Origin of the sequence: Rhodanobacter soli, from assembly GCF_039523495.1 — a bacterium.
Classification (GTDB): domain Bacteria; phylum Pseudomonadota; class Gammaproteobacteria; order Xanthomonadales; family Rhodanobacteraceae; genus Rhodanobacter; species Rhodanobacter soli.
The window spans coordinates 1669937-1783659 of record NZ_BAAAFK010000001.1; the positions used below are offsets into that span (position 1 = coordinate 1669937).

Sequence of the window (113723 nt, forward strand, 5' to 3'; positions counted from 1 at the left end):
ACCACAGGTCGGCGGCGTACAGCGTGTCCGGGTCGCCGTCGACGAGGCGCGCGGCAACGGCAGTCCCGTGCCGCGATACGGTCGCCGTCTGGCAGCCATGCCGTTCGATGCGTGCGTGTGCGAGCGCGGGATCGGCCGGGTCGACGCCGCCATCGACCAGGCCCACGCGTCGCGCCGGTGCACTGGACGGCGGAGTCGCCGCGCTGGTTGCGTTGGCCACGTCAGCATGGCCAGCGGGCAGGTAGAGATGCTGGTAGGTGAACGTCGCATCCGGTGCGGCCCGCTGCAAGGCGCGCATGGCTCTGGCCGTACTGCGACTGCGGGTGTCGTGCAGCACCACGAAGTCCAGCCCCAGCGTCGCGTCCGCTGGCGTCGCGCGATCCACGCTGAAGCCCAGCGCCCGCACCGCATCGAGTTGCGCATCCGACAGGCCCATGGCGAGAAATTCGCCGTGCAGGATCGGCGCACCGTGGGGATCGAGGTCGACGCGCCGCGGCTCGCTGCGTCGCAGCGCGTCGATCTGCAATTTTCGCGTGAGGGCCAGCGGTCCGCGCAACAGATCGTCCACGCTGCGCAAGGGTGAGGCGGGAACCATGCCGGGCAGGCCCACGCCGGGGACCTGCACGTTCGGCAGACCCTGCACCGGGCCGAGCACCTGCGCCCGTGCCGGCGTCGCGCTCACCGTGGCAAGTGCGATGGCCAGCAACGTGACGAACATGGTGGACGAACGGCGCAAGGGCATGGCCAACGGCCTCGGGAGCAACGGGGCCGGATGCTAGCATGGGCCCGCTTTACGCCCTCGAACCGCGCCGATGCGCACGAGGGAAGGAATCCTCCCCTTCAGACGTAATGGAAGGTGATGCGTGAATTCGAGCGACGCCGTGCGCGAAGGACTGATCCCGCTGTTGCCACGCCTGCGTCGCCTGGCGCGGGCGCTGGCCGGGCAGGTTGCCGACGCCGACGACCTGGTGCAGATCGTGCTGGAGCGCGCGCTGGCCCGCGCTGCGCAGTGGCGGCCGGATGCCGCGCTGGACAAGTGGGTGTTCGCGATCGCGCGCAATGCCTGGCGGGACGAACTGCGCGCACGCGGCCGCTCGCAACACTTGTTCGCGCCGGAGGAAGCCGGCGAGATGGCCGTCGACCGCGCCAGCGCACAGCCCGCGCAGCAGCTGGAACTGGCGATGGCGCTGGCGGCGTTGCCGCCGGACCATCGCGAAGTGGTGGCCCTGGTGCTGGTCGAGGGCCTGTCGTACGGCGAGGCCGCCGAGTTGCTGGAAGTGCCGGTGGGTACCGTCACCAGCCGCCTGGCCCGCGCCCGCGCCACCTTGCAGGCCCATCTTGGGAAAGACACATGAACCCGATCGACGACGATACCTTGCAGGCTTACGTGGACGGCGAACTTGACGCGCCCGACGCCGCGCGCATCGAGGCGGCGCTGGCGCATGACGACGTGCTCGCCCGTCGCGTGGAGCGGGCGCGCGCCGTGCGGGCGCGGCTACGCGCCGCGTTCGATCCGGTGCTCGACGAGCCGGTGCCGGCACGCCTGTCCGCCTTGTTGCAGCCGCCATCCGCACAGGCGGCGACACCGGCCACGCGGCCCGTCATGCCGGCCGGCGGGCACGGCGCGACTCGCCGTCGCACGGCTCACCGCCGCTGGTTTGTGCCAGGCGCCGCGCTGGCCGCATCGGTGGCGCTGCTCGCCGTGGCGTTGTGGTGGTGGCAGCCTGGCGGCGACCTGGTGCGCGTGCAGGGCGGCCAGTCGTTCGCTGCGGGTGCCTTGACCCACGCGCTCGACGAGGCACTGGCGAGCGAACCGGATGCGCATGCCCCGATTGCCATCGGCCTGAGTTTCCGCAGCAGCGACGGACGCATCTGCCGCACCTTCGTGCTGCACACCCCGCCGGCGCGAGCCGGCCTTGCCTGCCACGAGAGTGCGGGCTGGGCGCTACCGGTGCTCGCTGCAGCGACCGCGCCGGAAGGTAGCGGCGAATTGCGCCAGGCGGCGAGCGCCTTGCCGCCGGAGGTGCAAGCCGCGGTCGACGCGCGTTTGCGCGGCAATGTCTTCGATGCACGGCAGGAGCGCGCGGCGCGCGACGCCGGCTGGCGCTAGGCGTGCGGCGTGTCGTCACGTCCATCTGCCGTGACGGACAACGAGTCTTGAGCAGACGTTGACTCGCACTTCGCATCGGCGTCGCTACCGTCAGGACGAACGACCCGATACGTCGGGCTGCCAGGAGGAACCATCCCATGTCCGATGAAAACGCGAAGACGCCGGCCGACCATGTCGGCGACACGCTGGCGCAGCTCAAGGAGATGCGGCACTACTCGAAGAACAACGTGGAAGCGCTGACCACGGCGTGGCTGCTGTTCGACGGCGAATTGTCCAAGCTCAAGCAGGCGGAGAAGCTCGCCGATCTGATGGACCGCCAGGGGCAACTGCACGAGGCGCTGGAGAAGGCCATCGCCGATCTGGAAGAAGTGCTGGCGAAGATGCAGCCGGAGCCGGAGGAGTAATTTCCAGTGCAGCGGCGGTGCCGAAAGTATGCCTGCGACTCGCTATGCGGTGGGCGCCGTCAAAGCGTCGCTTTCGGCGCCTTGGGATCGCGCTTCTTCAGCGCATCCGGCGCCTTCGGACCAGCGGCCACGTCGACGGCGTAGTGCTCGTAGGAATAGGCGTTGTCTTCCGGGTGCAGGGTGGGGTAGCCCTTGTCCTTGACGTCGGTATCGCCGCAACCGCCGAGGTTGTGGATGACTTCATGCAGCAGGATGGCGCCGGCGTCCTTGCAGGTTTCCGAGCCGAATTGCGGGTAGATGGTGATCTTGCTGCCGGGGCATTCGGCCTCGGCGCAGGGGTCGAGGATCTTGCCGCCTTCCGATGCCTTCACGTCCCTCGGGGCGCAGGTATAGATTTTCGAAGCCGCTTCGCCCTGGGCGCGTTTGAAGCGCTCCTTGACGATGTCCAAGTCGCTCGATGGCAGGCGACTGAAGTGTTTGTCCATGGCGATGCCCTCCCAGCTCATCGGGAAGTCGCGGTTCAGCGCGACGAGCGCGCGTGCGGCGAGTTCGCCGGCGCGGGTGATCGCCGACTCGACCAGCTTCTTGCGATCGTCGTTGCAGCCCTTGAAGTTGGCCGGCGCGGCCTTGTCCTTGTCCGCCGGTTTGGCTTTGTCGTCCTTTCGCTGCAGGCGGGCGCCTTGCTCCTGCTGCACGACGTGGGTCAGTTCGTGCGCCAGCAGGCGCCGACCTTCGCGCGTGTGCGGCGCGTAACGGCCGGCGGCGAACACCACGTCGTGGCCGATGGTATAGGCCTGGGAATCGACGTCGCGCGCGGATTGCCCGGCTGTTGCACTCGTGTGCACGCGGACGCTGGAAAAATCATGGCCGAAGCGCTCCTCCATGGGTTGGCGCACGTCCGCGGGAAGTGGGGCGCCCGCACCGGCGAGGGTATGGCCGACACTGTCGGGGATTTCCGCACTGGCGGCGTGGCCGATGGCATGCCGCTGCATGGCCGGTACCGTGATACCGCGGGCAGACGCGGGGCCGGCCACCACGTGATCGGCGACGCAGTCGGCTTCCCGTTCGAGTGCATCGTGGGCGGAGCCGGTGACGAACTGGTGCTGCAGGCCGTGGTGTTCCCTGGCGCACGTGCTGCATTCGCCTTCACCGTGACTGTGCGCGCCGCAGCTGCATTTGCGCTGCAGCCACGCGGCCCGGGGCGGCGGCGTGAAGGTGGATCGATGGGCAACGGTGACGGGTGCGTGGTCGCTCATGGCGGTACCCCTCGGTTGACCGGCGCAGCATAGCGCCCGGCGAGATCGTGGGACGTGAAGACGGTGGCCCATCGGGATTGCATCTGACGACGGCGGCGTTTGGCGTGAATGAGCCGCCACCCCTGGCTGCCGTGCATCCCGCTCTCGTGACTCGCGCAAACGGACGCGGCGCGTTGCCTGCCGTGACCGATCAGCGGCATGGGCGACCGGTGAGTACAGCTATATGCAGATTGCCGCTCGCCTCGGGGGTCGTTTCACCACGGTCGGGTGATCCGTCGGCAGGGTCATCCGGATGTTCGAATGCGACGGGGGCTGGATATGGCTCCAGCTACGTGCATGTTGCGAAGCGTCGAAATCCTTTACAAAACCCCTTTCCGCAATCCCATGGATGAAACCCAAGTCCTTGTTACTGCGTGGTTATGCAGCATGGCATTAAATCTGCTTCATCGCCGGGGATCTCTGAAATCCCAGAGGTCCGGGTTTGAACCAGCAATCAACAACACTAGTGAAAACTCTGGAGCAAAACACCATGTCAATCAAAAGTCTCCTCCTGCTAGCGGCTACGCTTTCTGCAGCCTGCATGTCGGCACAAGCAACGCCCGTCGTCTACTCAGCGTCGGACAACAACGTCAGTTCACTGGCGCAGATGGTTAATTCCAGCGCGATGGCCGCAGCTTTTGACGCGGTTGCTGGAGCCATTTCCATCGTTGATTTTGAATCAGCATTGCCCGCCAACGTGACCATTACCGGCGGCACCACAACCAACAACTCGGGCTGCGGCGCGTTATGCGGGTTCAATACCACCGCCGGCGGTGCTTTCTTCCGCTCTGTTTTCGGCGGCTCGGTGACATTCAGCTTCACGAGCCCAGTGGATTCGTTTGGCTTCTACGTAAACGGCTTGCAAACGAATCTCGTGCCGCAGCAAACCATCGTGTACACGGATGGATCGTCCGTTACCAGGACGCTCAATATGCCGTCGGCCATCAACGGGGGCGGTGCGTTCCTCGGCTTCATCGATTTTGGGAACCAGATTTCCAGCGTCACGTTCAACGCCACCAACGACATTCTGGGTTTTGACGATTTGCGATTCGGCCGCGCGGAGAATAACCCCAATTCGGTTCCCGAGCCGGGGACCTTCGGCCTATTGGGATTCGGTCTCCTGGGCGTTTGGATGGCTGCGAAAAAGCGTACCGCTCATCGAGTCGCGGTATAGACCAACAGGGCATTGGGATGCGCTGAGAAACGAAGCGCATCACTCGCGTTATTCGATGCCTGGACCAATCTGGAGTTCCCCCGGCTCGGCCGGGGAGGCAGCAGAAGTTTGATGTACTGAAGTCCATCGGGAAACTCCACTCGTGAGCCGCCAAGCCCACGAGTGGAGAATCGCCGATGGACGATTATCAAAGCTCAAACCACGCGCAGTGGGAGACGTCGCGGGTACTGCCCCGTTTTCGTGGCCGTTGGATTGGCCGACTGCTGTCGCGTACCCGAGTACCCAACAACGCGCCTCAAGGCGCGAAAAGGGTGAAACCCAAGCGCAGAAAATCGTGATCTACCCATCTGATCAGGTACAAAACTGATCAGATGTACGGGCCGATTGATTGCAACGGCTTATTCAGCGTTGCCTCAAGCCAGCGTGCGCAACTTCGCCTCGCGCGCCCACTGCCGTGTCTTCGCCGCCTGGATGAAGCCGGCGCTGTCGCTGGCGTCGACCACGCCGGCGTCCTTCTTGATGCCGCCGACTTTCAGCACGGCTTGCGCACCGGCGTCGGCGGCGATGGCCTTGAGGTGGCCGAAGGCGTCGCGCACGAAGTCGACTGCGGCGGCTTCCTTCGCCAGCAGCTTGCCGGCCTCGTCGGAGAGCACCAGCGCCACGGCGTCGAACACCACGGACGGTGTGCCGGCCAGCTGGCCGTCGGCGGGCTGGTGCTTGCCGTCGCTGAGCTTGGCGCCGCCGACCTTGAGGCAGACGAGCTTGACGCTGGCACCGGCGGATTCGGCGGCCTTGCGCAGCGCCTTGACCGCGGCGGCGTCCGAGTCGTCGTGAAACAGGATGCCGACGGCGCGGCCTTTCAGCGTGTCCTTCATCTTGCCGATGATCTGCAGCGGCGGCGACGGTGGCTGGTCCTTCGCGGGCACCGCCTTGGGCTGCGCGGGCGGGAAGTCGGGCAGGGCCAGGCCGTCGGCGACGCGGCGGGCGAGATCGTCGTCGACGTTGCGCAGATGGCCGACCATCGCCTCGCGCACGTGCAGCGTCTGCACCTTGGACAGCTCGAACACGAGCGCCGAGGCGATGTGCGCCTGCTCGAAGGTGGTCTGGCTGCGGTAGAACTGGCGCGCCTGGCTGTAGTGGTCGGCAAAACTCTCGGCGCGGATGCGGCCCTTGCTGCCATCGTCGGCCGGTTCGGCGAAGCTGCGGAAACCGCTGGCGCTGGCGCGTGCGGAGCCGGAATCCAGCGAGCTGGGCTCGTAGCTGACGCGGCCCTTCGGCTGTTCCATCTGCATGTGGCCGTCCCGCTGCTGGTTGGCGAACGGACACTTCGGCGCGTTGATCGGCAACTGGTGGAAGTTCGGCGAGCCCAGCCGCGACAGCTGCGTATCGAGGTAGGAGAACAGCCGGCCCTGCAACAGCGGATCGTTGGAGAAGTCGATGCCGGGCACGATGTTGGCGGGGCAGTAGGCGACCTGCTCGGTCTCGGCGAAGAAGTTGTCGGGCCAGCGGTTCAGCACCATGCGGCCGATCACGGTCAGCGGCACCAGCTCCTCGGGAATGATCTTGGTGGCGTCGAGGTGGTCGAACGGGAAGCTGTCGGCCTGGGCCTGGGTGAACAGCTGCACGGCCAGCTCCCACTCCGGGAAGTTGCCGGCCTGGATCGCCTCGAACAGGTCGCGGCGGTGGAAATCCGGATCGGCGCCGGCCACTTTCACCGCCTCGTCCCACACGTGCGACTGCAGGCCGAGCTTCGGCCGCCAGTGGAATTTCACGAAGGTGCTGTCGCCGTTCTCGTTGATCAGGCGGAAGCTGTGGATGCTGAAGGCCTCGATCATGCGCAGCGAGCGCGGGATCGTGCGGTCGCTCATTGCCCACATGATCATGTGCATCGCTTCGGGCGTCAGCGAGATGAAATCCCAGAACGTGTCGTGCGCGCTGGCCGCCTGCGGGAAGCCGCGGTCCGGTTCCATCTTCACCGCATGCACCAGGTCGGGAAATTTCATCGCGTCCTGGATGAAGAACACCGGGATGTTGTTGCCGACCAGGTCCCAGTTGCCTTCCTTGGTGTAGAACTTCACCGCGAAGCCGCGCACGTCGCGTGGCGTGTCGATCGAGCCGGCGCCACCAGCGACGGTGGAGATGCGCGTGAACAGCGGGGTCTTCTCGCCGACTTCGGTGAGGATCTTCGCGGTGGTGTATTTCTGCAGCGATCTGGTCAGTTCGAAGTAGCCGTGCGCGGCCGAGCCGCGCGCGTGCACGATGCGCTCGGGGATGCGCTCGTGGTCGAAGTGCATGACCTTCTCGCGCAGCACGAAGTCTTCCAGCAGGGTCGGCCCGTGCGGGGTGCTGCGCAGCGAGTTCTGGTTGTCCGATACGGGCATGCCCTGGTTGGTGGTCAGCGGCGGGTGGCTTCCGCCCGCCATCTCCTGCAGTTCGTCGCCGTGGCCGCGGGCGGCGGAGGGAATGGCAGGCTGGGCGGGCTGTTTCTTCGTGGCCATGGTGGTGCTCCGGGACGGGTGCGGCGCGCAGCGTCGCGAGGGGAGGGGTCATCCTGCGGTGGACGCCGTCAATGTCCCGTCGTTCAGATGTAAGCGGCTGCGCGGAAGGCATCCCGGGTGCCATGACTTCCGGCCTGTGCACGATGGCCTGGGTGCGCGTCAGTATCGTGCGGCCCGGGCCGGTGCCGAAGAGGCCGGTCGATGAGCCCATGGCTCGCCGTTCCCCGACCCCACTTGCATGGAAGGAAATGTCATGCGTACTACGTTGCTGGTTTCCGCGGTTGCCCTGGCGCTCGCCGGCGTGTCGATGACGGCCATGGCGACGACGCCTGTCGTCGCGCCTGCGGCGGATCTCGCCACCACCCAGTTGCCGCGCACCGTGGTGCCCAGCCACTACGACGTGGCGGTGGTGCCGCACGCGGACAAGCTGAGTTTCGACGGCAAGGTCACGGTGACCGTCGACGTACTGCAGCCGACCCGCAGCATCACGCTGAATGCGCTGGACATGGCGTTCTCCTCGGTGCACCTGACGCCGACGCGGCTGCGCATGGCGGTGGCCGACCCCAAGGTGACGGTGGATGCGCAGGCGCAAACCGCCACCTTCAGCTTCGACCGCGCGCTGCCCCCGGGCAACTACAAGCTGACGATGGCCTACACCGGCAAGATCGGCACCCAGGCCAACGGCCTGTTCGCCATCGACTACGACACCAGTGCGGGCAAGAAGCGCGCGCTGTACACCCAGTTCGAGAATTCCGACGCGCGCCGTTTCATTCCGTCGTGGGACGAACCGGCGTACAAGGCCACGTTCGATCTGGAAGTGACCGTGCCCAGCGGCGAGATGGCGGTGAGCAACATGCCGGCGACGTCGACCACCGATCTGGGCAACGGCCTGAGCCGCGTGCGCTTCCAGTCGTCGCCGAAGATGTCGACCTACCTGCTGTTCTTCGGGCTGGGCGATTTCGATCGCGCCACCACCGTGACGGACGGCACCGAGATCGGCGTGATCACGCAGAAGGGGTTGGCGTCGCAGGCGGGGTTTGCGCTGGAATCCTCCAGCGCCGTGTTGCGCGAGTACAACGATTATTTCGGCGTGCCGTATCCGCTGCCCAAGCTGGACAACATCGCTTCGCCGGGCCGCAGCCAGTTTTTCTCGGCGATGGAGAACTGGGGGGCGATCTACACCTTCGAGTACGCCTTGCTGATGGATCCCACGATCTCGACGCCGTCCGACAAGCAGGCGATCTTCAGCACCGCCGCGCACGAGATGGCGCACCAGTGGTTCGGCGACCTGGTGACGATGCGCTGGTGGGACGACCTGTGGCTGAACGAGGGGTTCGCCTCGTGGATGGCGTCGCGCACCACCGAGAAACTGCACCCGGAATGGAACACCGTGCTGGAGGCGGTAGGCACGCGCGAAGGCGCGATGTCGCGCGACGCGGTGGCCACCACGCATCCGGTGGTGCAGCACGTGGAGACGGTGGAGCAGGCCAGCCAGGCGTTCGACGCCATCACCTATTCCAAGGGTGAGGCCGTGATCCACATGCTGGAAGGCTACGTCGGCGCCGACGCCTGGCGTGCCGGTGTGCGCAATTACATCAAGGCGCATGCCTACGGCAACACCACCTCCGACGACCTGTGGCGTGAAGTGCAGGCGGTGGCGGGCAAGCCGATCATCGCGATTGCCCATGATTTCACGCTGCAGCCGGGCATTCCGCTGATCCGCGTGGAAGCGGCCGCGTGCAGCGACGGCAAGACCACGCTGAAACTGAGCCAGGGCGAGTTCACCAAGGATCGCCCGGGCAAGACGCCGCTGAAGTGGCAGGTGCCGGTGATCGCGCAGGCCATCGGCGGCAGCCCGGCACGCGTGCTGGTGGATGGCCGGGCCACGCTGAGCGTGCCTGGTTGCGCGCCGGTGCTGGTCAATGCGGGACAGAGCGGCTACTACCGCACGTTGTATGCGCCGGCCCAGTTCGCCGCGATCAAGGGTGACTTCGCGAAGCTGGCGCCGATCGACCAGCTCGGCCTGATGGGCGACACCTGGGCACTGGGCATGGCCGGGCTGCAACCCGCTTCGGATTACCTGGATCTGGCCAGCGCCACGTCGCCCGATGCCGATCCGCAGATCTGGGGCGATATCGCGGACAAGCTGGCCGGGCTGGACAACTACTACCGCGGCGATACGGCCCGCCAGGCCCGCTTCCGCAAATTCGCGATCAGCCGGCTCGCGCCGGTGTTCGCGCGTGTCGGCTGGGAGGCACGGCCGGGCGAGAGCGATCCCGTCACGATCCTGCGCACCCAGTTGATCCGTGTGCTGGCCGAGCTTGGCGACACCACGGTGATCGGCGAGGCGCAGCGCCGTTATGCGTCGAAGGACACTGACCCGAAGGCGCTGCCGGCGGGATTGCGCAAGGTGGTCCTGGGCGTGGTGGCCAGCCATGCCGATGCCGCCACCTGGGACAAGTTGCACGCCCAGGCCAAGGCCGAGACCACGCCGCTGATCAAGGATCGCCTGTATGGCTTGCTGGCCGCATCCGACGATGCCGCCCTGGCCCGGCGGGCGCTGGATCTGGCGCTCACCGATGAGCCCGGCGCCACCAACAGTGCGGGCATGATTGGCAGTGCCGCGTATCGCCATCCCGACCTGGCCTTCGACTTCGCCATGGCCCACCGCGCGCAGGTGGACAAGCTGGTCGATACCACCTCCGCCAGCCGTTATTACCCGGCGCTGGGCGGCAGTTCGAACGATCCGGCCATGATCGGCAAGATCAACGCGTACGCCAATGCGCATGTCGCCGCCGGTTCGCGTCGTGCCGCCGAGACGGTGGTCGCGAACATCAAATACCGCCAGATGATCCGCAGCAAACAGCTTCCCGCGATCGACGCCTGGCTGGCGAAGAACGGCGGTTGAGTCGACCGGACGTGCGCGCATGCAGGCCCCGTATCGCGGGGCCTGCATGCTATACGGCTTGTCCGGTGGCTCGCGTTCCGGCCGGGTGGCAGTGTATTTTCGGTGCGGCGTGTGGTGAGGTGAGCCCGCGCCACGCCGCACTCTTCAGTTCAGCCAGGATCGAGCACGAACGATGGTCGAAATCGAAAACAGGATGGCACCGGACAGCGCCGTCTACCGGACACTGCTGGAATCGACGCGGGCGATCCCGTGGAAGATCGACTGGGATAGCAAGCAGTTCGCCTATATCGGACCGCAGATCGAGGCGTTGCTGGGCTGGGCGCCGGCGAGCTGGGTGAGCGTGGGCGACTGGGCCAGCCGCATGCATCCGGAGGATCGCGAATGGGTGGTGGATTTCTGCGTGGCGCAGTCGCAGGCCGGCGTGGACCATGAGGCCGACTACCGCGCGCTGACCCGCGACGGCCGCTATGTGTGGATCCGCGACGTGGTGCACGTGGTGCGCAACCCGGACGGCACGGTCGACTCGCTGGTCGGCTTCATGTTCGACATCAGCGAGCGCAAGCGGACCGAACAGCAATTGATCAGCCTGCAGAAAGAGATGGAAGAGCTTTCCTTCCGCGACGGCCTGACCGGCGTCGCCAACCGGCGGCGTTTCGACGCGATCATCGAGCTCGAATGGAGCAACGCGCGACGCAACCGGCAGCCGCTGTCGATGCTCATGATGGATATCGACTATTTCAAGCAATACAACGACCGCTACGGTCACCTGGAAGGCGACGCCTGCCTGAAGCACGTGGCGCGTATCCTGAATTCGGCCGCGACGCGCGCACGCGACCTGCTGGCCCGCTTCGGCGGCGAGGAGTTCGTGCTGGTGCTGCCGGAAACCGACGAGGCTGCCGCAGGCAAGCTGGCCGAACGCTGCCGCGACCTGATCCTGGCCGAGCGGATCCCGCACGAACGCTCCCCGATCGGCCCCGTGCTGACGATCAGCATCGGTGCGGGCACCATGATCCCGGGCCACGACGACGAACTGCGGCCGTTCATCGACGCGGTGGACAAGCGGCTGTACCAGGCCAAGCAGCAGGGGCGCAACCGCATCGTCGCGGGGTAGCCTTGGGGTGTCCCGACACCGCCGCGAGAGCGTGCCCATGGAGATCAGCATGTCCAGAATCATTCTTTTCGCTGCGCTCGCCATTTTGGCGCTGCCGGTTTTTGCCGCAGCCCAGTCCTACGCCGAGGCCAAGGCGCTTGCCGACCGCGACGAGGCTTCCGTGTCGAAGACCCAGTCGAGTGCGCTTCTCGCATCGCAGGGCGCGGCCATCGATCGGATCGTCCCGGCGTGTGCACGGGCAATGGGGCCGGCGGGCATGCCTCCGTTTGTCGTCGTCGTGGAACTGGACGCGGCCGGCAAGGTAGTCGCGACGTGGCGCGAGGGCGACTCCGATTTTGCCGTCTGTTTCGAGAAACAGCTGAGCACGTTCTCGTTGTTCGCCCCGCCGCATGCGCCGTTCTACACGTCGTTCGAGATGAGCATGTCGCCTCAGGATTGATGCCTCGCCACGGCGCCGCCGCCGGTACATGAAAAGGCCCCGCATGCGGGGCCTTTTCCTTGTCAGCGAGCGGCGCGGCTTACGCCTCGGCTTCTTCCTTGTACGCATCCACCGGGATGCAGGCGCACATGATGTTCTTGTCGCCGTAGACGTTGTCGACGCGGGCCACCGGCGGCCAGTATTTCTGCAGCTTCAGGCTGGCCAGCGGGAAGGCGGCCAGCTCGCGCGGGTAGGCGTGGGCCCACTCGCTGCCGCTGACCATGGTGGCGGTGTGCGGGGCGTTCTTCAGCGGGTTGTCCTCGCGGTCGAGCTTGCCTTCCTCGATCGCGCGGATCTCGTCGCGGATCTGGATCATCGCGTCGATGAAGCGGTCCAGCTCGATTCGCGATTCGCTCTCGGTCGGTTCCACCATCAAGGTGCCCGACACCGGGAAGCTCAGCGTCGGCGCATGGAAGCCGAAGTCGATCAGTCGCTTGGCCACGTCCTCGGCACCGATGCCGGTGGCGTCCTTGAGCGGGCGCAGGTCGAGGATGCATTCGTGCGCCACCAGTCCGTTGCGGCCGGTGTACAGGGTGGGGTAGTGCGCTTGCAGCCGCTTGGCGATGTAGTTGGCGTTGAGCAAGGCCACTTGCGTCGCCTTGCGCAGGCCCTGCTGGCCCATCATGGTGATGTACATCCAGCTGATCGGCAGGATGCTGGCGCTGCCGAAGCTGGCCGCGCTGACCATGCCCGTGGCGCTGTCCTCACCGAGCTTCTTCGGCAGGAACGGCGCCAGGTGCGACTTCACGGCGCACGGGCCGACGCCCGGGCCGCCGCCGCCGTGCGGGATGCAGAAGGTCTTGTGCAGGTTCAGGTGCGACACGTCCGAGCCCCACTTGCCGGGCTTGGCCACGCCGACCAGCGCGTTCATGTTGGCGCCGTCGGTGTACACCTGGCCGCCGTGCGCGTGCACGATCTCGCAGATCGCGACGATGTCTTCCTCGAACACGCCATGCGTGGACGGGTAGGTGATCATCAGCGCGGCGAGACGGTCGCTGTATTTCTCCGCGGCGCGGCGAATGTCCTCGACGTCGACGTTGCCGTTGGCATCGCACTTGGTCACCACCACGGTCATGCCGCACAGGTGCGCGGAGGCCGGGTTGGTGCCGTGGGCGGATTCGGGGATCAGGCAGATGTCGCGATGCGTGTCGCCGCGCGAGCGGTGATACGCGCGGATTGCCAGCAGGCCGGCGTATTCGCCCTGCGCGCCGGAGTTCGGCTGCAGGCTCACCGCGTCGTAGCCGGTGCATTCGACCAGCATCGCTTCCAGGCCGTCGATCAGTTCCTTGTAGCCCTGCGTCTGCGCGGCCGGGGCCAGCGGGTGGATGTCGGCGAACTCCGGCCAGGTGATCGGGATCATCTCGGCGGTGGCGTTGAGCTTCATGGTGCACGAGCCCAGCGGGATCATCGTGCGATCCATCGCCAGATCCTTGTCCGCCAGCGCGCGCATGTAGCGCAGCAGTTCGTGCTCGCTGTGGTGCGAGTTGAACACCGGATGGGTGAGGAACGCACTCTTGCGCACCAGCGCGGCGGGCAGGGCGTCGGCGGTGGCGGCGTCGAGCGCATCCACGTCGGCGATGCCGGCGCCGAACAGGCCGGCCAGCGCAATCACGTCGGCGCGCGAGGTGCTCTCGTCGAGACTGATGCCGACGCTGCCATCGTCGATGCGGCGCAGGTTGATGCGTGCGGCCGCAGCCTTGGCGTGCAGCGCGGCGGCATCGATGCCGGTGACGTGCAGGGTGTCGAAGAAATCCTTGCCCACGGCGACGCCGGCCTGGCGCAGCGCGGCGGCGAGGATCGCAGCCAGGCGATGCGTGCGGCGCGCGATGCGGGTCAGCCCCTTCGGGCCGTGGTAGACCGCGTACATCGAGGCCATCACCGCCAGCAGCACCTGCGCGGTGCAGATGTTGGAGGTGGCCTTCTCGCGGCGGATGTGCTGCTCGCGCGTCTGCAGGGTGAGGCGGTAGGCGGCCTTGCCTTCGGTGTCGATCGACACGCCGATCAGGCGGCCGGGCATCGAGCGCTTGTACGCGTCGCGGCAGGCCATGAACGCAGCGTGCGGGCCGCCGTTGCCGAACGGCACGCCGAAGCGCTGTGTGTTGCCCACCACGATGTCCGCGCCCCATTCGCCGGGCGCGGCGATCAGGGTCAGTGCGAGCAGGTCGGTGGCCACCGCGACCAGGCCGCCGCGTGCGTGCACGGCGTCGGCGATCGCTTGGTAATCGTTGATGCTGCCGAAGGTGTCCGGGTACTGCAGCAGTACGCCGAACGCCTCGGTGCCGGCGGCGTCGCTGTCCGCGCCGACCATCAGCTCGATGCCCAGCGGCTCGGCGCGCGTGCGTACCACTTCCAGCGTCTGCGGGTGCACGCCGCTGGAGACGAAGAACACGTTCGACTTCGACTTGCACGAGCGCTTGGCCAGGGTCATCGCCTCGGCCGCGGCGGTGGCTTCGTCCAGCAGCGAGGCGTTGGCGATCTCCATCCCCGTGAGGTCGGCGCACATCGTCTGGAAGTTGATCAGCGCCTCCATCCGGCCCTGCGAAATCTCCGCCTGGTACGGCGTGTACGCGGTGTACCAGGCGGGGTTTTCCAGGATGTTGCGCAGGATGACGTTCGGCGTGAGGGTGCCGTAGTAGCCCTGGCCGATGAAGCTGCGGAACACCTGGTTCTTGTCGGCGATCGCGCGGATCTTGGCCAACGCTTCCTCTTCGGTGATCGCCTTGGGCAAGGCCAGCGGGGCAGCGGACTTGATCGAGCCGGGGACGATGGCGTCGGTCATCGACTCCAGCGAATCGTGGCCGACCACGCGCAGCATCTGCGCGATCTCGGCGTCGTCCGGGCCGATGTGGCGTTCGATGAACGCGTCGTGGTGTTCGAGGTCGCGCAGGGAAGTGGGGGTGTTCATGACAGGGGCATCCGCAGACAACGTGCCGTGCCGCACGCGGGCGCCCCTCTGTCCTTTTGCCTGAGAGTTTGGAAGCGCGCTGATTGCGCTTCGTGCCCCTTCGGCGCCGGATTCAACCGGTCTCTCCAGAGTGTTCGCACATGATGGTATGGGAGCCTGAGCGATTACGGGCGTTGCGTCTTCGGCAGCGGCACGTGCCCGGTCAAGGGCCGCCCGCTTCTCCCACCATGCGTTTACCGCGCCGATTATACAGGGCGGGCGGCGTGCGTTGCGGCTCGCCGGGGTGTGGTTCAGAAACCTCTCGCGTTATGCTCGGACGCCCCATTCCCCGACCCGCCGGAGCGCCCATGATCCGTATCGGTGAAATCGACCACGTGGTGTTGCGCGCCATCGACATGGCGGCCATGCAACGCTTCTACTGCGAGGTGCTGGACTGCCGCGAGGAACGCCGGCAGGACGAGATCGGCCTAGTGCAGCTGCGTGCCGGCGCCTCGTTGATCGACCTGGTATCCGTCGATGGCAAGCTCGGCCGCCACGGCGGCGCCGCGCCGGGCAGGGAAGGCCACAACATGGATCACCTGTGCCTGCGCGTGGAGGATTACGACGAGGCGGCGATCTTGGCGCACCTGAAGGCGCATGGCGTGCGCATCGGCGAGCTGGGCGTGCGCTACGGTGCGCAGGGCGAGGGACCGTCGATCTATCTGTACGACCCGCAGGGCAACATGATCGAACTGAAGGGGCCGGCGCGGGTTTGAGACTTTGCTTCATCGCCGTTCGCCCGCGGCGCAGCCCGTTCGCCCTGAGCCTGTCGAAGGGCGCCTCGCGCGTGCCACCAGCCCATCCCTTTCCGTTCATCCTTCAACAGGCTCAGGACGAACGGAAAGGGATGTGTCGGGCAGGTTGTCGCAGGACGAGGTGCTTCGTGGGCAAGGCCTTGCTGACCTCAGGCAAACCCGAAAAGCTGAAGACAGCCTCGGGAGCCGGCCTTCCTGACTTCAATCAGACTCGGAAACGACGAAGGCCCGCATCGCTGCGGGTCTTCCTGACTTTAATCAAACCCTGATAAAGACGAAGGCCGCCTCGAGAGGCGGCCTTCGTTTACAATTGGTGCCCAGGAGAGGACTCGAACCTCCACGGAGTTGCCCCCGCTAGCACCTGAAGCTAGTGCGTCTACCAATTCCGCCACCTGGGCAGGTGTCACGTCGCTCGGTGAGCTGCGTGAGCCGCGTAATTTAGGCATCTGCCGGCAGCTTGTCAACACTTTTCACATCCATTCGCTGCGACGTGGCATTCTCCGCGGCGCAAACATCACAAGGACCTTGAGTGACCAGAAAAACTCCCCCCCATTCCGGCAATCCGCAGGACTCGCATTCCGCAAAGAAGCCCGCCAAGCGGGCGCCGCGAGCCGCCGCCGCACCGGACAAGCGCAACAAGGCTGCCGCAGGCGCCGTGCGCGACCCCCATGCTGATCGCGAGGCGCAGCGTTATGCGCGTCCGATTCCCAGCCGCGAGGCGATCCTCGGCCTGCTCGAGCAGCGCGGCGAATTGCTGACCGAGGCGCGCATCGCCGAGGCGCTGGAAATCCACGATGAAACCGACCTCGAGGCGCTGCGCAAGCGGCTCGCCGCGATGGTGCGCGACGGCCAGTTGCTGCTGGGCCGGCGCGGTGGCTACGCACCGACGCAGAAACTCGACCTGATCGCCGGCGTGGTGCTGGCCAATGCCGAAGGCTACGGTTTCCTGCGCCCGGACGAGGGCGGCGACGACTTGTACCTGTCGCCGCAGCAGATGCGCGCCGTGATGCACGGCGACCGCGTGCTGGCCAGCGTGGTCGGCATCGACCGTCGCGGGCGCCGGCAGGGTGCGATCGCCGAAGTGCTGCAGCGACGTTCGCCGCGGCTGGTCGGCCGGGTAGTGATCGACGATGGCGTGACCCTGGTGACGCCGGACGACCGCCGCCTGAACCAGGACGTGATGATCAAGCCCGGCCGCGAGCTGGGTGCGCGTTCCGGCCAGATCGTGGTGGCCGAGATCACCGATCCGCCGACCTCCCAGCGTGGTCCGATCGGCGAGATCCGCGCCGTGCTGGGCGAACGCCTGCAGCCGTCGCTGGTGGTGGAAATGGCGATCGCCAGCCACGACCTGCCGCACGAATGGCCGGCCGAGGTGTTGCGCGATGCCGCGCAGGTGGAGTCGGTGGTGACCGCCGCCGAGCACGAAGGCCGTATCGACATCCGCCAGCTGCCGCTGGTGACCATCGACGGCGCCGACGCGCGCGATTTCGACGACGCGGTGTATGCCGAGCCGAAGCGCGGTGGTGGCTGGCGCCTGATCGTGGCGATCGCCGACGTCTCGCACTATGTGCAGGTCGGCAACGCGCTGGACCGCGAGGCGTACGAACGCAGCACCTCGACCTACTTTCCCGGTTTCGTGGTGCCGATGCTGCCGGAGACCTTGTCCAACGGCATCTGCTCGCTGATGCCGAAGGTCGACCGGATGTGCATGGTCTGTGACATGCTGATCGACGCCGAAGGCAGCGTGACCAAGTCGAAGTTCTACGACGCGGTGATGCTGTCGCACGCACGGCTCACCTACGACAAGGTGTGGCAGGCCGTGGGGCTGAACGACGCGGACGCCCGGCACGAAGTCGCCGACGTGCTGCCGCAGCTCGAAAACCTGCATGCGCTGTACAAGGCGATGGCGCAGCAGCGCAAGCGCCGCGGCGCGATCGACTTCGAGACGCCGGAGGTGAAGTTCCGCCTCGACCAGACCGGCGGCGTCGAGTCGATGGGTGCCACCGAGCGCAACGACGCGCACAAGCTGATCGAGGAATGCATGATCGCCGCCAATGTGCAGGCAGCGCTGTTCCTGGAGAAGAAGAAGATCTCCGCGCTGTTCCGCGCGCATGAGCCGCCGCCGGCGGAGAAGTACGAGGATCTGCAGCAGTTCCTGCGCGAGTTCAAGCTGCGCATGCCGCCGGTGGATGAGGTGACGCCGGGGGATTTCTCCGAAATCCTGCGCATGGTGCACGACCGCCCCGAGCGCGAGCTGATCCAGAACGTGCTGCTGCGTTCGCAGAGCATGGCCGCCTACCAGCCCGACAACCGCGGCCACTTCGGCCTGTCGCTGCAGGCGTATGCGCACTTCACCTCGCCGATCCGCCGTTATCCGGATCTGCTGGTGCATCGCGCGATCCGTTTCGCGCTGACCGGCCGCAAGCCGACCGACTACACCTACACGCCCGCCGAGATGGCGGCGATGGCGGTCCATTGTTCGCAGCGCGAGCGTCGTGCCGAGGAAGCCGAGCGCGACGTGGACGAGCGCTTCAAGTGCGCGTGGATGGAAAAGCACATCGGCAGCGAGTTCGACGGCCTGGTCACCGGGGTCACCTCGTTCGGCCTGTTCGTGGAACTTGACGAGTCGAAGGTGTCCGGTCTGGTGCATATCAGCCAGCTGGTCAACGACTACTACCACTTCGACGCGATCCGCAAACTGCTGAAGGGCGAACGCACCGGCGCACAATTCCGCCTCGGCGACCACGTGCGCATCCAGGTGCTGCGCGCCAGTCTGGAGGATCGCAAGATCGACTTCCGTCTGGTTTCGCCGCGCACGTTGGCCCCGGCACCGGCGGGCAGTGGCAAGGCGTATGACTATGCCGCCGCGGGCGAGCGTTATTCGCTGCCGAAGAAGGCCGCCACGACCAAGGCACCGGGCATGTTCGGCCGCGCCGCCAAGGCGATCGGCCGTGCATTCGGCCGCAAGGAGGTCGAGGTCGCCGCACCGGCGCCGGCCCCGCGCAAGGCCGCGGTGAACGATAATCCGCCGCCGCGCGCACAGCCAGCGGCAACGCGTCAGCATGCCGGCGGCCAGCATCAGGGCCGCAGGGTCGAGCCGTCGTCCGGCCGTCGCCCGCGCAACGATGGGTCAGCCAAACGCGGGCCGGCCCCGGCTGCCGCTCCGCAGGCACCGAAGAAGCACGGCGGTCGCAAACCGAAACCGAAAGGCAAGCCATGAGTGAGAGCTGGATCGTCGGTATCAATCCCGTCGAAGGTGCGCTGAGCAACGACGCCGAACGCGTGCGTGAAGTGCTGGTCGAGAACGGCCAGCGTAACGCCCGCGTGCTGGATCTGGCCGAGCGCGCGAAGAAGCTGAAGATCCCGGTGCAGCATCGCCCGCGCGACGAGCTGGACAAGCTGGCCGGAGAGGCGCGGCACCAGGGTGTGGCGGCGCGTTACGAGGCCGCACCGGCGGCGCATGAAAGCGACCTGGCCGCTCTGCTGGAACGCGACGGCAGCGATACCCTGGTGCTGGTGCTCGACGGCGTCACCGATCCGCACAATCTCGGTGCCTGCCTGCGCAGTGCGGCGGCGGCGAAAGTCACCGCGGTGATCGTGCCGAAGGACCGCGCGGTCGGACTGACCCCGGTGGTGCGCCGCGCTTCGGCCGGCGGCGCCGACCGGGTGCCGTTGATCGCGGTGACCAACCTGGCGCGCACGCTGCGCGAGCTGAAGGATGCCGGCGTGTGGATCACCGGTCTGGCCGGCGATACCGACACCACCGTCTACGGCGTCGACTTCAAGGGGCCGGTGGCGCTGGTGCTGGGCAGCGAAGGCGAGGGCATCCGCCGGCTCACCCGCGAACTGTGCGATTTCGTGGCGAAGATCCCGATGCCGGGCACGATGGAGAGTCTCAACGTCTCGGTTGCCACCGGCGTGGTGCTGTTCGAGGCCTTGCGTCAGCGGAGCGCGAAGCGATGAACCTGTTCTGGTACGACTGGGCCGGTTACATCGGCGTGGCGCTGGTGCTGCTGGCGTTTTTCCTGCTGCAGGAGCGCAAGCTGCAAGGCAGCGGACTGGTCTATCAGCTGATGAACGTGCTGGGTGCGATCGGCGTGATGCTGTCGCTGGGCTTCGGCAATTTCAATCTGGCCGCGTTCATCATGCAGGTGGCCTGGCTGCTGATCGGCAGTTACGGCATCGTGCGCGGCATCAAGCGCGGCCGCGAGCCGCACGAGCCGCTGTAGGTTGTTTTGCCGGCGCGGGGACGACCCCGCGCACTTTCCCATCGCAGGGACGGCCCTGCAGCAAATCGAGGAACGTCATCATGGCGTGGATCTATCTGCTGCTGGCCGGCCTGTTCGAAGTGGTCTGGGCCATCGGCCTCAAGTACACCGACGGCTTCAGCCGGCTCTGGCCGAGCGCCGGCACGCTGGCGGCGATGGCAGTGAGCATCGTGCTGCTGGCGATGGCAGTGAAAACGCTGCCGATCGGCACCGCGTATGCGATCTGGACCGGTATCGGTGCGGTCGGCGCGGTGGCGCTGGGCATCGTGCTGTTCGGCGATCCCGCCACGTGGCCGCGGCTGTTGTGCGTTGCGCTGATCCTGGCCGGTATCGTCGGGCTCAAGCTCACCGCGAGCTAGCGGGAGCGCAGGTGAACGCCTACTCGCCGAGCTTGGTGATTTCCGGGCTCGAGGTGAGGTCGCGTTTGCTGCGCTGCTTGTCCAGTGGTTCGCCGGTGACCTGGAACCACACGTTCTCGGCGATATTGGTGGCATGGTCGCCGATGCGTTCGATGTTCTTGGCCATGAACAGCAGGTGGGTACACGGGGTGATGTTGCGCGGATCTTCCATCATGTAGGTGAGCAGCTGGCGGAAGTAGCCGGTATAGGCTTCGTCCAGCACCACGTCGTCCTTCCACACCTGGTAGGCACGTTCGGCATCGCGGTCGCGGTAGGCGGCCAGCACTTCGCGCACTTCGCCGGCGGCGAGCGTGGCCAGCTGGTGCAGGCCGCCGACCGGCGCCACCGGCGCCACCATCGACAGGGGGATCGAACGCTTCGCCACGTTGGCGGCGTAGTCGCCGATGCGCTCGATGTCCGAGGCGATGCGCAGTGCGGCGTACACGTTGCGCAGGTCGCCGGCCATCGGCGCACGCAGTGCCAGCAGGCGTACCACGTCGTGGCCGATTTCCTGTTCCAGCTGGTCGATCGCGTCGTCGTTGCCGACCACGCGCTGGGCGGCGCGTTCGTCGCGACGTTCGAGCACGTCGATGGCGGCTTCCAGCTGGGTCACCGACAGCTCGCCCATGCGCACGATCTCGCCGGTGAGCCGGGCCAGTTCGCTGTCGTAACTCTTGATGATGTGGTCGGTGCCGGTGTTCATGTGCTGCCTCGATGTGTTCTTTAAGCTTTCGATGTCGTCATTCCCGCGAAAGCGGGAATCCATCTTGCTCTTACTGTGAACGCCGCATGCAAAACTCAAAGTCAGAATGGATTCCCGCTTTCGCGGGAATGACGGCGCTGAGGGCCTGCAGCTCTTTCCGAATCCCGAGTTCCGAGTCCCGAATCTGGCCCTATCCAAACCTTCCGGTGATGTAATCCTCGGTCTGCTTCTTGCCCGGCTTGGTGAAGATCTTTTCGGTCTGGTCGAACTCGATCATCTCGCCAAGGTACATGAAGGCGGTGAGGTCGGAGACGCGCGCGGCCTGCTGCATGTTGTGGGTGACGATGACGATGGTGAACTGGCTTTTCAACTCTTCCACCAATTGCTCGATGCGGCTGGTGGCGATCGGGTCAAGCGCCGAGGTCGGTTCGTCCAGCAGCAGCACCTCGGGCTTCAGCGCGATCGCGCGGGCGATGCACAGGCGCTGCTGCTGGCCGCCGGAAAGGCCAAGCGCGTTCTGCTTGAGCTTGTCCTTCACCTCGTCCCACAGCGCGGCACTGCGCAGCGCCTGCTCCACGCGGCCTTCCATGTCCGCCTTCGACAGTTTCTCGTGGTGACGGATGCCATAGGCGACGTTCTCGAAGATCGTCATCGGGAAAGGTACCGGCTTCTGGAACACCATGCCGACCTTGCTGCGCAGGCGGTTCAGCGAATAGCCGGGGTCGAGGATGTTCTCGCCGTCCAGTTCGATCGAGCCTTTCGCCTCGAGCTTGGGGTAGATCGCGTAGATGCGGTTGAAGACGCGCAGCAGGGTCGACTTGCCGCAGCCGGACGGGCCGATGATCGCGGTGACCTGCTTCTCCGGGATATCCATGCTGATGCCTTTCAGCGCCTGGAAGCCGTTGTAGTAGAAGTGCAGGTCGCGCACGACGAGCTTGGGCGCAACAGCCGCCGCTGCCGCCACCGGCGCCGGGTTCATGGCAAGGGCGGAATCAGTCATGGGACACCTTGGTGCGGGAAAGGATCAGGCGCGAAGCCAGGCTCAGCAGCAGCACGAACATGGTGATCACGAACGCGCCGGCCCAGGCCAGGGCGTGCATCGCGTCGCCCGGATCGTTGGCGTACTGGTAGATGATCTGCGGCAGGCTGGACATCTTGTCCATCGGGTTGATCGCCATGTAGTTGTTGCCGAACGCGGTGAACAGCAGCGGCGCGGTCTCGCCGCTGATCCGCGCCAGCGCCAGCAGCACGCCGGTGATGATGCCCGAGCGCGCCGCGCGGATCAGGATCTGCAGGGTCAGCTTCCACTGCGGCACGCCGAGCGACAGCGCCGCCTCGCGCAACGTGGACGGCACCAGCCGCAGCATCTCGTCGGTGGTGCGCACGATCACCGGCAGCGCGATCAGCGCCAGCGCCACGCCGCCGGCGAAACCGGAGAACGTGGTGGAACCGTGGGTGAGCGCGGTGCTCGGCAGCACGATGATGGTGTAGACAAACAGGCCCATCACGATCGACGGCGCCGACAGCAGGATGTCGTTGAGGAAACGGATCGACTCGCCCAGCCGGGTGCGGTTCGCGTATTCGGCCAGCCAGGTGCCGGCCAGCACGCCGATCGGCGTGGCGATGCCGATGCCGATGAAGTTGATCACCAGGCTGCCGACCATGGAGTTGAGCAGGCCGCCGTCCTCGCCATAGGCGGTGACCTTGGTGAACAGCTTCAGGTCCAGCGCACTGATGCCCCGGCGCAGGGTTTCCCACAGGATCCAGGCCAGGAACGCCAGGCCAATCAGGGTGGCCAGCGTGCTCAGCACCATCGCCAGCGCGTTGGTGAGGCGGCGGCGCAGGTAGGGCGAGTTCATCAGCGACCCTCCTTGCTGGCCAGCCGACGCAGCATCAGCCGCGCGATCAGCAACACGATGAAGGTGACCACGAACAGCAGGAAGGCCAGCGCCATCAGCGCGGATTTCTGCAGGCCGGCCGCCTCGCTGAACTGATTCGCGATGGTCGAGGCGATCGAGGTGCCGGGATCGAGCAGCGAGGCCGACAGGTGCATGGCATTGCCCAGCACGAAGGTCACCGCCATGGTTTCGCCCAGCGCACGGCCGAGGCCGAGGAAGATGCCGCCGATCACCGCCGAGCGGGTGTACGGCAGCACGATGTCCCACGACACCTCCCAAGTGCTGGAGCCCAGCGCATAGGCCGACTCCTTCAGCCGGGTCGGCACGGTCTGGAACACCTCGCGCATCACCGAGGAGATGAACGGGATCACCATGATCGCCAACACGATGCCGGCGACCAGGATGCTGGCGCCGAACGGGTAGTCGCTGCCGAACAGCTTGCCCACGAACGGCACGTGTTCGGCCACCCACGACAGCTTGCCGTCGTCAGGCTTGTTGCCGAGGTTGCTGGTCAACCACGGCTTGACGTGATCGGCAAAGAACGGGGCGAAGATGAACAACCCCCACATGCCGTAGATGATCGAGGGGATGCCGGCCAGCAGTTCGATCGCCGAGGCGACCGGCGTGCGCAGCCAGGCGGGTGCGACTTCGGAAAGGTAGACCGCGATGCCGAAGCTGATCGGTACCGCAATCAGCAGCGCGATGAACGAAGTGATCACCGTGCCGTAGACCGGCACCAGGGCACCATAGACGTCGTTGCCCGGGTCCCACTCCGAGCTGACCAGGAAGTGCCAGCCGAACGTGCCGAAGGCGTCGCGGCCGCCCCACAGCGTGGCGCCGGCGGCACCAAGCAGGGACGCCAGCACGATCAGCGCGCAGCCCTTCAACAGCCAGCGGAACAGCCGCTCGTGGCGGGCATCGCGACGGCTGCGCTGTTCCAGGATGTCGGTGGTTGAAATGGCCGTGTCGATCGCTGGCATGGTGGTCCAGTGGTGCGGGATGGAAACTCGCACTCCCCCGCCGACCGCGCCGGCGGGGGAGTGCGCTTTACTGCATCAGTGCTTGAACTCGGACGCCCAGTACGCCTCGATCCTGCTGACCAGGGCCGGCGGCAGCGGTACGTAGTCCAGGTCGCTGGCGGCCTGCTGGCCGTTTTCCAGGGCGGATTTGAAGAAGTCGAACGCGACCTTGCTGTTCGTCGCATTCTTCGGATTCTTGTACATGATCATCCAGACCGTGGCCGTGATCGGCCAGGCCTGCGCGCCCGGGGCGTTGGTCATGATCAGATTGAAGTCCTTGGCGCTGGCCCAGTCGGCCGTTGCGGCGGCGGCGGCGAAGCTGGCGGCGGTCGGCGAGACGATGTTGCCGGTGGAGTTCTTCAAGTCGACCCAGCTGATCTTGTTCTTCACCGCGTAGGCGTATTCGACGTAACCGATCGAGCCCTTGATCTGGCGCACGTACTGCGACACGCCTTCGTTGCCCTTGCCGCCCACGCCGGTCGGCCATTCCACGGCGGTGCCGAACTTCACCTTGCTGGCCCATTCCGGGCTGACCTTGGACAGGTAGTTGGTGAAGTTGAACGAAGTGCCCGAACCGTCCGAGCGGTGCACCACGGTGATCTTGCCGGCGGGCAGGCTGAGGCCGGCGTTCAGTGCGGCGATCTTCGGGTCGTTCCAGTTCTTGATCTTGCCCAGGAAGATGTCGGCGAGGGTGGTGCCGTCCAGCTTGATCTGGCCCGGCGTCACGCCGGCGATGTTGACGACCGGAACGATGCCGCCGACCACCAGCGGAAACTGGCCGAGGCCGAACTTCTGCAGGTCTTCGGTCTTCATCGGTGCGTCGGAGGCGCCGAAGTCGATGGTGCCTTCCTTGATCTGCGCGATGCCCGCGCCGGAGCCGACCGACTGGTAGTTGAGGTGGTGGCCGGTCTTTTCCGCGTATGCGGCCGACCACTTGGACATGACCGGGTAGACGAAGCTGGAGCCGGCGCCGGTGATGTCGGTGGCGTGCGCGGCCACCCCGAAGGTCGAGGCCACGGCAAGCGTGGCGACGGCGGCGAAGCGAAACGGGAGTTTGTTGATGGTCAACACGGTAGCTCCTTGGAGGGAAGTCGGATGCGACCCCGCCATTTCAGGCTTTTCGTGTTGCCATTGGATGAAATGAATGTTGCAACCGTATGACAGGCTGTCATATGGCCGCTTCAGTGCCCGTCCTGCGACGCGTAATCAGGCTGCGTCGAGGCCGTTATGGGCCTGCTCGAACAGCTCCAGCTGGCGCCAGCGGTTGACCACGCTGCAGAACAGTTCGGCGGTGCGTTCGGCGTCATACACCGCCGAATGCGCCTCGCGGCTGTCGAACGTATGACCGGCGGCCAGCACGGCCTTGCTCAGCACGGTCTGGCCGTAGGCGAGGCCGCCGAAGCTGACCGTATCGAAGCAGCTGAACGGGTGGAACGGATTGCGCTTGTGGCCACAGCGGCGCACCGCCTGGTTCAGGAAGCCCAGATCGAACGCGGCGTTGTGACCGACCAGGATCGCCCGCTGGCAACCGGCCTCGCGCACCGCTTCGCGCACCGCGTGGAAGATATGGTCCAGCGCCTGCCGTTCGGCCAGTGCGCCGCGCAGCGGGTTGGTCGGGTCGATGCCGGTGATCTCCAGCGAACGCGGGTCCAGGTTCGCGCCGGGGAACGGTTCCACGTGCGTAGATACGGTGGGCTGCAGCTGCAGGTAGCCGCCTTCATCCATCACCAGGGGTACCGCGGCGATTTCCAGCAGGGCGTCATGTTCGGCATCGAAGCCGCCGGTTTCCACGTCGACCACCACCGGCAGGAAGCCGCGAAACCGCTCAGCCATGCGCGGCGCGGTGCTGTTGCTGAGAATATCCATCGGCGAAGCATATCAGCCGCTCCCCGCGGCGTGAGGCGCGACACTGTCTGCGGCTGCACGGCGCTGTCTTGAATATGTCATCAAAGCTGCACCCAACCGTAAAATTCCCCCGGCAGAATTGTTAACCAATCGCTAGCCGGCCATCGGATCGACGGGGCGATCGAGATGTTTTCCATCCACTTGCGGAGAATCACATGCGTTCCAAATTGATTGCGGTGGCGATTGCCGCCGGCCTTGGCCTGACCAGTTTTGCCGCCTCCGCGGCACCAGCGCAGAACAGGACGGCCGCCGCCAGCAGTAGCGAAGTCGAGCAGCTGAAGGCGCAACTGGCTGCGCTGCAGGCCAAGGTGGAGGAGCTGGAGCAGCGCACCGATGCGCAGTCCGACATCAACGTCAGCACCGGCCAGGCGGTGGAGAAGGCCACCAACGTGACCACGGCCAGCGACAAGAAGCTCGCCGCGCTGTCGAAGGCGATCAACAACACCACGCTGTCGGGCAAGATGTTCTTCGACTTCACCAGCATCGACGACAAGAACAGCGACAAGGGCAAGAGCGACAAGTCCGGCGTCGGCCTGGACGTGAAGCGCTTCTACCTCGGCGTCGACCACAAGTTCAACGACATCTGGTCGGCCAACCTCACCACCGACTTCAACTACGCCAGCAGCGACGGCCAGACCAGCGTGTTCGTCAAGAAGGCGTACGTGCAGGGCAAGTTCGATGATGCCGCGGTGTTCCGTGTCGGTTCGTCCGACATGCCGTGGATCCCGTTCGCCGAGAAGTACTACGGTTTCCGTTACGTCGAGAACACCATCACCGACCGCCTGAAGTACGGCAATTCGGCCGACTGGGGCCTGCACCTCGCCGGCGACATCGGCGCCAGCAAGTCGCTCAACTATGCGGTGTCGGTGGTCAACGGCAACGGTTACAAGAACCCGGGCCGCAGCAAGGGCGTGGACTTCGAGGGCCGCGTGGGCTTCGTGCCGTTCGAGAACATGGTGGTGGCGGTCGGCGGCTACAGCGGCCATCGCGGCCAGGAGACCGAGAACATCGGCGCGGCGCACACCGCCGAGCGCGGCGACTTCATGCTGGCCTATGCCAGCAAAGCCTTCCGCCTCGGCGCCGAGTACTTCACCGCGAAGAACTGGAACAACGTGCTCAGCCCGCTCGCCGACAAGGCCGACGGTTATTCGCTGTGGGGCAGTGTGGCGGTGGCCGACAACGTGAATCTGTTCGCCCGCTACGACAGCGCCAAGCTCAGCAAGAGCCTGGATCGCGAGGCCAAGGACACCTATTACAACGCCGGCGTCGAGTACCAGGTGACCAAGGGCTTCAAGCTGGCCGGCGTGTGGAAGCACGGCAAGGTCGACAAGTCGGTCGCCACGCCGGTGCCGCCGCACGTGCAGAACAACAAGACGAACGAGATCGGCGTGTTCGGCGAAGTGTCGTTCTGATGCAATGTGCAGGCGGCAACGTGCTGCCTGTACGGAATGGATAGACGGTCTATCGCAACGGAGTTCCACCCATGGACGGAAAACGGCGGGCATGAAGCCCGCCGTTTGCTTTTCCGCGAGAGGGAAAGCCCGCCGTCAGCGATTGTCCAGCGTGGCTCCGGTCAGCAGGCCGCGAGCCAGCATGCTGCACTGGCGCCGGTACAGCAGCAGCTGCCACTGGCGCCCGCCGAGCTGCCGCCACAGCACCGCCGAGCGCACGGCGGCGAGCAGATTGCTGCGCACCTTTTCCACCACGCTGGATTGCTGCAGCTGCTGCGGGTTGCCGCTGACCATCACGCGCGGCTTGAGGATCGACAAGGTGGACGCGTAGACCTCGGCCAGCCGGCTGTTGACCTGGCTGGAATCCTGGCCGAAATGCTCGACCTGCCGCTGCGCGGCAGCGATGCCCTGCTGCAGTTTTTCCAGCAGGTCCGTGCGCGCCGACAGGCTGCGTTCCAGCCGCATCACGGTCACCGTCATGCGCGTCACCGACATGTCGGGGGTGCTTTCGTCCAGTTGTCCGATCAGGGTGCGCAGGCCGAGCCGCACGTTCGAGATGTTGCCGTACACGCCGACCACCGAAGGCGCATCAATGCGGAACACGCTGGCCACGCTGGCTTCCATCGCGGCCTCGTCGCAGCGCCCTTCGTTGGCAAGCTGCTGCGCCAGCGCACAAGCCTGGAACAGGCCGGCGAGGGCGAGCACGCGTTCTTCAGTCATGGAAAAAGTTTCAAACACGGGATGCCGATTCTCTTGCTGGGGATGTGGATGAGGGAGTGAATGTCGGCAGCAAGCCGCCATAAGGCGCGTCGGTGGCGGCGATCACCGCGCCGCCGAGGCAGACGTCGCCATCGTAGAGGACCACCGACTGTCCGGGGGTAACCGCACGTTGAGGTTCGTCGAAGCGTACCTCAAGGCCAGCATCGAGCACGCTGACTTCGCAGGCCTGGTCGGACTGGCGATAGCGGGTGCGCGCGGTGCAGCGGAAGTGGGCGGAGGGTGCGGCGCCGTCGACCCAGGTGGGTGCTTCCGACTGCAGCCGCTGCGAGTACAACCAGCGGTTCTCGCCGCCCTGGGCGACGTACAGCACGTTCGCCGCCACGTCCTTGCCGACCACGTACCAGGCCTCGCCGCTGGCACCGTGGCGACCGCCGATACCCAGCCCGTTGCGCTGGCCCAGGGTGTAATACATCACGCCCTGGTGCTCGCCGATCAGTTCGCCGTCCGGCGTGCGCATCTCGCCGGGGCGAGCCGGGATGTATTGCGACAGGAAGCCGCGGAAATCACGTTCGCCGATGAAACAGATGCCGGTGGAGTCCTTCTTCGCGTGCGTCGGCAGGGCCGCCTCGCGGGCCATCTCGCGCACGCGCGGCTTCTCGATCCCGCCCAGCGGGAACAGCGTGGCGGCCAGTTGCTGCTGACCCAGCGCGTGCAGGAAGTAGCTCTGGTCCTTGGCCGCGTCCACCGCGCGCAGCAGTCGATAGCGGCCGCCCACACAATCGACGCGGGCATAGTGGCCGGTGGCGATCTTGTCGGCGCCCAGTGCGTGGGCTTCGTCGAGGAAGGTCTTGAACTTGATCTCGCGATTGCACAGCACGTCGGGGTTCGGCGTGCGCCCGGCGCGATACTCGGCGAGGAAGTGCTCGAACACGCCGTCCCAGTATTCGGCGGCGAAGTTGCGCGCGTGGAACGGGATGCCGAGCCGGCCGCACACGGCCACGGCGTCCTTGCGGTCGGCGTCGGTGGTACAGGGGCCGCTGCGGTCGTCCTCTTCCCAGTTCTGCATGAACAGGCCTTCGACCTCGTAGCCGGCCTGTTGCAGCAGCAGCGCGGCGACCGAGGAGTCGACGCCACCGGAAATGCCCAGCATCACCTTCACGAAGTGCCACCTTCGGGCAGATGACTGAGGGTGTCCAGCGGCAGCCGTTGACCACCCAGCCACAAGTCGATGCTCTGCAGGATCATCGGGCTGCGCAGGCGATCGCCCAGCGCGGCGATCTCGGCCCGGGTCAGCCATACGGCGCGGCGGATGTCGGTGTCCAGCGGCCGGTCCGGATCGTGGCTGAGCGCACGGGCGGCGAAGCTGAAGCGGACCACGGCGTCGCCGTGCTCGGTGCTGCGCCACTGGTGCACGCCGATCAGGTGCTGCAGCTCCACCGTCCAGCCGGTTTCCTCCAGCGTTTCGCGCAAGGCTGCCGCGGTGAGGCTTTCGCCGTCGTCCAGGTGGCCGGCTGGCTGGTTGTAGGCAAGCCGGCCGTTGACTTCTTCCTCGACCATCAAATACCGCTCGCCGTCGGCCACCACGCAGGCGACGGTGACGTGCGGGCGCCAGATCTCGGCGGGGGTGATGGAATCGGCCATGGCGGTGCGGGCGGGGACTGGAAAAGCAGTCATTGTGCCATCACCTCCCTTGTCACACCGCTGCGGGGTGGAAGCGGTACCGCGGCGTATACTTCGAACCAGAGATCACACCCCAAGAAACCATGGCCCACGAACCCGAACATGAGCAAGACAGCGGCCGCGGCCTGGCGCTGGAAACTGCGAAGCCCGAGGTGGCGCGACCACCGCTGTTCCAGGTGCTGCTGTTGAACGATGATTTCACCCCGATGGACTTCGTGGTCGAGGTGTTGCGCACTTTCTTCAACCTGGACCAGGAGCAGGCGGTACAGGTGATGCTGCACGTACACACCCGCGGGCGCGGCGTGTGCGGCGTTTTTACCCGCGAAGTGGCCGAAACCAAGGTAACCCACGTCAACGAATATTCACGTTCCCATCAGCACCCGTTGTTATGCACTATGGAAAAGCTCTGAGCGACCCCATTTTGTGCTCATTGCGGCGCTGAAGGCCGCTCACAATGCAAAGCGGAGACGATCCGAATGTTCAGCAAGGATCTGGAAGTCACCATCGGCCATTGCTACAAGCAGGCCCGCGAACAGCGCCATGAGTTCATGACGGTGGAGCACCTGCTGCTGGCGCTGACCGAAAACCAGTCGGCGCTCGGCGCCCTGCGCGCCTGCGGCGTGGACTTGCCGCGGTTGTCGGCCGACCTGGAACGCATCATCAACGAGACCGTGCCGGTGCTGCCGCCCGGCGACGAGCGCGACACGCAACCCACGCTGGGTTTCCAGCGCGTGCTGCAGCGCGCGGTGTACCACGTGCAATCCTCCGGCCGGAAGGAGGTCACCGGCGCGAACGTGCTGGTGGCGATCTTCGGCGAGAAGGATTCGCACGCGGTGTACTTCATGCATCAGCAGGAAATCACCCGGCTCGACGTGGTCAATTACATCTCGCACGGCATCGCCAAGATCGGCGACGAGCCGGCTGCCGGCGTGTCCGGCGGCGAGCGCGAGGGCGAGGAGGGCGGCGAGCCGAAGGGCAACCCGCTGCACGAGTTCGCCAGCAACCTCAACGAGCTGGCGCTGGAAGGCAAGATCGACCCGCTGATCGGCCGCGCCGACGAGATCGAGCGCACGATCCAGGTGCTGTGCCGCCGACGCAAGAACAACCCGCTGTATGTGGGCGAGGCCGGCGTGGGCAAGACCGCGCTGGCCGAAGGCCTGGCCAAGCGCATCGTCGACGGCGAGGTGCCCGAGGTGCTGGAGGACGCCACGATCTGGTCGCTGGACCTGGGCGCGCTGGTGGCCGGCACCAAATACCGCGGCGACTTCGAGAAGCGCCTGAAGGGCGTGATCGCGCAGCTGAAGAAACAGCCCGGTGCGATCCTGTTCATCGACGAGATCCACACCATCATCGGCGCCGGCTCCGCCTCGGGCGGCACCATGGACGCGTCGAACCTGATCAAGCCGATGCTGGCTTCCGGCGAGCTGCGCTGCATCGGTTCGACCACGTTCCAGGAATACCGCGGCGTGTTCGAGAAGGATCGCGCGCTGGCCCGTCGCTTCCAGAAGATCGACGTGGTCGAGCCGACCGTGGCGGACAGCATCGAAATCCTCAAGGGCCTGCGTTCGCGCTTCGAGGAACATCATCACGTCGCCTACACCAACGAGGCGTTGAAGGCGGCGGTGGATCTGTCGGTGAAGCACATTCCTGATCGCCTGCTGCCGGACAAGGCAATCGACGTGATCGACGAGGCCGGCGCGCGCCAGCGGCTGCTGCCGCTGGATCAGCGCACCGGCAAGGTCGACGTGGGCGAGGTGGAGTACATCGTGGCCAAGATGGCGCGGATCCCGGCCAAGCAGGTTTCTGCTTCCGATCGCGACGTGCTGCGCAACCTCGAGCGCAACCTGAAGATGGTGGTGTTCGGCCAGGATCCGGCGATCGAGGCGCTGGCCGCGTCGATCAAGATGGCCCGCTCGGGTCTGGCCGATCCGTCCAAGCCGATCGGCTGCTTCCTGCTCGCCGGTCCCACCGGTGTGGGCAAGACCGAGGTGACCAAGCAGCTGGCGATGCAGCTCGGCATCGAGATGATCCGCTTCGACATGTCCGAGTACATGGAAGGGCATTCGGTGTCGCGGCTGGTCGGCGCGCCCCCGGGCTATGTCGGTTTCGACCAGGGTGGCCTGCTGACCGAGGCGGTCACCAAGCATCCGCACGCGGTGCTGCTGCTGGACGAGATCGAGAAGGCGCATCCGGACGTGTTCAACATCCTGCTGCAGGTGATGGACCGCGGCGTGCTGACCGACACCAACGGCCGCGAGGCGAACTTCAAGAACGTGGTGGTGGTGATGACCACCAATGCGGGCGCGGCGATCGCTGCACGGCGCAGCATGGGCTTCGTCGAGCAGAAGCACGAGTCCGACGCGATGGAAGTGATCCGCCGCATCTTCACGCCGGAGTTCCGCAACCGGCTGGACGCGATCATCCAGTTCGCCGCGCTCGACTTCGAGCACATCCTGCGCGTGGTCGACAAGTTCCTGATCGAGCTGGAAAGCCAGCTGACCGAGAAGCGGGTGAGCCTGGACGTGGATGCCGACGCCCGCCGCTGGCTGGCCGAGCACGGCTTCGACCCGCAGATGGGCGCACGGCCGATGGCGCGAGTGATCCAGGAGAAGGTGAAGCGCGCGCTAGCCGACGAACTGCTGTTCGGCAAGCTGGCCGAGGGCGGTGTGGCTCACCTGAGCGTGGTGGATGGCGAGTTGAAGGTCGACTGCAAGGCGGCCGAGAAATTGCCGGCCGTGGTCGAATAGGCCGAATGCCGGGCAAAGCAAAGGCGGCGCATTGCGCCGCCTTTGTCATGTCTGGCACCACCATCCCGTGTGTGGAGTGCTGCGCGCAGGCGCGACAGCCTCCGACCCAGCCGCCCTTACTTCATGCGGTACGTGATGCGTCCCTTGCTCAGGTCGTACGGGGTCATTTCGATCTTGACCTTGTCGCCGGTAAGGATGCGGATGTAGTGCTTGCGCATGCGGCCGGAGATGTGGGCGATGATGACGTGCCCGTTCTCCAGTTGCACACGAAACATGGTGTTCGGCAAGGTCTCCTGGACCGTGCCTTCCATTTCGATGACGTCGTCTTTGGCCATGTGTTCCGGGGTTCGCGCACAGCCGTCATGGCTGCGTAAGCCGACGATTATGCCACGGATGGGCGTTTGGTTAAAGAATCATCAATGCGGGTCCGGCCAGCCCGCGGTCAGGCGAAATGCTCGTCCAGCTTGCGCCGGATTTCCTGCTCGATCAGGCCTTTCAGCGGCGTCAGCATCAGACCCAGTTCGGCCTTGACCTGGATCGCGTCGCCGCCGACGGCGATCGAGCCGCTGACACCGGGGCGGGAAAACAGCAAGGTGTCGTCCTGCCAGCGCCCATCCATGCCGAATTTCTCGTGCATGCGTGCGGCCACCTGGTCGACCACGGCGCGGGCTTCGGCGATCGACAACTGGTGCGGGCGGCGGATATCGATCTTGGGCATGGCGTGCTCCGTGGGAATATCCCATCTTAATGCCATGTGGCTGCATGCTAGAGTTTCGCGGTCCATCGACCGGTTCATTCATGCGTATCGAATTTCCCAATGCGGCCCGTGAGGATTTCCATTGGACGCAGGCGCAGTTGCGTATCGGCAGCGCGCCCGACAATGACCTCGTGCTGGCCGCCAGCCAGGCGGCGCCGCATCATTTGCGCATCCAGCAGGATCGCCGCGGTTGGGTGCTGCAGGTGCTGCCGTCGGCCGACCGCATCCACGTCAACGCGCGGCCGGTGCGTGAACGCGCCTTGCTGCGCGCGGGCGATGTGGTCAGCGTGGGCGACTGTCGCCTGCTGCTGCGCGCCGACGAGGACCCCGCCCAACGCACGCCGCTGAACGTGCCCGAGCAGGGCCGCTGCACGGTGGCTTTGCGCGCCGTGGCCGGTCCGTTGTCCGGGCGGGTGCTGCCGTTGCAGGACAGCCTGACCTTCGGGCCGCACGGCGATTGCCCGCTGGAACTGCCGCAGGGCGGCATCGTGGCGTTGCGGATTTTCTGGGAGGGTGGTCAGCTGCGGCTGGAAACCACCGAGTCGTGCGAACGCCACCCGCTGCGGGTCAACGGTGTGGCGGTGCAGAAACTGGCCTTGCAACCCGGCGACCAGCTTGGCGTGGCGATGCACCGCTTCGTGGTCGACGGGCCGGGCATGGAACCGGAGCCGGAGATCGTGATGGCCGAACCGTTGCCGCAACAGCTGCCGGAAGACACCGCCGGCCCGAGCGGCGAAGTGTGGTGGCTGATCGTCACCGCCGCCGTGCTGGCACTGGGCATCGCACTGGTGCTGCTGATCCGTTTCTGAGGGCACGCGCTGAAGGCACGCGCCGAGGGTTGACCGCGCCATGCTGCGCCGCGCCATAATGCATGGAATACCCTCGACAGGATGCAGGTGCACGTGAGCAGAGTCTGGAATTTCAGCGCCGGCCCGGCGGCGTTGCCGCAGGCGGTACTCGAACGCGCCCAGCGCGAGATGCTGGACTGGAACGGCAGTGGCGCCTCGGTGATGGAGCAGTCCCACCGCGGCAAGCGTTTCATCGCGATGGCTGCCCAGGCCGAGGCCGACCTGCGCGAGTTGATGCAGATCCCGGCCGATTACGCCGTGCTGTTCCTGCAGGGCGGTGCCACCCAGCACTTCGCGCAGATCCCGATGAACCTGGCCGGCGAGGGCGATAGCGCCGACTACATCGTCAGCGGACACTGGAGCGCGAAGGCGGTCAGCGAAGCCGGACCCTACGTGCGGGTGAACGTGGCGGCCAGCGGCGAGGCGGACGATTACCTGAAGCTGCCGCCGCGCGACAGCTGGCAGCTCGACCCGAACGCCGCCTACGTGCATTACACGCCGAACGAGACGATCCACGGCGTGGAGTTCCATGGCATTCCCGAGATCGGCGCAGCGCCGCTGGTGGCGGACATGTCCTCGAACATCCTGTCCGAGCCGCTGGACGTCAGCCGCTTCGGGCTGATCTACGCGGGCGCGCAGAAGAACATCGGTCCGTCCGGCCTGGTGCTGATGATCATTCGCCGCGACCTGCTGCAGCGGGCCGGCCGGCCGATGGCGCGGATCTTCCGCTACGCTGAACACGCTGCCGCCGATTCGATGCTCAACACGCCGAACACCTGGGGCTGGTACGTGGCCGGGCTGACCTTCCAGTGGCTCAAGGCGCAGGGTGGGCTGGGCGTGATGGCCGAACGCAACCGGGTCAAGGCCGAATTGCTGTACGGGGCCATCGACGGCTCCGGCGGCTATTACCGCAACCCGATCGAGCTGTCCGCGCGTTCGCGCATGAACGTGCGCTTCACCCTGCACGACGCTGCGCTGGACGCCGTGTTCCTGCAGGAGTCCGAGGCGACCGGCCTGCTTGCGCTGAAGGGTCACAAGGCGCTCGGCGGCATGCGTGCCTCGTTGTACAACGCGGTGCCGCCGGAAGCGGTCGAGACGCTGGTGGCGTTCATGCGGGATTTCGCGCAGCGGCACGGCTGACCGATCCATGGCGAATTTTTTCAGGCAAGATGCCGCTTCATCATTTGGACTTCTATCCATCCAGGCGGCTAACGCATGACCGACCCGAAAACACCGTTGAGCGAGATGCGCGAGCGCATCGACAGCATCGACCGGCAGATCCAGCAGCTGATTTCCGAACGCGCGAACCATGCGCGGACGGTGGCGAAGGTGAAGGGGGAGGGGCTTTCCGCGATCGACTATTACCGTCCCGAACGCGAGGCCCACGTGCTGCGCATGGTGGTGGACCGCAACGAGGGTCCGCTGTCCGACACCGAGATGGTGCGGCTGTTCCGCGAGATCATGTCGTCCTGCCTCGCCCAGGAGGATCCGTTGAAGATCGGCTTCCTGGGCCCGGAAGGTACCTTCAGCGAACAGGCCGTGCGCAAGCACTTCGGCCACGCTGCCTACGGTCTGCCGCTGGGTAGCATCGAGGAAGTGTTCCAGGAGGTCGCCGCCGGCCATGCCGACTTCGGCGTGGTGCCGGTGGAAAACTCCGGCCAGGGCATGATCCAGGTCACCCTGGACATGTTCCTCACTTCCGAGGCCACCATCTGCGGTGAGGTGGAGTTGCGCGTACACCAGTGCCTGCACTCGCTGACCGGCCAGCTGGAGGACGTGCGCCGTGTCTATGCGCACGCGCAGTCGCTGCAGCAGTGCAAGACCTGGCTGCGCATCAACCTGCCCGAGGTGGAATGCATCGCGGTGGGCAGCAATGCCGAAGCCGCCCGACTGGCCCGGCACGCCGATGACGCGGCGGCGATCGCCGGTGAGACGGCGGGTAAGGTCTACGGCCTGAAGACCGTGGCCAAGGGCATCGAGGATCGCGCCGACAACACCACGCGCTTCCTGGTGATCGGCCGTTCGCTGTTTCCGCCCTCGGGCAACGACCGCACTTCGCTGCTGATCACCGTCAACGACAAACCGGGCGCGCTTTACGACGTGCTCAGCCCATTTGCGAAGCATGGCATCAGCCTGAACCGGATCGAGTCGCGGCCGGCGCATACCGGCAAATGGCAGTACGCGTTCTTCATCGACGTCTCCGGCCATGTCGACGGCGATGCGTTGCAGGCGGCGGTGCAGGATATCGGCGCATCGGCCGCGACCATCCGCGTGCTCGGTTCCTACCCGGTGGCCTTGCCTTGAACGTTCGTCTGGACTGGAGCAGCCGACCGGGTCGGCCGCTGCATGGCAGCGTGCGCGTACCCGGCGACAAGTCGGTCTCGCATCGCGCGCTGATGCTGGCCGCGATCGCCGAGGGAGAGTCGCGCATCAGCGGCTTCCTCGAAGGCGAGGACACCCGCGCCACCGCCGCCGTGCTGGCGCAACTCGGCGTGCGCATCGACACGCCCTCGGCCGGCGAGCGCGTGGTGCATGGCGTGGGCCTGCACGGCCTGCGCGGCACGGCGCAGCCGCTGGATTGCGGCAATGCCGGCACCGGTATGCGCCTGCTGACCGGCCTGCTGGCCGGGCAGGCGTTCGACAGCACCCTGGTCGGTGACGCTTCGCTGTCGAAACGACCGATGCGCCGGGTGACCGATCCGCTGGTCCTGATGGGCGCGCGCATCGACACGCACGACGGCCTGCCGCCGCTGCACGTGCATGGCGGTCAGCCGTTGCAGGGCATCCGCTACGAACTGCCGGTGGCCAGCGCGCAGGTGAAGTCTGCGTTGCTGCTGGCTGGCCTGTACGCTGCCGGTGAAACCGAAGTCATCGAACCGCACCCGACCCGCGACTACACCGAGCGCATGCTGGCCGCGTTCGGCTGGCCGATCGCGTTCGCACCGGGCCGCGCGAAAGTCGAGGGCGGCCACGCGCTGCATGCCACCGACGTCGAGGTGCCGGCCGATTTTTCCTCGGCCGCATTCTTCCTGGTCGCCGCCAGCATCGTGCCGGGCTCCGAACTGCGCCTGCCCGCGGTGGGCCTCAATCCGCGCCGCACCGGCCTGCTGCAGGCGCTGCGCCTGATGGGCGCGGACATCACGGTCGAGCACGAGCGCGAAGCCGGCGGCGAGCCGGTCGGCGATCTCGTGGTGCGCCACGCACCGCTGCATGGCGTCGAGCTGCCCGAGGCGCTGGTGCCGGACATGATCGACGAGTTCCCCGCGCTGTTCATCGCTGCCGCGGTGGTCGGCGGCACAACGGTGATTCGTGGCGCGGCCGAGTTGCGGGTGAAGGAATCCGATCGCATCGCCACGATGGCCAGCGGCTTGCGCACGCTCGGCGCGGCGATCGAGGAAACGCCGGATGGCGCGATCATCCACGGCGGCCGGCTCGGCGGCGGCACGGTGGAAAGCCACCTCGACCATCGCATCGCGATGAGTTTTGCAGTGGCCGGACTGGTCGCCACCGGGCCGGTACAGATCAATGACTGCAGCCATGTCGCCACGTCGTTTCCCGGTTTCCTGGAGCTGGCCAACGGCTGCGGCTTCGCACTGCATAGCGTGGGCTGAACTGTTCGCGGCGTGCATGTATCGTTGCGGCAAGACTTGCCTCCTGGTTGAAGATCGTCCTCATGTCCAATGTCGTACCGCCATTCATCGTCGCCATCCCCGCCCGTTACGGCTCGACTCGTCTGCCGGCCAAGCCGCTGCGCGAGATCGACGGCGTGCCGATGGTGGTGCGCGTGGCGCAGCGCGCCCTGCAGGCCGGCGCCAGCCAGGTGGTGGTGGCGGTGGATGACCCGCGCATCGCCGACGCATTGGCCGGGCAGGATGGCGTGGATGTCTGCATGACCCGCAGCGATCACGCCTCGGGCAGCGACCGCCTGGCCGAGTGCGCACAGCACTACGGTTGGGCCGACGACAGTATCGTGGTGAACCTGCAGGGCGACGAACCGTTTGCGCCCGCCGCCGGCATCCGCGCGGTGGCGCAGGCGCTGGCCGGCGACGACGCGCCGATGGCGACCCTGGCCACGCCGATCATCGACGCCGAGGAACTATTCGACCCGAACGTGGTGAAACTGGTGCGTGCCGTCGACGGCCGCGCGCTGTACTTCAGCCGGGCACCGTTTCCGTGGGCGCGCGACGCGTTTGCCACCGACCGCAACGCGCTGCCCTCCGGCTCGCCGTTCCTGCGGCACATCGGCATCTACGCGTACCGGGCCGGCTTCCTGGACCGCTACAGCCGCCTGCCGCGCACGCCGCTGGAACGGACCGAATCGCTGGAGCAGTTGCGCGTGCTGGAGCACGGTCACGCGATCGCGGTGCGGCTGACCCCGGAGCCGTTCCCGCCAGGCATCGACACCGAAGCCGACCTGGAACGCGCGGAGCTGTGGTTGCGCACGCAGCATTGAACCACCACCTGCATGGGTCATCGCCACTAGAATGATCCCATGCAGTCCGTGCAACCGCCCCCCTTCGACGGCAAGGCCTTCGTCCGTACGCTGACCTCCTCGCCCGGCGTCTATCGTCATTTCGACGCGGCCGGCGAGCTGCTCTACGTGGGCAAGGCCGGCAATCTCAAGAAGCGCGTCGGCAGCTATTTCCTGAAGCCGCGCATGGAGCCGCGCATCGCGGCGATGGTGGCGCAGATCGCCCGCGTCGAGATCACCGTGACGCGCACCGAGGGCGAGGCGCTGCTGCTGGAATCGCAGCTGATCAAGTCGCTGAAGCCGCGCTACAACATCCTGCTGCGCGACGACAAGAGCTACCCGTACATCTACCTGTCCAGCGGCGAGGACTACCCACGGCTGGCCTTCCACCGCGGTGCGAAGAACCTGCCGGGACGCTATTTCGGGCCGTACCCGAGCACCTACGCGGTGCGCGAAAGCCTCAGCCTGATGCAGAAGCTGTTCAAGGTGCGCCAGTGCGAGGACAGCTACTTCCGCAACCGCACGCGGCCCTGCCTGCAGTATCAGATCGGCCGCTGCAGCGCACCCTGCGTGGGGCTGATCAGCGTGGAGGATTATCGCAGCGACGTGCGCCATGCCGAGATGTTCCTGGAAGGACGCAGCAACGCGGTGATCGACGAGCTGGCCGAGGCGATGGAACAGGCCAGCAAGGCGTTGCAGTTCGAACGTGCGGCGAAACTGCGCGACCAGGTGGCCGCGCTGCGCCAGTTGCAGGCGCAGCACCACGTGCAGGGCGCCAGCGCCGACATGGACGTGATCGCCTGCCGCATCGAGGCGGGCATGGCCTGCGTCAGCGTGCTGTTCTTCCGCAACGGCATCAGCCTGGGCACGCGCGACTTCTTCCCGCGCCTGCCGCTGGATGCCGAGCCGGCCGACGTGCTGACCCAGTTCATCGCGCAGTACTACCTGGATCGTCCGGTGCCGCGTGAGCTGATCCTGGGCGAGCCGCTGGCCGATCAGGACATCCTGACCGAGTTGCTGACCCAGCACGCCGGCCGCGCCATCGAATTGAAGTCCAGCGTGCGCGGCGAACGCGCGCAGTTCCTGCAGATGGCCGAGCGCAACGCGCAGGCCTCGCTGACCGCACGGCTGGCCAGCCGGCAGACCCTGGGCGCGCGTTTCGACGACCTGCAAAAGGTGCTCGGGCTGGTGGCGCCGCCGCGGCGTATCGAGTGTTTCGACATCAGCCACACGATGGGCGAGCTGACCGTCGCCTCGTGCGTGGTGTTCGGGCCGGAGGGTCCGGAAAAATCGCACTACCGCCGCTTCAACATCGCCGGCATCACGCCGGGCGACGACTACGCGGCGATGCATCAGGCGCTGACCCGGCGTTTCCGCAAGGTGGCCGAAGGCGAGGGCGCGCGTCCCGACATCCTGTTGATCGACGGCGGCAGCGGCCAGGTGGCGCAGGCGCTGGACGTGCTCCGGGAACTCGGCGTCGGCGGCATCGAAGTGGTGGGCGTGGCGAAGGGCCCGGGCCGGCGCGCCGGCGAGGAGACCCTGGTGCTGGCGCGGCTCGAATCAGGCAATCCCGGGCGCGAACTGCATCCGGGCTCGTCGTCGCCGGCCTTGCACCTGGTCGCCGCGGTGCGTGACGAGGCGCATCGTTTCGCGATCAGTGGCCATCGCAAACGGCGCGAGAAGGCGCGCGAGCGCAGCGTGCTTGAAGACGTGCCGGGTATCGGTGCGCGCCGTCGTTCGGCGCTGCTGAAGGCGTTCGGCGGCCTGCAGGGTGTGGAAGGCGCCGGCGTCGAGGAACTGATGCAGGTGAAAGGCATCGACCGTGGTCTGGCCGAACGCATCTACGCCAGCCTGCATGGTTGAGCGGCGGCGAACGCCTTCACTCGGCAGCGGCGCACCGGCATGCGAAACTGCAACAAACCATCGAGACGAATCATGCACATCAACCTGCCGACCTGGCTGACCCTTTTTCGCGTTGCGCTGCTGCCGGTCATGGTGGTGGCGTTCTACCTGCCGTTTCCGGGTCACAACATCACCGCGGCGATCGTTTTCCTGCTGGCGGCATTCACCGACTGGCTGGACGGCTACCTGGCCCGACGCATGAACCTCACTTCGGCGTTCGGTGCGTTCCTCGATCCGGTCGCCGACAAATTGATGGTCGCGGTGACCTTGTTCCTGCTGGTCGAGTCGCATCGTGGCGGTTGGCCCGGCATCCTGATGGCGGTGACCGCGGCGGTGATCGTGGGGCGCGAGATCAGCGTGTCGGCACTGCGCGAATGGATGGCCGAAATCGGCATGCGCGCCACCGTCAAGGTCGCCTTCATCGGCAAGCTGAAGACGGTGATGCAGATGGTCGCGCTGGTGGTGCTGATCGTGCAGCACGAGAAGGCCGCCGAAGCGCTGCGGCTGTACCACATCGGCGAGGCCTTGCTGGTGATCGCCGGCGTGCTGACGATCTGGTCGGGCCTGTACTACCTGCGCGCCGCCTGGCCGATCCTGAGCGGCGATATGTCGGGGCAGTCATCTACTGATGCTGACGATAGCGATATCTGAGCGTTGGGACGTCGGTTGATCGATACGGGCTTGACGATCCGCATCCACGTATTAGAATGCGCGGCTCCGATGCGGGAATAGCTCAGTTGGTAGAGCACGACCTTGCCAAGGTCGGGGTCGCGAGTTCGAGTCTCGTTTCCCGCTCCAGTTTGCAGACAAGGCCCCGACCCGTTCGGGGCCTTGTCGTTTCAGCGATGCGTCGGGTCGGGGCAGGGCGCTGGAATCCGGGTCGAGAAAACGCTGTCGCGGCTATTCACAAATGACTCCGTTCTGCTATGATTCGCGGCTCCGATGCGGGAATAGCTCAGTTGGTAGAGCACGACCTTGCCAAGGTCGGGGTCGCGAGTTCGAGTCTCGTTTCCCGCTCCAGTTTTCAAGCAGAACCTCGGCCTACCGGGGTTTTGTTTTTTAGAGGCAACCTGCGATCATCATGGTCGCGATGCACCAAGCAATGGCCAGGTGGCAGAGTGGTCATGCAGCGGACTGCAAATCCGCGTACGCCGGTTCGATTCCGACCTTGGCCTCCATTGCGCAAGCGGCTGCCAGCCAGCCCCGAAAACCCGCCGACGGCGGGTTTTTTGTGGTTGCTTCATCCAGCCGGCATACGCCGGACCGCGCGAAGTGGTGAGTACTTTCGTCCGTCTTGCTGAAGATTTTGCGACCGGAAAACATCTTTTGTTGTCCGACCCGTTGGCGGCACCGCGGAATTCCCCTACATTCAGCGTGCCGTGAGGCAATGCAACCAATCCATCACCACGCATACAAGGGGGAAATTCATGGCAAAGACGCAGAAAGCAACGGCCAAGAGCAAGCCGGCACCCAAGGCCAAGGCCGCATCGGCTGCACCCAAGCCGATCAAGGAAGTCCTGAACAAGTCCAGCCTGGTGGCGCACATCGTGGAAGCCAGCGGCGTGGTCGCCAAAGACGTTCGCGCCGTGCTCGCCGCACTGGAAGGCGCGGTCGCCGGTTCCGTGCACAAGAAGGGCGCCGGTTCGTTCCAGCTGCCCGGCTTGCTGAAGATCACTGCGGTGAGCGTGCCGGCCAAGCCGAAGCGCAAGGGGATCAACCCGTTCACCAAGGAAGAGCAGTGGTTCGCGGCCAAGCCGGCGTCGGTCAAGGTCAAGATCCGTCCGCTGAAGAAGCTGAAGGACGCGGCGGCCTGATCCAGGCCAGGCGTCATCGTGGAGTGCGGCGACACTCGCCGCACTCCATCGTTTGATCGGGCATCAAGCGGTTATTGGTGCCTGGGGCGGGGATCGAACCCGCATGGCCTTGCGGCCGAGGGATTTTAAGTCCCTTGCGTATACCAGTTTCGCCACCCAGGCCGGATATCGAAGCGCGTTTGCAGGGAGCCTGCAGGCGGCGCGCATCGTAGCATGCGCCTTGCTGTCGCTCGGCACGCAGCCGTGGTCAGAACAGGCTCTTGAAGATGTGGATGCCGGCGCTGTACTCGCCGATGATCGTGCCCACGCTGACCAGGAAGAAATTCAGCAAGGTGCGTGCGACGCGGTTCTTCCACCAGCCGCTCCAGTGCACGATGTCGTCGCGCAAGGTGTCGAAATCGGCCACGCGCGGGCGGCGCGTCCAGGCTTCGGCCATCGCGCTGATGCCGCCGGCGGGAATGCCGGGGCGGAACGGCTTGATCGGCGCGGCGATGAACGCGGCGGTGATGCTGAACGGGTGTGCGCCGGCGAGCAGCGCGCCGAGCGCGGCGAAACCGCCGGTGAACAGCACCCAGGCCAGCAGCGCCTGCGTGCCCAGCGCAGCATTGCGGTGGAACGCCCAGGCGATCGCGGCGAATACCAGCAGCACCAGGGCGGCGGCTACCCACTTCGGCCAGCGCGCCTTCGGCGGCGAGACGGCCAGCTCGGCGACCTTGGTGGCGGGATCGTCCTGCTGTTCGCGCAGCAAGGTGCAGAGGCCCTTGAGGTGGCCGGCGCCGATCACCACCAGCACGCGGCGGTTTTCCGTCGTGCTCGGGCGGGCCGCTTCCTCGCGCAGGCGCGCGGCCATGAACGCATCGCGTTCGCCGATCAGGCTGTCGTAGAGTGGCTTCGAGCCGCTGGCGAATTCGCTGAACGCGCTTTCCAGCAGGTCGCCCTGTTTCAGTTTCTCGATCTCGCCCTGTTCGATGTCCTCGCGGTCGAACACGCTGGCCAGCAGGCCGCCGAGCAGGCCGAAGCGCTGCCAGAAACCCACGCTGCGCCAGGCGCGCTTGAGCGTCGTGCCGACTTCGCGATCGATCAGCCACAGCGGCAGGCCGCGTTGTTCGGCGCCATCCATCGCCGCCTTCATCTCGGCGCCGGGCTGGATGCCGGACTGGTCGGCCAGGCGCTTCTGGAACGTCGACAGCACCAGGCTGGCGGCGACCATGCCGGCCTTGCCCTGGCGGATCACCTTGAACAGGTCCAACTGCCTGAACGCTTCCGGATCGCGCATGCTCTGCGCGCGGCTGTCGCACAATTCCACCGCCACGGCATCGAAGTGTTCGCTTGTCAGCAAGGCTTCGACGGCCTCCATGCTGCTGCGCGAGACATGCGCCGTGCCCAGCACCACGTATTCCACGCCGTCGCGCTGCACGCGCTCGATCGGCTGGCCCTGCAAGGCGGCGGGCAACGCGGTGACTTCGGTTTCGGGGACGCTCATGCGATCAGCAGGCCGGTCGTCGTGGGAAATCCAAGCATGGGGACTGTGCGCGTGTGGAACAAGCGGACATGGGCGACGTCGGTGCGGTTTCAGTCACGGAAGCGCTTGAGCAGGTCGGCATACGCGTCGATGCGCCGGTCGCGCAGGAACGGCCAGATCCGCCGCACGTGTTCGCTGCGCGCCAGGTCGACCTCGGCCAGCAGCAGCTCGCGCGCATCGGTACCGGCCTGGGCCAGGAACTCGCCCTGCGGGCCGGCGACGAAGCTGGAGCCCCAGAACTGAATGCCGGCGCCCACGCCCGAAGGATCGGCTTCGTAGCCGGTGCGGTTGCATGACAGCAAGGGCAGACCGTTGGCCACGGCATGGCCGCGCTGCACGGTGATCCACGCGTCGCGCTGGCGATCCTTCTCGGCCTGCTCGTCGTTCGGGTCCCAGCCGATCGCCGTGGGGTAGAGCAGCAGTTCGGCGCCGGCCAACGCCATCAGGCGCGCTGCCTCCGGATACCACTGGTCCCAGCACACCAGCACGCCGAGGCGGCCGACCGAGGTGTTGATCGGTTCGAAGCCGAGGTCGCCCGGGGTGAAGTAGAACTTCTCGTAGAACGCCGGGTCGTCCGGGATGTGCATCTTGCGGTAGGTGCCGGCGATGGCCGCCGAGCGGTCGAACACCACCGCGGTGTTGTGGTACAGGCCGGCGGCGCGGCGCTCGAACAGCGAGGCGACGACGACCAGCTTCAGCTCCTCGGCCAGCTTGCCGATGCGCGCGGTGCCTGGGCCGGGAATGCTCTCGGCCTGGTCGAAGATCTCCACCGACTCGTGCTGGCAGAAGTACGGGCCGTTGTGCAATTCCTGCAGCAGCACCAGTTCGACGCCGGCCGCGGCGGCTTTGCGCAGGCCGGCTTCGATGGCGTCCAGATTGGCGTCGCGGCTGCCGCGGTCGGTTTCCTGCAGCAGCGCGACCTTGAGGGTCTTGCGGGTCATCGGCGTGAATCCTCGGCGTGTCGCCAGGCGTAGACCGCACAGTTTAGCCGATGCGGCTCAGGCCAGCCCGGCAGGCAGCTGCATGGTGATGCAGTGCAGGCTGCCGTTCTGCCAGATCAGCGGGCGACACGGCACCTGTACCACTTCGCGGCCCGGATGCGCACTGCCGATGATGCGTGCAGCCGCGTCATCCGCCTTGTCGCCGTAGGCCGGCACCAGCACGGCGCCGTTGACGATCAGATAGTTCGCATAGGACGCGGCGAGCCGGCGACCCTCGTCGAGGATGGGTTGCGCCCACGGCAGCGGATACAGCTGGTAGGGGCGACCATCGACGGTGCGCAGCGCGGCCAGCTCGGCGGCCATCCACTGCAGTTCGTCGTAGTGCGGGTCGCCGGGATCGTCGCAGGCCTGGAACACGATGCGCTCGTCCGGGGCGAAGCGGGCGAGGGTATCGATGTGCGCGTCGGTATCGTCGCCTTCGAGGTAGCCATGGTCCAGCCACAGCACGCGCTCGGCGTGCAGGCTGTCGCGCAGGATCGCGCCCATCTCCTCGCGCGACTGTTCCGGATGCCGCTGCACCAGGCAGCACCAGGTGGTGAGTACGCTGCCCGCGCCGTCGCTCTCGATGCCACCGCCTTCCAGCGCCCAGTCGATGCGCTTGTGCGCGGCATGGCCGAATACGCCGGCGTCGACCAGACCGGCGACGAGCGCATCGTCCTGCTCGGCGTCGAACTTGCCGCCCCAGCCGGTGAAGCGGAAATCGGTGAGCTGGAAATAGCGTCGAGAATCGGCGGCGTCGCCGCCCATCAGGGTGATCGGGCCGGAATCGCGCAACCAGGTGTCGTCGTACGGCAATTCGACGAAGCGGATTTTCGCGAGATCCACGCCGGCGTCACGCAGTTGCGACTGCGCGTGGGCGTTCAGCGCGGCATCGGCCACCACGATGATCAGCCGCTGGAACCGCGTTACCGCCGCGGCCAGCGCCACGTAGGTGGTTTCCACCGCGGCCAGGCGTTCGACCCAGTCGGTACCGGCGTGCGGCCAGGCGATCAGCACGGCGGCCTGCGGTTCCCATTCCGCCGGCAGGCGCAAGGAGTGGTCGGTCATGCTGGGCGATCTCGTACGGGTGAGGGCCACAAATTGTACGACGGCGGTAGCCGCCCACACGAACGACGCGGCCTGTGTCGCCACAGGCCGCGTCGTTTGGAAGTCAGCTCAGTTGACGGCTGCTGGATTGGTGTTGTTGCCGGCCGGCGTGTTCAGCACCGAGTGGATCACGTGGCTGTGCTCGAAATACACCATGAACTCGGGGTACTCCCAGCGGTTGATCTGCGGGTGCTTCTTGGTGTCGCCACCACGCGGCGACAGCTTGCGCTGCGGCGCGCCCCAGGTTTTCTCGACCTGAGCCATGCTCAGTCCGCGCTGAGGCAGGTTCATGCCCTTTTCCTGCTGCACGCGGTGGACCAGCAGACTGTCGCCGTGCTCCGTCCGCGATTGCGCAGCGCTGGCCAGCTGTGGCGCGGCCAGACCGGCGGCAGCGGCCAGCATGATGACGATCGGCAAACTGCTCGTGAACTTGACCATGGCTCCCCTCTCCATACAAGGCTGTATGCGGCGTCGTTGTAGCAGAACCGCTTGTGCTGTGCCATGCCGATTGCCGCCGATTGCGATGGGTTCGGCATTCGTCATGGCGCGGCAGCACCAGCCGGTTCGCCGAGAATAGCGCCATCGCCGCTATCATGGGCGGCTGCGGGCGACTGCCTGCCCAGTTCCGATCCAGGTTTTCCATGATTTCCTTTCGACATTTCGCCTTGCGCCGCGGCAGCCGGCTGCTGCTTTCCGACATCGACCTGGTGATCCAGAGCGGTTGGCGGCTGGGCGTGATCGGTCGCAACGGCTGCGGCAAATCCAGCCTGTTCGCGGCCTTGCAGGGCAGCCTGGAGAGCGATGCCGGCGATCTCGACATGCCGGCCAAGCTGCGGCTGGCCTCGGTGTCACAGGAAACCCCGGCGCTGCCGGACGCGGCGATCGACTACGTGCTGGGCGGCGACGAGGAACTGGCCGCCGCCATGCGTGACGAGGCCGACGCCGGCGATCGTGGCGACATGGAGGCGATGGCGAAAGCGCATCACCGCATCGAGGAACTGAACGGCTACGACGGCCGCGCCCGCGCCGGCCGCCTGCTGCATGGCCTGGGTTTCCCGCCGGAAACGCACGAGCGCGCGGTGAAGGAATTTTCCGGCGGCTGGCGTGGACGGCTGAACCTGGCGCGCGCGCTGATGTGTCCGTCCGACCTGCTGCTGCTCGACGAGCCGACCAACCATCTCGATCTCGACGCCGTGCTGTGGCTGGAAGAATGGCTGCGCCGTTACCAGGGCACCTTGCTGATCATCTCGCACGACCGCGAATTCCTCGACGGCGTGATCACCCACACGCTGCACCTCAACGACGGCAAGGCGAAGCTCTATACCGGCAACTACAGCGCGTTCGAACGCCTGCGCGCCGAGCAATTGCGCCAGCAGCAGATTTCGCACGAACGCGAACAGGCCGAGCGGGCGCACCTGCAGTCTTTCGTCGACCGTTTCAAGGCCAAGGCCAGCAAGGCCAAGCAGGCGCAGTCGCGGATGAAGCGGCTGGAGAAGCTGGCCGGCACCGAGGCGGTGCGTGCCGAGCGGCCTTTCAGTTTCCAGTTTCCGGTACCGGGGCGACTGCCCGACTCGATGCTGCAACTGGAGGACATCACTGCCGGCTACCTGGCCGATCCGTCCACCCACGCGGACGAGGTGGCGAACATCGTGCTCGCCGACGTGCGCTTCAGCATCGAGGCGGGCGAACGGATCGGCCTGCTCGGCCCGAACGGCGCCGGCAAGTCCACCCTGGTCAAGACCCTGGTCGGCGAACTCGAACCGTTCAGCGGCGAGCGCAAGGCACACAAGGACCTGAAGATCGGCTACTTCGCCCAGCACACGGTGGAAAGCCTGCGCGAGGGCGCCAGTCCGCTCGATCATCTGCAGGACAAGGCGCCCGGCGTGGCCAACCAGGTCATGCGCGATTTTCTCGGTACCTGGAATTTCGCCGGCGACCGCGCGTTCGAATCGGTCGATGGTTTCTCCGGCGGCGAGCGTGCGCGGCTGGCGCTGGCGCTGATCGCGTGGGACAAGCCGAACCTGCTGCTGCTCGACGAGCCGACCAACCATCTCGATCTGGACATGCGCGAGGCGCTGGCCGATGCGCTGGCCGACTTCGATGGCGCGCTGGTGCTGGTCTCGCATGACCGCCACCTGCTCGGCATGGTCTGCGACAGCTTCTGGCGCGTCGCCGACGGCGTGGTGGAAAGTTTCGACGGCGACCTGGACGACTACGCACGATGGCTGAAAACGCGCGGCGCGGCCAGCAAGAAGGCGGCGAAGACCGGGGCGGCGGCCAAGCCGGTGGTGGTCAAGGTAGTGCCGGAAGCCACGCCCGAGGAACGCCGCCGCCAGGCAGCCACGCAGCGCGAGAGCGAGAAGTCCGCGCGCCAGCGGGTGAAGAAGATCGAGACCCGCACCGCCACGATCGACGACGAACTGGCCACGCTGGAGACTCAACTGGCCGACCCCGCCACCTACAACGGTTCGACCAGCGAGATGATGCGGCTGGGTCAGCGCCAGACCGAACTGCGCCGCGAGAAGGAAGCGCTGGAAACCGAGTGGTTGTCACTGGTCGAACAACTGGAAGCCTAGACATGCCGACGCCGGAGCAATCGTTGCAACTGTGGCTGCCCGCACTGGCGCATTTCGAACCGGCCCATCCGCTGCGCGAATGGCTGCCCCGTGCCGACCGCTTGCTGGATGGTGGCGTCGGCTATCTGGGCGGTCTCGGCGATCACTTTCCCGGCGTCGACGCGGACGTGCCCGCGGCGGCGATCACCCGCGAGTTTCTCGCCGGCGATGCGGCGGGCGGTATCTGGCTGTCGGCGGATCCGGCCTGGGTGCAGCCCGACATGAACGGCGTGCGCCTGCTCGCCTGTGGCCAGATGCAGTTGGGCATGGATGAGGCGCAGGCACTGGCCGAGCCGTTGCGACCGGTGTTCGACGAAGCCGGCATGCAGCTGGAAATTTCCACGCCGGATCACTGGCACCTGCACTTGCCGGTCGATACATCGCTGCCGTGTTTCGCCGCGCCCGAGCAGGCGTTGGGCGAAGACCTGGCGCAGCATCTGCCGCAGGGCGCGGAAGGACGTCGCTGGCGGGTCTTGCTCAATGACGTCCAGGTGCTGCTGCACCAGCATCCGCTGAATGCCCGGCGGCAGGCGCGTGGGCAGGCGCCGGTGAACAGCCTGTGGCTGTGGGGCGGTGGTCGCCTGCCGGATGCGTTGCCCGGCAACGTGCTGGGTGTGGTCAGCGACGACCTGCTGCTGTGCGCACTGGCCGCGCGTGCCGGCCTCGCCCAGCAGTCGCGTACGGCCGATGCCATCGCCGCAGGCGGGGCGGGCTGGCTGATCGACCTGCAGGATCTGCCGGCGCACGAAATCGCCTCGCGCTGGTGGCCGACCTTGTTGCCGCTGCTCGGTCGCCAGCCCGTCGTGCTGCACTTCGCCAGCGGCGAACGCTGGCGGCACAAACCACTCCACCGCTGGCGCTTCTGGCGCGGGGCAGGGCGTTGAGCGTGCTGCAGCTGCGCCGGCGCGAGAGCAAGGGCGTGCCGCACGGCTGGCCGGTGTCGGTGCATCCGGTGCTGCAACAGGTCTACGCCGCGCGCGGCGTGCTGGAGCCTGGCCAGATCGAACACCGGCTGGCGCGAATGCTGTCGCCGCAGTTGCTGGGCGGCATGGCGCATGCGGTCGAACTGCTGGTCGAGGCGATTCGCGGCGACTGGTCGATCCTGATCGCCGGCGACTACGACTGCGACGGTGCCACCGGCACCGCCGTGGCGGTGCGCGGCCTACGCCTGCTCGGGGCGCAGCGGGTCAGCTACGCCATTCCGAACCGCTTCACGCACGGCTACGGCCTCAGTCCGGCCTTTGTCGCCTCGCTGCAGCCCACGCCGCAGCTGATCGTCACCGTCGACAACGGTGTGGCCAGCATTGCCGGCGTGGCGGCGGCGAAGGCACGCGGCATCCGCGTGATCGTCACCGACCATCACCTGCCCGGCGGGCAGTTGCCGGCGTGTGATGCGATGGTGAACCCGAACCTGACCGGCGACCCGTTCCCGAGCAAGATGCTGGCCGGCGTGGGCGTGATGTTCTACCTGCTGCTGGCCTTGCGCGCGCGGATGTACGAAGAGGGCGCGTTCGCCGGCGCGAAGCCTGACCTATCGCCACTGCTCGACCTGGTCGCGCTGGGCACGGTGGCCGACCTGGTGCCGCTGGATTTCAACAATCGCGTGCTGGTCGAAGCCGGCCTGCAGCGCATGCGCAGTGGTCGTGCCTGCGCCGGCATCATCGCCCTGGTCGAGGCTGGCAAACGCAGCGTGGCGACGCTGTGCTCCAGCGACCTCGGTTTCGCCGTCGGGCCGCGGCTGAATGCGGCGGGACGGCTGGAAGACATGCGCCTGGGCGTGGAATGCCTGCTCACCGACGACGTGGCGCAGGCGCGTCGCTACGCCGAACAGCTCGACGCGATCAACCGCGAGCGGCGCGACCTGCAGGCGTCGATGGTGGCCGAGGCCGAAGTGATGGCGGCGGGCCTGGGCCACATCGACGCGGTCGGCGTGGCGTTGTATGAGCCATCGTGGCACGCCGGCGTGGTCGGCCTGGTCGCCTCGAAACTGAAAGAGCGCCTGCATCGCCCGGTGATCGCGTTCGCCCCCGCCAGCGAGGACGACACCGGGCATCTGCGCGGCTCGGCACGCTCGATTCCGGGTTTCCACATCCGCGATGCGCTGGCCGCGATCGACGTGCGCCAGCCCGGCCTGATCGAACGCTTCGGTGGCCACGCGATGGCTGCGGGCCTGAGCCTGAAGACCGGCGACTATCCGCGCTTCGCCGCCGCCTTCGACGCGATCGCGCGCGAGCTGATCGACGCCGAGCGCCTGCAAGCGGTGCTGTACACCGATGGCGAGTTGCCACCCGGTACCGCCACGCTGGCGCTGGCCCGCCAATTGCGCGGGGCCGGACCGTGGGGCCAGGCGTTCCCCGAGCCGCTGTTCGACAACCTGTTCGAGTGCGCCGGCTGGAAGGTGATGGGCGAGCGCCATCTGCGCCTGCAACTGCGCGATCCGCGTGATGACGCGCTGCATGACGCGGTGATGTTCAACGCCTATGACGGCCGGCCACCGCCGGCGCGACTGCGTGCGGCCTACGAGCTGACCATCAACGACTGGCAGGGTCGCGAGACGCCACGCCTGCTGTTGCGGCATATCGAACCAGCCTGATTCCACTTGCGTGTTTTTCACGCGGCCTGGCCCAGACTGGCGCCACCTCGCTCATGGAGAACGCCCGTGATCGCACTGATCGAAGGACTGCCGCCCGGTACGCTGGGTTTCCGTGCCCATGGCCACGTGACGGCGGCGGATTACAAAAACATCATCGTGCCGGATGTCGAGGCGGCGTTCGCGCTCAACCGCAAGCTGCGCCTGTTGTACGTCACCGCCGACGATTTCACCGGCTTCGACCCCGGCGCGGTGTGGGACGACGCCAAGCTGGGCATGCGTCATTTCAGCGGATGGGATCGTGTCGCGCTGGTCACCGACGTGCACTGGTTGCGCGGCACTGCGATGGCATTCAGCTTTGCCATCCCGGCGGAGTTCCGCCTGTTCCACGGCAGGGAGATCGAGGAAGCCACCCGCTGGATCACCGCCCCGGCAAGCGATTGACGCGTGTGGCCGAGATGCGCGCGGCACTTGCCAAGGGCGGATCGATCTGTTCAAGTTCGCCCATGCATTCCGTCGCCGCCAGCTGCCTGAACCTCACCGCGTCTTCCGCGCGGGGCATCGTGCTGGCCGGCAACAACAATAATCGCGCGAACAATAACGCCAACCGTTGGCGGGCCCGCGCGTAGCAGCAAGTTTCCATTGAATACGCGAAAGAGGCCCGCCCAGTGCGGGCCTCTTTCGTTTTGGGTGTTTGATTTTTGCGCGGGTCCATCCGCGCAAGAGCAAACCCGGCCATCCATGGCCGACTTTCAAGAAGAGCGGCATCCACACCAGCGACTGAGGAATCTCCAACATGTGTTCGATTTTCGGAATATTCGACCTGCAGCCGGGCGACGACCTGGCGGCGCTGCGCCGGCAAGCGCTGGAACTGTCGCAGCGCCAGCGCCATCGCGGACCGGACTGGAGCGGGGTGTTCGTCGACGCCGGGGTGATCCTGGTGCACGAGCGCCTGGCCATCGTCGACCCGGCCAGCGGCGCGCAGCCGCTGCGTTCGCGCGACGGCGCGCTGGCGCTGGCGGTGAACGGCGAGATCTACAACCATCGCGAACTGCGCACGGCCAGCGACTACGAATTCACCACCGGCTCCGACTGCGAGGTGATCAACGCGCTGTATCGCGAGCACGGCAGCGACTTCGTGGGCAAGCTCAACGGCATCTTCGCGTTCGCGCTATGGGACGGCGAGGCGCAGCGCTACCTGATCGCGCGCGACCCGATCGGCGTCTGCCCGTTGTACTGGGGCCACGACGCGCAAGGCCGCCTGTGCGTGGCGTCGGAGATGAAGGCGCTGGTCGGCGTGTGCGCCGACGTGGCGCCGTTCCCGCCCGGCCACGTCTACGACAGCGCCAGCGGCGAGCTGCGCAGCTACTACGCCAAGCCATGGCGCGACTATGCCGCCACGCGCGGCCATGACGTGTCTGCTCCGGCCTTGCGCAAGGCGTTCGAGCAGGCCGTGCATCGTCAGCTGATGACCGACGTGCCGTATGGCGTGCTGCTCTCCGGTGGACTGGATTCCTCGCTGGTCGCCGCCTGCGCCGCGCAGTTCGCGCGCGAGCGGGTCGAGGACGACGACCGCAGCGAGGCGTGGTGGCCGCGCCTGCATTCGTTCGCGATCGGACTGGACGGCTCGCCCGACCTGGCCGCGGCGCAGGTCGCTGCCGATGCGCTGGGCACCGTGCACCACGGCTTCGTCTACACGTTCTGGGAGGGCCTGGATGCACTGCCCGAAGTGATCCGCCACATCGAGACCTACGACGTCACCACCATTCGTGCTGCCACGCCGATGTACCTGCTGGCGCGGCGGATCAAGGCGATGGGGGTGAAGATGGTGCTGTCCGGAGAGGGTGCGGACGAGATCTTCGGTGGCTACCTGTACTTCCACAAGGCGCCGTCGGCCGAGGCATTCCACGAGGAGACAGTGCGCAAGCTCGACGCGCTGCACAGTTATGACTGCTTGCGCGCGAACAAGGCGATGATGGCGTGGGGCGTGGAGGCGCGTGTGCCGTTCCTCGACCTGGAGTTCATCGATGTGGCGATGAACCTCGATGCGAAGCACAAGATGGCGGGGCAGGGACGGATCGAGAAGGCGGTACTGCGCGAGGCGTTCGATGGCGCACTGCCGGACGCGATCCTGTGGCGGCAGAAGGAGCAATTCAGCGACGGCGTGGGCTACGGCTGGATCGACGGGCTGAAGGCGCACGCGGAGCAGGCGGTCAGTGATCGCGAGTTCGCCGCGGCGGCGGCGCGTTATCCGTTCAACACGCCGGCGACCAAGGAGGCGTATTTCTACCGGCGCATCTTCGAGCAGCACTTCCCCGGCGAGGCCTGCGCCGCGACCGTGCCCGGCGGCAAGTCGATCGCCTGCTCGTCACCGGCGGCGCTGGCATGGGATCCGGCGTTCGCGAACGCGGCCGATCCGTCGGGGCGGGCGGTCAAGGGGGTGCATCAGCAGGCGCTGGCCTGAACGGCGGCGCCGTGGTCGGCCGCGCCGCCGCGAGCGCGGCGGTGCGGCCGCGCGGGAGCGTCTGTTATCCTACACAGCTTGCATCCAACCCTGACACCAACATGATCGAGACCAATCCCATCCATGCGCAGATCGCCGACCTTCGGGGCCGCGTCGAGTCGCTTAGGGGGTATCTTTGACTACGCTACAAAAAGCGAACGCCTGGAAGAAGTAACCCGCGAACTGGAAAGCCCTACCGTATGGGACGAGCCGGCCCGTGCGCAGGAACTGGGCCGCGAACGCGCCCGCCTGCACACCATCGTCCACGGCATCGACACGCTGACCGCCGGCCTCACCGACGCCGGCGACCTGCTGGACATGGCGATAGCCGATGGCGACGACGAGACCGCCCATTCGGTGGTCGACGACCTGGCCAAACTCGATGCGCAGGTAAGCAAGCTGGAATTCCAGCGCATGTTCTCCGGCAAGATGGACGCGATGAATGCGTTCGTCGACATCCAGGCCGGTGCCGGCGGCACCGAGGCGCAGGACTGGGCCGAAATGCTGCTGCGCATGTACCTGCACTGGTGCGAATCGCGCGGCTGGAAGACCGAGTTGATGGAAGTCAGCGGCGGCGACGTGGCCGGCATCAAGTCCGCCACGTTCCGCGTCGAGGGCGACTACGCCTACGGCTGGCTGAAGACCGAGATCGGCGTGCACCGGCTGGTGCGCAAGTCGCCGTTCGATTCGGACAATCGTCGGCATACCAGCTTCACCTCGGTATTCGTGTCGCCGGAAGTCGATGACGACATCGATATCGACATCAACCCGGCTGACCTGCGCACCGACGTCTACCGTTCCTCCGGCGCCGGCGGTCAGCACGTCAACAAGACCGAATCGGCGGTGCGCATCACTCATATTCCTACCAACACCGTGGTGGCCTGCCAGACCGGCCGCAGCCAGCACGCCAACCGCGCCACCGCGATGAAGATGCTGGCGGCGAAGTTGTACGAGCTGGAAGTGCAGAAGCGCAACGTCGAGCGCGACGCGCTGGAAGCGACCAAGTCGGACATCGGCTGGGGCAGCCAGATCCGCAACTATGTGCTGGACCAGAGCCGCATCAAGGATCTGCGCACCGGCATCGAGCGTTCGGACACCCAGAAAGTGCTGGACGGCGACCTCGACGAGTTCATCGAAGCAAGCCTGAAATCCGGTCTCGAGGCCGGTTCCAAACGCGTCGATGCGTGACGCTTGATTCTTTTCGCTCCGCTCACTGACGAGGTGGCCCGCATGAACAGCAAGAAGATCTGCGCAATCCTGATCGCCTTCGCCGCACTGGCCACGTTCGGCGCGGCGGCGCAGTCGCAGCAAGGCAGTGCCGGCCAGGGCATCAAGCAGGATGCCAAGGCCGTCGGCCACGGCGTCGCCGACGGCGCCCGCGATGTCGGCCACGCCACGAAGCACGTCGCCAAGAAGGTCGGCCACGGTGCCAAGGAAGCCGGTACCGGCATCGGCCATGGCGCGAAGAAAGCCGGTATCGCCATCGGCCACGGTGCGCGCGAAGGCTGGGACGCGACGAAGCATGCGGCCAAGCAGGTGTTCGGCAAGGGCGATTGACGTGCGATGCCGCCGCGGAGAGACACCGGTACACATCAGCTTGGCAACCAGACGATAGACAAGAGGCGTCCGCCGACCGGCGCGAGCGCAGGCAGCAATGGAATCCCCATGAGTGAAACGACCGATACCCTTCCCATCGACGAGAACAAGCCCGACGTCAATCGGCTGATCGCCGAGCGCCGCGAGAAGCTGAGGGTGTTGCGTAGGCAGGGCATCGCGTTTCCGAACGACTTCAAGGTCGACAGCTTCGCCGGCGACCTGCAGGCCGAGTTCGCCGACAAGGACGTCCATACGGCCGAAGTCGTCGAGGCCGCGGCGCGCCGCGTGAAGATGGGCGGGCGCATCGTGCTGAAACGCGTGCAGGGCAAGGTCAGCTTCGTGCAGCTGCAGGACTTCAGCGGACGCATCCAGCTGTTCATCCACCAGGGCACGCTGGGCGAGACCTACGAGGCGTTCAAGGGCTGGGACGTGGGCGACATCGTGGGCGCCGAAGGCGTGCTGATGCGCACCAAGACCGGCGAGCTTTCCGTCCGGGTCGACCATCTGCGTCTGCTGACCAAGAGCCTGCGTCCGCTGCCGGACAAGTTCCATGGTCTGGCCGACGTGGAGCAGCGCTATCGCCAGCGCTACGTCGACCTGATCGTCACCGAGGAAGCGCGGCGCACCTTCATGCTGCGCTCGAAGATCATCGGCACCATGCGCCAGTGGCTGGAAGCGCCCACGCGCCGCTTCATGGAAGTGGAGACGCCGATGATGCACATCATCCCCGGTGGCGCCACGGCCAAGCCGTTCGTCACCCATCACAACGCGCTGGATCTGGATCTGTACCTGCGCGTGGCGCCGGAGCTGTATCTCAAGCGGCTGGTCGTCGGCGGCTTCGACCGCGTCTACGAGATCAACCGCAACTTCCGCAACGAGGGCGTGTCGACCCGGCACAACCCCGAGTTCACCATGCTGGAGCTGTACCAGGCCTACGCGACCTACCACGAGATCATGGACCTCACCGAGAGCGTGATCCGCGATACCGCGCAGGCCGTGCTGGGCACCACGCAGCTGGAATGGGACGGCGCTGCCATCGACGTCGGTCCGGCGTTCCGCCGCTGGCGCATGGAAGACGCGGTGCTGGAACACAACCCCGAGATCCGGCGCGAGGAACTGCGCGATCGCGAGGCAATGGCCGCGCATGCGAAGCGTCTCGGCGCGCAGGTCAAGCCCGGCTACGGCTGGGGCAAGCTGCTGCTGGAAATCTTCGAGAAGACCGTCGAGCACACGCTGGTCCAGCCGACCTTCATCACCGACCATCCGGTCGAGGTGTCGCCGCTGGCGCGCGAGAGCGATACCGACAAGGGCATCACCGACCGCTTCGAACTGTTCGTCAACGGCAAGGAGCTGGCCAACGGCTTCTCCGAGTTGAACGACCCCGAAGATCAGGCTGCACGCTTCCAGGCCCAGGTCGACGCGAAGGATGCCGGCGACGACGAGGCGATGCACTTCGACGCCGATTACATCCGTGCGCTGGAAGTGGGCCTGCCGCCCACCGGCGGCCTCGGCATCGGCATCGACCGGCTGGTGATGCTGCTGACCGGTTCGGCCTCGATCCGCGATGTGCTGCTGTTCCCCTATATGCGTCCGGAGGCTTGAACCATGTGGTACGCGATCATCGGCACCGACAACCCTGACTCGCTGGAAGCGCGCAAATCCGCACGCCCGGCGCATCTGGCCCGTCTGCAGCAGTTGCAGGACGAAGGCCGCATGCTGCTGGCCGGGCCGTTCCCGGCGATCGACGCGGAAGATCCGGGTCCGGCCGGTTTCAGCGGCAGCCTGATCGTGGCCGAATTTCCCTCGCTGGCCGAGGCGGAAAGCTGGGCCAAGGCCGACCCGTATGTCGCCGCCGGCGTCTACCGCGAAACCACGGTCAAGCCGTTCCGCAAAGTGCTGCCGTGAACGCGGGGCAGCCCGTCATTGCGCAGATCCGCGAGCGCTTGGAGGCTGCATTCGCGCCGACCGAGCTGGACGTGCTGGACGAAGGCCACAAGCACGCCGGTCACGCGGGGGAGGGCAAGGGCCACTATCACGTGCGCATCGTCAGCACCGCTTTCGCCGGCCAGTTGCCGATCAAGCGCCATCGGATGGTCTATGCGGCACTGGACGGATTGATGGATCGTGGTATCCATGCCTTGTCGATTGATGCAAAAGACAAATAATAACAATTAGATAGTTACCATTATTGAAGTGCTACCTCATGTCGACGCGCATTGCAGCTCTGCCCCGCGTTTGGCACAGTGACCTGTCGCCCACCTCGGTGGGCGTTACCCGATGACCCATTGATGACCGCATGCGCCTGACCACGATCAAACTCGCCGGTTTCAAGTCCTTCGTGGACCCGACCACCTTGCACCTGCCGAGCAACATGATCGGCGTCGTCGGCCCGAACGGTTGCGGCAAATCCAACATCATCGATGCGATCCGCTGGGTGATGGGCGAGAGCGCGGCCAGCCGCCTGCGCGGCGACTCGCTGACCGACGTGATCTTCTCCGGCTCCAACACGCGCAAACCGGTGGGGCAGGCCACGGTCGAGCTGATCTTCGACAACGCCGATGGTTCGATCCAGGGCGAGTACGGCCAATACGCCGAGATCTCGGTGAAGCGCCAGGTCACCCGCGACGGCCAGTCCGCGTACTTCCTCAATGGCGCGCGCTGCCGCCGGCGCGACATCACCGACCTGTTCCTCGGCACCGGCCTGGGGCCGCGCAGCTACTCGATCATCGAACAGGGCATGATCAGCCAGATCATCGAGGCGCACCCGGAAGAACTGCGCACGCATCTGGAGGAGGCCGCCGGCATCTCCAAGTACAAGGAGCGTCGCAAGGAAACCGAGAGCCGCATCAAGGCCACCCGCGAGAACCTCGACCGCGTGCGCGACGTGCGCGACGAGGTGGACAAGCAGCTCGAACACCTGAACCGTCAGGCCCGCGCGGCCGAGCGCTGGAAGGCTTTGAAGGAAGAACAGACGCGCAAGGAAGCCGAGCTGCGCGCGCTGGAATATCGCGGCCTGAAGACCCAGCACGACGGCGAGGGGGCTGGCCTGTCGGCAGCCGAGATCGAGATCGAGAAGCAGCTGGCCGGCCAGCGCCAGATCGAGGCCCAGCTGGAGAGCGTGCGTGAACGCCACACCGACGCCAGCGAACACCTGAATGCAGTGCAGGCCGAGGTGTACAAGGTCGGCGCCGAGATCGCGCGGGTCGAGCAGCAGGTTCGTTACAACAAGGAAACCGCCGATCGCCTGCAGCGCGCCCACGGCGACGCCGAGCGCGAGCATGCCGAGCTGGCCGAGCACATCGCCACCGACCGCGAACAGGGTGAGGCACTGCGCCTGGCCTTGGCCGAGGGCGAGCCGAAACTCGAAGCCCTGCAGCAGTTGCAGGACGACACCGCCGAAGCCCAGCGCAGCACCGAGGCGAAGCTGGCCGACTGGCAACAACGTTGGGACAGCCACACCCGCAACGCCGGCGAATCCAACCGCGCGGCCGAGGTGGAACGCACCAAGCTCAATTACCTCGATCGCCAGGCGATCGACCTGTCGCGCCGACGCGAGGCGCTGGAAGCCGAGCAGAAGGCCACCGACGTGGCCGCGCTGGATGCCACCGGTCAGCAGTTGATCGACGAACATGAAACCCAGCGCGAACGCGTGGAAACCCTGGGCAGCCTGCTCGACCAGCACAAGTCCAGCCACGCGAAGGTGCTGGAAGAAGAACGCCAGGTGCAGTCGGCGCTGAACGAGGCACGTCAGCAGTTGCAGGCGGCACGCGGCCGGCACGCTTCGCTGGAGGCGCTGCAGCACGCCGCGTTGGGTCAGGAAGAAAGCGCCGCCAGCAGCTGGCTGGCCCGGTTGGGGCTGGACCGCTCGCGTCGCCTCGGTGAATCACTGCAGGTCGAAGCCGGCTGGGAAACCGCGGTGGAAACCGCGTTGAGCGGGTTCCTCGACAGCGTGCTGGTGGATGGTTCGCATGCACTCGCCGCCGAATTCAACGCACTCGAGAACGCCGACGTGGCGCTGCTCGACGCCGCCGACGGCGGCGCCCATACCGCCGGTACGCTGGCTGCCCATGTGCGCGGTCCGGCCGCGGCGCTGGCGATCCTCGGCCATGTCCTGATTGCCGAATCGCTCGATGAAGCACATCAGCGCGTGGCCGCGCTGTCGGCACTGGCGCCGTACCAGTCGGTGATCACCCGCAGCGGTGAATGGCTGGGGCCGGGCTGGGCGCGTGTGCGCCGCGCGCAGGGCAGCCAGGTCGGCGTGCTGGCGCGCGAGCGCGAATTGCGCCTGCTCGTCGAGCAGATTGCCATGCTGGAAGCGCAGCTGGAGGACGCCAGCGAGCGGCTGGACAACCTGCGCACCAGCAAGTTCGAGGCCGAGCGCGCGCGCGACGATGCGCAGCGCGAGCTGTACAACGCGCATCGCCGCCAATCCGAACTGGCCGGCCAGTTGCAAAGCCATCGCGGCAAGCTGGAAACCGCCCGCGCCCGCGCTGAAAAGGTCACCGGCGAGCTGGCCGACTTGGCCACGCAGATCGACGAACTGCAAAGCCAGACCCGCGAGGCGCGTGCCCGCCTGGATGAGTCGGTCGGCCTGATGGGCGACCAGGAAGATCAGCGTCGCGAGCTGGAAAACGAGCGTCGCACACTGCTCGAAGCACGCGAGGAGGCGCGCATGAATGCGCGCGAGGCCGCCGAGCAATCGCATTCGCTGGCCCTGGCGCTGGAGTCGAAGCGTTCTTCGCTGAGCTCGCTGGAACAGGCACTCGGTCGCATGGACGCCCAGCTGCGCCAGATCGAGGCGCGCCGCAACGAGATCACCGAACAGCTCGCCGCCGGTTCCGATCCGATCGCTGAACTCGAAGCCGAACGGCAGGCCTATCTGGACCAGCGCCTGCTGGTCGACAAGCAGCTGGTCGAGGCACGTCGCGCGCTGGAAGATTGCGACGTCGAATTCCGCAAGCTGGAACAGCAGCGCCATCTGGCGGAGCAGGGCCTGGCCAGCTTGCGCGAGGGCCTGTCCGAGAAGCGTCTCGCCGCCCAGGCGCTGCAGTTGCGCGCCGAACAGCTGGCCGAAGCGATCGCCGCCTCCGGCCTCGAACTGGAAACCCTGCTGGCCGAACTGGCTGACGACATCGACGCCAATCAGTGGCGTCAGCAGCTCACCGACATCGGCCAGAAAATCGCCCGGATCGAGCCGGTGAACCTCGCCGCGATCCAGGAGCACGCTGAGCAGAGCGAGCGCAAGACCTACCTGGACAACCAGCTGGCCGATCTGGTCAGTGCGATGGAGACGCTGGAAGGCGCGATCAAGAAGATCGACCGCGAGACCCGCCAGCGCTTCAAGGAAACCTTCGACAAGGTCAACGCCGGCGTGCAGGAACTGTTCCCGCGCCTGTTCGGCGGCGGCCATGCCTACTTGGAACTGACCGGCGACGACCTGCTCAATACCGGCGTGTCGATCATGGCGCGGCCGCCGGGCAAGCGCGTGTCCAACATCACCTTGCTGTCCGGCGGCGAGAAGGCGCTGACCGCGGTGGCGCTGGTGTTCGCGATCTTCAGCCTCAACCCCGCGCCGTTCTGCCTGCTCGACGAGGTGGACGCGCCGCTGGACGAAGCGAACGTGGGACGTTTCTCCAGCATGGTGCGCGAGATGAGCGAAAAGGTGCAGTTCATCTTCATCAGCCACAACAAGGCCACCATGGAAGCGGCTACTCAGCTGTGCGGCGTGACCATGCGCGAGCCGGGCGTGTCGCGGTTGGTGCAGGTAGATCTGGCCGAAGCAGCTAAACTGGCAGGAGCTGCCTGAGGAACCCATGATGACGCTGCAACCCGTGCTTGCCCTTGCCTGGAATCCTGCCGTCGGCATTCCGCTGCTGATCGTCGGCGTGATCGTATTGGCGTTGATCTGGCTGTTCGGCCAGCCGAAGAAGGAGCAGGGCAGGCGTCGGGTCGTGTCGGACCTGCACGCTGGCGAGCGTCGCGAACCAACCTTGGGCGAGCAGGCTGGCGATTCCGTAACTGATGACCCCTTCATCGGCGGTGCAAGGCCGCAGCAGGGCGAACTGGAAATCGGCCTGCGCGAGGAACTTGAACGGCTGGGTGCCACGCTGTCCGGCGAACGCGCCAAGACGTCGCTGCCCGCTGCACCGAAGGCCAAGCCCAAGCCACAACCCAAACTGGCCGACCACGTCGCCTCGATCATCGATGCCTTGCGCGCACCCAGCTCCAGCGAGCCGACGCCGCAAGCCCCCCCGTCCGCTGCGGAGGAAACTCCTGTGCCAGCGACCACCGCGGCGGCAGCCAGTGCGCCGCAACGGTCCGATCTTGGCCGGCGTCCACCCCAGTTACCGGTGGAGCGCATCGTCACGCTGTTCGTGGTGGCCCGCGACGGAGGGCGCTTCCATGGCCCGGACCTGGTCGTGGCCGCCGAGAAGGCCGGTCTGGAATTCGGCGACATGGGCATCTACCACCGCCTGGTCGACGGCAAACGCGAGCTTGGGCCGATCTTCAGCGTTGCCAACATGCTCAAGCCGGGCAATTTCGACCTGGCCCGGCTGGACACCCTGCGCACGCCCGGCGTGAGCTTCTTCATGACCCTGCCGGCGCCGCTGCCCGCGCTGGACGCCTGGGACGCCATGCTGCCCACCGCGCAGCGCCTGGCCGAATTGCTGGATGGTCAGGTGCTGGACGAGGAGCGCAACGCGCTCGGCCGTCAGCGCATCGCCCACATCCGCGACCAGCTGCGCGGTTGGGACCGCGACCACGAAGGCAAGGAAATCATCTTCGGGCGTTGAGCCCGCCCACGCTGGCTTTTCGCCATCAGCCGGCGACGTGGCGACGGGGCAGTTTCCATCCCGGACGGATGAAGTGGCAGGTGTAACCGTCGGGATAATGCTCGAGGTAATCCTGGTGCTCCGGCTCGGCTTCCCAGAAGTCGCCGGCGGGTGCTACTTCCGTCACCACCTTGCCGGGCCACAGGCCCGAGGCGTCCACGTCGGCGATGGTGTCCTCGGCGGTTCGCCTCTGTTCCTCCGACGTGTAGAAGATCGCCGAGCGGTAGGAACTGCCGCGGTCGTTGCCCTGCCGGTTCGGCGTGGACGGGTCGTGGATCTGGAAGAAAAATTCCAGCAGCGCGCGGTAGCTGATTCGTGCGGGATCGAACACGATCTCGATCGCCTCGGCATGACTGCCATGGTGGCGGTAGGTGGCGTTTGGTACATCGCCGCCGCTGTAGCCGACCCGGGTCGAGACGACGCCGTCCTGGCGGCGGATCAGATCCTGCATACCCCAGAAGCAGCCGCCGGCCAGAATGGCACGTTCGGTACTCATCGCGCGTCCTCCACCTGGTCCAGGTAAGCGCCGTAACCCTCGGCTTCCATGTCGTCGCGACGGACGAAGCGCAACGAGGCCGAGTTGATGCAGTAACGCAACCCGCCGCGATCGGCCGGGCCATCGGGGAACACGTGGCCGAGGTGGCTGTCGCCGTGCACCGAGCGCACTTCGGTGCGGACCATGCCGTGCGAGGCGTCGCGCAGTTCATTGACGTGGGCCGGCTCGATCGGCTTGGTGAAGCTCGGCCAGCCGCAGCCCGATTCGAATTTGTCGGACGAGGCGAACAGCGGCTCACCGGACACGACGTCGACATAGATACCCGGCTCCTTGTTGTGCAGGTATTCGCCGGTGCCGGGGCGCTCCGTGCCGCTCTGCTGGGTAACCCGGTACTGCTCGGGGCTGAGGCGCGACAACACATCGGGGTTCCTGGTGTAGCGGGACATGTCGAGCCTCCTTCGGTTCGTTTCCGGTCTGGATGAAGATGGCTGTCGCCGCGTCCAAATCAAGCCCGGCATGCGATGAGCAGCGCAAGGGGAGAAGAGGCGGGCGGCTCAAAGTGTTTCGCGATCGTACGTCTCGCGGAACAGGCGAGCTTGCTCGCAGGTTCGCCACCAGCCACGCATATCGCGTTCGCGGCAGGTCCGCCCGGTGGGTGCATGCAGGCCGAGGCGATTGGTCGTCCAGCCAGCCCATTCATCGGACAATGCACCCAGGTTGCCACAACGCAACAGGCGCAACCGCCGCCCGGTGGACCATGGCACGCGCTGGCGACCGCGCACCGTACGTATGCGGCGACGCGCCCAGGTACGCAGCGCACGCCTTGCCACAACTGCGGCGCAATTCAACAAAGCCCGCGGGGGAGACGTACCAGCGGCGTACGGGGCGACGTTTGGTTGTGTTCATGGGTTTCTATAATTTGACATAATATACATTATGCGAAATTACAGATGGAGCGCCTTGACGCTCCAGCGTGATCTGTGGGCTATCTGTCACCCGTAGATTCTTCAGTCAACGTCCTGCCAGGCGGCCCACCCTCTGCACCTGCTTGATCTGCCGCAGCCAGTCGTAGCCGTCCTGGGGCTGCAAGCCGGCACTGCCGACCATGCTGCGAGGTGCCGTGGCTCGATGCGCGACATGGGCGCCGTCGGACCGGCTACGCGGGTGTTGCAGCAAATTGTGGAAATGATGCTTCATTCTGGTAGTCCTCGGCGATGGATGGATTGACTGGACCGACGATCAATCTGGGGCACGCAACGCACTGCCGGTCTGTTTGCGTGACAACAGGATCGGGGCTGTAACGCCGCAGATAAACCGCATTCGGCTGATCGCTCCGTTTCCGCATGGGAACAATGTCGGGCGTGGATGATTGTTCACCCAGGGAAACTTACTGGCCATCAGTCAGGGATTTTGCCGGAGATGGCCGATGCCCATGTAGCCGCTCATCGCATATTCGAGCGGGTGCAGGGTCAGGGTCATGGGCAAATCGCTATTCGCGCTGCTGCTTTTCGCTTTCAGCCTGGCCGCGATCGCGCCATCGGGCGCTCGCGCGGCTACGCTGTACGGTGGCGACTACGTCAGTGTCGGTGTGCCGGACCTGGGACAGGCCGTGGCATTTTTTCAGGATGTCCTGGATTGCCGCCTGATTGGTCCGGAATCCGTGGTGGGCGAGGCCACGGCGGACGGCGTGCCGGCGTCCCGTCTGCTGTCCTGCGGTGCTGGCTCGGTCGTCGAGCTGTTCGACAACCGCGGCAGCTCCCCTTCCCGCGCATCGGGTCGGGCCGAGCGGCCGCTGCAGTTCGTTTCGGATGATGTGCAGCACGCCAGCGAATGGTTGCGGCATACGGGCGTCAACGTCGGCGGATCGCCACACCGGCTGACGTCCGGCCCGCTGGCTGGCCGCATGGTGCTCGATTTCGTGTCGCCGTGGGGACTGCGGCTGCAACTGCTCGGCAACGATGCCAATGCGCCTGCCAGCGGAAGCCTGGCCACGGCTGACGGCGGCTGACGCTCAGCGCCGGGCGCGGAAAAACTCGCGCAACATGCCGGCGGATTCCTCGGCGAGCAGGCCGCCGGCCACTTCGATGCGGTGGTTGTGCCTGGTATCGACCAGGGTGTCGAACACGCTGCCGGCGGCACCGGTCTTGGGGTCGGCAGCGGCGTAGATCACGCGGCCAAGGCGCGCGTGGATCATCGCCATCGCACACATCGAGCACGGCTCCAGCGTGACGTACAGCGTGGCGCCGGACAGGCGGTGGTTGGCCAGTTTCTCGCCAGCCGCGCGCATGGCCATGATTTCGGCATGGGCGGTCGGGTCATGCAGGGTGATGTTGCGGTTCCAGCCTAGCCCGGCGATCTCTCCGTCCTGCACCAGCACGGCCCCCACCGGCACCTCGTTCTCGGCGTCGCGGGCATGCGCCGCCAGCTGCAGCGCACGCCGCATGTACTGCACGTCGGCAGTTGAGAATGTGCTTGAAGTTTCGGCTATTTCGTCAGTCATTTCAATACATTGTGGCTTTAACGTGAGAAAGCCGGCAAATTGCCGGCCTTCCCTTGCACGCGCAAGTAACTGATTTTTCTACTCCCACTCGATCGTGGCCGGTGGCTTGCCACTGATGTCATAGACAACACGAGAAATATTGCGCAACTCATTAATAATTCTATTTGAAACCTTGCCGAGGAACTCGTACGGCAAGCGTGCCCACTGCGCGGTCATGAAGTCGATGGTCTCGACCGCGCGCAGTGCGATCACCCATTCATAGGCCCGCGCGTCGCCGACCACGCCGACGGATTTCACCGGCAGGAACACAGCGAACGCCTGGCTGGTCTGGTCGTACAGGTCAGCCTTGCGCAGTTCGTCGATGAAGATTGCATCCGCCTGCGCCAGCAACTCGGCGTATTCGCGCTTCACCTCGCCCAGGATGCGCACGCCCAGGCCGGGGCCGGGGAACGGGTGGCGATAAACCATCGCGCGCGGCAGGCCCAGCTCCACGCCGATCCGGCGTACTTCATCCTTGAACAGCTCGCGCAGCGGCTCGACCAGCTTCAGTTTCATGTGCGCCGGCAGGCCGCCGACGTTGTGGTGACTCTTGATGACATGAGCCTTGCCGGTCTTGCTGCCGGCGGACTCGATCACGTCGGGGTAGATCGTGCCCTGCGCCAGCCACTTCACGTTGCCGCCGGCGGCAATGAGCTTCTCCGACTCCTCGTCGAAGATATCCACGAACAGGCCGCCAATGATCTTGCGCTTGGCCTCCGGGTCGGCCACGCCTGCGAGCGCCTGGAAGTAGCGATCGGCCGCGTTGACGCGAATCACCTTGACGCCCATGTGCTCGGCCATGGTGGCCATCACCTGGTCGCCTTCCTGCCAGCGCAGCAGGCCGGTGTCGACGAACACGCAGGTCAGCCGATCGCCGATCGCCTTGTGCAGCAACGCGGCGACCACCGAGGAATCGACGCCACCGGACAAGCCCAGCAGCACATGGTCGTCGCCAACCTGGGCGCGCACGCGGGCGATCTGGTCGTCGATGATGTTGGCCGCGGTCCACAGCGTCTTGCAGCCGCAGATCTCGGTGATGAAACGCTTCAGCAGCGCCCCGCCCTGCTTCGTGTGCGTCACTTCCGGGTGGAACTGTACGCCGTACCAGCACCTGGCTTCGTTCTCCATCACTGCGACCGGGATGCGATCGGTCGTGCCGGTGACGACGAAGCCTGACGGCGCTTTCGACACGTGGTCGCCGTGGCTCATCCACACGTCCAGCTTGTGCTCGCCCGAATGATCGGTGAGGCCGTCGAACAGGCGGCTCGGTGCCACGATGTCCACGCTGGCATGGCCGAACTCGCGAGCGTCTGCGGCTTCCGTGGCACCGCCAAGCTGGGCGGCCAAGGTCTGCATGCCGTAGCAGATGCCGAGGATCGGCACGCCCGAGTCGAATACCTGCTGGGGGGCTTTCGGCGCACCCGCCAGTGTGGTCGATTCGGGGCCGCCGGACAGAATGATGCCCTTCGCGCCGTACGCAGCGATTTCGGTCGGGTCGTGATCCCACGCCCAGATTTCGCAATACACGCCGATCTCGCGGATGCGTCGTGCGATCAGCTGGGTGTACTGCGCGCCGAAGTCGAGGATGAGGATCTTGTCGGAGTGGATGTTGGTCATGGTGGCTCCGGCTTCTAAACGCCCTCTCCCCCGGCGCGGCCGGGGGAGAGGGCTGGGATGAGGGGCGCTGTTGCTGCTTTGCTGTTGGATGAAGAGCGAAAAGCATCCCCCTCACCCAACCCTCTCCCCGGGCTGCGCCAAGGGAGAGGGCTTCACTGCATCAGGAATTCAGCCGGTAATTCGGCGCTTCCTTGGTGATCTGGATGTCGTGCGGATGCGCTTCGGTGACGCCGGCGGAAGTTACCTTCACGAACTGCGCCTTGTGCCGCACGTCCTCGATGGTGGCCGCGCCCAGGTAACCCATCGACGCACGCAGGCCACCGATCAGCTGGTGGATGATGTTGCGCAGCGGACCGCGGTACGGCACACGGCCTTCGATGCCTTCGGGCACCAGCTTGTCGGCGTCCGCATCATCTTGGAAATAGCGGTCCTTGGAACCAAGCTGCATCGCGCCGATCGAGCCCATGCCGCGGTAGCTCTTGTAGGAGCGGCCCTGGAACAGTTCGACTTCACCGGGAGATTCCTCGGTGCCGGCGAACATCGAGCCAAGCATCACGGTGGAGGCGCCGGCGGCCAGTGCTTTCGGGATGTCGCCGGAGTAGCGGATGCCCCCATCGGCGATCAGCGGAATCTCGTCCTTCAGCGCGGTGGCAACCATGTCGATCGCGGTGATCTGCGGCACGCCGACGCCGGCGACCACGCGGGTGGTGCAGATCGAGCCGGGACCCACGCCCACCTTGACCGCATCGACGCCGACATCGAGCAGCGCGCGCGCCGCTTCGCCGGTGACGATGTTGCCGGCGATCACCTGCACCTGCGGGTAGTGCTTCTTGACCCAGCCGGCGCGTTCGATCACGCCCTGCGAATGGCCGTGCGCAGTATCCACCACCAGCACGTCGACGCCCGCGTCTACCAGAGCGCCGATGCGCTGCTCGGTATCGCCACCGACACCGACCGCGGCGCCGACCAGCAGTGCCTCGTGGCTGTCCTTGGCGGCGTTCGGGTTGTCGCGCGCCTTCTGGATATCCTTGACGGTGATCAGCCCGCGCAACTGGAATGCGTCATTGACCACCAGCACCTTTTCGATCCGGTGCTTGTGCAGCAGCAGCAACACATCGTCCTGGCTGGCTCCCTCCCTGACGGTGATCAGCTTGTCCTGCCGGGTCATGATGTTGCGCACCGGGTCGTCGTGCTTGCGCTCGAAGCGCAGGTCGCGGCTGGTGACGATGCCGACCAGCTTGCTGCCGTCGACTACCGGCACGCCGGAGATGTTGTGCGCGTGGGTCAGTCTAAGTACTTCGCGGATCGAGGTGTCCGGGCCCACAGTGATCGGGCTGCGGATCACGCCGGCCTCGAACTTCTTCACCAGGCGTACTTCAGCCGCCTGCTGCTCGGCCGTCATGTTCTTGTGGATGATGCCGATGCCGCCGTTCTGCGCCATGGTGATGGCGAGCCGGGCTTCGGTCACGGTGTCCATGGCGGCGGACACGATCGGGATGTTCAGGCGCAGGTCGCGGGTGAACCGCGTTGACGTGTTCACATCGCGTGGCAGCACGATGGAATGGCCTGGAACAAGGTAGACGTCGTCGTAGGTCAGGGCCTCGGCGAGGATGCGCATGCGAAAAGTCCCGCTGCAAAGAGGGAATTATACGCGCCCCGCCGGGATGCTCGCCAGCCGTGCGGCTGAACACCGCGGCGAGCGACGGGTCAGGCGGCGCGGCGCGGCGCGGTGTGCGCCTCGGCCGCTTCCAGCGTGTTCTCCATCAGCGTGGCCACCGTCATCGGGCCGACGCCGCCGGGTACCGGGGTGATCCAGCTGGCGCGTTCGGCGGCCGGGGCAAATTCCACGTCGCCGACCAGACGGCCATCATCGAGCCGATTGATGCCCACGTCGATCACCACGGCGCCGGGCTTGATCCACTCGCCTTTCACCAATCCGGCCTTGCCCACGGCGACGATCACGATGTCGGCCTGGCGCACGTAGGTTTCCAGGTCGCGGGTGAAGCGGTGGCAGCTGGTGGTGGTGCAGCCGGCAATCATCAGCTCCAGCACCAGCGGGCGGCCTACATGGTTGGACACGCCGATCACTACCGCGTGCTGGCCGCGCACCGGGCGATCGGTGTGCCCGAGCAGGGTCATCACGCCCTTGGGCGTGCACGGGCGCAGGCCGAAACGGCGCAACGCCAGGCGTCCCACGTTGATCGCCTGGAAACCGTCGACGTCCTTGTTCGGGTCGATGCGATCGACCAAGGCGTCCTCGTCGATATGCTCCGGCAGCGGCGACTGCACCAGGATGCCATGCACGTCCGGGTCGACGTTGAGTCGGTCGATCAGGGCGAACAGTTCTTCCTGGGTGGTGTCGGGCGGCAGGTCATAACCGAACGAGCGGAAACCCACCTGCTGGCAAGCCTTGCGTTTGTTGCGCACGTAGACCGTCGAGGCCGCGTCGCTGCCCACCAGTACCACCGCCAGTCCTGGTACGGGCAGCCCTTGCGCCACCCTTGCGGCGACGCGCAGGCCGACACGCTCCAGCAGTTCCTGTGCGATGCGTTTGCCGTCGAGGATGCGTGCGCTCATGTTGATGCCTGACTGTAGAGTCGATCATTATCGGGGCTCGGCCTGATGCGCACAAACGGCAAACCCCATGAGCACGGACTCGACAATCCCGATCACGCTGGAACTGGCCGATGGCCGGCTGCGCCTGCGGCCCTGGCAGGCTGGCGATGCCACTGCCCTGCTCGATGCTGTGCGCGAGTCGACAGGCAGCGTGGGTCGCTGGCTGCCATGGTGTCACGCCGGTTACGGCCTGGACGACGCCAGAGCCTGGGTGGTGCATTGCCAGGCAGGATGGCGCTCGGGCGAGCACTTTGCATTTCCGGTTTTCGACGCGGTCTCGGGCGAACTGCTCGGCAGCGTGGGTCTTTCCCAATGCAACCGGCTCCGCCGCAGCGCCAACATGGGTTACTGGGTGCGCCAGTCACGTCACGGGCAAGGTGTGGCGGCAGCGGCTGCCGCTCTGGTGGCGCGCTCCGGTTTCGAGCGGTTGGGGCTGGCCCGGATCGAGATCGTCGTTCTGCCCGACAACCAGGCGAGCCGGCGCACGGCCGAAAAAATCGGTGCACGGTTCGAGGCCATCGAACGTCAACGCCTGTGGCTGGGCGAACAGCCACGCGACGCAGCGGTGTACGCCCTGACTCAGCAGGATCCGGATTGACCGGCGATCAGCTTGCTGCAGCCGGCGGTGTGTCGCCAGAAACCCGGACGCGTAGTCAGCGCGTACGCTTGATCAGGTCGCTGACCCGGCGCCTGGCCTTGTGCTGCTGTTCCTTGGTCAGCACCTTTTTGCGCCCGGCGTACGGGTTCTCGCCCTCGCGGAAGGCAATCCGGACCGGCGTGCCTTCCAGCTTGTAGCGCTTGCGGAAGAAATTCTCCAGATAGCGCTGGTACGCCGGCGCGATGTGCTTGGTGCGGGTACCGTGGATCACGATGGTCGGCGGGTTGGTGCCGCCCGGATGCGCGAAGCGCAGCTTCGGCGCGTGACCGTTCACCAGGGGCGGCTGGTAGCTCTCGTACGCCTTCTCCAGCGTCTTGGTGAGGTCGGAAGACACCAGCACCTTGGTCGCCGACGCATGCGCACGCACCACCGCACGCATCAGCTCGCGCAGGCCCGAGCCGTGCAGCGCGGAGATCTGCACCTGCTTCGCCCAATCGACGAACACCAGCCGGCGGTCCAGCGCGCGGCGGCATTCGTCGCGCTGGTACGAGTCCATGTCGTCCCACTTGTTGATCGCGATGACCAGCGCCCTGCCCTCGTCCATCGCATAACCGATCAGGGTGAGATCCTGGTCGGCCAGGTTTTCGCGGGCGTCGATCATCACCACCACGACCTGGGCGGCGGCGATCGACTGCAGTGTCTTGATGACGCTGAATTTCTCGACGGCTTCCTCGACCCGCGCCTTGCGCCGGATGCCGGCGGTGTCGATCAGCGTATAGCGCTTGCCGTCACGCTCCAGCGGCACCCGGATCGGGTCGCGGGTGGTACCGGCGACGTCGGAGACGATCAGCCGTTCCTCGCCCAGCAGGCGGTTGATCAGGGTCGACTTGCCGGCATTCGGACGGCCGACGATGGCCACCCGGATGCTGCCGTCCTCGCCTTCCGCCTCGGTGGTGCTTTCTTCGTCGGCTGGCAGCAGCGGCAGCAGGACCCGGATCAGGTCGTCGGTGCCGCGATTGTGCGCGGCCGACAACGGCAAGGTGGTGCCGACGCCGAACGCGGAGAATTCGGCCAGCACGGCCTGCTCGTCGAGACCGTCGGTCTTGTTGACCACGACGACGATCGGCTTGCCGCTGCGGCGCAGCTCGCCCAGGATCACGTAGTCCTGCGGCAGCAGGCCATCGCGGGCATCGACCACGAACACCAGAACGTTCGCTTCCGCGATCGCCAGGCGCACCTGCTTCGCGGTCAGCACGTCCATGGCTTCCTCGACACCGGACAAACCACCGGTATCGACCACCACGAACGGCCGCTCGCCGCTGCGGCAGACGCCGTAGTGACGATCGCGAGTAACGCCCGGCATGTCGGCCACCAAGGCGTCGCGGCTGCGCGTCAGCACATTGAAAAGGGTCGATTTACCGACATTCGGACGACCAACCAGTGCGACGACGGGCAACATGATGAGTACTTCGTTCCAGCAATCAGTGCGAGGACAGACGATAGGCGCCGATACGGCCCTCGACGTCCTCGACGTAGACGATGTCACCCACCACCAGTGGCTGGGCGCGGATCGCCTTCTTCGACAGCCGCTCGCGTGCGGCCAGCGCGCCGTCACTGGTCTGCAGCCAGTGCACGTAACCTTCCAGGTCGCCGACCACGACGTAGTCGCCCTGCACGGCCGGGCCGCTGAGCCAGCGGTACTTCAGCGCGTCGTTCTTCCACATGTCGGCGCCGCCATTCTTGTCGAATGCCCACACCACTGATTCGTCGTTGACGCCAAAGACCGCATTGGCACTGACCGCCAGCGATTCGAAACTGGAGAATGGATGCGTCCACAGCGGACGGCCGCTGGGGCCGTCAACCGCCGCCAGGTTGCCGTGGTATGCGGTGCCGTAGAGCGTGCTGCCGTCCAGCAGGATGGCGCCGTCGGCGTCGTTCAGGCGATCGATTTCGGTGCGGCCTTCGCCGCTGGCCAATTTCTGTTCCCACAGCTTTGTGCCGTTGTCCTGGCGCAATGCGACGAGCTTGCCGTCGTCACTGCCGAAGAACAGCACGCCGTTGGCTGCGAGCATCGGGCCATTGCCGCGCAGGCTGAGCAGCGGCACGCTGCCCTGGTCGTAGACCCAGCGACGTTGGCCGGTTGCCGCGTCCAGCGCGTAGACGCGACCATCGCCGGTACGGACCACGACCAGGTCGCCGACGATCACTGGCGAAGCCAGCACCTCACCGCTCACCTCGATATCCCAGCGCGGGCTGCCGTCTTTTGCATTTACGGCATAGACGTGGCCATCCAGCGTGCCGACGGCAAGCAGATCGCCACTGACCGCAGGGCCGCCGGCGTATTGGGCGTCCTTGCGTTTCTGGTCGCCCCAACCGAACCAGCCGTGGGTGCGCGAACTCTTCGACCACAGGCTCTTGCCGCTGCCGGCATCGATCGCGACCAGCTTGCCGTCGGTGCTGGCGGCATAGAGCACGCCGTCGACCACGGCCGGACGCAGACGCGCACCGCTGGTGCCTGCACCTTCACCTACGCTGGTGCGCCACAAACGGGTGACCTGCACGGTGGACTTGAAATCCTTGACCAGCGGGGTCGGCGGCTGGACGTTTTCCTTCTTGAACGAATGGCAACCGGCAAGGGTCACCAATGAAGCCAGCGTGATCAGTAAAAATCTTTTCATGCACCCTGCTTCCCGGCCACGGCCAAATCATCGAGTTTCATCTGCAAGGCACCGCGTTGCGGCGCTTCCTTGCCCATCGTCGACAAGGCCGCCTGATAGGCCTTGCGCGCTTCGTCCGGGCGTCCAAGCTTGACCAGCACATCACCGCGGAGTTCCTGCACCAGTCCCTGATAGCTGTCGGCCGGGATACGCTCGAGCGTGGCCAACGCCTCCTTGCCGTTGTCGCGGGCCAGTTCCACCTGCGCGATGCGCAGCAGGGTCAACGACTTCAACGCCGGGGCGGTGGCATGGCTCTCGGCCCACTTCAGCGATGCCTCGGCCTTGTCCAGTTGCTTGGCCTGCACCTGCTGCTTGGCGCGGTCGCTCACGGCAAACACGGTGAACGGCGACTTCGCGTAATCCTTCATCAGCTGGTCGGTCAGCTGCGAGGCGGCATCCGGCTTGCCGGACGCCTGCGCGATCTGCATCTGCTGGTAGAGCTGGGAGGCCTGGCTTTCATTGCGGGCCTGATGATTGCGCCATTGCTGCCAACCGAAAATGCCGACCAGGCCAATCACGATGCCGGCGATGATCGACACGCCGTTGTCGCGCAGCCACTTCTGGACCAGCTCGCTCTGTTCGTACTTGTCGTATTCTTCAAATGCCATGCAATCACCATTCAAAAGGCCGCGCGCCCGCAGACGCGTGCACAGGCCGGTGCGGTAAATAAAGGGAAAAGCCGGTCACGCCCGCTCGTTGCCGAGCGCACCAAGTGGGCAAGCATAACCGAAATGGGCCGCTCGCAGCGGCCACAAATGGCGATCAGAGGCTGGTTGCGGAGGCCGTGCCGTCCTGCGTCTGCATGCGGAAACGGGCGACGTTGGCGCGCCGGAAATCGTCCATGCCGATCGACTTGCCGTCGATGCTGACCTGCACACCGCTGGCATTGCCGATGCGTATATCCAGGGGCTGGTCGCTGCGATAGGTCTTGTTGCTGCCGGCTGAAAGCAGGCCGTATTCCAGACGCGTGCCATCGGCCTGAATGACCTCAACCCAACTGGCTGCAGAGACGCTGAGGCTCAGGCTGTGATCACCGGTGCCGGTATTCGCGACCGGTGCGAGCGGCTTGGCCGGCGACAGTCTGGCGCTTTCCAGGTTCGGGAAGGGCGCCATCGAGGCCAGTAGCGGCTGATCCTGTTCCTGCGGCGGCGTCGCCTTCGGCGGGGCCAGCGGAATCAGATCGCCGGCATGGCCGTCGGCAGCGGCGGTGCGGGTAGCGGGCGCATCCAGCTGGGCCACCGGGGCAGCATCCAGTGGGGCGAGATGGCTGAGGTCGCGATCCAGTGTGCCACGCACGCCCAGCCAGATCATCGGCACCACGATCACTGCGGTAAGCACGACGTAGGTGGCGGCGGTGGCGTAACGGTCCAGCAGGAAACGCGAATGCGAGATGCCGCCGGTGGCTATCAGCGGCGCTTCGATCTGCCTGATGCGATCGAGCTCGACCTGGATCGATGCCTCGTTGATGCCCAGGTGGCGGCCGTACTTGTTGATGTAGCTGCCCAGGTAGATCTTGGAGTCGATGCCGTCGTACTGGTCGCGTTCGAGTTGGCGCAGTACCCGGGCGGGCAACTTCAGCGTATGCGCGCAGGCTTCCAGGTCCAGGCCCTGGGCTTCACGTGCCGCATGCAGACGACTGCCGAAACTTACCGTGTGAGGGTTTGTCGACGGCACATCCATGTTGGGCAAATTGATACCGAACAGCCCGGGCTCGCTTGAGTCCTGTCCGGTCAGTTGAGGCTGCATGGAGGTCATGGGCTGACAGTTGTGTCTAGAGCGTGCGCCTGCTCCGAGTCCGGGAACTGGCTGAGCAATCGCTTGCTGTAAGTGAGGGCACCTTCCGGGTTGCCCAGACGGGTTTCGATATCGTGGCCTAGCTTGAGCGACGCGGCCGTTGGCTGGCCCAGCGCATCGAACCGCTGGATGAAAGCCCTGGCGCGAAATACATCCTTATTCAGATAAAGCGTATTGGCAAGCTGGAAGAGTGCCTCCGCATTTTTGGGATTTCTTGCGATGGCGTCACGAAAACTCGCTTCGGCCCCGGCGACGTCATTGGCGCGCAGCTGGCAGACGCCGGCATTGGTCAGCGCCACGTCGGGGGTCTGGTAGAACGGATCGGCGACGGCTTTCTGGAAATACTGGCTCGCCTCGGCGATCTTCCCGGTGTGGCACAGGAAGACGCCGAGATTGTTGTTCGGCGCGCCCTTGGCCGGTTCCAGCGCCACCGCCTTGCGGTAATGCAGCTCGGCTTCGGGCAGCTTGTTGATGCGTTCGTACAGCACCGCGATCACGGTATGCGCCGGCGCGTAGCCGGGGGCGAACTGCAGCGCCTTGGTCAGTTTTTCCAGCGCCGTCTGCAGGTCGCCGGCAGCCATGTAGCGCTGGCCCAGCTCGGTGTGGATCCGGGCGGCATCCTCGGCCTGGTCCGCCTTGCTGGACTGCGGCATGCTCTTGCCCAGCGAGCTGCTGTCGGTCCGCGTGGTGATGCAGCCGGCCAGCGGCAGCAGCAGGCAGAAGATCAGTACCCGATCAAATCGCATGCAATGTCCCCTCGTCCTGCCGTTTGCGTATGTCAGCACTGCGCCGGGTGCGATCGGTGACCTGCCCGGCCAACTGGCCGCAGGCAGCATCGATGTCGTCGCCGCGGGTACGCCGCAGCATGGTCAGCACCCCGGCATTCAGCAGCTGCGTCTGGAACGCGTGGATGTCGTCGGCGTCGGAGCGCTTGAACTGGGTGCCCGGGAAAGGATTGAACGGGATCAGGTTGACCTTGCACGTCGGCAGCTTGCGCATCAGCTTGATCAGCTGGCGGGCGTGCTCGGGCTGGTCGTTGATCCCCTTCATTAAGGTGTATTCGAAGGTGATCGAGGTGCGCGGCTTGCGCGCGACCCAGCGCTGGCATGCCGCCAGCAGCTCGGCGATCGGGTAACGCTTGTTGATCGGCATCAACTCGGTGCGCAGGTCGTCGTTGGCCGCATGCAGCGACACCGCCAGCGACACGTCGATCGCATCCGACAGCTGGTCGATCAGCGGCACCATGCCGGCGGTGGACAGCGTGACGCGCTTGGCCGCCAGGCCGAAGCCCAGGTCGTCGCGCATCAAGCGCATCGCCTTCAGCACGTTGTCGAAATTCGCCAGCGGCTCGCCCATGCCCATCATCACCACATTGGTGATGCGGCGGTTCTGGTGGGTGACATTGCCCAGATACTTCGCTGCCACCCACACTTGGCCGATGATCTCGGCGGTGGACAGGTTGCGGTTGAAACCCTGTGCGCCGGTCGAGCAGAAGCTGCAGTTCAGCGCGCAACCGATCTGTGAGGACACGCACAAAGTGCCGCGGGTCGGTTCGGGGATGTACACCGTCTCGATCGCGTTGCCGCTGTCCATGCCGAGCAGCCACTTGTGCGTACCGTCGGTGGCCACCTTGTCGAGCAGCGTCTTCGGCGCGCCGATGTAGCAGACCTCGGTGAGCTTGGCGCGCAGCGCCTTGCCCACGTCGGTCATGTTCTCGAAGTTGTCTTCCAGGTCGTGGTAGATCCACTTCATCACCTGCTCGGCGCGATACGGCTTCTCGCCGATCTGCGTGAAGAAATCACGCAGACCCTGACGATCGAAGTCGAGCAGATTGACTTTGGTGGAGCTGGCGACAACTTGGTTCAAGGGGCGGCTCTTGTGAAGAGTGCGGCCACGGATGGCCGCGTTGTGATCTTCGCGTTCAAGGATGAACGCATGGTTACCTGGACAGCACGTCCGTCGCAGCGAAGAAATAGGCAATCTCCACCTTGGCGGTTTCGACCGCATCGGAACCATGCACGGCATTGGCATCGATGGAGTCGGCGAAGTCGGCGCGGATCGTGCCCGGCGCGGCTTCCTTCGGGTTGGTGGCGCCCATCAGGTCGCGATGAGCCAGCACGGCGTTCTCGCCTTCCAGCGCGCTGATCATCACCGGGCCGGAGATCATGAACTCGACCAGTGCCTTGAAGAACGGGCGTTCACGGTGCACAGCATAGAAGCCTTCGGCTTCCTGGCGCGACAGCTGCTTCATGCGCGCGGCCACGACCTTCAGGCCGGCCTTCTCGAAACGGGCATAGATTTCACCGATGACGTTCTTGGCAACGGCGTCGGGCTTGATAATGGAAAGAGTGCGCTCCAGCGCCATACGGGTCTGCTCCGGGAAAAACGGATGGATAGGGAAAGGGATCATGGCCGGCCCCCAGGCCGGCGGAATCGACTAATTCCGACAAGGATTGCGGATTTAGCCCACGAAAGTTTGACAGATTCTAACTCATACGCAAGTAACCGGACATTTGCAACAAACGATCGTTTGACGGCCGCCGAGCTGTCCGCGTATGCTCAAACGATCGTTTGAACCGGCCTGCGGCCGATGGATGGTTCCGCCCGTGAACAGCTCCGGCTCAACCAAGGAACGGATACTCGGCGCCGCCGAGCTCCTGTTCGCCCGACGCGGCTTCGATGGTGCCTCGTTGCGCCAGCTGACCGCCGCCGCCGGGGTCAACCTGGCCGCCGTCAACTACCACTTCGGCTCCAAGGACAAACTGGTCGAGGAAGTGTTCCGGCGCCGGCTGGACGCGCTGAATGAACGCCGACTGGCTGCCCTGGCCATGATCGCCGGCGCCCCGGAAACCACCCTCGAGGACGTGCTGGAAGCGTTCATCCGCCCCGCCCTGGACCTGTCGCACGATGACAGCGGCGCCTTGTTCATGCGCGTGCTGGCGCGGGCGTTCGCCGAGCACGACGACACCCTGCGCCAGTTCCTGTCCGCGAACTACGGCCACGTGATGCGCCAGTTCACCGCCGAATTCGCCCGCCTGCTGCCGCAGCTGAGCAAGGAAGAGCTGTACTGGCGCATCGACCTGGTCACCGGCGCACTGACCCACGCGATGTCCGGCTTCGGCATGATCCAGCGCAAGAGCGACGTCAGCGAGCACACCCACCGCGAACAGACCGCGCAGCACCTGATCCGCTTTGCCGTCGCCGGCCTCAGTCACCCCTGACCCCCTTTTTGCACCCTCGGAGAAGCTAATGACCGCTGCATCCTCACCCACTTCAGCGCTGCGCATCCGCAAGGCCGCCGTGCTGGGCGCCGGTGTCATGGGCGCGCAGATCGCCGCGCACCTGACCAACGCCGGCGTCGAAACCGTGTTGTTCGATCTGCCCGCCAAAGAGGGCCCGAAGAGCGGCATCGCGCTGAAAGCGATCGCCAACCTGGCCAAGCTGTCGCCTGCCCCACTGGCCGACAAGAATCTGGCCGCGGCGATCATCCCGGCCAACTACGACGACGACCTCGACCACCTGAAGGACGTCGACTTGGTGATCGAGGCGATCGCCGAGCGGATGGACTGGAAGCTGGATCTGTACAAGAAGATCGCCGGCCATCTGTCGAAGACGGCAATCATCGCCTCCAACACCTCCGGCCTGTCGATCAACCAGCTGGCCGAGGCGCTGCCGGAAGAAATGCGCCACCGCTTCTCCGGCGTGCACTTCTTCAATCCGCCGCGCTACATGCACCTGGTCGAACTGATCCCGACCCGGCTCACCGACAAGAACGTGCTGGACGGCCTCGAAGCCTTCCTCGTCACCACCGTCGGCAAGGGCGTGGTGATCGCCAAGGACACTCCGAACTTCATCGGCAACCGCATCGGCGTGTTCTCGATGCTGGCCACCATGCATCACACCGAACAGTTCAAGCTCGGCTTCGACACCGTCGATGCGCTGACCGGTCCGGCCGTGGGTCGCCCGAAGAGCGCCACCTACCGCACCGCCGACGTGGTCGGCCTGGACACCATGGCCCACGTCATCAAGACCATGGCCGACACCCTGCCCGACGACCCCTGGCACCAGTATTTCAAGGCGCCCGTGTGGCTGACCGGCCTGATCGAAAAGGGCGCGCTGGGGCAGAAGACCGGCGGCGGCTTCTACAAGAAGGTCGGCAAGGACATCCAGGTGCTGGACGCGGCCAAGGGCGAGTTCCGCGCCTCCGAGCAGAAGCCGTCCGACGAGGTCGCCGCGATCCTGGCCATCAAGGACCCGGCCGAGAAATTCGGCAAGCTGCGTGCGTCGGCCGATCCGCAGGCCCAGTTCCTGTGGGCCAGCTTCCGCGACCTGTTCCACTACACCGCCTACCACCTGGTCGACATCGCCGACACCGCGCGCGATGTGGATTTCGCGATCCGCTGGGGCTACGGCTGGAAGCTCGGTCCGTTCGAGACCTGGCAGGCCGCCGGCTGGCAGCAGGTGGCTGGCTGGATCAACGAAGACATCGCCGCCGGCAAGGCCATGACCAAGGCCCCGCTGCCGGCGTGGGTCACCGACGGCCGCACCGGCGTGCACGGCAAGGCCGGCTCGTACTCGGCCAGCGCCAACGCCGACAAGCCGCGCTCGCAGCATCCCGTGTACAAGCGTCAGCTGTTCCCCGATCCGCTGCTTGGCGAAAAATTCGACCAGGGCAGCACCGTGTGGGAGAACGACGGCGTGCGCCTGTGGACGCTGGGCGACGATGGCATCGGCATCCTCTCGTTCAAGACCAAGATGAACACGGTCAACGACTTCGTGCTCGACGGCGTGCAGCACGCGATCAAGCTGGCCGAAGAAAAGCTCAAGGCCGTGGTGATCTGGCAGACCGGCGAGCCGTTCTCCGCCGGCGCGGATCTCAAGGGCGCGCTGGGCCTGCTGCAGGCCGGCAAGTTCGACGACTTCGAGAAGATGGTCGAGAACTTCCAGCGCACCAGCATGGCGATCAAGCACTCGCTGGTGCCGGTGGTGGTCGCCGTGCGCGGCATGGCCTTCGGCGGTGGCTGCGAGTTCCAGATGCACTCGGCGCGTACCGTCGCGGCGCTGGAAAGCTACATCGGCCTGGTCGAGGCCGGTGTCGGCCTGCTGCCGGCCGGCGGCGGCCTGCATGAGCTGGCCGTGCGCGCCGCCAAGGCCAACCCGGCCGATCCGTTCGAGGAATTGAAAAAGGTGTTCGAGACCGTGGCGATGGCCAAGGTGTCCGCCAGCGCGTTCGAGGCGAAGAACCTGGGCCTGCTGCGCGACAGCGACGTGGTCGTGTTCAACGCCTACGAACTGCTCTACGTCGCCAAGCAGGTCGCCAACGCCCTGGCCGAAAGCGGCTACCGCCCGCCGCTGCCGGCGCGTGCGATCCCGGTCGCCGGCGACGTGGGCACCGCCACCTTCCGTGCCTCGCTGGCCAATCTGCAGGCCGGCTACTTCGCCTCCGAGCACGACGTGGAAATCGCCAGGCGCATCGCCGACACCTTGTGTGGCGGCGTGATCGAACGCGGCTCGACGGTCGATGAGGAATGGCTGCTGGCGCTGGAGCGCAAGCATTTCGTGGAGCTGGCCAAGACCGAGAAAACCCAGGCCCGCATCGCCCACACCATGACTACCGGCAAGCCGCTCAGGAACTGATCCGCGCCCCGCCCCCAACTTTCAGAGGTAACCCGACTCCCTACGCCGCGTCATTCCCGCGAAAGCGGGAATCCATTTGGATCTCCGCACCGAAGCAAGATGGATTCCCGCTTTCGCGGGAATGACGACCGAAGAGATGGCAGGTTGCTCCATAAGGATTGAAGACCATGACCAAGCAAGTGCAAGACGCCTACATCGTCGCCGCCACCCGCACCCCGGTCGGCAAGGCGCCGCGCGGCGTATTCCGCCACACCCGCCCGGACGACATGCTCGCCCACGTGATCCGCAGCGTGATGTCGCAGTACCCGGGGATCGACCCGCACCAGATCGGCGACGTCATCATCGGCTGCGCCATGCCCGAGGCCGAGCAAGGCATGAACGTGGCGCGCATCGGCCTGCTGCTGGCCGGCCTGCCCGACACCGTGCCCGGCGTCACCGTCAACCGCTTCTGCTCATCTGGCCTGCAATCGGTGGCGATGGCGGCCGACCGCATCCGCCTCGGCGAGGAAGACCTGATGCTTGCCGGCGGCACCGAGAGCATGAGCATGGTGCCGATGATGGGCCACAAGGTCGCGATGAACCCGGGCATCTTCGACAACGAGCACATCGGCATCGCTTACGGTATGGGCATCACCGCCGAAAACGTGGCGAAAAAGTGGAAGGTGAGCCGCGAGCAGCAGGATGCGTTCTCGGTGGAAAGCCACCGCCGCGCGTTGGCCGCCCAGGCCGCCGGCGAGTTCAAGGACGAGATCACCCCGTTCCAGCTCGACGACCACTACCCCGACCTGGTCAGCCGCGGCACCAAGACCGACAGCCGTAGCATCGACATGGATGAAGGCCCGCGCGCCGGCACCACCGCCGAAGTGCTGGCCAAGCTGAAAACCGTGTTCCGCAACGGCCAGTTCGGCGGCAGCGTTACCGCTGGCAACTCCTCGCAGATGTCCGACGGTGCCGGTGCCGTGCTGCTGGCCAGCGAGAAGGCGATCAAGCAGTACAACCTGCAGCCGCTGGCCCGCTTCGTCGGCTTCTCCGTCGCCGGCGTACCGCCGGAAGTGATGGGCATCGGCCCGAAGGAAGCGATCCCCAAGGCGCTGCGCCAGACCGGCATCAGCCAGGACCAGCTCGACTGGATCGAGCTCAACGAAGCGTTCGCCGCCCAGGCGCTCGCCGTGATCGGCGACCTCGGCCTCGACCCGGCCAAGGTCAACCCGCTCGGCGGCGCCATCGCGCTGGGTCACCCGCTCGGCGCCACCGGTGCCGTGCGCATCGCCACGCTGGTGCACGGCATGCGTCGGCGCAAGCAGAAGTACGGCATGGTGACCATGTGCATCGGCACCGGCATGGGCGCAGCGGGAATTTTCGAAGCGCTCTGATTTCGCGCTCGTCATGCCGGCGAAGGTCGGCACCCGTGCCTTTCGCTGAAACAACAACGGCGCCGTAGCGATACGGCGCCGTTGTTGTTTCAGCAAAGCGAGGTTACTCAGGCTGGGGTAAGTATCGCGAAGCCAACAGCCCGGCCAACCCCGTGCTTCGCTGGCCCCAACCTGCCGGGCTCCGGTCACGGTGAATCACGGCTTGCTTGCAAGCCCTGCGCACTGGCCCTGGGCGCAATCGAAGTCGACCTTGATGCCGCGGCCCACGACGACCGGCACGTTCACGTGCTTGAGGACGGGGCGGCCGTTCTCTTCCAGTGTCACTGTGTAAACGCCGACCGGCAGCGGGCCGATGCTGTAGCGGCCTTTGGAATCCACCTGGGCCTGACGCTGGAGTCCGGACGTCGTGCTTTGCACCGAGATGGTGCCGCCTGCCGGCGCCTTTCCGAAGACATTACCCGCGGTGGCCTGCGCATGAATCGCGGCGGATCCTGCCGCGCCACACATGCCGATGACAGCCGCCATCGCCAGACTCCGGAGCGAGAAGCCGCGGCGATGCCGTGGACGGTTGCTTGAGGGGGAGCTGTTGTTGTTCATGGGGTTTTCCTGATTCCGTTTGAAAACGACTGTGGGGCATGAGCCTGCCAAACCGTTTGGCAATCCGCTCATGGGAAGTTCTGGACGATGTTGTCCGCCCGCCGAGCCTGGGGATGGCTGCGGCAGGCATCGTTTCGCTTTCCGTTCTCGGCCACCGGGTGAATGACTGACGCCACAAACCGAATGGCCGAGCGCAGCCTACGCGGGCGTCAGGTATCCATTGAAGGGTCAGAGGTCATTGGAGGTCGGAAGTCACGGACCCACAAAAGTCGGCGACTGCGCACACGTCTTCCCGCAGGGCCGGGCCGTGTGAACAGGCTCAGCCGTTTTTCGGCGACGGTTTGACCGGCCACGGCGCGGCGCGCCAGCAGGCGTTGTAGAACTCCTTGATGGCGTGCCGGGCGGGATAGAGCATGAAGGTGGCGCCGTAGCGGAAGGCGCTGCGCCGGCCGCCGACCCAGGCGCCGATGGAGCTCGACGAAAGCAGCCGGCCCAGCTCGGAAGGCGGATAAGGCCGGGTTATCACGACCGCTCCATCGACGACGCGGGCCGCACCGCGCGGCTCGACCAGCACTTCCTGGCGGTTGATCTCGAAATACGATTGCGTTTCGTGCGCCACGATCTGCCGGGCACGGGTTGCGCCCACCAGATCGTGCGCGGTGAGCGTCAGGCTGCCCGGCTTGCACTGCAGGACGAGCCGATGGCTGCCGTCGCGATCATCCTGATGCAGTTCCAGGAACGGCGCCGGTGGCAGCAGCCAGCTTTTCGTCTTGAGGGGGAGTCGGCCGTTGTTGGCCAGGCCGGCGACGGTCATCTGGTCCGCAGTCAGCCAGGTCGGCGTCTCGGTCGATGACGCCGGCGTCGGCGGGAGCGCGCCCAGATCGATGCCCATGCTCTCCAGATACGCGTCCGCCTCCTCGTTCGCCGACGGGGTCGGCGCGGTGTCCGCCGTCGGGTGACGGATCAGGCCGATGCGGTCGCCGCCCGTGGGAGCCCAGCGGTACAGGCCGCCGAAGTAGGCGTAGACACAGGCTCCGCTGCAGACGGCCGCCTTGATGCCCCGATACCCGCCACGGCCCTTGCGCCGCGGCGTTCCCAGATGCGTCGTCATCGAGCCGGCGCGGAACAACCGCCCCAGCGCCATGCCGGCAGCCAGCTCGCCCTGCGAGGAATTCAGATAGACATCGGACCCGGCGGGAATCTTCCCCGACTTCACCAACGCCTCGAACCGCTGCGGCGCATCGGCGTCGATCACGCCATACAGATAGATCTGCGGCGCCCCGGCCATGCTCACCGTCATGCGGTCGTCGTTGACCTGGATGGCCATCTGCGGCGGGATGGCGCTCGCGCTGCCACGCACCGTGGTGCCGTGGGCGCGCGCCGTGCCCGCCAGAGCGGTGCCGATGAGCAACAACAAACCGCAACCTGCAGCGTGGGTACGCGATCTGCTCCAACCGGGAGTGTTTTCGGATTTGCCGTGTCGCACTGCTGCTCCCGCAATTCAAAAGATGAAGTCTTATGGCCTCAAGATGTCTTGCAGGTGAACACGACGTCGTGGCTCTTGTCATTCCCGCGAGGCGCCCAGGCAAGCGCCGTCCGTATCAGGTTGATGGGTTCGCGCCGATCGTCCCTGTTTTCGCAGCATCGACCTCCCCCAACAACCTGCCCAGCGCCACGCCCAGCGCAAGATCATCCAGCACCCCGAAATGCTGCTCGCGCAGGCGCCCCTGCGCATCGATCAGCATGAGCGTGGGCGTGCCTTGCATCGCGTAGGCGCGCATCGTCAGCGGCAACGGGTCGCCGTCGGCGTACGCGTCCACGCCGACGGGAAACGCATAGCGGTATTCGTACAGAAACGCTTCCAGCGCTGCCGGTCCCTGCGCCTCGTGATGCTCGAACACCGTATGCAGCCCGATCACCGCCACACGGTCGGCAGGAAAGGTCTGCCGCACGCGCTGCATCTGCGGCAGCGCGTGCACCGCGCAACCCGGGCACAGCATCTGAAAAGCGTGCGCGACGACCACGCGGCCACGCAAATCGGCCAGGGTCAGCGGCGCACTGTTGAACCAGCGCGACACCCGCCACGGTGGCGCAAGCTGCCCTGTCGTCATGGTCCTTCTCCCGAAATCGAATGGTTCAAGTTTGTGCGTTCTGCGGGTGGTTCACAAACGCGGGCTTCATGCGTGTCGAAAACGCGGCGGGTAGCGCAGCACGATGCGCAGGATCTGAAAAGTCTGGCTGGTTTCAGGCCACTCGCGGCATTGCCAGCATGTTCATCACCAACCGAATCATGGTGTCCTTCTGTGCCGGGTCGGATTCGGCGACCAGCAAGGCCAACGCGGCCAGACCGATGTCGTTGATCACCGGTATACCGACCGCATCCAGCAGGCGACCATTGCGGTTGAGAAAGTCCACGAACAGAAATGCGCCGCTACGCTTGTTGCCATCGCTGAACGGGTGATTCTTGATCACGAAGTACAGAAGGTGCGCCGCCTTGGCCTCCACCGTGGGATAGGCTGGCTCACCAAACACGCTCTGATCCAGGTTGCCCATCAGCGCGTCGAACGCGTCTCCGCGCTCCTGTGCGAACAGTGCGGTGGCTTCGCCGCGAGCCATCAGATTGACCTTGAGGTCGGCCAGTGCAGCACGTGCTTCGGCCGTGGACGGCAACGTGCCACCGGGTTGCGCGGCCGGCTCGGCCAGCAAGCCCTCGTCGTAGCGCTGCAACAGCAGAAAGGTCTGCGCGTAGCGGCTGACGATATTCAGCAGTCCGCGACTGGTATCCAGCCGCAGCTCCGGGCTCTGTGCGGCCCGGCCCACCAGTTGCAGCATGGCCTTCAACTCGCGCGCATTGGCCTCGAATCGCTCGTCATTGCGGCGGGCGTTCAGATGCTCGCGCAGCACCTTGGTGGCCCACTGACGAAAGCGCGTACCTTGCACCGAGTTGACCCGATAACCCACCGACAGGATCGCATCGAGGTTGAAATACTCGACCTGATAGGTCTTGCCATCGGCGGCAGTTGTTGCATTTTTTGCAACAACTGAGGACCGCTCCAGCTCGCCATCCTTGAATACATTGCGAAGATGGCGGGAAATCACCGATTTGTCGCGGCCAAACAGTTCCGCAATCTGGTTCAAGGCCAGCCACAACGTATCGCCGCGCAGCTGCACTTCGACGCGCTGGCCGTCGGCAGACTGATAAAGCAGGATCTCGTTGTTGGTCTCGTTCACAGCTGGCCTCGGCGATGTGTCCGAGGATAGCCGGGAGAACACTGCGAGTCTGCCACTGCGCAACGGCCGAGGCACGCCAAGACGCTTACCGACATCTGCAGTCGGTCAGGTCGGTTCGCAGACGAAGGCCCTGGCGAGCAGGAACGGTGGCCCAGCCAGCTTGACGGCACCAACGTGGAGCCGGAACATTTCCGGCCAACGGCTCGCCGCGTACCACACAGCCAGGAAGCTCCGCTCATGCGCACCCATGGCACGTTGACCCAATGGAATGACGATCGCGGGTTCGGCTTCATCGAGCCGACGCATGGCACCGAGGAAATCTTCGTCCATGTTTCCGCCTTCCCGCGGGACGGCATCCATCCCCGCATCGGCGAGCTCGTCTCCTTCGAGATCGACCTGCGCGGCGACGGCAAGAAGCGCGCGTTACGCGTCATGCGCCCGGGCAGCCGGGCCACGCCACACCGCGCACGCCGCCCACCGTCTATGCCCACCCGGCAAAGCCCGTTGACCGCCGTGGTCAGCTTGCTGCTGCTCGCCGTCATCGGCTGGTATGGCTACTCACGGCTGGCGAAGGAGCGCACTCCACCCGCGACTCCGACACCGCACGCGATCCGGGCCATGCCCGTTGCGCCCGCGCAACCCTATGCCTGCGACGGCCGTACCCGGTGCTCTCAGATGACCTCATGCGCCGAAGCCACTTTCTTCATCAAGCAGTGCCCGGGCACGCAGATGGACGGCGATGGCGACGGGAGTCCCTGCGAAAGCCAGTGGTGCAACAGCGAGCGAGTCGATTGAACGCCTCTGGCCCGCAACGCCACCCGGCATGGATTGGGCGTACCCTGCCCCTTCGTGGCCGCGCTTCAGGGGCGCACTCGACGACTGCTGCACCGTGACCGCCAGGCGGTCACGGGCACGGCGCCAGGGCGGGATCTGCCACCGGAATACGCTCCGGAGAGATACATCCCGTCAACCTGACGCAGTCGAACGTCCGGAGGCCTCTGCGCCACCCAGTGGGAGACACCATGAAAAAGTCCTCTTTAGCTTTGGTTCTGGCCGTGGTTGCGCTGGCCGTGCCCTGCGCGTATGCCGCCGACGATCTTTGTGCCGTCGGGCCCACGCATTGCAAGATATTGAAGGAAGACGCCAAGGTTCGCGTCATCGACTACACCGCAAAAGCCGGCGACAAGGTCGGGATGCATACGCACCCTGCCCATGTCATCTATGTGCTCGAGGGCGGACGGACCAAGTTCACCCTGCCGGACGGGAGCACGACGGAACGCGATCTGAAACCCGGCGATGCGGTGATCAATCCAGCCGTCACGCACGCCACGGAGAACCTGTCGGATCTCCACGTGATCATCGTGGAGATGAAGCAATAGCGGTGTTGGGCCGATGGCGCACGGGGACTTCGAATCGCGCCTGTCGGTTTCATCGAGACTGGAAACGGAAACGGCGCTGTAGGGATACGGCGCCGTTCTTCATGGCCGAGCGGAATTGCAGTCGAGCTAGATGCCATCCGCGGCCGGCAAGGTCAGCTCGGCCCGCTGCTCGGCATCAGCCGTATTCCAGCGGCGCATGTAGTCGAGCTTCTTTGCGCGGATGTCCGCGGCGTGCTCGCGGTACCACGCTTCGGCGGCAGGCGTGACGCTAACCCAGGCGGTCTTGTCCATCCACTCGCGGAAATCGGACGACTGCATGCTGTACTTCGCACCAGCCTGGTTGTGGATCGGCAACAGCGAGAAGCGCGCCTTCCACACGCCCATGCGCGGACTGACCAGCGCGTAGTAGGTCTTGCCTGCGTCCAGATGCGCGACCATGAAGTCCGCGTTCTCGGCGATCACCATGAACAGGTGTTCCCCCGGATCGGCCTGGTAGGCGATCTTGGTCTTGCTCGACACGATGCCGATGAACTTGTCTTCCTTGTCGCTGGTGTCATACACCGACGACTGGATCGCCCCGCCGAGCGACGACGGCCGCATGAACACCACCAACGCCTTGCCCGGCTCGGGCTGCGGCGCCGAGCCGCCCGACTTCACCATCAACGACGACTGGCAGCCGGTCAGACCGGCCAGCAGCAGGATGGCCAAACTCCAACGAATCAAACGCATGGTTTCTTCCCCTGTGGTGGCACGACTAAGAAAAAATGTTTCTATAAGTGACTCTGACCCAGTTCCAGCCCAGTTCCAGATATTTCAAGCGGCCTATAGCGCAGCTCTCTTCACGACCTTTCTCTGCCCCTTTTTGTAATGCCTTTCATAAAAATTCGTGCCGGCTTCGTAATCGCGAATGTTTCCCGCTGCGATACCTATCCTCTTTTTTCGAGTGTTGAACTCCAACAACGGCCCCGCAGCGCGTATTAAGAGCGTTTCGATCTCTCGTTCGTGCTTTTTTTCTAGAACAACGTAAAAAGAAAAATATGTAAGTTCAAGTGTTTGTGATTTTCGACGCGCCTCAAGACGAGTGAAAATTCTCCCGCGACCGATGTAACGAGCAAACCCCATTGAGTCATGCGCAATATAGATACCTTGATCGGTAAAATCATTTTTACTCAAGTGTTTTTTTACCGAAGACAGTGATGCAAAGGGCAATTTTTCTCCAACGACCCTAAAAAGATGTTCCGCTTTGCCGGGATTTCCCTTGCCTCTTTTTAGATATCCATGACAGACTGTCCAACTATCATTAGAATAAACGCTTTTTACGACGACGGTCTTAGTTAGCGGTGATTTATTCTTTGCCATATAAATACCTCTATGCGTATTCGTGAAAACTGTGGGGAGTCAAGTTCATTTACTCTGCTGCGCTCTAAACACCCGCCTCACCTCCGGATCCAGCACGTCCACCCGCCGCTTCTGCTGAAACATCGCCCGCTCCCCTGCCCCGAGCTGACAGTTCCGCGACAACGTGTCGGCGCCTTCCGATGTCGTCGCCATCACGTCCTGCACGTTGACGACCACGCTCAGCGTGTCGCCTAGCGGTTCCAGGGCGAGGCAGATGTTGTCGATGGTGGCCATGCTGCGGTATTGACCGCCGCCGACCAGTACCAGCAGGTTGGCGTTGTCGATCCAGACGGCGGATTGCACGCCTTGCAGCGGGCGCACGGCGGCGCGGGCGGCTTCGGGGTCGATGCGGCGGGATGCGTCGGCCAGATGCATGTCGCGCATCAGGTTCTTGTGCATCGCGTTGATGTGCGCCTGCATGGCGCGCTGGTCGCCGCTCAGGCCCGCCACCTCGACGCCGGCGAGATGGCCGGCGGTGGTCAGCGGGTTCGTGCCCTGGCCGGCCTGTTGCGGTCGGCGCGTACTTGTTGTCGCTTCCCTGTCCGCGTTGCTACACCCTGTAGCGGCGACGCAGGTCACGGCGGCGGCGATCAGCCAGCGCTGCATGGTCATCCATTCCCCCCGGAATATCGGTCGAGCATAGCGCAGCGATAACGTGATGGCACTCGCGCCTTGCCGGCCACGCCCGATGCTTTCCGCTGCGCAGTCGTTGCGCGGGACTGCAGCGGCGGCTTCCGTAACCTCGTGCGCGAGACGCGGAGTGCCGCCGTCGGGCCTTTTTTGCCCCGGCGTCGGGGCAAATAACTCCGGCGCCGGAGCTTTCTGCTCCGGCGTTGAGCAAAAAAGCATCAGTGCTGCAGTTATGCAGCTCCATCGATGGACAAAAGAGCCTCACGCGCCGAGTCCGTAGCTGCGGCGTCGGAGCAAATAACTCCGGCGCCGAAGCTTTTTGCTCCGGCGTTGAGCAAAAAGGCATCAGCGCTGCAGTTCTGCAGCTCCACCGATGGACAAAAGAGCCTCGCGCGCCGAGTCCGGAGCTGCGGCATCGGAGCAAATAACCCCGGCGCCGGAGCTTTTTGCTCCGGGGTTGAGCAAACAGGTCTCAGCGGTGCCGGCACCGTAGCCGGGTTTCGACGCTGTTGATGCGCTGCTTCGACGACAACACTCGCGTTGCCGTCCCTGTCGATACGAAGGCCGTTCGCACTGAACCTGTCGAAGTATGTGGGCGACCGACACCGATACCGTCCATGGTTCGACAGGCTCACCACGAACGGTATCCGGGAAAGCACCCGCATCCTTGTCGTGATCCCGGAAGCTGTCGAGGGATGTGGGCGGCCGACGTCGATACCGTTCATGGTTCGACAGGCTCACCACGAACGGTATCCGGGAAAGCGTTCGCATCCTTGTCGTGATCCCTGAACCTGTCGAAGGACGTGGGCGGCCGACGCCGATACCGTTCATGGTTCGACAGGCTCACCACGAACGGTATTTGGGAAAGCGTTCGCATCCTTGTAGTGATTCTTGAGCTGCTTCGGCGGTCGCGCGCAGAGCGCGACGGCGTTACGTACCGAAGACGAACGATGATGCTATGGTGCCCGTGCACGCCGGCATCACGCTGCCTCGTGCGTACTGCCCTCGTTGTACCCACATCCCTCCCCCATGATCGCGATGGCTTGCACCAGGGCAGACCTTGGGGTTCTTCGCATCATGCCCCGCCCGACGCCAGGCATTCACGCGCGCACGCCACCGAAACACGCGTGCGACGGCATTCGTCGTACATGCCAGGCCCGTCCGGTCATGCAGAAAACGATCTGCACGGGAACATCGCCGATTCGGCGGTGAAAGTTGTCGAGCATCTGATTTCACACGTTTACCTCCGGGGTGATACGCCAAACGGGGACTGACGAGCGTTACGAGCACCTGCTGACCCAGTGGGCCAGGCACCGCCGCGAGCTTCGTTCATCCACCCTGCAGGACACTCCCCGTGAAAAAAACTCTACTGATTCCCCTCCTCGGCACGACCATGCTGGCCTGGCTGCCGATGACCGTGGCCCGTGAAGTCGTCGTGCTGCCCGGCGTGGTCAGCCCGGTGGGCGTGGCCAGCGGCGTCGATACGCAAGGCCCCGGCCTGCTGACCATCGGCAACCAGGACATCAACACCGGCAATGATCCGGGTGGCGCGATCACCACCAATGCGGCCGATACGGCGCGCATCCTGTTCACCGGCAGCTCCACGGTAACCGGCTTCGTCGGCACGACCGGCAACACCTTCCTCGATATTTCCGCCGGCACCAACGCCAACACGGTCAGCTTCAACGGTCCGGTCTACGCGACCACGTTCTCGCTGGCCGGCACCGGCACGGTCAATTTCAACGGCGGCTTCATCAGCAACACCGGCTCGACGATGGATTTTGCCGGCGACGGCTTCATCAATGTCGCCGCGGGGCAGACCGTCAAGGCCGCGATCACCAATACGGCGGGCGCCGGTACCGGCACGCTGACGCTGAATGCGAACAGCATCCTGGATGGCGCCGTGGGCGCTGCCAGCGGGCTCAAGCAGATCAACGTGGTCGGCGGCAATGCACTGATCACCGGTCAGGCCAATGCCGCGGCCTACACGTTGAATACGAATACCCTCAACGTGGCCGGTGCGTTCGCGATTCCGGTGGCCGGCACCATCAACACCACGATCTTCAGCCCCACGCTGTACGGCAAGATCGTGCCGGTGGGCGCAGCCACCATCGGCAACGCGCTGCAGGTCAATGTGACCGTTACCGGGCCGATCCCGGTGGGCAGCATTTTCAACATCGTCGATGCCACCAGCGGCACCAGTGGCAGCACGGTGACCGCGACCAGCAATACCACGCGCTACCTGTTCTCGGCGGCGCCGACCACGAACGGCCAGGTGCAGATCATTGCAACGCAGATTCCGCTGGCGGAGGTCGTGGCCCCGGTCACCAATCCCACTGCCCCGGTGATTGCGCCGATCGTCGACGCGCTGCCGTTGACGCCGGCCACCGTGCCGTTGCTGACGGCGATCACGCTGCTGCCGGATGCCGCCGGCGTGGCCGATGCGTTGGCGCAGCTCCAGCCAGGTGCCGTCAGCCTGGCCTCGCCGCACGCGAGCTACCGCGTCACCCAGCAGTTCCAGGGACTGTGGGCCGAGCATATGGAAGCCATTCGGCCGTCGTGCGACCAGCGCGATCAAACCGATGAGCGGAACCGGCTGCGCCGGGATGACACCGCGGCGTGCCAGTCCGACACGCGACGTCCACAGGTGTGGGGCGCGGCGTTCGGCTATGCAGGCACGCAACGCGGCAGGCAGGGCTACGAGGGCTACACCGACAACAGCCATGGCGCGATGCTCGGCGTGGATTTCCCGCTGAGTCCGGCGACCACGGCCGGCCTCGGGGTCAGGTACGCCCGCTCTTCGCTCGACGGCCTCGACTCGGCCAGCCGCGGCCATATCCGTTCCTACCAGGCCACCGCCTATCTGGGCTATGCGCCGGGACCGTGGTTCGCCAATGCAGCGCTGGTCTATGGACTGGATGACTATTCCAGTTCGCGCCGAGTCGCGTTCCCGGGGATCGACGAGACGGCGCGCGCCGACTACAGCGGTCGTCAGTACACCGCGTTCGGCGCTACCGGGTATCACTTCTACGTGGGCGATGGACGCAACGTGATCACGCCGACCGCCACCGTGCAGTACACCCGCATGAAGATGCCCGGCTACCGCGAGTTCGGCGGCAACTCGGTCAATCTGGCGGTCGATGCGCAGACGTACCATTTCCTGCAGTCCGGCCTGGGCGTGAAATTCTCCCGCGACCTGATCACCTCCGGTGACCTGACCATACGCCCCGAGATGCATGCCAACTGGCTGCATTCGTTCAGCGGCCGCAGCGTGAGCCAGACCGCGCAGTTCGCCAGCGGCGGGCCGTCGTTCACCACCACCGGGGTCAAGCCGGGCCGCGATCTGGCCGAGCTGGGCGCGGGCCTGCTGATCGCCGGCGGCAACCGCTGGTCGCTGGCCGGCACCTACGACTACCAGTTCAACCGCAGCTACAAGGCGGGTCAGGTGATGGTGAAGTTCGCCGTGGCGCTGTGAGGGCAATTCCTGCCTTGAGTGGCGGGCGCTGACGGATTGACGCGGCGCCCGCGGGTCCGGGTGGAACGGCAAAAAGAGAGGCCCCGCAATGCGGGGCCTCTCGCGTTGCGGCTTTCCTCACAGCTGATCAGCAGGTGGCGCATGGCGCACGCGGCGTACCTGAAAAACTGCACCGATGCTCGAACTGCAACACCTGCTGCTGACCCGTGCGCAGATACAACACGCGCGCCAGCTCGGTGGTGTGAAATACGTTTGCCGCCGCCGACTGGAACGCCAGGCCTGGTCGGGAGTTCTCCAGTCGTGTTCGCAACCCAAAGCGATATCCCCTTCCGTTCGTCCTGAGCCTGTCGAAGGATGGACGGAAAGGCGCGAGGCTGAGAGCCGGCCTCGTGGCAACGCCCTTCGACAGGCTCAGGGCGAACGGGGTTTTATGGGCTCGGCGTGAGCGGGTTACGGTTCAGCGCGAACGGGGGTCGAGGCCTTGGGGCGAATCCCCCTCCGTTCGTCCTGAGCTTGTCGAAGGATGGACGGAAGGGCGCGAGGCTGAGAGCCGGCCTCATGGCAACGCCCTTCGACAGGCTCAGGGCGAACGGGGTTTATGGGCTCGGCGTGAGCGGGTTACGGTTCAGGGCGAACGGGGGGTCGAGGCCTTGGGGCGAATCCCCTTCCGTTCGTCCTGAGCTTGTCGAAGGATGGACGGAAGGGCGTGGGGCTGAGGACCGGCCTCGTGGCAACGCCCTTCGACGGGCTCAGGGCGAACGGGATTCCATGGCGCATGGGCGAACGGGGTTTTTAGGCTCGGGGCGAACGGAGTCCGGGCCGGAGTCGCAGGCCGGTCGCGTCGCGTTCACGGTGGTCTGCGCAGAGTGATGGGGAATCCGTCGGCGTCGAGGTCAGGCCGAGGTAAGTCGCGGGTTTCAGCAGACAGGCGGGGTGGACATGCGGCGTTTCATGACGACGGTTGCACTGGCGGTGCTGGGTCTGGCGCTGGGTGCCTGCTCGCCGCCGGCGGCGGTGGTCAAGCCGCCGTCGAAGGCGTTGCCTCCGACCACGACCACGGCAGGCGCACGCTACGTGCACGCCGAAGTGAAGCAGCACCAGGACAAGTCCGGCTTCCGCCTGCTCACCCGCAGCACCAACGCACTGATGAGCCGGGTGGCGCTGGCCGACCACGCGCAGCACGCGCTCGACCTGCAGTACTACATCTTCGACAACGACGCGACCGGGCGGCTGATGGCACAGCGGCTGCTGGCGGCGGCGGATCGCGGCGTGCGCGTGCGCCTGCTGGTGGACGACATCAACGCGGGCACGGCGATCGACATGTTCGACGCGCTGGATACCCACCCGAACATCGAGGTGCGGCTGTTCAACCCGTTTGCCACGAAAAAACCATCCGTCTTCTCCCGGGCCACGCAGTTCCTGCTGGATGCACCCCGGCTCAACCGCCGCATGCACAACAAGTCGTTCATCATGGACGGCAACGTCGCTATCGTCGGCGGCCGCAATATCGGCGACGCCTATTTCGATGCCGGCGACAGCACCAATTTCCGCGACCTCGACCTGATCGCGATCGGGCCGGTGGTGAAGCAGGCGTCGCAGGCGTTCGACGACTACTGGAATTGCGATGCCGCCTATCCGGTGAAGGCCTTCAGCGGCAAGCACGCCGACCACTACGACCTGGCCAGGCTGCGGCTGGATCTGGCCCACGACGCGCGCGCATTCGCGCAGTCGGATTATGCGCAGGCGACGCTGGATGAGCTGCCCCATGGCGCCTCCGCCGACCGCCCGGGCAAGTGGTTCTGGGGGCCGGCGACCCTGGTCGCCGACCAGCCGGAAAAGATCGAGGCCGGGCACGACCAGCCACAGTTGCGCATCGGTCCGGAGGTCAAGGCGCTCACCGACGGCGCGCAGCACGAGCTGCTGCTGATTTCGCCGTACTTCGTTCCCGGCGACAACGGCGCGCAGTATCTCGCGGCACTCGCGGCACGTGGCGTCACGGTGAAGGTGCTGACCAATTCGCTCGCCTCCAATGACGAGCCGGCAGTGTTCTCGGGCTATTCGCGTTACCGCCGTGCGCTGCTCGAAGGTGGCGTGCAGCTGTACGAACTGCGTCCCGCCGCCGGAGCTGCCCAATCCGCCACTGCGGGCGGCACCTCGTCCGGGGTCAGCCTGCATGCGAAGGCGATCGTGGTGGACCGGCAGCAGGTGTTCATCGGTTCGATGAACATGGACGCCCGTTCGAAATTGCTGAACACCGAGATGGGCCTCATCGTCGATTGCCCGCCACTGGCCGCGGCGGTGACCCAGTTCTTCGACACCGCCACCTTGCCCGCCAGTGCCTGGCACGTGATGCTGAAGGCGGACGGCGGCGCCATGCAATGGCAGGCCAGCGACAACGGCAAGCCGGTGAGCTACGACCGCGACCCCGGCGCAACCGCCGGGCGTCGCATCGAAGTGCAGATGCTCAAGCTGCTGCCGCTGGAAAGCCTGCTCTAGGCGGCCAAATGAACGGACCCTGCCCCATGCTTCCCGCAACACGCCACCCTCCCGGCCGGCCAGTCCCCGCATGCCTGTGCAGGACGCTGCTGGCATGGCTGCTGTTCGTCCTGCTGCTGACGCCCGCGTTGGCGCAGCGACTCGTACCGTCGCCACCGACCGAACAACAGAAAATCGACTACCTGATCACCACGGTCGCCACGCTGCACGGTGCCAGCTTCATCCGCAACGGCAGTGCCTACGACGCAGAGCAGGCGGCCGCGCACATGCGCCTGAAGCTGCGCTTCGCCGGCAGCCGGGTGAAGACCGTGGACGACTTCATCACCTATTGCGCCACCGGCTCGTCGGTATCCGGAACCCGTTACACCATCCGCTTCGCCGACGGCCACAGCATCGACGCCGCCACGTTCCTGCGCGGCAAGCTGGCCGTGTTTCGTACTCCGTGAATCCGGGCCTTTCCGTTGGTCCTGAGTCTGTCTAGGGCGGCGGAAGGAGCGCGCGGCATTCCGGCAACGCCCTTCGACAGGCTCAGGGCGAACGGAGTTTTTTATGGCTCCAGGTGAGCGGGAGGCTCAGGGCACGCGGGGTTTTGTGGCTCTAGGCGAGGGAGTGGGTGAACCAGGGCGAACGGAGGCCGAGACCCAAGGCGACATCCCCATCCGTTCGTCCTGAGCCTGTCGAAGGATGGACGGATGGGGCGCGCGGCATTCTGGCAGCGCCCTTCGACAGGCTCAGGGCGAGCGGGGTTTTATGGCTCAAGGCAAGCGGCGTTCGTGGGCGAGGCACGACACTTCGGCCCAGTCACCACGCATCATGGCTTCCTTCTTTTTCCGGCCCCAGCCCTTGATTTGTTGTTCGGCGCCAAGTGCTTCTTCGCGGGTGACGAACTCCTGCGAGAACGCGAGCGTGAGCGGACGGCGCTTGAAGGTGTAGCAGCTGGCGATAGCGCCGGTGTTGTGTTGGCCCAAGCGGTTTTCGAGATTGTCGGTATGGCCGGTGTAATAACTGCCATCGGCGCAACGCAGGATGTAGACCCAGAATGGCATGGCGTGGGTTCCGGGAGAGGCCCTTCGACAGGCTCAGGGCGAACGGGGCCTGAGGCTAAGGGTGAACGGAATTATGGCTCGGGGCGAACGGGACTGGGGCTCGGGGCGAACGGGATATGAGGCTGGGCCGAACGGGATATGTGAGCGTGAACGGGATATGAGATTCGAGCGAATGGGTTCATGGGTTCGGGACGACATCCCCTTCCGTTCGTCCTGAGCCTGTCGAAGGATGAGCGGAAGGAGCGCGCCGTGTCTGTAGTCGCCGGGCGAATCAAGCCGCCGGGGATGCGAACGCGGGATTCAGGGGCGAAGACGCGGTTGCACATCCGGTAGTTGCATCGCTAACCGGATGGATCAGGGATGGATCGACTGTACGTTCAGCCGAACGTGGCGTAGACCGGCACAGCCGGAACCAGGCGGGCGCCGGGACGCCGGCCGTCCACGAACGTGTGCAGGCGGCCGCCGACCACGGCAACCATCGGGCGTCCCGACAGGCGCATCGCGGGGGATGCCATCGGCGACATGGATAGGCCGATCTGATGTTCGGCGCGCATCCGGGCCGTCTTGGCGGCAAACCAGGCCTTGGGGCCGGCCAGCAGCGTGCCTGAGGCGGATTCCGCCTGGCGCGAGTTCTCGATGGTCTGGCGCAGATGGGCCAGGTGATGCTCGTTGAAGGCTTCGCTCAAGGCGGCGGACTTGAACGGCGACGCGACGTATTCGTCCAGCAGGCCGCCCAGCGCGGCGGCCACGCGTAGCGCGATCCGGCGGTTCGCGTGTTCCATGTGCGAGGCACCGGCCGATGACTGCCAGACGCCATCGAGGGCGTCGACCAAGGCGCGGCATTCCACCTGGTTGAGCGGGCGCCGTTCCAGCGGGGTGTTGCGACGATCGATCAGCCACGCCTGGTCGGCGGTCGGCAGTGCGTGCGAACGCTGCGCGACGCGGGCGCGCGCTTCCTTCATCGGCAGGTCGTCGGTGGCGGCCAGTCGCAGCGAGAGCGCTTCCTGGGTCAGCGGCTGCGCGCGCGCCGTGCCGTCGGCGCGGTACCAGCGGCGGTATTCCAGCGTGGCCGGGTGGAACATGGCCTGCGGCGGGCGCACCGTGGCGCGAGCCTCGGCGGCGTAGTCGAGCGAGGGAGCCATCGGCCGCAGGCCGGCGGCGCGGGCGGCGAGTACGCGACTGAGCAGGACTTCGGCAGCGATCAGGTGCTGGTGGCAGGCCGCCCAGCGGTCGTTGTCGTCGACCACCGGAAAATAGACGAAGCGGATGCGAATCTTGTTGCCAGCCGCATTGAATCGGGCGACGGTTTTCGCGCCGTGGCAACCTTGCCCGGCGATCCGGCGTCCGATCGGCAGGGCGCGATGCGCGGTAGGCAGGTCGCCCAGCAGGGCGTCGATGGATGGAGTGTTCACAGCGACAGACTTGGCCATGGCGGCCTCTTGCTTACGCACAATTGCGGCTATCGACACACTCACGAAAAGCAACCTTCATCGCTGTGGGTGGTCACGACGCTCAACTCTGCCAGCGCCCCGCCCTGCCCGGATATTCATGCCATCCCGCCTGGATGGCCACGGTGCCACTTTTGCATCACCCGTGCCATGAAAGTGTGCGCTGACACCCAATAATTGAATTCCGGGTCTGCCTGGACCGGGCTGCCCGATCCGGGCACCCGATCCGAGTTTCCCGAAATCCGGCCAGAAAGCAGGCAAAATAGGCGGTTGGCGGTGCACCTGATGGTGCCTGCCCCTACTCGAACTACGGATGACCCTCTTGACGATCACGCCTGCCCCCACGCCTCTGCCCGACGACGCGGATTCCGCGCTGCTGGAGCGCCTGCGCGCCGCAGCGGCATTGCTGGAATCGGTGGCGGCCGACCGCCAGCTGCTGGACCAGCTGCCGGCAGACGACCGCCAGCGCCTGCACCAGGCGGTGGCGCAGGTCTATCACCCCGACCCGGTGGCACGCCGGATCAAACTGAAGGCGGCCGAGAAGGCGCGCCATGCCAGCAAGGTCGACGCCGAGGAAACCGTGCTCAACCAGACCGGCATCCGCACGCTGCGCCGCAAGCCGGTGTTCACCACGCCGAACGTGTTCGTGCCGGAGGGCTTCCTGCCGCACGACGTTCCGCCCGAGGCCGATGCCACCCAGCCGCGCGAGTCGATCGAACCGAAGCACTGCTACGTGTGCAAGCAGAAGTACACGACCATCCACTTCTTCTACGATCAGCTGTGCCCGGACTGCGCCGCGTTCAACTACGCCAAGCGCAGCGAGCTGGCCGATCTGCGCGGCCGCGTGGCGCTGCTCACCGGCGGCCGCGTGAAGATCGGCTACCAGGCCGGGCTGAAGCTGCTGCGCGCCGGCGCCGAACTGATCGTCACCACGCGTTTCCCGCGCGACTCGGCGGCGCGCTACGCGGCCGAACCGGACTTCGCCGAATGGGGCCACCGGCTGCAGGTCTACGGCCTCGACCTGCGCCACACGCCCAGTGTCGAGGCGTTCTGCCAGGAACTGGTGGCGACGCGGCCGCGGCTGGACTTCATCATCAACAACGCCTGCCAGACCGTGCGCCGTCCGCCGGATTTCTACGCGCACATGATGGAAGGCGAAACCGCGGCGCTGCACGACCTGCCCGAGCACGTGCGCCAGCTGGTCGGTCACTACGAGGGCCTGCGCGGCGCGAACATCTTGCCCGAGACTGGTGCGACTGCGCTGGCCAGCCGCGGTTCCGACCTGCCGGGGCTGAGCCGTGCCGCCGAGTTGTCGCAGCTGCCGCTGCTGCCGGAAGAGTTGCTGGCGCAGAGCCACCTGTTCCCCGAAGGCCGGCTGGACCAGGACCTGCAGCAGATCGATCTGCGCCAGCGCAATTCGTGGCGGCTGCTGATGGCCGAGGTACCGTCGGTGGAATTGCTGGAGGTGCAGCTGGTCAACGCCATCGCGCCGTTCATCATCAACGCGCGGCTGAAGCCGCTGATGCTGCGCACGAGCGAACGCGACAAGCACATCGTCAACGTGTCGGCGATGGAGGGCCAGTTCTACCGCAGCTTCAAGACCACCCGCCACCCGCACACCAACATGGCCAAGGCCGCGCTGAACATGATGACGCGTACCGCGGCCACCGATTACCACAACGACGGCATCCACATGAACAGCGTCGACACCGGCTGGGTCACCGACGAGGATCCCGTCGAGCTGGCCGCGAAGAAGGTGCTGCAGGAACGCTTCCACCCGCCGCTGGACATCGTCGACGGCGCCGCGCGTATCGTCGATCCGATCATCAGCGGCCTCAACACCGGCGAGCACGTGTGGGGCCAGTTCCTGAAGGATTACCGCCCCACCGACTGGTAAGCCGGGCACTGGCGCGGAAACGACGACAATCCGTTTCCTTCGCGCCTGTTTCAGGCGGCGCTGCGTAGCCTTATGTTGTACCCAGGCGCCAGCTTGGCGCGATGAACATGAGGAGCACCGCTGTGATTGAACGCAGATCCTTCGACAGTTTGGGCGGAGCCGACCACGGCTGGCTCAAGGCCAAACATCATTTCTCGTTCGCCGGCTATAACGACCCCGGGCGCATGGGCTGGGGCGCGCTGCGCGTGTGGAACGACGACACCATCGCGCCGCAGACCGGCTTCCCGCCGCATCCGCATGCGGACATGGAGATCATCACCTACGTGCGCGAAGGCGCGATCAGCCACAAGGACAGCCTCGGCAATGCAGGCCGCACCGAGGCCGGCGATGTGCAGGTGATGAGCGCAGGCACCGGCATCACCCACGCCGAGTACAACATGGAGCCGGTCACCACACGCATCTTCCAGATCTGGATCATCCCCGACGGCCACGGCAAACCGCCGTCGTGGGGCGCGCGGCCGTTTCCCAAGGGCGAGCGCTCGGGTCGCTTCGTGGCGCTGGCCAGCGGCTTCAAGGACGACGCCGACGCGCTGCCGCTGCGCACCGATGCGCGCGTGCTGGGTGCCACGCTAAAGGCCGGCGAAAGCACCGAGTACACGCTGGCCCCCGGCCGCCACGCCTACCTCGTGCCGGCCACCGGCACGGTCGAACTCAACGGCGTGAAGCTGGACGCTCGCGACGGCGCCGCGATCCGCGACGAGTCGGTGCTGAAGGTGACCGCGCTGGACGATGCGGAACTCGTGCTGGTCGACACGGCCGCTTGAGCCCTCCCGCACATGCAAGCCATCGAAATCACCCGCCCCGGCAGTCCCGACGTGCTGCGTCTGACCGAACGCCCGGTCCCGCAGCCGGGGCCGGGCGAGGTGCTGATCAAGGTGGCGGCCGCCGGGGTGAACCGGCCGGACGTGTTCCAGCGCCAGGGCAACTACGCGCCACCGCCGGGCGCTTCCGACCTGCCTGGCCTCGAAGTGGCGGGCGTTCTGGTCGAAGGCGATTTCAGCGACAACAATCCGTTCGGCCTCCGGCCGGGTGACCCTGTCTGCGCCTTGCTCGCCGGCGGCGGCTATGCCGAATACGCGGTGGCGCCACTGGTGCAATGTCTGCCGGTGCCGGCGGGATTCTCGATGATCGAAGCGGCGGCACTGCCGGAGAACTACTTCACTGTATGGAGCAACGTGTTCGAGCGCGGCCAGCTCGGCCGCGGCGAAGGCGGCACCAGGGAAACCTTGCTGGTACAGGGCGGCTCCAGCGGCATCGGGGTCACCGCGATCCAGCTCGCCCGTGCGTTCGGCCACCGCGTGTTCGCCACTGCCGGCAATGCGGAAAAATGCGCCGCGTGCGAGCGGCTCGGTGCGGAGCGCGCGATCGACTACCACGGGGAGGATTTCGTCGCCGTGGTGAAACAGGCTACCGATGGCCGCGGCGTGGACGTGATCCTGGACATGGTCGCCGGCGACTACATCCCGCGCGAGATCGACGCACTGGCCGAAGGCGGTCGGCTGGTCTTCATCGCCACGCTGGGCGGCGGCAAGGCGGCCATCGACGCCGGCACGATCATGCGTCGCCGGCTGACCCTCACCGGTTCCACCTTGCGTGCGCGCGATGTCGCGTTCAAGGGCGCGCTGGCCCGCCAGCTGCATGAAAAGGTCTGGCCACTGCTCGAAGCCGGCACGGTCCGGCCGGTGATCCATCAGGTCTTTCCCGCGGCCGAAGCGGCCCGGGCGCACGCGCTGATGGAAAGCAGTGCGCATATCGGCAAGCTCGTGCTGGCGTGGTGAGCCGGTTCGAATTCGAGCGCAAGACCCGGGGTGTGGCGGGGCCGACTGATCCGTAGATTGGCTGCACGAGATAATCTTCCGGAAGGAACAGCCATGAAAACCTCCGACAAACAGACCGTGCTTGCTGCCACCACCGTTGCCGACCCGCGCTGGGCCGCCGTGCAGGCGCGCGACGCGCGTGCCGACGGCAGTTTCTTCTATTCGGTGAAAACCACCGGCGTGTACTGCCGCCCGTCCTGCGCGGCACGCGCGGCCCGGCCCGAGAACGTGGCGTTCCACGCCACCGCTGCCGAAGCGGAACGCGCCGGCTTTCGTCCGTGCAAGCGCTGCAAGCCCGACCAGCCGTCGCTGGCGGAGCAACATGCCGCGCTGGTCACCGCCGCCTGCCGGCTGATCGAGCAGGTCGAGACGACGCCCACGCTCGAGCAGCTGGCGAAGCCGACCGGGCTCAGTCCGTTCCATTTCCACCGCGTGTTCAAGGCCGTCACCGGCGTGACCCCGAAGCAGTACGCCACGGCGCATCGCAGCCGTCGCGTACGTAACGAACTGGAGCGCGGCGCTTCGGTGACCGAGGCGATCTTCGACGCCGGCTACAACGCCAGCAGTCGTTTCTACGAAACCGCCAACCAGGTGCTGGGCATGACGCCCTCCAGCTATCGCGCCGGCGGCGCCGACAGCGAGATCCGCTTTGCCATCGGCGAATGCTCGCTGGGTGCGATCCTGGTCGCGCAGAGCGAACGCGGCGTGTGCGCGATCCTGCTCGGCGACGATCCGGACGCGCTGGCGCGCGACCTGCAGGACCGTTTCCCGAAGGCCCGGTTGATCGGCGGCGATCGTGATTACGAGCGACTGGTGGCACAGGTGGTCGGCTTCATCGAGGCGCCGGCGATCGGCCTGGGCCTGCCGCTGGACGTGCGCGGCACCGCGTTCCAGCAGCGCGTGTGGCGGGCGCTGCGCGAGATTCCGGCCGGCAGCACCGCCAGCTACAGCGAGATCGCACGGCGGATCGGCTCGCCCAGGGCCACGCGGGCAGTGGCGCAGGCCTGCGCCAGCAACATGCTGGCGGTGGCGATCCCGTGCCACCGCGTGGTGCGCAACGACGGCGGTCTGTCCGGCTACCGTTGGGGCGTGCAGCGCAAGCGCGCATTGCTGGAGCGCGAGGCGCAGGCATGAATGCGCAGAGGCGCCCTGCCCCCGAGGCCGACCCGCGGCTGCAGGTGTACGACTGGGCCGGCATTGCCGACGAACTCGACGCGCATGGTTGCGCGATGCTGGAAGCCCTGCTGTCGCCGCCGGAGTGTGCGGCGCTGGCTGGCCTGTACGCGGACGACGGACGCTTCCGCAGCCGCGTGGTGATGGGTCGCCACGGTTTCGGCCGTGGCGAATACCGCTACTTCACCTACCCGTTGCCCGAGCTGGTGGCCGAGCTGCGCGGCGCGGTCTACCCGCAGCTGGCGCCGATCGCGAACCGCTGGAACGCGTCGATGGGGCTGGCCGTGCGCTACCCCGCCACGCACGCTGCATTCATCGCGTGCTGTCACGCTGCCGGCCAGCAGCGCCCTACTCCGTTGCTGCTGCAGTACGGCGCGGGCGACTACAACTGCCTGCACCAGGATCTGTACGGCGAGCACGTGTTTCCGCTGCAGCTGGCGATCCTGCTGTCCGAACCGGGGCGCGATTTCAGCGGCGGCGAGTTCGTGCTGACCGAGCAGCGTCCGCGCATGCAGTCGCGCGTTGAAGTGGTGCCGCTGCGCCTGGGCGACGCGGTGCTGTTCGCGGTGCACCAGCGGCCGATGCAAGGCGCGCGCGGCAGCTACCGGGTGAACATGCGCCACGGCGTCAGTCGCGTGCGCAGCGGCCATCGCCATACGCTCGGCATCATTTTTCACGACGCCACATGATCACCACCGACCTGTTCGCTGCCGCGCCCGCCCCTGTTCGTCAGGACGAGCCGCTGTGCGAAGGCGCGATGGTGCTGCGCGGGTTTGCCCTGGCCAGCGAGGCGGCGTTGCTGCAGGCGCTCGACGCGATCGTGGCGCAGGCACCGTTCCGCCACCTGGTCACTCCCGGCGGCTTCCGCATGTCGGTGGCGATGACCAATGCGGGTCCGCTGGGTTGGGTCAGCGATCGCCATGGCTACCGCTACGACGCGATCGACCCGGATAGTGGCAAGCCATGGTCGCCGATGCCGCCGGCCTTCCTGCAGCTGGCGGCTACCGCCGCCGCGCATGCGGGCTTTGTCGGCTTCGTGCCGGATGCCTGCCTGGTCAACCGCTACGAGGCGGGCACCCGGCTGAGCCTGCATCAGGACCGCGACGAGCACGACTTGGGCCAGCCGATCGTGTCGGTGTCGCTGGGTATCCCCGCGGTGTTCCTGTTCGGCGGGTTGCAGCGCTCGGATCGTGCGCAACGCGTGCCGCTGGCGCATGGCGACGTGGTCGTGTGGGGCGGCCCGGCGCGGCTGCGCTATCACGGCGTGCTGCCGCTGAAGCCGAACCATCATGATGTGCTGGGCGACTGTCGCATCAATCTCACGTTTCGGCGGGCCGGTTAGATGAGGCGAACCGTCGATGCATCCACGTTCCTGGCCTCGATCGACGCCGATTGGGCTCGCCTGGTCGCGCAGGTCGGCCCCTGCGGCCACGAGCCGAAACCCGCGCGCGAGCCGTACGAGGCACTGGTGCGCGCGGTGGCCTACCAGCAACTGCATGTGAAGGCCGGCGACGCGATCCTGGCGCGGCTGCTGGCCTTGCATCCGCGACGGACGTTTCCATCGCCAGTGCAATTGCTCGATGTCGACTTCGATACGATGCGTGCCTGCGGTTTCTCGGCACGCAAGATCGAGACGATCCGCGGCATCGCCGCGGCCGCGCAGGAAGGCGTGGTGCCGGACCTGTCTACGGCCTTGGCGTTGCCAGACGAGGCACTGATCGCTCGGCTCAGCGTGCTGAAGGGGATCGGCCGCTGGACGGTGGAGATGTTCCTGATCTACAGCCTGGACCGGCCCGACATCCTGCCGGCAGACGACTTCGGCGTGCGCGAGGGCTACCGCCTGCTGAAATCGCTGGAAACGGCGCCGTCAGCGAAGGCGATGGCGGTAATCGGCGAAGCATGGAGTCCGTATCGTACCGCTGCCGCCTGGTACCTGTGGCGCGTGCCGCGGCCGGCGAAAGTGGCTAGGCGGAAGGCGGGCTGACGCCGAGACGATGCCCGTACACCAGCTTGCCGCCGAGCCAGCCGGCCACGCCCAGGCACAGGAAGCCCAGCACGCTCAGCCCGATCGCCAGCAGCCCGGGTTCGATCAGCTCGGTACCGTGCAGGCGCAGGAACAGGCTGACCACATAGCAGGTCAGCGCGCTCATTACCATCATCATGTGCCGGTTGACGTCCTTGATCGCCGGATTGTCCTCGGCGACCTTGGTCAGTTCGAGAAAGCCGGCCAGCATGGCGGGGATCGAGAAGCCGATCCCCGCAACCAGCAATACGCCGGCAAGGCGCCACGCCGGTTCACCCCAGACCGGGCTGGCAAGATCCGCCGCCGTGGCCAGTGACCAGCAGGCAATCGGGAAGTGGACCAGCGCGGGATGGAGTGGGTGGCGCATGGCGGTACCTCAGCCCAGCAGCAGGCTCAGCAGGGTGAGGAAACCGGCCACCGCAACACCGGCGTGCACGAACACCACCGCCTTCGGCGCGATCTGCTTGCGCAGGTGGAACGAGGCGAGGAAGAAGCCGCCCAGTGCCGCGACCACCAGCAGACCCAGCGCCGCGGTGAGCCGCCCCGGGGCCGCGCCCTGCAGTACCACGAGAATCAGCAGCACCAGGCCGCTGGCCCCGAGCAGCGCGTGCAGCACCGAAATAGCCCACGGCGCCAGCTTGCCGCGCAGTACGCTGGAGGCCAGCACCAGACCGCCGATGGCGGCAATCGCAAAAACCAGAATCGCATAGAGCAGCATGTCGTTTCCCCCCGGGTGGCACGTTGATGAGTGAGTCGCTGCCGATCGGATGCGGTAGCACCCCCAAAGGTTCCCGCGGCACGGCGGCAGCCTCTGCAGGATGCACCTTTCGGGCGACCCGCGCTCGACGATGGTGCAAGTGCCCATCCTGCAGCGGCTTGCTACCCTCGCCGGATCGTCCGGTTCGCGAGGCAGGCATGGCAAACACCCATCGCATCCACACCATCGACACGGGCTTCGTGCGGCCGCGGTTCGACGCGGCCTACCTGGTCGTCGAGAACGGCCGCGGCGCGTTCATCGACTGCGGCACCAACTTCTCGGTGCCACGCATGCTGGCGGCGCTGGACGAAGCCGGGATTTCCACCGCCGCAGTGGACTGGCTGATCCTCACCCATGTCCACCTGGACCATGCCGGCGGCGCCGGCGAACTGATCGCGCGGCTGCCGAACGCGCAGCTGGTGGTGCACCCACGCGGCGCCCGCCACATGATCGATCCCTCGATGTTGTGGGCCGGCGCCAGCGCGGTGTACGGCGAAACGGTGATGGAGCAGACCTACGGCCGGCTGCGCCCGATCCCCGCCGAACGCGTCGTCGAGGCGCCGGACGGGCACGTGGTGGAATTGGCCGGCCGGCCGTTGCTGTGCATCGACACGCCCGGCCATGCGAAGCACCACCTCACCGTGTACGACGAGCGCGCCAACGTCTGTTTCACCGGCGACGTGTTCGGCCTGTCGTATCGCGATTTCGACGGCGCGAACGGCCCGTTCATCCTGCCCACCACGTCGCCGGTGCAGTTCGAGCCGGAGGCGTTGCATGCATCCATCGAGCGACTGGTCGCTCTGAAACCCGACGCGGTGTACCTCACCCACTATGGCCGGGTGGAGAGTGTCGAACGATTGGCCGTCGACCTGCATGCGCAGATCGACGCGATGGTGGATCTCGCCCGCGCCGCGCACGGCAAGCCCGACCGGCATGCCGTGCTGATGGAGTCGCTGACCGATCTCTACGCGGCTCGTGCCGAAACCCACGGCTGGGGCCAGGGGCGCGACGCCTTGCGCCAGCTGCTGGGCATGGATATCGAGTTGAATGCGCAGGGGCTCGAGGTGTGGCTGGACCGCTGAGCCGTCACGCAGGCCGGCGTTGCTTCACTTGCCTGTTCCGCGCGCATCCTGCCGCTCCTTCGCCAGTCGCGCCTCGAAGCGTGGCTGTGCCGCCGCGGCGTAGCTGCGGCAGGCGCCGGTGTCGATCAAGGCGGCGGACGAATGCTCGCGATCGCGCGCGGCGATCTTCTGCATGAAGCCGCTGGCCTCGGGGTGCGGGGTGATCAGGATGTCGCACGGCAAGGCGGCGACGGTTGCGAAGGAGTGGCGAAAGTTCGCGACCCGCGCCGGGTCGTCGCTGTAACGGAAGCCATCGCGACCGAGTGCGGTGAGACTGTCGACGTAGGCCAGCGCCAGGCAGCGTTCCTTTTCGCAGGAGCGCCAGGTCCACGATGTGCTGCCCGGGGTGTGGCCGGGCGTGTAGTGCGCCGTGACCGCAATCGATCCCACCTGTACGGCAGTGCCATCGGCAACCACCTTGACCGACGTGAGCGCCGGATAGCGTGGCGCCATGCCGTATTGCGGGTCGTCCGGATCATCGCCGCCCGACCGCAGCTCTTTCGCGCCGGCGGCGCTCGCTGCCACCGTGGCGCCGCTGTCGCGCGCCAACCTGGCGATCGCTCCGGCGTGGTCGGAGTGGGCGTGCGAGTTGAGGATCAGCTTGACGTCGCGCAAGCGGAAACCGAGCGTGCGGATGTTCGCCTCGATCTGCGCCGAATTGCCTTCCAGCGTGCCGTCGATCAGCACGTGGCCTTGCGGCGAGGTGATCAGGATCGCACTCAGTCCCTGCGTGCCCACGTACCAGCTGTTGCCGTAAATGCGGAACGGCTGCTGCGGTTGGCTCCAGGCGGCATCGTTCGCGTGCGCCAGGCTTGCCGAAAACAGGGCCGTGCCAAGCCACAGCGTGCGGATGAAGGGGTTCATGCGGGATTCCATGGCGGGGGCGAAGTCGCCATGGTGGCCGGCGATGGCGAACAGGCGCTGGCGCGTTGCTGGCAAATCGCGGGCAACACGTCCATGGCTCAGGCCAGCCGGGTGCCGTTAGGCACCCTGCGCTCGATCGCGGTGACCACCACGCCATCGTCGGTGGGAAAACCGGTCAGCAGGAACTGCGAGCGGAACGGGCCGATCTGCTTCTCCGGAAAATTGATCACGCCCACGATCTGCCGGCCAAGCAGGTCCTCGGCCTGGTACAGCGCGGCGATCTGTGCGCTGGTCTTCTTCTCGCCGTAGGGACCGAAATCCACCCACACTTTCCATGCCGGCTTGCGTGCTTCGGGGAATGGCTCGACCCTGGTCACCGTACCGGCGACGATCAGGACTTTCTCGAAATCGGCCCAGCTGATTTCGGGGTGATTCGTTGCACTCATCCTTCCAGCCTCGTTTTCAGACAGTCGTGGCTTTGTTGCCACCAGTAGCTGGCCTGCGCCGCAAGATAACCGAACGGGCGATGGGTGCTGCCCAGGCCGTAATCGGCGAACTGCTTCCAGCGGTCGTCGCCCGCGGCGATCGCCGAGGCCAGCAGTTCGCCGGCGGCACAGGTCGGTGCCAGACCGTGGCCGCCGAAGGCCTGCGCCCACCACAGGCCGTTGCCGTCACCACCGATCTGCGGCATCTGATGCCGCGCATAGCTCATCAGGCCCGACCAGGCATGGTCGATCTGCACACCCTTCAATTGCGGGAACACCCGCAACAGGTCCCTCATCAGCAGGCGCTGTACCCCACGTGGCGAGCGGTTGAGTACCGAGATGCGTCCGCCCCACAGCAACCGCGTATCCGGCAGCGCGCGATAGTAGTCGAACGCGAAGCGGCTGTCGTAGATCGCTGCGCGCGTGTGCAGGCACTCGTCCAGCCGATTGCCGAGCGGTTCGGTCACCATCACGTAGGTGGCGATCGGCAGGATCGCCCGATCGATCGGCTTCTGCAGGCCGGCCAGGTAACCGCCGCAAGCCAGCACCACCTGATCGGCCAGCAGTTCGCCTTGCGCCGTGCGCAGGCGCCACTGCAGGCCCTCGCGGGTGAGACTGCGCACGCCGCTGTTCTCGTGGATGCGCACGCCCTGCCCGGCTGCCGCCGCAGCCAGGCCGATCGCGTAGTTGAGCGGGTGCAGATGCAGCGCGTCGCGCTCGTACAGGCCATCGTGATAGCGCTCGCTGCGGATGCGCGCGCGCAGTTCGGTCTCGGGCAGCCACTGCCACTGCACGCCGTAATGTTCGGCCAGCAACTGCTGGCGCTGGCGCAGCACGGCGGGGTCGCGGAACCAGTTGGCCCAGATCACGCCCTCGTCGACCACATCGCAGGCGATCGCGTAGTCGGCGATGCGCTGGCGGATTCGCCCGACCGCTTCGGTGGTGAGTTTGAACAGCGCCTGCGCGCGTGGCTCGCCCAGTTGGTCGAGCAGCGATTGTTCGCCCAGCGAATACCCGGCAAAGACGAAGCCGCCGTTGCGGCCGGATGCACCGAAGCCGACCTGCTCGCGTTCCAGCAGCACCACGTCGCGCACGCCGCGCTCGGCCAGTCCGAGCGCCGTGTTCAATCCGGCAAAGCCGCCACCGATGACGGCAACACGCGCGTGTGCGCTGCCCTGAAGCGGCGTCCAGGCCACGTACGGCGTGGCCGTGGCGCGGTAGTAGGACGTGGACGAGGATGGATTCATGTTGCAGCGATGGCCGGCGCCGATGTCCGTAACCGGGCAAGCATATCCCTCAAGTCCGGGCGTTGACGCGAGCGTGATTCAAAGCTGGCTGAGGAACGCGCGCACGGTGGGCGCAAGCTTCGGGTCCTGCATGGCCATGTGCATGGTGGCGCGCACCAGGCCGGCCTTGTTGCCGCAGTCGAAACGGGTGCCTTCGAAGCGGTACGCAAGCACCTTGCCCTGTTCTCTCAGCAATGCCTCGATCGCGTCGGTGAGCTGGATCTCGCCACCGGCGCCCGGCGTGGTCTGTTCCAGCAGTTGGAAGATGCGGCCAGGCAACACGTAACGCCCGACCACGGCCAGGTTCGACGGCGCGTCGGCCGGCTTGGGTTTCTCGACCATGTGGCGGATCAGGGCGCTGCGGTCGTCAACCGGTGTGGCATCGACGATGCCGTACTTGTCGGTGTCGGTGTGCGGCACTTCCTCCACCGCGATCACGCCGGCCTGCTGCGCATCGGCGAGCTCGGCCATCTGCCGCAGTGCGCCCTTGCCAGTGCCTGCTCCCATCTGGCCGTTCCAGATCAGGTCATCCGGCAGGATTACGCCGAACGGCTCGTCGCCGACTACGGGCTTGGCGCACAGCACCGCATGGCCCAAGCCGAGCGCCTCGGGCTGGGTAACGAAGATCGCCCGCACGTGCCGCGGCAAGGTGCCCTGCACCAGGGCCAGCAGTTCGGCCTTGCCCTTCTCGTGCAGCTTCGACTCCAGCTCGTAGGCCTTGTCGAAGTAGTCGGCGATGGCGTGCTTGTAGCGGTTGGTGACGAAGATCAGAGTGTCGGCCCCGGCATCCACCGCCTCGTCGACGGCGTACTGGATCAGCGGCTTGTCGAGAACCGGCAGCATCTCCTTGGCGACCACCTTGGTTGCCGGCAGGAAGCGCGTGCCGAGTCCAGCCACGGGAAACACCACTTTGCGCAGGGGCTTGCTCACTCATTGATCTCCGGGTTGGCGCGACGGATCGACACCACGTTGTCCGGCTGTGCCGATTCGCTCCAGCGGAACGAAGGCAGCAGACTGGACACGCAGCGTCGAAGTTCTTCCTCATTGAAAACGTCGGCCGCCTCGGCAGCCTTGTGCAGCAGAGCTTGCAGCAACTCCCACGATACTTCGCGATGTTGCGCCAGGAAGATCTTGGCGTGCGTGGTGGCGCTGTAGTTCTCCAGCGGATGGAACAGCTCCTCGAACAGCTTTTCGCCCGCGCGCAGTCCGGTGTACACGATCGGGATCTCGCTGCCGGGTTTCTTTCCGGCGAGGCGGATCATCTGCTCGGCGAGGTCGCGGATCTTCACCGGCTCGCCCATGTCGAGCGCGAAGATTTCACCGCCCTTGCCGATGCTCGCGGTCTGCAGGATCAGCTGGCAGGCTTCGGGGATCGTCATGAAGTAGCGCGATATTTCCGGGTGCGTCACGGTGACCGGACCACCTTCGCGGATCTGCCGGCGGAACAGCGGCACCACCGAGCCGGCCGAATCCAGCACGTTGCCGAAGCGCACCGTCATGAAACGGGTTTCGGCGTGTGCGTCGAGGTTCTGGCAGTAGATCTCGGCGACACGCTTGCACGCACCCATCACGCTGGTCGGGTTGACCGCCTTGTCGGTGGAGATCAGCACGAAGCACTCGACCCCGACTTCTCGGGCCACATCGGCCACCGTACGCGTGCCCAGCACGTTGTTGCGGAACGCCGCGCGCAGTTGCCCCTGCAGCATCGGCACGTGCTTGTAGGCCGCAGCATGGAACACCACCTGCGGCTGCGTATCCGTGAACGCCTTCTGCATGGCGGCCTGGTCGCCGCAGTTGGCGAGGATGCCGTCAAGGATCAGTTCGGGGAAATCCGCACGCAGTTCCTGGCTGATCCGGTACAGGTTGTATTCGCTCTGTTCGACCACCGTGAGCGATTGTGCACCGAGCCGTGCAACCTGCCGGCACAGTTCCGAGCCGATCGAACCACCGCCACCGGTGATCAGCACGCGGCGCCCGCTGAGGGTTTCGCGGATCGCGGTCCAGTCCAGCTCCACCGCGTCACGGCCGAGCAGGTCCTCGATAGCCACTTCCTTGATCTGGTTGAACTGGGCACGGCCGGCCACCACGTCCTCGAGCCGCGGCACCGTCCGATACGGCCGGTCGGTGGCGTCGCACAGCGATACCACCCGCCGCATCTCGGCCGTCGACGCGCCCGGCAGCGCGATCAGCAGCATGTCGACCGCCACTTCACGGGCGACCTCGGGCAATTGGTCGAAGCGTCCCAGTACCGGATGGCCGTTGATGCTGGCGCCGCGCAGGCTGGGCTTGTCGTCGACGAAGCCGACCACGGCGTAGCGGTTGTCGCGATGCAGGTCGCGCGCGAGCACTTCGCCGGCGCGATCCGCACCGACGATCAGAACCCGCTTCGCGACCTGGTTCTGCAGCAGATCGTTGCGGCCGTCCTTCCAGTAGCGGTAGGCCAGCCGCGGGCCACCGAGCAGCATGGCGAGCAGCAGCGGATAGAGCACCAGTACCGCACGCGGCACGCCCTCCAGCCGGTCGTACAGGAATAGCGATAGGCCGATGAGCAACGAGCCGATCGCCACGGCACGCACGATGTTCCACAGGTCCGGCAGGCTGGCGAAACGCCAGACGCTCTTGTACAGCCCGGTCCAGCGGAAGATCAGCCCCTGAACCAGCAGCACGATCGGAAACTCCAGCGGCTGGAAGCTGACCAGCTCATCCGGCCTCAGCGTGTAACGCAGCAGTTTGGCGATCCACCAGGCGAGCACGGCCATGGCCAGATCGTGCAGCACGACGGCGATACGCGGATGGATGAAGCCGACAAGCTTACGCAGCGACATGGGGTGTCCTGGGCAGATGGCGTCGCAGACAGCGACGTTTCAGCGCCAGCCATGCGACTGCCGCTCCAAGATAGACGGTTATGGTAATCGGCAGCGCCATTTGCAGATGACTCCACGCCAACCAGGCCAACGGCGCCGCGATCAGCAGGTTCCAGCCCAGATAGGCGGCACCTGTTCGTGCATGCGTTCCCCCGCGGCGCACCAGCCACTGGTACAGGTGTTCGCGGTGTGCAGTGTACCAGCGCCGTCCACGCCACATGCGGGTCAGCAAGGTCAGGCTGGCATCGACCACGAACGTCGACGACAGGATCAGTGCGGGCCATAGCAGGGCATGCTCGACGCGCCATAGCATCGCGCTGAATGCAAAGATCAGCAGGCCGACGCTGCCACTGCCGACATCGCCCATGAAAATCCGTGCCGGTGGCCGGTTGAACCACCAGAACCCCAGCGCCGATGCGGCAAGGACCGCCGCCGCCATGGCCAGCGCGGGCTGTTCCGCCGCCCATGCGAGCAAGGCCAGGCCTGCGCCGACGAAGATCGCCTGCTGTGCCAGCAAGCCGTCGATGCCGTCCATGAAATTGTGCAGGTTGATGCTCCAGGCGCCGCCGATCAACAACAGCGGCAGCCACCACCATGACAAGCCGGTGGCCAGCAGGCTCAGCGAAAACAGGCCGACCGCGAGCAGTTGGGCAGCCAGCCGCGGCAGTATCGGCAACGAGTGGTGATCGTCCCACCAGCCAGCCAGCGCCACCAGCAGGAGCGCGGCGAATAGACCTGCAACCACGCTTGCCGGCCATGCCGCCGGCAAGCCCGACAGTACGCCAGGCAGGCAGACCAGCATCGCCACGACGATGCCGATGCCGCCGCCGCGTGGGGTCGGCAGGCGGTGCGAGCGGCGCTGTCCGGGCTGGTCCAGCATGCCGCGCCGGTGCGCATAGCCGATCGCGCCGCGCGCCAGCAGCAAGGTGATCGACAAGCTGGCCAGCAACCATCCCATGGTCAGATACATGCTCCGCTCACTCGCTGGCGACGCCGTGGATCGGTCGGATCGTACTCCAGCTCTTGCAGCTGGGGCATTGCCAGTGATGTGCCTTGGCACCGAAGCCGCAACGGCTGCAGCGATACATCGCCTGGCCCTCCAGCAGCTTGCGGGTCAGATCGCGCAGGATCAGGAAGTTCTCGCGCGCCTCACCCTCGATCTTGTCCATGGTGGCGTCGATCAGCGCCATCAGCCCGCGTACCGACGGACGCTGGCGCAACTGCGCCGTCAGGAAATCGATGGCCGCCCGCTCGCCGTCGCGCTGCCGGTACAGATGAGTCAACGCCAGCACCGGCGAGACGCCGTGATAACGCCCCAGCATGTCGTGCAGGAAACCTTCGGCGCGTTCCATCTGCTGCGAACGGGCGTAGCTGTTCAGCAGCGGCGGCAGGATATCCGGGGTGAACGCAATATCGGCCTTGATCGCCGCCTCGTAGGCCGTCACCGCTTCGGCGTGCTGGCCGTCTTCGGATTGCAGGCGGCCGGTCAGCATGAAGGCGCGTACGCAGTCGGGTTGGCATTCGAACGCCTGGCGCAGGTAGTCGCGCGCTTCGGCGCGAGCACCGTGCTGGCGCGAGCGGTCGGCTAGTTCGCAATAGAACTGGGCAATCATCGGCGCTTCGTTTTCGCCGGTCATCACCTCCAGCCGGCGCGCATGTTCGATCGCCTTGTGCCAATCGCGTTCGTGCTGGTAGATCGCAATCAGGTGACGCAATGCTGACGGCGCATGCGCATCCATCGCCACCAGGTCGGAAAAAAGCGCCTCGGCACGATCCAGCAGCCCGGCGCGCATGTAGTCCTCGCCCAGTTCCAGCAAGGCCACCGTCTTCATCGCGTCGGTCAGGCCCGGCCGCGAGACCAGGTGCTGGTGCAACCGGATCGCCCGGTCCACCTCGCCGCGGCGGCGGAACAGATTGCCCAGCGCCAAGTGTGTCTCGACCGTGTCGCGGTTGTATTCGGCCAGCTTGAGGAAGACCTCGATCGCCTTGTCCTGCTCCTCGTTGAGCAGGTAGTTCAAGCCGCGGAAGTAGTCCGAGGACAGTTCGCTGACTTCGGCGCCGGAGCGGCGCGCGCCAATCTGGCGGGAGGCCCACCAGCCCAGGACAAACGCGGCTGGTACCAGCGGAACCAGCACATACAGGAGGTTCATGGCTTGGCCGGCAGCTTCTTGTCCGCACGCGGTTGACGGCGGCGCTGGCGTGCGCTTACGCCCAGCCAGGCGGTGAGCCCGCCCAGCAGCCAGCCGATCACCAGGGCGACCAGCAACGCAGCGCCCTTGGGCAAT

Annotated in this window: 107 protein-coding genes, 5 tRNA genes and 2 riboswitches (2 of these 114 running past the window's edge); of the genes, 58 read left to right on the plus strand and 54 right to left on the minus strand. The window is 65.9% G+C overall.

Annotation, left to right across the window (positions count from 1 at the left end; genetic code table 11):
• On the minus strand, positions 1–742 hold the 5' portion of the coding sequence (locus ABD024_RS07535; protein ID WP_343851221.1) for a S8 family serine peptidase. 506 nt of this gene lie to the left of the window's left edge; the window shows 742 of its 1248 coding nt (coding positions 1–742); the start codon lies at positions 740–742; the stop codon falls past the left edge of the window.
• Between the two features lie 121 nt (positions 743–863).
• Between ABD024_RS07535 and ABD024_RS07540 the strand changes: the two genes are divergently transcribed.
• The 3 genes from ABD024_RS07540 to ABD024_RS07550 all read left to right on the plus strand — a co-directional run bounded on the left by ABD024_RS07540 (position 864) and on the right by ABD024_RS07550 (position 2514).
• Complete coding sequence (locus ABD024_RS07540) at positions 864–1355, plus strand: RNA polymerase sigma factor (RefSeq protein WP_343851223.1); 492 nt, start codon at positions 864–866, stop codon at positions 1353–1355.
• The gene (locus tag ABD024_RS07545) at positions 1352–2110 is read left to right on the plus strand and encodes a zf-HC2 domain-containing protein (protein WP_343851225.1); all 759 of its coding nucleotides are present in this window, start codon (positions 1352–1354) and stop codon (positions 2108–2110) included. The genes ABD024_RS07540 and ABD024_RS07545 overlap by 4 nt, the downstream gene beginning before the upstream one ends.
• Positions 2111–2247: 137 nt before the next feature.
• Positions 2248–2514: a hypothetical protein gene (locus ABD024_RS07550; protein WP_343851227.1), complete on the plus strand. Its 267-nt coding sequence runs from the start codon at positions 2248–2250 to the stop codon at positions 2512–2514.
• Between the two features lie 59 nt (positions 2515–2573).
• Here the strand turns inward: ABD024_RS07550 and ABD024_RS07555 are convergent, their stop codons facing one another.
• Positions 2574–3770: an eCIS core domain-containing M35 family metalloendopeptidase gene (locus ABD024_RS07555; protein ID WP_343851229.1), complete on the minus strand. Its 1197-nt coding sequence runs from the start codon at positions 3768–3770 to the stop codon at positions 2574–2576.
• A 529-nt stretch (positions 3771–4299) separates the two neighbouring features.
• Here ABD024_RS07555 and ABD024_RS07560 point away from each other — a divergent pair.
• Positions 4300–4983, plus strand: a complete 684-nt coding sequence (locus tag ABD024_RS07560; RefSeq protein WP_343851231.1) for a PEP-CTERM sorting domain-containing protein — start codon at positions 4300–4302, stop codon at positions 4981–4983.
• Positions 4984–5396: 413 nt separating this feature from the next.
• Here the strand turns inward: ABD024_RS07560 and ABD024_RS07565 are convergent, their stop codons facing one another.
• On the minus strand, positions 5397–7481 hold the full coding sequence (locus ABD024_RS07565; RefSeq protein ID WP_343851233.1) for a catalase: 2085 nt from the start codon (positions 7479–7481) through the stop codon (positions 5397–5399).
• Positions 7482–7734: 253 nt separating this feature from the next.
• On the opposite strand from ABD024_RS07565, the gene ABD024_RS07570 reads away from it, so the two are divergent.
• From ABD024_RS07570 to ABD024_RS07580, 3 genes are all read left to right on the plus strand, one after another.
• Positions 7735–10389, plus strand: a complete 2655-nt coding sequence (locus ABD024_RS07570; RefSeq protein WP_343851235.1) for a M1 family metallopeptidase — start codon at positions 7735–7737, stop codon at positions 10387–10389.
• 172 nt (positions 10390–10561) lie between these two features.
• On the plus strand, positions 10562–11500 hold the full coding sequence (locus ABD024_RS07575) for a GGDEF domain-containing protein (protein ID WP_343851237.1): 939 nt from the start codon (positions 10562–10564) through the stop codon (positions 11498–11500).
• A gap of 49 nt (positions 11501–11549) precedes the next feature.
• A complete protein-coding gene (locus ABD024_RS07580; protein WP_343851239.1) occupies positions 11550–11939 on the plus strand; it encodes a hypothetical protein in 390 nt (129 codons plus the stop codon).
• 79 nt (positions 11940–12018) lie between these two features.
• Here ABD024_RS07580 and gcvP read toward each other — a convergent pair whose 3' ends face one another.
• Positions 12019–14883, minus strand: coding sequence for an aminomethyl-transferring glycine dehydrogenase (gene gcvP, locus ABD024_RS07585; protein ID WP_343851242.1), 2865 nt, complete (start codon positions 14881–14883; stop codon positions 12019–12021).
• A gap of 44 nt (positions 14884–14927) precedes the next feature.
• Positions 14928–15016, minus strand: a riboswitch (glycine riboswitch).
• Between the two features lies 1 nt (position 15017).
• Positions 15018–15118: riboswitch (glycine riboswitch) on the minus strand.
• A gap of 112 nt (positions 15119–15230) precedes the next feature.
• On the opposite strand from gcvP, the gene ABD024_RS07590 reads away from it, so the two are divergent.
• Positions 15231–15638 carry a VOC family protein gene (locus ABD024_RS07590; RefSeq protein WP_343851244.1) on the plus strand — a complete coding sequence of 136 codons (408 nt, stop codon included), beginning with the start codon at positions 15231–15233 and terminating at the stop codon, positions 15636–15638.
• Between the two features lie 350 nt (positions 15639–15988).
• Here the strand turns inward: ABD024_RS07590 and ABD024_RS07595 are convergent.
• A tRNA-Leu gene (locus ABD024_RS07595) sits at positions 15989–16075 on the minus strand.
• Positions 16076–16332: 257 nt separating this feature from the next.
• On the opposite strand from ABD024_RS07595, the gene rnr reads away from it, so the two are divergent.
• The 4 genes from rnr (at position 16333) to sugE (ending at position 20304) form a co-directional block, all read left to right on the plus strand.
• Positions 16333–18897, plus strand: coding sequence for a ribonuclease R (gene rnr / locus ABD024_RS07600; RefSeq protein ID WP_343854545.1), 2565 nt, complete (start codon positions 16333–16335; stop codon positions 18895–18897).
• Positions 18894–19640 (plus strand): 23S rRNA (guanosine(2251)-2'-O)-methyltransferase RlmB, encoded by a 747-nt coding sequence (gene rlmB, locus ABD024_RS07605; RefSeq protein WP_343851246.1) that lies wholly within the window; start codon positions 18894–18896, stop codon positions 19638–19640. Before rnr ends, rlmB begins: the two co-directional genes overlap by 4 nt.
• Entirely contained in the window at positions 19637–19906 is a 270-nt protein-coding gene (locus ABD024_RS07610; RefSeq protein ID WP_343851249.1) for a CBU_0592 family membrane protein, read from the plus strand. Before rlmB ends, ABD024_RS07610 begins: the two co-directional genes overlap by 4 nt.
• An 80-nt stretch (positions 19907–19986) precedes the next feature.
• Positions 19987–20304, plus strand: coding sequence for a quaternary ammonium compound efflux SMR transporter SugE (gene sugE, locus ABD024_RS07615; protein ID WP_343851251.1), 318 nt, complete (start codon positions 19987–19989; stop codon positions 20302–20304).
• Between the two features lie 19 nt (positions 20305–20323).
• On the opposite strand, the gene phoU is transcribed toward sugE, so the two are convergent.
• The 6 genes from phoU to rnt all read right to left on the minus strand — a co-directional run bounded on the left by phoU (position 20324) and on the right by rnt (position 25829).
• Positions 20324–21046 (minus strand): phosphate signaling complex protein PhoU, encoded by a 723-nt coding sequence (gene phoU / locus ABD024_RS07620; protein WP_343851253.1) that lies wholly within the window; start codon positions 21044–21046, stop codon positions 20324–20326.
• A gap of 190 nt (positions 21047–21236) precedes the next feature.
• Positions 21237–22046, minus strand: a complete 810-nt coding sequence (gene pstB / locus ABD024_RS07625; RefSeq protein ID WP_343851255.1) for a phosphate ABC transporter ATP-binding protein PstB — start codon at positions 22044–22046, stop codon at positions 21237–21239.
• On the minus strand, positions 22039–22905 hold the full coding sequence (pstA, locus tag ABD024_RS07630) for a phosphate ABC transporter permease PstA (RefSeq protein ID WP_343851257.1): 867 nt from the start codon (positions 22903–22905) through the stop codon (positions 22039–22041). Before pstA ends, pstB begins: the two co-directional genes overlap by 8 nt.
• The gene (pstC, locus tag ABD024_RS07635) at positions 22905–23924 is read right to left on the minus strand and encodes a phosphate ABC transporter permease subunit PstC (RefSeq protein WP_343851259.1); all 1020 of its coding nucleotides are present in this window, start codon (positions 23922–23924) and stop codon (positions 22905–22907) included. Before pstC ends, pstA begins: the two co-directional genes overlap by 1 nt.
• A gap of 75 nt (positions 23925–23999) precedes the next feature.
• On the minus strand, positions 24000–25031 hold the full coding sequence (pstS, locus tag ABD024_RS07640) for a phosphate ABC transporter substrate-binding protein PstS (protein ID WP_343854549.1): 1032 nt from the start codon (positions 25029–25031) through the stop codon (positions 24000–24002).
• 138 nt (positions 25032–25169) lie between these two features.
• The gene (rnt, locus tag ABD024_RS07645; RefSeq protein WP_343851261.1) at positions 25170–25829 is read right to left on the minus strand and encodes a ribonuclease T; all 660 of its coding nucleotides are present in this window, start codon (positions 25827–25829) and stop codon (positions 25170–25172) included.
• A gap of 194 nt (positions 25830–26023) precedes the next feature.
• On the opposite strand from rnt, the gene ABD024_RS07650 reads away from it, so the two are divergent.
• On the plus strand, positions 26024–27280 hold the full coding sequence (locus ABD024_RS07650; protein ID WP_343851263.1) for a porin: 1257 nt from the start codon (positions 26024–26026) through the stop codon (positions 27278–27280).
• A gap of 135 nt (positions 27281–27415) precedes the next feature.
• Here the strand turns inward: ABD024_RS07650 and hflD are convergent, their stop codons facing one another.
• From hflD to ABD024_RS07665, 3 genes are read right to left on the minus strand one after another with little or no spacing between them, the layout of a single operon-like run.
• Positions 27416–28039 carry a high frequency lysogenization protein HflD gene (hflD, locus tag ABD024_RS07655; protein ID WP_343851265.1) on the minus strand — a complete coding sequence of 208 codons (624 nt, stop codon included), beginning with the start codon at positions 28037–28039 and terminating at the stop codon, positions 27416–27418.
• 10 nt (positions 28040–28049) lie between these two features.
• A complete protein-coding gene (mnmA, locus tag ABD024_RS07660; protein WP_343851267.1) occupies positions 28050–29198 on the minus strand; it encodes a tRNA 2-thiouridine(34) synthase MnmA in 1149 nt (382 codons plus the stop codon).
• Positions 29195–29680, minus strand: coding sequence for an NUDIX hydrolase (locus tag ABD024_RS07665; RefSeq protein WP_343851269.1), 486 nt, complete (start codon positions 29678–29680; stop codon positions 29195–29197). Before ABD024_RS07665 ends, mnmA begins: the two co-directional genes overlap by 4 nt.
• 122 nt (positions 29681–29802) lie before the next feature.
• On the opposite strand from ABD024_RS07665, the gene clpS reads away from it, so the two are divergent.
• Together clpS and clpA are read left to right on the plus strand one after the other, a co-directional pair.
• Positions 29803–30129, plus strand: a complete 327-nt coding sequence (gene clpS, locus ABD024_RS07670) for an ATP-dependent Clp protease adapter ClpS (protein WP_056385807.1) — start codon at positions 29803–29805, stop codon at positions 30127–30129.
• Between the two features lie 66 nt (positions 30130–30195).
• A complete protein-coding gene (gene clpA, locus ABD024_RS07675) occupies positions 30196–32466 on the plus strand; it encodes an ATP-dependent Clp protease ATP-binding subunit ClpA (protein ID WP_343851272.1) in 2271 nt (756 codons plus the stop codon).
• A 116-nt stretch (positions 32467–32582) separates the two neighbouring features.
• Here clpA and infA read toward each other — a convergent pair whose 3' ends face one another.
• On the minus strand, positions 32583–32801 hold the full coding sequence (gene infA, locus ABD024_RS07680; RefSeq protein ID WP_007508585.1) for a translation initiation factor IF-1: 219 nt from the start codon (positions 32799–32801) through the stop codon (positions 32583–32585).
• A gap of 107 nt (positions 32802–32908) precedes the next feature.
• Positions 32909–33184 (minus strand): polyhydroxyalkanoic acid system family protein, encoded by a 276-nt coding sequence (locus ABD024_RS07685; protein WP_343851274.1) that lies wholly within the window; start codon positions 33182–33184, stop codon positions 32909–32911.
• Between the two features lie 80 nt (positions 33185–33264).
• Between ABD024_RS07685 and ABD024_RS07690 the strand changes: the two genes are divergently transcribed.
• From ABD024_RS07690 to ABD024_RS07740, 11 genes are all read left to right on the plus strand, one after another.
• Positions 33265–34032: an FHA domain-containing protein gene (locus ABD024_RS07690; protein WP_343851276.1), complete on the plus strand. Its 768-nt coding sequence runs from the start codon at positions 33265–33267 to the stop codon at positions 34030–34032.
• 93 nt (positions 34033–34125) lie between these two features.
• Positions 34126–35211 carry a 3-phosphoserine/phosphohydroxythreonine transaminase gene (gene serC / locus ABD024_RS07695; protein ID WP_343851278.1) on the plus strand — a complete coding sequence of 362 codons (1086 nt, stop codon included), beginning with the start codon at positions 34126–34128 and terminating at the stop codon, positions 35209–35211.
• 75 nt (positions 35212–35286) lie between these two features.
• A complete protein-coding gene (pheA, locus tag ABD024_RS07700; protein ID WP_343851280.1) occupies positions 35287–36375 on the plus strand; it encodes a prephenate dehydratase in 1089 nt (362 codons plus the stop codon).
• Positions 36372–37682 carry a 3-phosphoshikimate 1-carboxyvinyltransferase gene (gene aroA, locus ABD024_RS07705; protein WP_343851282.1) on the plus strand — a complete coding sequence of 437 codons (1311 nt, stop codon included), beginning with the start codon at positions 36372–36374 and terminating at the stop codon, positions 37680–37682. The genes pheA and aroA overlap by 4 nt, the downstream gene beginning before the upstream one ends.
• A 62-nt stretch (positions 37683–37744) precedes the next feature.
• Positions 37745–38524 carry a 3-deoxy-manno-octulosonate cytidylyltransferase gene (gene kdsB / locus ABD024_RS07710; RefSeq protein WP_343851284.1) on the plus strand — a complete coding sequence of 260 codons (780 nt, stop codon included), beginning with the start codon at positions 37745–37747 and terminating at the stop codon, positions 38522–38524.
• Between the two features lie 39 nt (positions 38525–38563).
• On the plus strand, positions 38564–40405 hold the full coding sequence (gene uvrC / locus ABD024_RS07715; RefSeq protein WP_343851286.1) for an excinuclease ABC subunit UvrC: 1842 nt from the start codon (positions 38564–38566) through the stop codon (positions 40403–40405).
• Positions 40406–40477: 72 nt separating this feature from the next.
• Complete coding sequence (gene pgsA, locus ABD024_RS07720; RefSeq protein ID WP_343851288.1) at positions 40478–41095, plus strand: CDP-diacylglycerol--glycerol-3-phosphate 3-phosphatidyltransferase; 618 nt, start codon at positions 40478–40480, stop codon at positions 41093–41095.
• Between the two features lie 71 nt (positions 41096–41166).
• Positions 41167–41242 (plus strand) — tRNA-Gly (locus ABD024_RS07725).
• Positions 41243–41388: 146 nt separating this feature from the next.
• Positions 41389–41464, plus strand: a tRNA-Gly gene (locus ABD024_RS07730).
• Between the two features lie 84 nt (positions 41465–41548).
• Positions 41549–41622: transfer RNA gene (locus ABD024_RS07735), tRNA-Cys, on the plus strand.
• A 249-nt stretch (positions 41623–41871) separates the two neighbouring features.
• On the plus strand, positions 41872–42258 hold the full coding sequence (locus tag ABD024_RS07740; protein WP_056385787.1) for an HU family DNA-binding protein: 387 nt from the start codon (positions 41872–41874) through the stop codon (positions 42256–42258).
• Between the two features lie 75 nt (positions 42259–42333).
• Here the strand turns inward: ABD024_RS07740 and ABD024_RS07745 are convergent.
• From ABD024_RS07745 to ABD024_RS07765, 5 genes are all read right to left on the minus strand, one after another.
• Positions 42334–42420 (minus strand) — tRNA-Leu (locus ABD024_RS07745).
• A gap of 85 nt (positions 42421–42505) precedes the next feature.
• The gene (locus tag ABD024_RS07750; protein WP_343851292.1) at positions 42506–43741 is read right to left on the minus strand and encodes a TraB/GumN family protein; all 1236 of its coding nucleotides are present in this window, start codon (positions 43739–43741) and stop codon (positions 42506–42508) included.
• Between the two features lie 89 nt (positions 43742–43830).
• Complete coding sequence (locus tag ABD024_RS07755; RefSeq protein WP_343851294.1) at positions 43831–44721, minus strand: carbon-nitrogen hydrolase; 891 nt, start codon at positions 44719–44721, stop codon at positions 43831–43833.
• A 57-nt stretch (positions 44722–44778) separates the two neighbouring features.
• On the minus strand, positions 44779–45828 hold the full coding sequence (locus ABD024_RS07760) for an agmatine deiminase family protein (protein ID WP_343851296.1): 1050 nt from the start codon (positions 45826–45828) through the stop codon (positions 44779–44781).
• 108 nt (positions 45829–45936) lie between these two features.
• The gene (locus ABD024_RS07765) at positions 45937–46305 is read right to left on the minus strand and encodes a hypothetical protein (protein ID WP_343851298.1); all 369 of its coding nucleotides are present in this window, start codon (positions 46303–46305) and stop codon (positions 45937–45939) included.
• Positions 46306–46508: 203 nt separating this feature from the next.
• Between ABD024_RS07765 and ABD024_RS07770 the strand changes: the two genes are divergently transcribed.
• The 13 genes from ABD024_RS07770 (at position 46509) to zipA (ending at position 61965) form a co-directional block, all read left to right on the plus strand.
• Positions 46509–48443: an ABC-F family ATP-binding cassette domain-containing protein gene (locus ABD024_RS07770; protein ID WP_343851300.1), complete on the plus strand. Its 1935-nt coding sequence runs from the start codon at positions 46509–46511 to the stop codon at positions 48441–48443.
• 2 nt (positions 48444–48445) lie between these two features.
• Positions 48446–49366, plus strand: coding sequence for a phosphoglycerate mutase (locus ABD024_RS07775; protein WP_343851302.1), 921 nt, complete (start codon positions 48446–48448; stop codon positions 49364–49366).
• A complete protein-coding gene (recJ, locus tag ABD024_RS07780; protein ID WP_343851304.1) occupies positions 49363–51075 on the plus strand; it encodes a single-stranded-DNA-specific exonuclease RecJ in 1713 nt (570 codons plus the stop codon). Before ABD024_RS07775 ends, recJ begins: the two co-directional genes overlap by 4 nt.
• 66 nt (positions 51076–51141) lie before the next feature.
• The gene (locus tag ABD024_RS07785; RefSeq protein ID WP_343851306.1) at positions 51142–51516 is read left to right on the plus strand and encodes a SpoIIAA family protein; all 375 of its coding nucleotides are present in this window, start codon (positions 51142–51144) and stop codon (positions 51514–51516) included.
• Positions 51517–51521: 5 nt separating this feature from the next.
• On the plus strand, positions 51522–51701 hold the full coding sequence (locus tag ABD024_RS07790; RefSeq protein WP_343851308.1) for a hypothetical protein: 180 nt from the start codon (positions 51522–51524) through the stop codon (positions 51699–51701).
• Positions 51702–51868: 167 nt separating this feature from the next.
• On the plus strand, positions 51869–53536 hold the full coding sequence (asnB, locus tag ABD024_RS07795; protein ID WP_343851310.1) for an asparagine synthase B: 1668 nt from the start codon (positions 51869–51871) through the stop codon (positions 53534–53536).
• Between the two features lie 101 nt (positions 53537–53637).
• Positions 53638–54763 (plus strand): peptide chain release factor 2 gene (prfB, locus tag ABD024_RS07800; RefSeq protein WP_343851312.1). Its coding sequence is split into 2 segments (ribosomal slippage): positions 53638–53712 and positions 53714–54763, totalling 1125 coding nucleotides; the frame shifts between segments, so codons are not numbered across the junction.
• A gap of 42 nt (positions 54764–54805) precedes the next feature.
• On the plus strand, positions 54806–55132 hold the full coding sequence (locus tag ABD024_RS07805; protein WP_343851314.1) for a hypothetical protein: 327 nt from the start codon (positions 54806–54808) through the stop codon (positions 55130–55132).
• Between the two features lie 108 nt (positions 55133–55240).
• Positions 55241–56773, plus strand: a complete 1533-nt coding sequence (gene lysS, locus ABD024_RS07810; protein ID WP_343851316.1) for a lysine--tRNA ligase — start codon at positions 55241–55243, stop codon at positions 56771–56773.
• Between the two features lie 3 nt (positions 56774–56776).
• Entirely contained in the window at positions 56777–57076 is a 300-nt protein-coding gene (locus tag ABD024_RS07815; RefSeq protein ID WP_343851318.1) for a YciI family protein, read from the plus strand.
• The gene (locus ABD024_RS07820; protein ID WP_343851320.1) at positions 57073–57336 is read left to right on the plus strand and encodes a BolA family protein; all 264 of its coding nucleotides are present in this window, start codon (positions 57073–57075) and stop codon (positions 57334–57336) included. The genes ABD024_RS07815 and ABD024_RS07820 overlap by 4 nt, the downstream gene beginning before the upstream one ends.
• A gap of 131 nt (positions 57337–57467) precedes the next feature.
• The gene (gene smc, locus ABD024_RS07825; protein WP_343851322.1) at positions 57468–60977 is read left to right on the plus strand and encodes a chromosome segregation protein SMC; all 3510 of its coding nucleotides are present in this window, start codon (positions 57468–57470) and stop codon (positions 60975–60977) included.
• Positions 60978–60987: 10 nt separating this feature from the next.
• Positions 60988–61965 (plus strand): cell division protein ZipA, encoded by a 978-nt coding sequence (gene zipA / locus ABD024_RS07830; RefSeq protein ID WP_343851324.1) that lies wholly within the window; start codon positions 60988–60990, stop codon positions 61963–61965.
• A 25-nt stretch (positions 61966–61990) separates the two neighbouring features.
• Here zipA and msrA read toward each other — a convergent pair whose 3' ends face one another.
• The 3 genes from msrA to ABD024_RS07845 all read right to left on the minus strand — a co-directional run bounded on the left by msrA (position 61991) and on the right by ABD024_RS07845 (position 63697).
• Complete coding sequence (msrA, locus tag ABD024_RS07835; RefSeq protein WP_343851326.1) at positions 61991–62500, minus strand: peptide-methionine (S)-S-oxide reductase MsrA; 510 nt, start codon at positions 62498–62500, stop codon at positions 61991–61993.
• On the minus strand, positions 62497–62946 hold the full coding sequence (msrB, locus tag ABD024_RS07840; RefSeq protein ID WP_343851328.1) for a peptide-methionine (R)-S-oxide reductase MsrB: 450 nt from the start codon (positions 62944–62946) through the stop codon (positions 62497–62499). Before msrB ends, msrA begins: the two co-directional genes overlap by 4 nt.
• A gap of 565 nt (positions 62947–63511) precedes the next feature.
• Entirely contained in the window at positions 63512–63697 is a 186-nt protein-coding gene (locus ABD024_RS07845; protein WP_343851330.1) for a hypothetical protein, read from the minus strand.
• A 280-nt stretch (positions 63698–63977) separates the two neighbouring features.
• On the opposite strand from ABD024_RS07845, the gene ABD024_RS07850 reads away from it, so the two are divergent.
• A complete protein-coding gene (locus ABD024_RS07850; RefSeq protein WP_343851332.1) occupies positions 63978–64508 on the plus strand; it encodes a VOC family protein in 531 nt (176 codons plus the stop codon).
• 3 nt (positions 64509–64511) lie between these two features.
• Here ABD024_RS07850 and tadA read toward each other — a convergent pair whose 3' ends face one another.
• The 4 genes from tadA to folD form a co-directional block, all read right to left on the minus strand.
• Positions 64512–65000 carry a tRNA adenosine(34) deaminase TadA gene (gene tadA / locus ABD024_RS07855; protein WP_343851333.1) on the minus strand — a complete coding sequence of 163 codons (489 nt, stop codon included), beginning with the start codon at positions 64998–65000 and terminating at the stop codon, positions 64512–64514.
• A 78-nt stretch (positions 65001–65078) separates the two neighbouring features.
• On the minus strand, positions 65079–66656 hold the full coding sequence (gene guaA, locus ABD024_RS07860) for a glutamine-hydrolyzing GMP synthase (protein WP_343851335.1): 1578 nt from the start codon (positions 66654–66656) through the stop codon (positions 65079–65081).
• A gap of 160 nt (positions 66657–66816) precedes the next feature.
• Complete coding sequence (guaB, locus tag ABD024_RS07865; protein WP_343851337.1) at positions 66817–68274, minus strand: IMP dehydrogenase; 1458 nt, start codon at positions 68272–68274, stop codon at positions 66817–66819.
• Positions 68275–68363: 89 nt separating this feature from the next.
• Entirely contained in the window at positions 68364–69233 is an 870-nt protein-coding gene (folD, locus tag ABD024_RS07870; protein WP_343851339.1) for a bifunctional methylenetetrahydrofolate dehydrogenase/methenyltetrahydrofolate cyclohydrolase FolD, read from the minus strand.
• Positions 69234–69300: 67 nt separating this feature from the next.
• On the opposite strand from folD, the gene ABD024_RS07875 reads away from it, so the two are divergent.
• On the plus strand, positions 69301–69870 hold the full coding sequence (locus ABD024_RS07875; RefSeq protein ID WP_343851341.1) for a GNAT family N-acetyltransferase: 570 nt from the start codon (positions 69301–69303) through the stop codon (positions 69868–69870).
• A 55-nt stretch (positions 69871–69925) separates the two neighbouring features.
• Here ABD024_RS07875 and der read toward each other — a convergent pair whose 3' ends face one another.
• From der to ndk, 7 genes are all read right to left on the minus strand, one after another.
• On the minus strand, positions 69926–71329 hold the full coding sequence (gene der, locus ABD024_RS07880) for a ribosome biogenesis GTPase Der (RefSeq protein WP_343851343.1): 1404 nt from the start codon (positions 71327–71329) through the stop codon (positions 69926–69928).
• Positions 71330–71351: 22 nt separating this feature from the next.
• Entirely contained in the window at positions 71352–72548 is a 1197-nt protein-coding gene (gene bamB, locus ABD024_RS07885; protein WP_343851345.1) for an outer membrane protein assembly factor BamB, read from the minus strand.
• The gene (locus tag ABD024_RS07890) at positions 72545–73195 is read right to left on the minus strand and encodes a YfgM family protein (protein WP_343851347.1); all 651 of its coding nucleotides are present in this window, start codon (positions 73193–73195) and stop codon (positions 72545–72547) included. The genes bamB and ABD024_RS07890 overlap by 4 nt, the downstream gene beginning before the upstream one ends.
• A gap of 154 nt (positions 73196–73349) precedes the next feature.
• On the minus strand, positions 73350–74342 hold the full coding sequence (locus tag ABD024_RS07895; protein WP_425543132.1) for a helix-turn-helix domain-containing protein: 993 nt from the start codon (positions 74340–74342) through the stop codon (positions 73350–73352).
• A complete protein-coding gene (gene pilW, locus ABD024_RS07900) occupies positions 74339–75127 on the minus strand; it encodes a type IV pilus biogenesis/stability protein PilW (RefSeq protein ID WP_343851351.1) in 789 nt (262 codons plus the stop codon). The genes ABD024_RS07895 and pilW overlap by 4 nt, the downstream gene beginning before the upstream one ends.
• Positions 75117–76247 carry a dual-specificity RNA methyltransferase RlmN gene (gene rlmN / locus ABD024_RS07905; RefSeq protein WP_343851353.1) on the minus strand — a complete coding sequence of 377 codons (1131 nt, stop codon included), beginning with the start codon at positions 76245–76247 and terminating at the stop codon, positions 75117–75119. Before rlmN ends, pilW begins: the two co-directional genes overlap by 11 nt.
• A 73-nt stretch (positions 76248–76320) precedes the next feature.
• Positions 76321–76746 (minus strand): nucleoside-diphosphate kinase, encoded by a 426-nt coding sequence (ndk, locus tag ABD024_RS07910; RefSeq protein WP_343851355.1) that lies wholly within the window; start codon positions 76744–76746, stop codon positions 76321–76323.
• A gap of 190 nt (positions 76747–76936) precedes the next feature.
• Between ndk and ABD024_RS07915 the strand changes: the two genes are divergently transcribed.
• The 3 genes from ABD024_RS07915 to ABD024_RS07925 all read left to right on the plus strand — a co-directional run bounded on the left by ABD024_RS07915 (position 76937) and on the right by ABD024_RS07925 (position 81391).
• Positions 76937–77602: a TetR/AcrR family transcriptional regulator gene (locus tag ABD024_RS07915; RefSeq protein WP_425543133.1), complete on the plus strand. Its 666-nt coding sequence runs from the start codon at positions 76937–76939 to the stop codon at positions 77600–77602.
• A 28-nt stretch (positions 77603–77630) separates the two neighbouring features.
• On the plus strand, positions 77631–80018 hold the full coding sequence (locus tag ABD024_RS07920) for a 3-hydroxyacyl-CoA dehydrogenase/enoyl-CoA hydratase family protein (protein ID WP_343851360.1): 2388 nt from the start codon (positions 77631–77633) through the stop codon (positions 80016–80018).
• A gap of 167 nt (positions 80019–80185) precedes the next feature.
• Positions 80186–81391 (plus strand): acetyl-CoA C-acyltransferase, encoded by a 1206-nt coding sequence (locus tag ABD024_RS07925; protein ID WP_343851362.1) that lies wholly within the window; start codon positions 80186–80188, stop codon positions 81389–81391.
• A 195-nt stretch (positions 81392–81586) separates the two neighbouring features.
• Here the strand turns inward: ABD024_RS07925 and ABD024_RS07930 are convergent, their stop codons facing one another.
• Positions 81587–81988 (minus strand): carboxypeptidase-like regulatory domain-containing protein, encoded by a 402-nt coding sequence (locus ABD024_RS07930; RefSeq protein WP_343851364.1) that lies wholly within the window; start codon positions 81986–81988, stop codon positions 81587–81589.
• 38 nt (positions 81989–82026) lie between these two features.
• On the opposite strand from ABD024_RS07930, the gene ABD024_RS07935 reads away from it, so the two are divergent.
• Entirely contained in the window at positions 82027–82158 is a 132-nt protein-coding gene (locus ABD024_RS07935) for a hypothetical protein (RefSeq protein ID WP_343851366.1), read from the plus strand.
• 149 nt (positions 82159–82307) lie between these two features.
• On the opposite strand, the gene ABD024_RS07940 is transcribed toward ABD024_RS07935, so the two are convergent.
• The 3 genes from ABD024_RS07940 to ABD024_RS07950 form a co-directional block, all read right to left on the minus strand.
• On the minus strand, positions 82308–83405 hold the full coding sequence (locus tag ABD024_RS07940) for a hypothetical protein (RefSeq protein WP_343851368.1): 1098 nt from the start codon (positions 83403–83405) through the stop codon (positions 82308–82310).
• Between the two features lie 184 nt (positions 83406–83589).
• A complete protein-coding gene (locus ABD024_RS07945; protein ID WP_343851370.1) occupies positions 83590–84099 on the minus strand; it encodes a redoxin domain-containing protein in 510 nt (169 codons plus the stop codon).
• A gap of 133 nt (positions 84100–84232) precedes the next feature.
• The gene (locus ABD024_RS07950; RefSeq protein ID WP_343851372.1) at positions 84233–85219 is read right to left on the minus strand and encodes a virulence RhuM family protein/type II toxin-antitoxin system death-on-curing family toxin; all 987 of its coding nucleotides are present in this window, start codon (positions 85217–85219) and stop codon (positions 84233–84235) included.
• A gap of 237 nt (positions 85220–85456) precedes the next feature.
• Here ABD024_RS07950 and ABD024_RS07955 point away from each other — a divergent pair, with 237 nt between their 5' ends.
• Together ABD024_RS07955 and ABD024_RS07960 are read left to right on the plus strand one after the other, a co-directional pair.
• Positions 85457–86014, plus strand: coding sequence for a cold shock domain-containing protein (locus tag ABD024_RS07955; protein ID WP_343851374.1), 558 nt, complete (start codon positions 85457–85459; stop codon positions 86012–86014).
• Between the two features lie 227 nt (positions 86015–86241).
• Complete coding sequence (locus ABD024_RS07960; RefSeq protein ID WP_343851376.1) at positions 86242–86598, plus strand: cupin domain-containing protein; 357 nt, start codon at positions 86242–86244, stop codon at positions 86596–86598.
• 126 nt (positions 86599–86724) lie between these two features.
• On the opposite strand, the gene ABD024_RS07965 is transcribed toward ABD024_RS07960, so the two are convergent.
• From ABD024_RS07965 to ABD024_RS07975, 3 genes are all read right to left on the minus strand, one after another.
• Positions 86725–87327 (minus strand): hypothetical protein, encoded by a 603-nt coding sequence (locus tag ABD024_RS07965; protein WP_343851378.1) that lies wholly within the window; start codon positions 87325–87327, stop codon positions 86725–86727.
• A 93-nt stretch (positions 87328–87420) separates the two neighbouring features.
• Positions 87421–87957, minus strand: a complete 537-nt coding sequence (locus ABD024_RS07970; protein WP_343851380.1) for a hypothetical protein — start codon at positions 87955–87957, stop codon at positions 87421–87423.
• A gap of 45 nt (positions 87958–88002) precedes the next feature.
• On the minus strand, positions 88003–88602 hold the full coding sequence (locus ABD024_RS07975) for a hypothetical protein (protein WP_343851382.1): 600 nt from the start codon (positions 88600–88602) through the stop codon (positions 88003–88005).
• A gap of 1378 nt (positions 88603–89980) precedes the next feature.
• Here ABD024_RS07975 and ABD024_RS07980 point away from each other — a divergent pair.
• The 3 genes from ABD024_RS07980 (at position 89981) to ABD024_RS07990 (ending at position 95043) form a co-directional block, all read left to right on the plus strand.
• Positions 89981–92101, plus strand: coding sequence for an autotransporter family protein (locus ABD024_RS07980; protein WP_343851384.1), 2121 nt, complete (start codon positions 89981–89983; stop codon positions 92099–92101).
• Positions 92102–93052: 951 nt separating this feature from the next.
• The gene (locus tag ABD024_RS07985; protein WP_343851386.1) at positions 93053–94597 is read left to right on the plus strand and encodes a phospholipase D family protein; all 1545 of its coding nucleotides are present in this window, start codon (positions 93053–93055) and stop codon (positions 94595–94597) included.
• 26 nt (positions 94598–94623) lie between these two features.
• A complete protein-coding gene (locus ABD024_RS07990; protein ID WP_343851388.1) occupies positions 94624–95043 on the plus strand; it encodes a DUF5329 family protein in 420 nt (139 codons plus the stop codon).
• Between the two features lie 309 nt (positions 95044–95352).
• On the opposite strand, the gene ABD024_RS07995 is transcribed toward ABD024_RS07990, so the two are convergent.
• On the minus strand, positions 95353–95643 hold the full coding sequence (locus tag ABD024_RS07995) for a GIY-YIG nuclease family protein (protein WP_343851390.1): 291 nt from the start codon (positions 95641–95643) through the stop codon (positions 95353–95355).
• Positions 95644–96020: 377 nt separating this feature from the next.
• Complete coding sequence (locus tag ABD024_RS08000) at positions 96021–97073, minus strand: hypothetical protein (protein ID WP_343851392.1); 1053 nt, start codon at positions 97071–97073, stop codon at positions 96021–96023.
• A gap of 331 nt (positions 97074–97404) precedes the next feature.
• On the opposite strand from ABD024_RS08000, the gene ABD024_RS08005 reads away from it, so the two are divergent.
• From ABD024_RS08005 to ABD024_RS08035, 7 genes are all read left to right on the plus strand, one after another.
• A complete protein-coding gene (locus ABD024_RS08005; protein ID WP_343851394.1) occupies positions 97405–98988 on the plus strand; it encodes an SDR family NAD(P)-dependent oxidoreductase in 1584 nt (527 codons plus the stop codon).
• 122 nt (positions 98989–99110) lie between these two features.
• The gene (locus tag ABD024_RS08010; protein WP_343851396.1) at positions 99111–99812 is read left to right on the plus strand and encodes a pirin family protein; all 702 of its coding nucleotides are present in this window, start codon (positions 99111–99113) and stop codon (positions 99810–99812) included.
• Between the two features lie 12 nt (positions 99813–99824).
• Positions 99825–100826, plus strand: coding sequence for an NAD(P)H-quinone oxidoreductase (locus ABD024_RS08015; RefSeq protein ID WP_343851398.1), 1002 nt, complete (start codon positions 99825–99827; stop codon positions 100824–100826).
• A 93-nt stretch (positions 100827–100919) separates the two neighbouring features.
• The gene (ada, locus tag ABD024_RS08020) at positions 100920–101999 is read left to right on the plus strand and encodes a bifunctional DNA-binding transcriptional regulator/O6-methylguanine-DNA methyltransferase Ada (protein ID WP_343851400.1); all 1080 of its coding nucleotides are present in this window, start codon (positions 100920–100922) and stop codon (positions 101997–101999) included.
• Positions 101996–102727 carry a 2OG-Fe(II) oxygenase gene (locus ABD024_RS08025; protein WP_343851403.1) on the plus strand — a complete coding sequence of 244 codons (732 nt, stop codon included), beginning with the start codon at positions 101996–101998 and terminating at the stop codon, positions 102725–102727. Before ada ends, ABD024_RS08025 begins: the two co-directional genes overlap by 4 nt.
• Positions 102724–103380 (plus strand): DNA oxidative demethylase AlkB, encoded by a 657-nt coding sequence (gene alkB / locus ABD024_RS08030; RefSeq protein WP_343851405.1) that lies wholly within the window; start codon positions 102724–102726, stop codon positions 103378–103380. Before ABD024_RS08025 ends, alkB begins: the two co-directional genes overlap by 4 nt.
• Positions 103381–104022 (plus strand): DNA-3-methyladenine glycosylase family protein, encoded by a 642-nt coding sequence (locus ABD024_RS08035; RefSeq protein WP_343851407.1) that lies wholly within the window; start codon positions 103381–103383, stop codon positions 104020–104022. It begins immediately after the preceding gene.
• On the opposite strand, the gene ABD024_RS08040 is transcribed toward ABD024_RS08035, so the two are convergent.
• Positions 104003–104428, minus strand: coding sequence for a DUF2231 domain-containing protein (locus ABD024_RS08040; RefSeq protein WP_343851409.1), 426 nt, complete (start codon positions 104426–104428; stop codon positions 104003–104005). The genes ABD024_RS08035 and ABD024_RS08040 overlap by 20 nt on opposite strands.
• A 9-nt stretch (positions 104429–104437) precedes the next feature.
• A complete protein-coding gene (locus ABD024_RS08045) occupies positions 104438–104779 on the minus strand; it encodes a hypothetical protein (protein WP_056385684.1) in 342 nt (113 codons plus the stop codon).
• Positions 104780–104976: 197 nt separating this feature from the next.
• Between ABD024_RS08045 and ABD024_RS08050 the strand changes: the two genes are divergently transcribed.
• A complete protein-coding gene (locus ABD024_RS08050; protein WP_343851413.1) occupies positions 104977–105900 on the plus strand; it encodes an MBL fold metallo-hydrolase in 924 nt (307 codons plus the stop codon).
• 24 nt (positions 105901–105924) lie between these two features.
• Here ABD024_RS08050 and bla read toward each other — a convergent pair whose 3' ends face one another.
• The 8 genes from bla to ABD024_RS08090 form a co-directional block, all read right to left on the minus strand.
• The gene (gene bla, locus ABD024_RS08055; RefSeq protein WP_343851415.1) at positions 105925–106803 is read right to left on the minus strand and encodes a subclass B3 metallo-beta-lactamase; all 879 of its coding nucleotides are present in this window, start codon (positions 106801–106803) and stop codon (positions 105925–105927) included.
• Positions 106804–106901: 98 nt separating this feature from the next.
• Positions 106902–107249 carry a tRNA-binding protein gene (locus ABD024_RS08060; protein WP_343851417.1) on the minus strand — a complete coding sequence of 116 codons (348 nt, stop codon included), beginning with the start codon at positions 107247–107249 and terminating at the stop codon, positions 106902–106904.
• Positions 107246–108535: an NAD(P)/FAD-dependent oxidoreductase gene (locus tag ABD024_RS08065; RefSeq protein WP_343851419.1), complete on the minus strand. Its 1290-nt coding sequence runs from the start codon at positions 108533–108535 to the stop codon at positions 107246–107248. Before ABD024_RS08065 ends, ABD024_RS08060 begins: the two co-directional genes overlap by 4 nt.
• A 78-nt stretch (positions 108536–108613) precedes the next feature.
• The gene (galU, locus tag ABD024_RS08070) at positions 108614–109504 is read right to left on the minus strand and encodes a UTP--glucose-1-phosphate uridylyltransferase GalU (protein ID WP_343851421.1); all 891 of its coding nucleotides are present in this window, start codon (positions 109502–109504) and stop codon (positions 108614–108616) included.
• Complete coding sequence (locus ABD024_RS08075) at positions 109501–111399, minus strand: polysaccharide biosynthesis protein (protein WP_343851423.1); 1899 nt, start codon at positions 111397–111399, stop codon at positions 109501–109503. The genes galU and ABD024_RS08075 overlap by 4 nt, the downstream gene beginning before the upstream one ends.
• Positions 111386–112408 (minus strand): MraY family glycosyltransferase, encoded by a 1023-nt coding sequence (locus ABD024_RS08080; protein ID WP_343851425.1) that lies wholly within the window; start codon positions 112406–112408, stop codon positions 111386–111388. Before ABD024_RS08080 ends, ABD024_RS08075 begins: the two co-directional genes overlap by 14 nt.
• 7 nt (positions 112409–112415) lie before the next feature.
• Complete coding sequence (gene lapB, locus ABD024_RS08085; RefSeq protein ID WP_343851427.1) at positions 112416–113588, minus strand: lipopolysaccharide assembly protein LapB; 1173 nt, start codon at positions 113586–113588, stop codon at positions 112416–112418.
• On the minus strand, positions 113585–113723 hold the 3' portion of the coding sequence (locus ABD024_RS08090; RefSeq protein WP_343851429.1) for a lipopolysaccharide assembly protein LapA domain-containing protein. Its footprint extends 110 nt past the window's final position; the window shows 139 of its 249 coding nt (coding positions 111–249); its start codon lies beyond the right edge, outside the window — the gene reads right to left on this strand; it ends in the stop codon at positions 113585–113587. Before ABD024_RS08090 ends, lapB begins: the two co-directional genes overlap by 4 nt.

Coding starts and splice junctions, on each gene's coding strand:
- ABD024_RS07545 (WP_343851225.1), top strand. CDS start 1,352: ATGAACCCGATCGACGACGATACCTTGCAGGCTTACGTGGACGGCGAA.
- ABD024_RS07550 (WP_343851227.1), top strand. CDS start 2,248: ATGTCCGATGAAAACGCGAAGACGCCGGCCGACCATGTCGGCGACACG.
- ABD024_RS07555 (WP_343851229.1), bottom strand. CDS start 3,770: ATGAGCGACCACGCACCCGTCACCGTTGCCCATCGATCCACCTTCACG.
- ABD024_RS07560 (WP_343851231.1), top strand. CDS start 4,300: ATGTCAATCAAAAGTCTCCTCCTGCTAGCGGCTACGCTTTCTGCAGCC.
- ABD024_RS07565 (WP_343851233.1), bottom strand. CDS start 7,481: ATGGCCACGAAGAAACAGCCCGCCCAGCCTGCCATTCCCTCCGCCGCC.
- ABD024_RS07570 (WP_343851235.1), top strand. CDS start 7,735: ATGCGTACTACGTTGCTGGTTTCCGCGGTTGCCCTGGCGCTCGCCGGC.
- ABD024_RS07575 (WP_343851237.1), top strand. CDS start 10,562: ATGGTCGAAATCGAAAACAGGATGGCACCGGACAGCGCCGTCTACCGG.
- ABD024_RS07580 (WP_343851239.1), top strand. CDS start 11,550: ATGTCCAGAATCATTCTTTTCGCTGCGCTCGCCATTTTGGCGCTGCCG.
- gcvP (WP_343851242.1), bottom strand. CDS start 14,883: ATGAACACCCCCACTTCCCTGCGCGACCTCGAACACCACGACGCGTTC.
- ABD024_RS07590 (WP_343851244.1), top strand. CDS start 15,231: ATGATCCGTATCGGTGAAATCGACCACGTGGTGTTGCGCGCCATCGAC.
- rlmB (WP_343851246.1), top strand. CDS start 18,894: ATGAGTGAGAGCTGGATCGTCGGTATCAATCCCGTCGAAGGTGCGCTG.
- ABD024_RS07610 (WP_343851249.1), top strand. CDS start 19,637: ATGAACCTGTTCTGGTACGACTGGGCCGGTTACATCGGCGTGGCGCTG.
- sugE (WP_343851251.1), top strand. CDS start 19,987: ATGGCGTGGATCTATCTGCTGCTGGCCGGCCTGTTCGAAGTGGTCTGG.
- phoU (WP_343851253.1), bottom strand. CDS start 21,046: ATGAACACCGGCACCGACCACATCATCAAGAGTTACGACAGCGAACTG.
- pstB (WP_343851255.1), bottom strand. CDS start 22,046: ATGACTGATTCCGCCCTTGCCATGAACCCGGCGCCGGTGGCGGCAGCG.
- pstA (WP_343851257.1), bottom strand. CDS start 22,905: ATGAACTCGCCCTACCTGCGCCGCCGCCTCACCAACGCGCTGGCGATG.
- pstC (WP_343851259.1), bottom strand. CDS start 23,924: ATGCCAGCGATCGACACGGCCATTTCAACCACCGACATCCTGGAACAG.
- rnt (WP_343851261.1), bottom strand. CDS start 25,829: ATGGATATTCTCAGCAACAGCACCGCGCCGCGCATGGCTGAGCGGTTT.
- ABD024_RS07650 (WP_343851263.1), top strand. CDS start 26,024: ATGCGTTCCAAATTGATTGCGGTGGCGATTGCCGCCGGCCTTGGCCTG.
- hflD (WP_343851265.1), bottom strand. CDS start 28,039: ATGACTGAAGAACGCGTGCTCGCCCTCGCCGGCCTGTTCCAGGCTTGT.
- ABD024_RS07665 (WP_343851269.1), bottom strand. CDS start 29,680: ATGGCCGATTCCATCACCCCCGCCGAGATCTGGCGCCCGCACGTCACC.
- clpS (WP_056385807.1), top strand. CDS start 29,803: ATGGCCCACGAACCCGAACATGAGCAAGACAGCGGCCGCGGCCTGGCG.
- clpA (WP_343851272.1), top strand. CDS start 30,196: ATGTTCAGCAAGGATCTGGAAGTCACCATCGGCCATTGCTACAAGCAG.
- infA (WP_007508585.1), bottom strand. CDS start 32,801: ATGGCCAAAGACGACGTCATCGAAATGGAAGGCACGGTCCAGGAGACC.
- ABD024_RS07685 (WP_343851274.1), bottom strand. CDS start 33,184: ATGCCCAAGATCGATATCCGCCGCCCGCACCAGTTGTCGATCGCCGAA.
- ABD024_RS07690 (WP_343851276.1), top strand. CDS start 33,265: ATGCGTATCGAATTTCCCAATGCGGCCCGTGAGGATTTCCATTGGACG.
- pheA (WP_343851280.1), top strand. CDS start 35,287: ATGACCGACCCGAAAACACCGTTGAGCGAGATGCGCGAGCGCATCGAC.
- kdsB (WP_343851284.1), top strand. CDS start 37,745: ATGTCCAATGTCGTACCGCCATTCATCGTCGCCATCCCCGCCCGTTAC.
- uvrC (WP_343851286.1), top strand. CDS start 38,564: ATGCAGTCCGTGCAACCGCCCCCCTTCGACGGCAAGGCCTTCGTCCGT.
- pgsA (WP_343851288.1), top strand. CDS start 40,478: ATGCACATCAACCTGCCGACCTGGCTGACCCTTTTTCGCGTTGCGCTG.
- ABD024_RS07740 (WP_056385787.1), top strand. CDS start 41,872: ATGGCAAAGACGCAGAAAGCAACGGCCAAGAGCAAGCCGGCACCCAAG.
- ABD024_RS07750 (WP_343851292.1), bottom strand. CDS start 43,741: ATGAGCGTCCCCGAAACCGAAGTCACCGCGTTGCCCGCCGCCTTGCAG.
- ABD024_RS07755 (WP_343851294.1), bottom strand. CDS start 44,721: ATGACCCGCAAGACCCTCAAGGTCGCGCTGCTGCAGGAAACCGACCGC.
- ABD024_RS07760 (WP_343851296.1), bottom strand. CDS start 45,828: ATGACCGACCACTCCTTGCGCCTGCCGGCGGAATGGGAACCGCAGGCC.
- ABD024_RS07765 (WP_343851298.1), bottom strand. CDS start 46,305: ATGGTCAAGTTCACGAGCAGTTTGCCGATCGTCATCATGCTGGCCGCT.
- ABD024_RS07770 (WP_343851300.1), top strand. CDS start 46,509: ATGATTTCCTTTCGACATTTCGCCTTGCGCCGCGGCAGCCGGCTGCTG.
- ABD024_RS07775 (WP_343851302.1), top strand. CDS start 48,446: ATGCCGACGCCGGAGCAATCGTTGCAACTGTGGCTGCCCGCACTGGCG.
- asnB (WP_343851310.1), top strand. CDS start 51,869: ATGTGTTCGATTTTCGGAATATTCGACCTGCAGCCGGGCGACGACCTG.
- ABD024_RS07805 (WP_343851314.1), top strand. CDS start 54,806: ATGAACAGCAAGAAGATCTGCGCAATCCTGATCGCCTTCGCCGCACTG.
- lysS (WP_343851316.1), top strand. CDS start 55,241: ATGAGTGAAACGACCGATACCCTTCCCATCGACGAGAACAAGCCCGAC.
- ABD024_RS07815 (WP_343851318.1), top strand. CDS start 56,777: ATGTGGTACGCGATCATCGGCACCGACAACCCTGACTCGCTGGAAGCG.
- smc (WP_343851322.1), top strand. CDS start 57,468: ATGCGCCTGACCACGATCAAACTCGCCGGTTTCAAGTCCTTCGTGGAC.
- zipA (WP_343851324.1), top strand. CDS start 60,988: ATGACGCTGCAACCCGTGCTTGCCCTTGCCTGGAATCCTGCCGTCGGC.
- msrA (WP_343851326.1), bottom strand. CDS start 62,500: ATGAGTACCGAACGTGCCATTCTGGCCGGCGGCTGCTTCTGGGGTATG.
- msrB (WP_343851328.1), bottom strand. CDS start 62,946: ATGTCCCGCTACACCAGGAACCCCGATGTGTTGTCGCGCCTCAGCCCC.
- ABD024_RS07845 (WP_343851330.1), bottom strand. CDS start 63,697: ATGAAGCATCATTTCCACAATTTGCTGCAACACCCGCGTAGCCGGTCC.
- ABD024_RS07850 (WP_343851332.1), top strand. CDS start 63,978: ATGGGCAAATCGCTATTCGCGCTGCTGCTTTTCGCTTTCAGCCTGGCC.
- tadA (WP_343851333.1), bottom strand. CDS start 65,000: ATGACTGACGAAATAGCCGAAACTTCAAGCACATTCTCAACTGCCGAC.
- guaA (WP_343851335.1), bottom strand. CDS start 66,656: ATGACCAACATCCACTCCGACAAGATCCTCATCCTCGACTTCGGCGCG.
- guaB (WP_343851337.1), bottom strand. CDS start 68,274: ATGCGCATCCTCGCCGAGGCCCTGACCTACGACGACGTCTACCTTGTT.
- folD (WP_343851339.1), bottom strand. CDS start 69,233: ATGAGCGCACGCATCCTCGACGGCAAACGCATCGCACAGGAACTGCTG.
- ABD024_RS07875 (WP_343851341.1), top strand. CDS start 69,301: ATGAGCACGGACTCGACAATCCCGATCACGCTGGAACTGGCCGATGGC.
- der (WP_343851343.1), bottom strand. CDS start 71,329: ATGTTGCCCGTCGTCGCACTGGTTGGTCGTCCGAATGTCGGTAAATCG.
- bamB (WP_343851345.1), bottom strand. CDS start 72,548: ATGAAAAGATTTTTACTGATCACGCTGGCTTCATTGGTGACCCTTGCC.
- ABD024_RS07890 (WP_343851347.1), bottom strand. CDS start 73,195: ATGGCATTTGAAGAATACGACAAGTACGAACAGAGCGAGCTGGTCCAG.
- ABD024_RS07895 (WP_425543132.1), bottom strand. CDS start 74,342: ATGACCTCCATGCAGCCTCAACTGACCGGACAGGACTCAAGCGAGCCC.
- pilW (WP_343851351.1), bottom strand. CDS start 75,127: ATGCGATTTGATCGGGTACTGATCTTCTGCCTGCTGCTGCCGCTGGCC.
- ndk (WP_343851355.1), bottom strand. CDS start 76,746: ATGGCGCTGGAGCGCACTCTTTCCATTATCAAGCCCGACGCCGTTGCC.
- ABD024_RS07915 (WP_425543133.1), top strand. CDS start 76,937: ATGCTCAAACGATCGTTTGAACCGGCCTGCGGCCGATGGATGGTTCCG.
- ABD024_RS07920 (WP_343851360.1), top strand. CDS start 77,631: ATGACCGCTGCATCCTCACCCACTTCAGCGCTGCGCATCCGCAAGGCC.
- ABD024_RS07925 (WP_343851362.1), top strand. CDS start 80,186: ATGACCAAGCAAGTGCAAGACGCCTACATCGTCGCCGCCACCCGCACC.
- ABD024_RS07930 (WP_343851364.1), bottom strand. CDS start 81,988: ATGAACAACAACAGCTCCCCCTCAAGCAACCGTCCACGGCATCGCCGC.
- ABD024_RS07935 (WP_343851366.1), top strand. CDS start 82,027: ATGAGCCTGCCAAACCGTTTGGCAATCCGCTCATGGGAAGTTCTGGAC.
- ABD024_RS07945 (WP_343851370.1), bottom strand. CDS start 84,099: ATGACGACAGGGCAGCTTGCGCCACCGTGGCGGGTGTCGCGCTGGTTC.
- ABD024_RS07955 (WP_343851374.1), top strand. CDS start 85,457: ATGCGCACCCATGGCACGTTGACCCAATGGAATGACGATCGCGGGTTC.
- ABD024_RS07960 (WP_343851376.1), top strand. CDS start 86,242: ATGAAAAAGTCCTCTTTAGCTTTGGTTCTGGCCGTGGTTGCGCTGGCC.
- ABD024_RS07965 (WP_343851378.1), bottom strand. CDS start 87,327: ATGCGTTTGATTCGTTGGAGTTTGGCCATCCTGCTGCTGGCCGGTCTG.
- ABD024_RS07970 (WP_343851380.1), bottom strand. CDS start 87,957: ATGGCAAAGAATAAATCACCGCTAACTAAGACCGTCGTCGTAAAAAGC.
- ABD024_RS07975 (WP_343851382.1), bottom strand. CDS start 88,602: ATGCAGCGCTGGCTGATCGCCGCCGCCGTGACCTGCGTCGCCGCTACA.
- ABD024_RS07985 (WP_343851386.1), top strand. CDS start 93,053: ATGACGACGGTTGCACTGGCGGTGCTGGGTCTGGCGCTGGGTGCCTGC.
- ABD024_RS07990 (WP_343851388.1), top strand. CDS start 94,624: ATGCTTCCCGCAACACGCCACCCTCCCGGCCGGCCAGTCCCCGCATGC.
- ABD024_RS07995 (WP_343851390.1), bottom strand. CDS start 95,643: ATGCCATTCTGGGTCTACATCCTGCGTTGCGCCGATGGCAGTTATTAC.
- ABD024_RS08000 (WP_343851392.1), bottom strand. CDS start 97,073: ATGGCCAAGTCTGTCGCTGTGAACACTCCATCCATCGACGCCCTGCTG.
- ABD024_RS08005 (WP_343851394.1), top strand. CDS start 97,405: ATGACCCTCTTGACGATCACGCCTGCCCCCACGCCTCTGCCCGACGAC.
- ABD024_RS08015 (WP_343851398.1), top strand. CDS start 99,825: ATGCAAGCCATCGAAATCACCCGCCCCGGCAGTCCCGACGTGCTGCGT.
- ada (WP_343851400.1), top strand. CDS start 100,920: ATGAAAACCTCCGACAAACAGACCGTGCTTGCTGCCACCACCGTTGCC.
- ABD024_RS08025 (WP_343851403.1), top strand. CDS start 101,996: ATGAATGCGCAGAGGCGCCCTGCCCCCGAGGCCGACCCGCGGCTGCAG.
- alkB (WP_343851405.1), top strand. CDS start 102,724: ATGATCACCACCGACCTGTTCGCTGCCGCGCCCGCCCCTGTTCGTCAG.
- ABD024_RS08035 (WP_343851407.1), top strand. CDS start 103,381: ATGAGGCGAACCGTCGATGCATCCACGTTCCTGGCCTCGATCGACGCC.
- ABD024_RS08040 (WP_343851409.1), bottom strand. CDS start 104,428: ATGCGCCACCCACTCCATCCCGCGCTGGTCCACTTCCCGATTGCCTGC.
- ABD024_RS08045 (WP_056385684.1), bottom strand. CDS start 104,779: ATGCTGCTCTATGCGATTCTGGTTTTTGCGATTGCCGCCATCGGCGGT.
- ABD024_RS08050 (WP_343851413.1), top strand. CDS start 104,977: ATGGCAAACACCCATCGCATCCACACCATCGACACGGGCTTCGTGCGG.
- bla (WP_343851415.1), bottom strand. CDS start 106,803: ATGAACCCCTTCATCCGCACGCTGTGGCTTGGCACGGCCCTGTTTTCG.
- ABD024_RS08060 (WP_343851417.1), bottom strand. CDS start 107,249: ATGAGTGCAACGAATCACCCCGAAATCAGCTGGGCCGATTTCGAGAAA.
- ABD024_RS08065 (WP_343851419.1), bottom strand. CDS start 108,535: ATGAATCCATCCTCGTCCACGTCCTACTACCGCGCCACGGCCACGCCG.
- ABD024_RS08075 (WP_343851423.1), bottom strand. CDS start 111,399: ATGTCGCTGCGTAAGCTTGTCGGCTTCATCCATCCGCGTATCGCCGTC.
- ABD024_RS08080 (WP_343851425.1), bottom strand. CDS start 112,408: ATGTATCTGACCATGGGATGGTTGCTGGCCAGCTTGTCGATCACCTTG.
- lapB (WP_343851427.1), bottom strand. CDS start 113,588: ATGAACCTCCTGTATGTGCTGGTTCCGCTGGTACCAGCCGCGTTTGTC.